Here is a 115343-nt window from a genome sequence, read left to right as displayed (position 1 = left end):
TCCATTTTTATCTGCTATATTAACATCTGCTCCTGCTTTTATTAGGGCGTCTACTATTTCTTTATGGCCACTTGCAGCAGCTTCAAATAAAGGAACCATTCCATCTTTATCTGCTATATTAACATCTGCTCCTGCTTTTATTAGGGCGTCTACTATTTCTTTATGGCCACTTGCAGTAGCTTCATGTAAAGGAGTTTTTCCATTGCTGTCTATTGAATTAACGTTTACTTTTTTACTTAATAGACTTTGAACCTCCTTATAATTATCACTTTTAACGGCTGAATACAAAGCTTCGATATCCTTTTGCGTTTCTTCTAGAATTTTTACTATATGTTTCCCGCCTTGTTGAGAGGCAAGATTTAAAGGAGTGCTGCTAGTATTATCTAGTGGAATAACATAAATTCCTTTTGCTTCTAATAGAACTGTTACTATTTGCTGATCGTCAGTTTTAGCGGCTTCATGTAAAGCAGTCCTTCCATTTTTATCTGCTATATTAACATTGATCCCTTTTGCTTCTAATAGAGCTTCTATTATACTTGTATCGAGTGGTTGCGTTTTGTTGGCTTTGTCAACAGCAACATGTAAAAGAGCGCGTCCATTTTCAGACTGTGCATTAACATCTGCTTTGTTATCAATGAAAAGCGAGACCATATCTTTGTCTCCTTTGACAATAGCATGCCGTAAAGGAGTAAATCTGTTTCCATCTAATGCATTAACATCTGCTCCTTCACTTATTAGACTTTTTACCTTATCAATTTCACCTTTTTTAACAGCCTCAAATAAAGCAGCATTTTGTGGAACTTGGCTTTCTTCTTCATCATCTTGCAATACTGGATTAACATCATCAGTTTTTTCTGCGTTTTGCAATAGAGTTTTTATTTCTTCTGCCTTAGCTAAATTTAAGGGAGTTTTTTCATTTTTATCTTTTATATTAACATCTGCCCCTTTATCCAATAGAGCTTGCACCACCTGCTGATAACCACTTTCAGCAGCAAAGTGTAAAGGAGTCTTTCCATCTTTATCTTGTGCATTAACATCGATCCCTTTTACTTTCAGTAGGGCATCTACTGCATCTTTACGGCCATGTGCAGCAGCCCAATGTAAAGGAGTCTTTTTATCTTGACCTACTGCATTAACATCTGCCCCATTATCCAATAGATCTTTTACTATAGTACTTCCCAAAGTAAATGATAAAGGTATAATAAGCTATTTGAGTTATAATGGCGTATAGTGTGGATTTAAGGGAAAGGGCAGTATCGATGATAGAAAAAGGGAAGTCAAAGGTTGAGGTGGCAGAGCTTTTGGAGATAGGAATAGCAACTCTGTACCGCTGGTTAAGAAAGAAAGCCGCTGGTGAAAGCCTAAGGCCATCGAAAAACGGCAGCTTTATTCGAAAAATAGACCCAAAAATACTCGAAGAATATGTTAAAAAGAATCCAGATCATACGCTGGCAGAGATGAAACAAAATCTTGGATTTGGAATAAATTCAATTTGGTATAGGCTGAAACAGCTAAGAATTACTTTAAAAAAAAGTTACACTATATCAAGAGCGCAATCAAGAAGATAGGCAGCGATTTACCGATAAAATCTCAAAAATAGACCATTCCAGCATCTTATATATAGATGAAGCAGGAGTTGATAATAGGTTATACCGAGAGTATGGACGTGCTCCAATAGGAAAGAAAATTTATGCAGATATTCCAGGAAGAAAACGAGAGAGAATCAGTATAATAGGCGGGTGGATTGGAAAGAGATTTATTGCACCAATGACTTTCAAAGGTGGGTGTGACAAAGAGGTATTCAATACATGGTTAGAGAAGATGTTATTACCTAAATTGCCACATGGTACTACAATAGTTATGGACAATGCCACATTCCATAAAACTCCCAAAACAAAGGAGTTAATAGATAATGCTAGATGCCGTTTGCTCTATCTACCAACATATTCACCAGATTTGAACCCTATAGAGCATTGTTGGAATACCATCAAAAGCCGCCTCAGACCTTTAATGCATAAATATACAGACTTACAACTTTTGGTTGGTAATACCATAATGGAAATTTATCATTCATTTTAGAAAATACTATACCTTTATCATTTACTTTGGGAAGTACTATACAAAGTAGAAGATTTTACCAACCAAAAAGTTATAATATTTGGTGTGGCAGAGCACAATATTCATTTTGAAAGGGATTTAAATTCAGAGCAAAAGGATTCAATACATGAACCGGAAAATTACGTTTTAGTGTTTTACCCAGGCGTACTAACGTGGCACGAACATCGTCATTTGAACAGAGGTTGGGAAGAGAAACAAGTAATATGTTTAATGCATTAAGCATATATATTTATATCTTCATATACTATATTAGTATTTAGTTAAAAAGGTGTACTACGCGAAAAAAGACTTGCCTTTTTATGCCAAAACGCACATAACTTGAATAGCAGCAGGTAAATATAAGAAATTTGTCTGGCGCTAGAAAAGATAATTTTGTGAGGTATGAAATGGGGTTCAGCGAAGAAAAGAAAGAATCTTTTAACAAGTTTTTTAAAGAAGTATCAAGGAATGGATTTAAAAATATTAATAAAAGGGATGAAAAAGGAGAAACAGTATTGCACCATGCAGTAGAAAATTCCGATCACAAAACAGTGAGGTTATTAATAGAAAAAGGAGCGGAGATCAATGCAAGAGATAAAAATGGTTATACGCCACTGCACTGTGCAGTATTCGCAAAAAGTTTAGAAAATGTAAAAGTACTGCTAAGGTCAGGAGCGGAAATAAATGCCACTCAATATGTCAGTGGATGTACGCCACTGCACTCTGCATGTAAAATAGGAGGAGCAGGAGTTGAAATAATAAAAGAGCTAGTAAAAGCAGGATCTGAAGTTAATCAACTGAATAAGTATGGTTCAACACCAATGTATTACATATGGGAAAGTGAAAAGTATTGTCTATGTGATAGGGAAGAGAGTGAAAAGGCAAGTAAATTTTTGAGAGCAAAAGGTGGAGTAACAAAAAGTAGAAAACTGACGTGCTATGGAATAGAGGGGCTAGTGGGAGAAATAGCAGACAAGTTGGATAGGAGCTATATGCCAGAGCTAAAAATAATGGAGATCGAAGAAATAAGGAAGAGAGACAAATCATTAATAAAGAAAGAATGTCAAAATTTAGCAACCAAGATAATGTGCCAAGTAAACGAAATGATAGATGAGGTGGTGAGAATTAAAAAAGGGACTTAAATTTAAAGAAAAGGTGAGGTAGGTTATGAGTAAAAAAGAAAAAGAGGATGCACTAAAAGAATTATTAGAGAACTCAGGTAAAAATATTAAGGAGACAAAAAAGGAACTGCATTATGCAGTAGACGGAAAAACAGTGAGCTTATTAGTTGAAAAAGGAGCGAATGTGAATGCAGCGGATGTAGAAGGATATACAGCACTGCACCTAGCGATAACGGAGAAACGTCTAGAAACAGTTAGAGAATTGATAAAATCAGGAGGGAATGTAAATGCTGAAGAGTATGGCAGTAAATGCACACCGCTGCACCTTGCATGTATGGTGGGGAAAGTGGAAATAGTGGAGGAGCTAGTAAAAGCAGGGGCTGAAATAGAACAAGCAGATAAATTTGGGATGACAGCGATGGATTATGCGAAAAATAGTAAAGAGGTAACTGAAGTATTGAAGAAAGAAACAGACAGAATAGAAAAGTTATTTGAGAAATTATGAGAGGCTGAAAATATGGAAAGAAAGGAAGAAATAGAAAAGAAAGTAATGAATTTAGAGAAAAAAGCGTTGGAAGAGGTGAGGAAAATATGGAAAAAGGTATATGGAGAAGGAGCGCCTAGATACTCAAAGAAATACCTGATACCAAGATTAGCTTATAGAATGCAGGAAAAAGCGTACGGAGAAATATCAAGAAAAGGGGCAAAAAGACTAGAATACCTGGCAGATCGACTAGAGAAGGGAAAAAGGATAAGTAGCGATAAACTGCCAGTAGAGGGAACAGAGCTAATATTAGAAAGAGGGGAAGAGACGCATGCGGTAATGGTAACAGATAAGGGTTTAATCTATAAAGAAGAGTTTTATACGTCATTATCAGCAGTAGCCGGCAAAATAATGGGAATGAGTTATAATGGACCGCTCCTATTTGGAATGAGAGATAAGGAGAAAGAATGCTGAAAGAGGTAAGATGCGCGATATATACGAGAAAATCAAATGAAGACGGGCTAGAACAAAAGTTTAATAGTTTAGATGCACAGCGAGTAGTATGTGAGAAGTATATAAAAAGCCGAGAAGGGTGGGTAGCATTGGCAAAAAAGTACGATGATGGAGGGTTCTCAGGGAGTAATTTGAATAGACCAGCGATAAAGGAATTGTTTGAAGATGTAAAGGTAGGAGAAGTCGACTGTGTAGTAGTATATACGCTAGATAGGTTATCAAGAGAAACAAAGGACTGCATAGAAGTAACATCATTTTTTAGAAGGCACCGGATAAGTTTTGTAGCAGTAACACAAATATTCGACAATAATACGCCAATGGGAAAATTTGTACAAACAGTGCTATCAGGGGCGGCACAACTAGAAAGAGAAATGATAGTAGAGAGAGTAAAAAATAAAATAGCAACATCGAAAGAACAAGGGTTATGGATGGGAGGAAATCCACCGCTTGGCTATGATGTAAAAGAAAAGGAATTAATAATAAATGAAAAAGAAGCAAAAATAATAAAGCATATATTTGAGAGGTATATGGAGCTGAAGTCAATGGCAGAATTGGCAAGAGAGTTAAACAGAGAAGGATATCGAACGAAAGCAAAATCAGATATCTTTAAAAAGGCAACAGTGAGGAGAATAATAACAAACCCAATATATATGGGAAAAATCAGGCATTATGAGAAACAGTATAAAGGAAAGCATGAAGCGATAATAGAAGAAGAAAAATGGCAAAAAGCGCAGGAATTGATAAAGGATCAGCCGTATAGAAAAGCAAAATATGAAGAGGCGCTACTAAAGGGAATAATAAAGTGCAAGAGCTGTGATGTAAATATGACACTGACATACTCAAAAAAGGAGAATAAAAGGTACCGATATTATGTATGCAACAATCACCTAAGGGGAAAAGATTGTGAATCAGAAAACCGAAATGTAATAGCCGGAGAAGTAGAAAAAGAAGTAATGATGAAGACAGAGCAGCTATATGAAAATTGGAAAGAAAAGACCGAAGAAAAATGGGAAAATTTAAGTTTTGGAAAGCAGAAAGAAGTGGTGAGAAAGTTAATAAAGAGAGTAATGGTAAAAGAAGATGGAATAGAGGTGAGTTCAGAGGATAAGGTGGAATTTATACCAATGTGGCTAAAAAAGAAAGGAAACAAATGCACAGTAGTAGAACCAGAAGGAAAAACAAATAATGCGCTACTGAAAGCAGTGGTAAGGGCTCATCTGTGGAAACGTCAACTGGAGGAAGGAAAATATAGGAGTATGAAAGAGCTGAGCATTAAAATTAATATAGGTACAAGACGCATACAACAAATTTTAAGATTAAATTATTTAGCACCAAAAATAAAGGAAGACATAGTAAATGGGAGACAGCCAAGGGGTTTGAAGTTAGCTGATTTAAGGGAAATACCGATGCTATGGGGTGAGCAGTTGGAAAAGTTCTACGGATTAGTGTCTTAATTACACCGTTTAACAAAAGGGGGAAACTATGAAAACGCCAAAGCTATTAAAAGGTATTGCTAAAAAATTTAAAAATAGGAAGGGAAGCACGATAGCCACCACTGCAAAAGGAGCTGCTATAGAGGAATCAAGGACTTCTAATAATATGCCAGCAGATGTTGAAGAAGTGAAAGTTGAGGTGAAAGAGCAAACCAATGTTGATAAAGCTACAGAGACCGACACTCAATTATGTAATGAAAATAGTGAGATAGAACAACCAATATTTGAAAGCAGCGAAAGAGCTCAAAACTCCTCAATAGAAACTACTGTAGAGCCAACTTCCGTTAATAGAGAAACTGATAAGCAAGAGCCAAATGCCCCTGAAGGAACATCTTCCGCTGAACCATGTTTTGATGCTACAGACGAAAAAGACAAACCGTTAACGCAACAAAGGCAAGCAATCCTAGCTAGTGTTGTTGGTGCAGTGTTATTAGTGGGTAGCGTTGTATTTTATACATTGAGAATCGATGTTACAGTAGCAGTGGTTGTGGGAATAGTTGGACTAGCATGTATAGGCCTTGCGCTGTATAATATCATAAATCTCAACACCAAGCTCGAGAAAGTAGAGGAACAATCCATTACTGCTCATCCTCCTTTGAATCCAACATAAAAGGCTACATCTAAAAAACCATAAACGTCAGGAAAGTTCTTAAATAAGACAACTTTTTTAGAATAATCTCTAAATTATTAACTCAATACTTATTTCCCTACTACTTCTCCTTACCTTGAGTGTATAGTTTATTGAATACCTCCAAGAATCTTACTTTGAAAATACATCAATTTTTTTTACCCCTCCAAGACCTTTTTTTTGTTTAATAATTTTAGTTGACTTTATGAACACACTACTATTTCTTTCGAAACTTCCATCTTTTGCAGCTGGTCTAAACTATCAATTGGCCTCATAAGAGTAGACGGAGCATCTGATTCTTTTACTACACAATCTAATTGCTTAATAGTTTTACTTGACTCTATAGATACATTTCTTTCAAAATTTCCATCTTTTACAGCTTGTAGAACACTTTTTCCTCCTAAAAGGCAACTTTCCCCTAAACTTGATCGACCTTTTAACTTGTCAAACTTCTCCTGGCTCTCTCCATCAAGCTTTACTTCTATTATATTACTATCTTTATCACTAGAACATAGATGAACACTAATCTTTCCTACTTGAGTAGTAAAAGACATTTCAACGCTACCTCCTAAGACATCTGTATAATTTCTTTTTCCTCCTACATTTTCAACTCTTACTATACTCTCTCCAATATGAAATATATGATGTCTAAAACTTAAATCTTTCACTTTTGGATTATTTATAACTTTTGCAACCTCAACAGTGCTATCTTGCGAATATTTTACATAAAAATATCCATTATCCATTTCTGCGTGTAAAGCTTTGCCTTTGGCACTACTGTTTATAATACCTTCATATGCTACGCTTTTTAGCTTGTTATCGATTTCTTCACGTTCTGCAAAAATCTCATAACTGAACCCATAAGTTGCATACAATAACCTATCATCATAAAAGGAACTGTATTTTACTCTTCCGCCTTTTAATAGTAAATTATTCATGATATTGCGTATAACACCTATATTTTCGTCATCTGACACACCCTCATAGGCAGGAATATCTCTTATTTCCTTAAAAATTAAACTTGTTATAGTATACTCATCATCGTTACATTTTGAATTGAGCCTTATCCCTTTTTGCAAATATTTATTTGTTATGCACTCTATACGTTCTAAAGCAGTGTTTGTAAAATTTTCATGCTTATCCCTATAACCTTGATCATTTTTTGCTACTACACCTTTTAACTCTTTACAAAATTCATCAATTAGGCTTTTCTCATTCTCAGTCAGTGGTAGATCTAGCTTAATTAAAGCAGAGTCTCTTGGATTAATAGGGTAATGACCATCGTTTTTCCAGTATAAATCACTATCATCAGTTTCATTTTGATACGACAATGTATGTTTTACACATGTGCCAGCAATCTTCCCAGTTTCATGTCTCTGATCAAGGTCATAACATTCCGGACGATTACTTATTCCTTGGAAAAACAAACTATAATCACCTGAATCGGCTACGTCATTTTCAGGAGTTGGTCCCTCATTGCTATTACGCTCAATTTTTGACCACCGCGGCCCAGCACTCAATTCCTCTCCCAGCTTTTGGTCACTGATAGGTTCTACAACATGTTCTATAGACTCTGTAACTTCACTCATACCCTCTCCCTAGCACAGACAGTTTATTATGTACGATATGTAACATGAGTCAAGCTAATTTAAACATAATTTTAATGTTTTTGAATAAAACTCCTGCGAGCGAGAGAGGCAACAGGATTACTTAAATCATCTTTTCTCTGCACCCGAATACTTAATTTCTCCGCTTCATCTGCTGTTTTTGAGTAAAGTGCTTTCAAGTTTTCTAAGAAATCTTCAATTGTTTGAAAAGTCACAAACCTTCCTTGTTTTTCTTGATTGTGATAAAGACATTCTAAATCTTTTGTCTCTCGTTCTATATTAGATAATGTTTCATTTATGAAGGTGATCAGCTCTTCATTTTTACTAGAATAAGCGGTCATTTTACCACAAAGAGTCTTGTTTTTTTGAACAAGTAAGTTAACTTCTTCGATTAATCCTTCTCTGTCATCTTCGATTTCTCGGATAATTTTTTCTTTTGAAGCTAAATCTTGCATTTGATTTTGCATTCTCCCTCTTAAATCTCTAACCTAAAGGAAAATGCGCCAAATATTCTTTCTTGTACTTTATTTGATTTAAATTATAATCTAGTGTTGCAAGGTAAGCATCTTTCTCTTCAATTTCCTGTTGCATAGTTTGGCATTTTTCTATAATAGAATCTCGTTGCTTTTTAAAATTTTCCATTTTCCCTTTCAACGTCTTAGTATTGTATTCACTAACCTTCCCTTCATCATCAAGAGCAGCTAACTGATTCTTTAATTCCCAGATTTCACTATCTTTATGACTTAACTCTTTGTTTTTTAACGTGCTTAATTTTTGTATTTCTTCTTCTTGGCTTTTTAATTCTATTTCTAATTTTTCTTTTCCTGTTGTTAATTCAGAAATGCTCTTGTATTTATCATCCAATTGTTGTTTTATATCAATTATCTCTTTATTTTTCTGCTGTAATTGATTCCTTAATTCTTCTGCTTGATTGTTTGCAGTTTCTTTAGCTTTTTCCTTCAGAATTAGTTCTTTTTCTAGCTCTTTTTTAGCAAATTTATTTTTCCTAGCCTCGATCTCCCCATTACTGCTAATTATTTTATATGAAAGTGCAACCGCTAAAAAAGATAGTATAGATAAAACCGTTACGATTGTAAGAGTTGAGTTCAAAAATTCAACTGAAGACAAAAGGCCAAAATAAGAGGCTGCAGAGAGTGCTGCGGATGCGAGCAATGTAAAAGTTGCAAAAGCACTAGCTATAAGATAAAGTGTGTTGGTTTGATTGCATAAATCCCTCATTATCTTTTCCCTACAGGTGAAATGATCGCCACATTATTATAAGCGTCTAAGGAAAGTAAGCTATAAAAAATTAACATAAATCTATACTCACTGTACATTTGCTATTTCAGTTTCAAGTGCTGCTATCTAAAGAGATAATTTTACTATCTTTTTTAGCTTGCAGAAGGTAACAGTTAATCGTTATACATGACCTGACCTGTTACCAAAACACAGTCATTCTAATTGGCTTAATAATTATGTCAAGCTAAGATTCGTGGTGGTCAATAAAAATTTGTATTGGAGTAGGTGGTGTGAATAGAAAAAATATGCGAAAGGCGAATCTTACACCATTATTTTTTGCGAACAGTGTACCTCGAAAATCTGGTGCTGTTGTTGAGTCTGATTCTAAACAGGTGAAGGATAAGGATGAGAACACGAATTTGGAACAGGAAAGTGGTGTACCTAATACCGGTAGTTTTGATGAATTATGTGATACGCCTAGTAGTACTCGTAGTTTTTGTATTTCGGCTGGCACACCCGATGAAGAGAAGATACTGGGGCTTGAGTGGGATAATTACTCTCTATACTTTACTGATGTAAATCAAGATCTAAAGTTGAGTCAGAAAAGTCAAGAAGAGATTGTAATAACTTTCTCCCAGATTAATGAGAGTACTGACTTGGGCATAGTGCAAGAGAAATCGACAACAGTAGAGAGTAAAAAAGATGCTACAATAAATCTACAGTTAGATGGACAAAACAAAAATAAAATTTTAGTAGCATCGGATGAGGAGGCAAAAGGTTACGATGAGAACAATAACAGTCCACTAGTTAGTAGTGAAACACTATTGTCAGAAGGTGAAAATGATACTTCTAGCAGTGTTCAAGAAGCAACGTTTGCTAGAGATAATCCTAAAGTAATGTTAAGTGAAGAAGATATAGAACTGAGTATCAGTAACAATTTTGATATTAATAACTTTAGTTTTCTCAACTATAACAAAGAAAGTGGTAATGATTCAGGCGCCGAATTCACTGATGGTGATGATTCAGGACGGGAAAAAGTTGATAATGAAGCTGAAATATTTCTAGGATCAAATGAAAATATATCAAGTCCTATTTTAAGTGAAGAAAGTTTTGTTACTGCTAAAAATGAAGGCGAAACATATAAAAGTCCTAATAATAGTATTTTTATACATTCAAATGGTACTCAGTTTGATGTAAGTGAAGATGGTATTTATACACACGATGATTCACAAGATGTTTCATTACGAAATGAACAGAATGTTAGCAAAGAAGGTTTAACAGGGACTTTAGTAAAGTTGGATGATGGAGAAAATAAAAATATTAAAATAACTGGCAAAAGTGCCCCAGGAGCATCGAAGCAAAGTGAAGGTGATAATGATCAATTACTAAATGGCAGTGAACCACTGATTTCAAGAAGTAGTACTCCAAACAATTCACCAAAAGATGTAAATAGAAAGAGCACATATAGTAAATTATCAAAAATCTGTAGAGATAAAAATGAAGGTGAAAAATCAGTCTATAAAACTTCAAGCTATAATCCATCGCAGAAGAATTCTAAAGGAAAGAAGGTCTTTTTGTGTCTTACAGTGTTGTCATGCACTGTTTTTTTTGTATCAATAACTTCTTCATTTTTAGGAAAGCCTCTTAGAGGTTGTCCGGAAATAAGTAAAAGGCTATAATATCTGAAATTTTAGTACGGGGTAAAGATGAGAAAAAAGTATCCAACAGATCTAAGCGAAAGGGAATGGGCAAGAATAGAAAAACACTTCAGAGTATCATACAAGAAAGGAGGAAGGCCGCCAAAGTATAGCAAAAGAGAAATATTAGAAGCAATTTTCTATGTATTGCGTACAGGGTGTCAATGGCGGTATTTACCAAATGATTTTCCGCTATGGAAGACTGTGTATGAGCAGTTCAGGCAATGGAAGAAGCAGGGAATTTTTGAGAAAATGAATTATGAAATTACAAAATATAGTAGAAGAAAAATAGGAAGGAATGAGCAGCCGAGTGCCTGTATAGTAGATAGTCAATCTGTAAAGACTACAGAAAAGGGAGGATCAAAGGCTATGATGGAAGTAAAAAAGTAAAGGGTAGAAAAAGGCATATAATTACAGACACTCAGGGTTTTATACTAGGTTGTTACGTAGGCGCTGCTAACGAAAATGATAGAGATGGTATTAAAATAGCATTAAACAATATGAGAACAAAATATACTAAAGTTAAAAAAATGTGGGCTGACATGGGATACCAAGGAAGAAATTTAAAGAATCACATAAAGGAAGAATATGACATAGATATTGAAATTGTTAAAAGGCCTCCATGTAGATTTTGGGTGCACAAAGATACGCCACCTGAGCTACTACCAACAAGAGAACAAGGGTTTAAAGTACAGCCAAGAAGATGGGTTGTAGAAAGGACTTTTGCTTGGGTTAATAGGAATAGAAGGCTATCGAAGGAGTATGATTTACTCACAACATCCACTGAGAATTTCATATACCTAGCTATGAGTAGGGTTATGTTAAAGAGGGAATATGCTTGAATTTACTAGTTTCCGGACAACCTCTCAGTTGGCTAATGTCAGCACTATAACTCTTACTTTCTGTCCTTTCATTTTATTTTTTAGCTTTTCATTTTCTAATATAAAATCAAAATCTAATTCGCCAGCGTTCCCATAGCTTACTATAATTTCTTTTTTGCAAGCAAAAAATAAAATCTACTTCCAAATCATAATGCTGCTGAATGAATTTTACTGAAGACGATCATAGATAAATAATAATTTCTCTTGATTTAATAAACGCATTTGAGTGATAACTTCGGGTAATTGCTCTGCCGCCAACGTTTGTTCACCTATATTCCAAGCTGCAAGACGAGCACTGCAAATCAGCGAAGTACACAAATCAACAAACAAATTGCCAATGGTGCCTGTTGTTCCATTTGGTTCAAACTCGGATACAATTTCCCCAGAGCTGGGTAATCTCATACCAGAACCATCTGCTGCAATAAGTCTATAGCCTCTCCAACTCAGGTTCATCCTGATAGGCTGTTTGGATGCTTAAATTCTTGAAAGCCTGTATGGCAAATCTTATATCTTGCTTTAGAAAAAGCTTGCTTTGAGGGTACATGTCAATGGCTCCATAAGTTCACATTCTATTCCCAAACTTTTTTTAACTAACTTTAAAATCATAGAAAATACTGTCGAAAAAGCTTGTTCGTGTAAAACTCAACACAATGGATTTTCTGAAAAGTTTTCGAGTATATTGCATTTTTAATTTGTAAGATAAGATCTTTTCCTTTTTGCATGCCTCACCTAAAAAAGACACATTTTAAACTTTTTTGTTGAAATAAAACAGAAACAAAAGTGCTGTCCCTTGCACTCTTTGGATAATTTAATGATAAAAAATTTGGAGAGAAATTTTATACACAATCTCTGACATTTTTCCTTAAGTTGACGCCATTGTGTGAACGGTTACGGTTTCCCGTCTTCACCATGCTATATAGAAAAAAGTCTGGATTCCAATTTGCATGACAATATGGAGTATCTGCTTCTTTCATCCCAGTGGGATCTTTTATTCCATTTTATCAACAGTTTGTTTTGCAGTATCAAACAATTTTAATCCTATAATCCCGAATGTAACTAAAATAAAGCATATTACTTCGAATAAATTAACTGGTTCATCAAATAGGTAAACTCCAAGTATCGAAGCTCCTATAGCGCCCACTCCAGTCCAAATTGCATAGCATACTCCGATAGGTATAGAACGTGTAGCGAGCGAAAGTAAATATGTACTAAGAGCCATGGAGAGTATGCTAATTATTGATGGTACGAGATGAGTAAATCCATAACTATGCTTAAGTGTTATGACCCAGAACACTTCAATTAGTGACGATAAGAGTAAATATATCCAATTCATGCATAAATTTTTAGGTTTAAATAGAGAGCTTTAGCCCTATGCTTCCTATTACAATTAAAACGATATATAACACTTGAGATAAATTAATATTCTCTGTGAAAGTGGTTGCACCAATTATAGTTATTCCAATTGTGCATATTCCAGAGGAAACTGCATAGCATACTCTAATAGGTAGAAAGCATGCTGCAAGAGATAAAAAATAAATGCTAATGATCATAATTACCAATGTTGCAATCGAAGGCACAACTTTAGTAAAACTGTTACTAAACTTTAGTGTTACAGCCCACAGTATCTCTAGGATACTAGACAGCAACAAATATAACCAGCACATTTTCGTAACACTTCAATCTTGTATTGTAACAGAAATTGTTAGTTAAAACTACACTAAAGTGCAATAGATCTCTCTTTCGGAATTGCTTTAATATCAAACTTAAAACAACATCCTAAAAAACTTTTCTACGAAATTCAATTCCTGCACGTCATTTGCTGCATAAAGTGGTGTAGTTTGTTGCTCAATACCTGGTATTTCTACAAAAACTTTGCCCACTTCTTGACCTTTTTTAATGGGTGCAGGTATCATATCTTTATATTCAATACGCACCTTAATTTGGTCATGCAATTTGCGGTTGTAAGTTATGGTAACATCGTTTGCAACTGTAATAGGCACTTTTCTATCTTTTCCATAGAGAACATTTACTTCCTCAACTACGCTGTCTTTAACGAATATTTTCTTAGTGTTAAAATGATTTAAGGAGTATTGTATCAATCTTTTTGCTTCTTTTATTCGCTCTTTCTCAGTGTTTAAACCATTTACGACAGCAAAAATTCTCCTATCATTTCGTTTTGCAGATGCTACAATGCCGTAACCACCAGCATTTGTATAGCCGGTTTTTAAGCCATCAACCCCAATGTCGTGAAAAAGTAGAAGATTTTTATTCTTTTGTACAATTTCATTATATGTCAAATATTGTTCGGAAAATAAATCATAATATTCAGGAAAATCGGTGAAAATCCTTTTTGCCAGCATTACCAAGTCTTTTGCGTTCATAAAATGATCTTCATCTGGCCACCCGCTTGAGTTGACAAAATGACTGTCATTCAGATTCAAATTTTGTGCAACTTCATTCATTTCAGCCACAAAATTCTCTTCTGATCCTGCAATACCCTCGGCTAGTGTTATGCAGGCATCATTACCTGAAACTATTGTAATTCCTTCAAGTAATTCTCTCACTGTAACAAATTGACCTTCTTTCAAAAACATAGAAGAGCCTCTCCTTTCCCATGCTTTTCTACTTACTCGAAATTTATCCTCCATGTGTATTATTCCAGCTTTTAGATAATCGAAGGCTACATATAAAGTCATTAACTTGCTCATTGAAGATGGGGCCATTTTTTCATCGGAATTATGGTCAAAAATGAACGAGTCTGAAGCTAAATCTAAGACTACTGCTTGCTTTGCTTTGGTTCTAAACTGGTATGAGTATGAAGAAAAAGGAAGTATGGAAACTAATAGCAAAATTACCAATCTGCTTAACATATCTATAATTTTAAATTTATAGTGCACTAATTAATAGTATAATTTTACAGGGGCATTTCAATAGATCTCTTGCATAAAAATTCCTTGACACATTTCGCCAGCCCCCTTATCATGAAACTGAAGCTATTTATTTATCTTCTCTGTACAGATTAAATGACAAAAAAACTCACGTATCTGGCGTCTCATGTTTAATTTTTTGCACTATGTGCACCTTATGTCTTTATAAAGTTCTAGGTTTTTACCTAATATAAGCTAAAATGCGCTTATAAAGCATTTAAAACATAAAAAAACGCCAACTTAAAAAATGGATAGTGAATAACTAGCTACCCTAGGGTTTCTTTTGCCTTTTTTTCTGTTTAGTAAATTTCTTAAACATTTATGACTAAAGGTTAGTTGCATTAAAAAGCAGCTAAATCGCGGTTATTAAGCGTTTAGAATAAAAAAACGCCATACTTGAAAGTATAATGTAAGTAATTAGCCAACCACGGGGCTTCTTTTGCCTTTTTTTTCGTTTGGTAAATTTCTTAAATATTTATAGCTAAACGACAACCGTCATCCCGCTACGTGTTAGCGGGATCTATGTTAAGGTATGGCGGTTAAATAAGGGATCTATGTTAAGAGATACCGCGAATGAATCGCGGTATGACGGTTCGCGGCGGGATTCCAGTGTCTGGGCACTGGGATGACAGGAAAAGGGGCTACTTGGATTACAGCAGATCACCTCTTCACAAAGATTTTATCAGTAATACGCATATCAATAATACTCCAATCGCTGAAAGTAAAATCAGTTGTATTTTGCAAGTGGTTTAAATATTCCCATGCACTATAAGGGTTATCTTCAGGCAGTTTTACTGTGGAATCGTTATCAAGTATGATATTCCATCTTCTATTCCCTATATAAGCAAAAGAAGAAATGTGGTCACTTAATTGAGTTTTACTCTCTAACACATCTCTAACAAATTCTAGGTTTGATAACGAGTTTTGTCCTGTAATTACAACAAGATCATCTACTAGATAGTCATCTACGATCACTTTGCCTTCGAAATCAATTACCGAGGTTTTGTTATTATCTTTCCAGAGAGCAAACGGTTTATGCTCATCTATATTAATGTGTAGAGTATTGGGCAAAATTCTGTGAACTCTTACGTGTTTTATCCACCTGCTTACGGATTGTATGTTACCGGCAAGTTTTGAAAGTGATATATACAGGATAGGTTGCGTTCTATCTGTCAAACTTAGAATATCCTTTTTGTTTGTAAATTTATTGCCGCTCACGACTACTTCGTCGATTGAAAATCCACTACTGAGTAATAAACTAGATAGGCAGTCATTATACCAAGTAAAGTAGTAATTAAATCGATTTATTATTTTATCAAGTGAGCTGTAAAGTATTAGCGTAAGAAAAAGTGCTGTGATAATAACCAAGGCACACTTACGCAAAAAACTCCTTTGGCTTCTAGTAATACTGCTCAACATGACTTAAATCCCTAATATTTTTGTGCTGCAAACTATCTTCAATAATAATTTTAACTAATTCATTAAAATTGATTCCTTTTGCCAATTTTGCAATTTCTGGCACTAACGATAACTCAGTAAAGCCAGGATGTGTATTAATCTCAAGCATTTTTAAAGTGTTATTTTTGGGATTATAACGGAAATCTGAGCGGGAAATAGTTTTGCATCCTAAAAATTGATGAACTTTCAGTGCGTGTTCCAAGGTCATTTTATATATATTGTTAGGAATTTCAGTAGGAAATATATGTTCTGCAAATCCATCTGTATACTTTGCTTCATAATCATAGAATTTATTTTTTGGTCGTACTTCTATAGTGCCAATTGCTTCATCCAGCAATACAGCAGTATGTAACTCTATGCCCGGTATGTATTCTTCTACGATCATCTTTTCCATTATAGTAGAACTATTATCTTTCAGTTCTAAGTAATCCTCGTGCGAGAAAATTATGTACACTCCAATACTTGAACCTTCATTAATTGGTTTTAAGACGTACGGATAATCAATTTTAATATTATTTTTTAGTAGATCTTCTCGGCTAATTACATAACCTTTTGGAGTATCAATACTAAGGGACCGGAATATATGCTTTGACATTGCCTTGTTCATAGCAACAGCCGAAGCCATAACTCCTGAGTGTGTATATTTTATACCTAAGATTTCCAATAAACCTTGAATGCAGCCATCTTCACCATAAGGTCCATGCAGAGCTATAAAAGCAAGACCCGGATTAATTTTTTTAAGCTTTTCAGCAATATTGCTGTCAACATCTATTTCTATTGCATTATATGAAAGGCTATCAAGCGCCTTCTTGACTGCTTTTCCGCTCATAAGCGATATTTCTCTCTCACAAGAAAATCCACCACTTAAAATTGCTATAGTTGGAATCATAAGCATTCTATGTTTTGCTATATAGCATACATAATGGTTACATTAAGCTTATTAAATACCTACTTTGGCTAACTATAAACTTTCTTCAAGCACTTTTTTTATCCACTTCAAATAGCGTGCTCGGCAACGGTAGTGGCGTGTTTGCTGCACCTTTATACTGTTCACAGATAAGCTTTTCTAAATCCTCAGCAGATTGTTCTTTTGCTTCTTCTTTTTTCACTACTCCACTAGTTACTAAATCAATTAAGGCTGTAGTGTGTATTATCATTCGATTATTTAGCTCAAATATCTTTTTTGTATCAAGTGAAGAGTTTCTAATTAAGGCAGATAGTGCATGCATATATTTGTCTATATCAGAAAGACTTTTGCTTATATCATAGTTGCTAACTAACATATATTCCTTCAAACGCTCAATTTCTTCTGGAGTAAACTTGTAAACTTCATCAAGTTTCCTTATTAAAGATATAGTAAGTATTCTACTTAGAACTCTCAATTCTCTAATAAATTGTACTCCTTCTCCTTCAGGATAAGACATTTCTTCTTTTTTATATTTCTTAAATAATTCTTGATCATAAGACTTTCTGAGATCTGACGTCATTGCCAATGCTAACTCTTTTGAACCTAGCTTAAAAACTTCGTTGAAGCTGCTTGCGTTGGCATCTTGTGCACTGCCTGCAGTAATTCCACAACTCCAAGAAATCTTTTCAAACAAGCTATGATACTCTTTTATCATCTCTTCCAGCAATATTTTAATATCATCTTCGGTTAACTCTACTGTTGATAATAGATCACATGCTTTTTCAAGATTACCGTTCGCTTGAAAAAGTAACCCTTCAATCTTTTTAATGGTTTCTCTTTTATTTATACTCATAACTTACCCCCAAGATTTAATGCTAACAGCTAGTTTTATAATCAAATATTTCAAAAGTCAATAAGCCTTTTTCCTTAATCCTTAAATTAATCGATACTAATTTATCAGCATAACAACTTAGATAACGCAACTATTTTCAGCAACCAAAAACAACAACCCTGAAATACAAAAAGTTTCTTTTCCTTCAGTAGCATTATTCTAAATTTTCATCAAAATAAGCTGTTTTATCCTTTTTTTCCTTATACTCTTCTGCGGTATAGAGGGGTTGCTTCTTAGCTGTGATATTTGGCCATTTTTGTGAATATTCTACGTTTATGTTGTAAAATGACTTGAAGATTTTTTGTTCACTGTTCAGTAACTCTTCATCTAGTTCTAAAATATCTTTTATGGAATCATCAGTTACAATTGCATCCACTGGACACTCAGGTATGCACACTCCGCAATCAATACATTCATCTGGGTTAATCACGAGCATGTTTTTACCTTCATAGAAGCAGTCAACGGGACATACTTCCACACAATCCGTATATTTACATTTTATGCATTTATCTGTAACAAAATGCGTCATAAAACACTGTATATTTGCATTATCTTGGGTACACTAAATTGATAAGAAATTCAAGCCTTTTATGAAGATAAATAAATTGAACAACAAAGAATTAGAAGTATGGTTAAGCTTGGCTAGAACTATAGGACCAACAAAGTTTTTTAGTATACTAAGAACACATGGATCGCTAGATGAGGTGCTAAAATATCTCAATAGGGTGGCTAATAATAAGGTGTATGGCATTCAAGATGCACGAGAAGAAATCAATAATGCAAAAAGAATTGGAGCTAAAATTATACCCGCATGTGACCCAGATTACCCTGATCTTTTAAGAAATATCTCTAGTTGTCCTCCTGTAATAACTGCGTTTGGTGATATATCATTATTAAGCCGTGAGATAATTGCAATAATCGGTGGGCGTAACTCTTCGATGAATGGAAGAAATTTTGCCAATAAGTTGGCACTTGATTTAAGTGAAGCTGGTTTTGTTATCGTTTCTGGACTTGCAAAAGGAATCGATACTGCAGCAAACAGTGTAATATACAAAAATCATCCCACTATTGCTGTTACAGCAAGCGGAATTGATGTGGTGTATCCAAAAGAGAATTTTGATCTATACAAAAAAATCACTGGGAACGGTGGGTTAGTAATTACTGAGCTTCCATTTGCTACTAAACCAAAGCCTCAATATTTTCCTCAGAGGAATCGAATTATATCTGGTCTATCGCTGGGTGTTGCAGTGATTGAAGCATCGAAACGTTCTGGCTCTCTAATAACAGCAGATTTTGCTTTAAATCAAGGGAGAGAGGTGTTTGCAGTTTCTGGTTTCCCTTTAGATTCACGCTGTACTGGTAGTAATTATTTAATTAAAAACGGTGCTAAGCTTATCGAATCCGCTGATGACATAATAGAGAGTATTAGGTTTAGTTTACCTCCGCAGCAAAAAAACCTATTTGATGTTGAGCACCATTTTGTTAACCAAAAACAAGAAAAATTACAACAGGCAAAATCTGTTATAGTTGATCATATTAACTCTGTACCTGTTGACATAGATGAACTTATACTAGCAAGCGGACTTTCTACCAACATAGCTCTAATGGCTCTTTTAGAACTAGAGTTGGAAAACAAAATAGAGCGTTCACCGGGGAATAAAATATCGTTAATTTTCTAGATTACTTTAGCTATACTAGATGTTCGTACAGATATAGCTAAAGTGGCTTAGGTTTACCTACAATTTGAAAAACAACAAATTCGTCATTCCGCTACTCGTTAGCGGAATCTATGCTGAGATACCGCGAATGAATCGCGGTATGACGTAGGGAAATCTTTCTTGGGTTAGCTATATATGCTTGACACTGAAATGATGCCATTTGTTATAGGATTCTTAGTTGCTGATTTTAGAATTGATAAGAGAAAACTTTTTTTCAACTTGTTGTATAATTTTATAAAAGTGATCGAAATCTAAGCTTGCACTGCCAATTAAAACTCCTGATAAATTTGAGATACTGAGCAAATTTTCTATATTTTCTGAACTGACTGAACCACCATATATAATGTGTTTTTTACTAGTACACAATTTTATTACCTCTATCACCTTAGCAATTGCATCATTATTTGGCACATGACCTGTGCCTATTGCCCATATTGGCTCATATGCTACGGTATATTCACCGTGTGTTGGCAAGCGGTTTTTGCATTGATATTCTATTACTTCTTTTGTTTTTCCACTTTTATAATCTTCTGAATTTTCGCCTACACAAATAATTGGGTGTAAGCCTGATTCTATTGCTATTTCCGACTTAAGTTTTATTTCACTATCTTTTTCATTAGCCCTTTCAGAATGCCCAAGTATTACGTAAGTACACCCTAGTTCTTTTAACATTTCTGCACTAATTTCACCTGTGTAAGAACCGAACTTTTTATGATGGCAATTCTGTGCTCCTATATTAATATTATTGTTCAACTCTATACTGCTTGGAAATGACGTAAAAGGAGGGCAAATCACTAGCTTAGAGGTAATTTCGTTGCTCTTGTTGTTAAGTTTGCCTATAAAGTCAACAAATGAAGAACGCATTCCATTCATTTTCCAATTTGCTACTATTAAAAAGGACATCAACTTTACTTATATGGGCGAGAGTGCCGGCTGTCGGACTTGAACTGACAACCTACTGATTACAAGTCAGTTGCTCTACCAATTGAGCTAAGCCGGCGTTAAACACATTAATAATATACAATTATCAATGAATTTTCGTCAACTAATTTTTATAAAATACTGTATAATGAAAATAATATGAGAAAATTTTTACTGAAGCCAAAAAAGAGTCTAGGGCAAAATTTTATTTTATCGAGTGAGATAACAAAAAAAATCGTCGCTTTAGCTGGTAGTCTGGAAAATTTTAATGTCATTGAAATTGGTCCTGGATATGGTGCATTAACAAGAGAAATATTGGTGCATAATCCAAAGTCTCTACTTTCTATAGAAAAAGATAGAGATTTAGTAAAACACCATGACCAACTGCTAAATGAGCATCAAGGAAAGTATAGAATTATAGAAGCGGATGCACTGCATGTTACAGAAGAAGAGCTGATAGAGCGCCCAGTTAAAGTTATTGCTAACTTGCCTTACAATATCTCGGTAGTGTTATTTTTAAAGTGGTTAAATAATATAAAATTTTTTACGAACTTGACATTAATGTTTCAAAAAGAGGTAGCAGATCGCATTACGGCAAGACCCAATTCTAAAGATTATGGTTCCTTATCAGTGCTAAGCCAGTTACTATGTGATATAAAAAAGGAATTTGATATTGAACCTAAAGAGTTTTTTCCAAGACCAAAAATACATTCTTCAGTAATTACAGTAAATCCTTTGCCTACCCCAAAGTTTGTAGTAAACTTGGAAACCTTAATAAAATTAACACGTGCTGTTTTTGCTCAAAGAAGAAAGATGCTGAGAAATAGCTTGCAAAATATAACGAACCACGCTGAAACTGTCCTTGAAAACGCTAAATTGAGCGGAAACCAGCGTCCAGAAAACTTAACTATTGAGCAGTTTTGTTTGCTGGCAAATAATGTAGAATGCTTATTTTGCAATAAAATGTATTAGCAACCATATAGCTTTTCTATCTCCTAAAAACAGTTAGAGCTATACAATTAAAGGCTCCTAGCTAATTTTGCCTATTGCAATTTAATTAATTGGCGTATAAGCTTTAAATAAAGCCTATGAAAAAAATGGAAGCTTGTTATTCGTTTGACGATATACTTCTTTTGCCAGCCTATTCTAATATATTGCCTTGCGATGCAGATACAAAAACTTATTTAACAAATAGTATAGAACTAAATATCCCTCTCATATCCTCTGCAATGGATACTGTTACTGAATCGGGCTTTGCAATAGCTATTGCCCAACATGGAGGGATAGGTTGCATACATAAGAATTTATCAATAGATGAACAAGTTTTAGAAGTAAGAAGGGTGAAAAAATATGAAAGTTGGATCGTGTATAACCCAATTACGATTTCACCGGATAAAACAGTTGCGGAAGCAATTTCATTAATGAGAGAGCACAATTATTCTGGCATTCCTGTAGTCGATCAACGCAAGTTAGTTGGAATTTTAACTAACCGAGATGTGAGATTTATTGAAGACCAGAACATGAATGTAAAAGTTTCCGAAGTGATGACAAAAGATAAGTTAGTGACAGTGCGGGAGCAGGGAGTGAATAGTGCATCAGCAATGAAATTGTTGCATGAAAATAGAATAGAAAAGCTTTTGGTCGTAGATGAAAATTCTTGTTGTATAGGTTTAATTACGGTTAAAGACATTGAAAAATACAATAGATACCCAAATTCATGTAAAGACAGTAAAGGGCGTCTCAGAGTTGCCGCTGCAATTGGCACTGGTAAAAAAGATGGTATAGACAGATGTGAAGCTTTGATCGGAGAAGAAGTTGATGTAGTTGTTGTGGATACTGCTCACGGTCATTCCGAAAACGTTATCAATACCATTAGGGAAATAAAAAAGATGTATCCTAATACGCAATTAATTGGCGGAAACATTGCAACAAAGGAGGCTGTTGAAGCGTTGATTGATGCGGGTGTTGATGCAGTGAAGGTTGGAATAGGACCAGGATCAATCTGTACAACCAGAATAGTTACAGGTGTTGGTGTGCCACAATTCTCTGCAATCAAGAATGTTGCAGAGGCGTGTAGAGCAAGAAACGTCAGACTAATTGCTGATGGTGGGGTAAAATACTCAGGAGATGTTGCAAAAGCTATTGCAGCTGGTGCTGACTCTGTGATGATTGGTTCGATTTTTGCTGGCACTGACGAAAGCCCAGGTGAGATTATTATGTATAAGGGCAGAGCATATAAAGGCTATCGAGGAATGGGATCTATTAGTGCAATGAAACGAGGTTCAGCTAGCCGTTATTTTCAAGATAAAGATTCAAAACTCAAATTAGTTCCACAAGGAGTGGAAGGAAGAGTTCCATTCAAAGGTCCAGCTTCAGGAGTAATCCATCAATTGATTGGCGGATTGCAAGCTGCAATGGGGTATACTGGTAATAGGAATATAGAAGAGATGAAAAAAAATTGTAAATTTGTTACTATTACTGCATCAGGATTAAGAGAGAGTCACGCTCATGATATAGTCATTACACAAGAAGCTCCAAATTATGCTTATCAAACGTCCAATTTGTCAACCGATTCGGAGTAGTCCAGAAAAAGTAGAGAGAAAGTTAAAACGTTTTTGGAGTAAAATAAAACGTTTTTTCAAAATATGACAAATAGAAGAGAATATACAGCAGAATTCAAATTAGAAGCTGTTAAGCTGGTTAAAGAAACAGGTCAAGCAAGTACAAAAATAGCAAAAGATCTAGGTATAGATGGCAGTATGTTAAGTAAGAAAATATGATGGAAAAATGTCTGGAGCATACGCATTTCCAGGCAAAGGCTCCTTATGACAAAGAAAGATTTGATCTAAAAAAAGAACTAACAAGAGAAAGAGACATCTTAAAAAAAGCCCTGGGCAAAGAAAAAGAGTAAAGTATTCTTTTATATAGAAATTGCTATAAAACACAGGAACTATGTAGGGTTTTGTACTGGTGGTATTGGTTGCTAAGGAAAAAAGCAGTAAAGAATTAGCAAAAGAAGGGCTTCTAGCAGATATTCAAAAAATACATCAAGCTTCTAAATGCAGATATGGAGCCCCTAAAATTCACGCTGAATTAAAAGCTTTAGGCAAAAATTAAAACAGTACAAAGTGTTATGCAAGAAAATGGCATTAAAGCCAAGCTTAGACGAAGGTTCAAAAATAAAAAACAGCAAATAAGCAACCGAGTTGTGGCTCCGAACACATTGGATCAAAATTTTACTACTGATCAGCCAAATAAAGTTTGGGATTACCTACATAAAAACTAAAGAAGGTTGTTGGCGGCAATAATTGACCTATATTCACGCATGGTGGTTAATGAGTAACATGATAATTAGTTATAGATTCTTTATTGATGGCCGTTGATAAACGCAAGCCCGATAAAAATCTGCTGTTACATAGCGATCAAGGGTCACAGTATACCTCTCAAAATTACCAATTTCTATTGAATACAAAAAACATCATTTCCAGCATGAGCCATAAGGGCTGTTGTTACGATAACTCTGTTGCAGAAAAGTTCACTTAAAAGGGAGCTGCTTATTGATACTTCTCGCTCAACAAACCAGAACTGCCATATTTGAATACATAGAAATCTTTTATAACAAATAACGTAGACATTCTACTATTAACTATTGCATTCCTGCACAATTTATTCTCATGATAAAAACGTCTTAACTTTCTCTCTACTTTTTCTGGGTAAGGTCACCTCTTTAGGTGCTCCTTTTTTCTTTCTTATACACACAAAAATCATATAGAATTGTAAATACAGCTTTTTTATTCTGATGCTTTTCAATTCTATAGCTCTGGTTGTCTCTCTATTACTATTTTTCTACATTATCGTAAAAAAACTGAGCGAAAAGAAAGCAAACCTTGAGGGTAATTTATGTAAATTAGAGCAAGAACTTCAAGAAACAAAGCAAACTTTGCTTACGAAGAATGAAGAAATAGTTGATTTAAGGGTCAAAAAAGCAGAACTTGAAGTAACTCTGCAAAAAGAACGTGAGGAAAAGAAAAAGGAAATAGAATTACTAACAAAAGCAGAGGAGAGATTAACAAACACTTTTAAAGCGCTCTCTCTTGATGCTTTGCAAACAAATAACAATAATTTTCTGAACTTAGCAAAGGAAGTAATCGATAGTAAATTAAAAGAAACGGAAAGCGATTTCAAAAAAAGACAAGCAACGATCAACGAAGTTGTAACTCCAATAAAAGAAAAATTAGAAAAATTCGATAATGAAATACGTGAGCTAGAAAAGGAGAGGGTAGGGGCCTATGAAGGTTTAAAGGAGCAAATTGGAGCGCTGATGAACCAAACTTCCAACCTTGCTAATGCCCTGAGAAAACCTCACATTAGGGGCAAATGGGGTGAAATGCAACTCAAAAGAGTGGTAGAAATGGCAGGAATGATTGAGTATTGCGATTTTTTTACTCAGCCGTCAGTGATTGATAAAAACGAGGATAATTTATTGCGTCCTGATTTAATAATCAAAATGCCATCTGGAAAGCAAATAATAATAGATGCTAAAGTGCCGCTTGATTCTTACATGGATGCTATATCACAAAATGATTTGCAAATACAAAAGGAGAAATTAAAGAACCATTCCCTGGCAATAAAAAAACACATAAATGATTTGGGTAAAAAAGAGTATTGGAATCAATTTGAAAATACGCCAGAACTTGTGGTGCTTTTCTTAACAGGGGAGGGGGTTTTTAGCGCAGCACTGGAATATGAGCCTGCTTTGATAGAGATTGGAGTGGAAAAAAAAGTGATCATTGCAACACCGATCACTCTAATTGCGTTGCTGAGAGCAATAGCGTATGGATGGAAGCAAGAGATGATAGCTGAAAACGCAAAGAAAATCAGTAAACTAGGTCATATTTTATATGAGCGCATTTGCACAATGGGTGAAAACTTTGATAATTTGCGCAGGAGCTTAAAAAGTGCTGTTGATCATTATAATAAAACTGCTGGCTCTCTTGAAGCAAGGGTGTTTCCTGCTGCTCGAGAATTCAATAAGCTTGGTATACATGCAAAAAATAAAAGTTTAAGTGCTGCAAAGGAATTAGAGTCTTTACCACGCAGTTTACATACTGAGGAGCTGAAAGTAGATTAGGCATCTTAACAGGGAGTGTTAAATAAACCATACGCGTCAAGTTAAGGAATGTAGAGAGCTTAAAGTAGATACCCTGGTCTTCCTATATCTGTCTTTCAAAGAAAACTTTGACCAGATTATAGTAAGCTTTTTTAGAAAAATTTTTAAATTATTGACAATATTGTTTAATATCAAAAAGAGCTCTCTAACCCGCCTTTTCAATTCAATAAATGCCTTTGTTAAACTGAGCTCCGTGTTCTTTTTTAGTTTTACACAGCCAACCATTTCGTGAAATACGAGAATAGCACATAATTTTGCGTATAGCTCGCACAATACTCTAAATGGATTTGTCTTTCCTTTTAGTTTATCAAGATTGATATGACTTTTATATAGTTTAAATAGTAATTCGATTTGCCATCTTACTCTATAAACCGTCAATATTTGTTCAGCATTAATTTTACTCTCTGGAACATTAGTTATAAATATTGACCAATCTAATAACTTTTGATTCTTTTGAGAAGATGTATATCCATGTGACTTTGCTAATTTATTAGCCTTTCTTCTTCTAGCCATAGACTGTTCTTCAGTTAGCTTTTGACATATAATTCTTACCTTAATTTTTACTTCCTTTCCTAATAATACTTCTTTTTCTGAAGATAATTGACCTTCTAAATACTCCAATAGCTCTATTTTTTGATTTGTTTCTATATCATATATATTGGTATCAGACTTATAACGACTAACAAAATATGCACCTGCTTCATCAATCTGTTTAAAAGAACTAGGCACAAAGTAGCCCAAGTCAAATATTAGCAAATCATTGGCTGATAAACCGTTCAGATAATCCCTATAACCTTGATCCGACCTTATTCCTTCCATAAAATTTAACTTATCTAGCGCTTGATTCAGGTAATCAAAGACTAACTGTAGCTTTATTCCTGATTTGGTATTATTCTCACAATCTCTATAGCTACTGCCATATCCTTTGTACATATCTTCCATGCTACTGGGCAGGCTAATGTAGCTGCTATCCAATAATTTAACGCTTCCAAATTGCTGTAAAATTTTGCAATCAATCTGTAGACTTTTTTTAAATAAACACAAAGCTTCGTTATACATTTTTTTCATGAACTCAACTGCTTCTTCACTAAACCTAAAATCTAAACCCTGTTTTGTAATTTCTATCGAGTCTTCATTTAGCAATTGGCACATTGTTTCTATGCTGCAATCATCAACTCCTATGTTACCAAAAACCATAGCTTTTATGAATGATGAGCCATTAAGTTTTCTCTTTCTTTTTATAAAACCTACTGCAATTGATATTTCGTCTGCTTTTTCATTAAAGAATTCATTGAGGTCTTTTGATAAGCAAGCTATTCTGTCCATTGTAAGTTCTCTCATTCATATATCCAAGAGAATTTATACCTTATTATTTTCCTTCACTCTATCAACTTTACTTACACTTTTCCTTAACTTGACGCGTATGGTTTATTTAACACTCCCTCACTTCATTATAGAGAATGGCCTACTGTTTCTTCAAGACTTGAAGCTTTTCTCATTTTTTCGCGCTTTGCCCAAGGGCCCACTTTTGTTGCATCAGATTGACTAATTGTTTCAGAACGAATCAACTCTCCAGATCTAGTAAAAAAACCTCGTTCAATAGCATCACGTACTGAACACCCACCAAGCAAACATTTTTCCCCTATTCGTTCCTCACAATTCTGTAATTTTTTCCACTTTTCTTGATCTTCTACTTCTACCTTTATTAGATTTTGCTTATCAGGGTATAATCTCACTTCCAACTCTCCCAAGCCAGTATCGAAAGTCAATACTATATTACTACCATCTGCTAGGCCTACATAATTCCTTATAGCGTTTTCCGTTATAATTTCTACCTCACTCTTACCTATCTTTATTATATTTCTTCCGTATTGTACACCTTCCTGAGTGATACCTAAACCCCTTGCTCCATTTGTAATCTTTGCAACATCTACTTTACTATCCTGTGAATATTCAAGACAGAGAGTAGAGTTGTCGATTTTTACGTCTCTTACCTTACCACTTGTTGCGCTTTGAACGATTGTTATGAAATCTAAAGCACGATTCTCATAATCTGCATAAGCGTTTTTCATATTAGCTTTGTGGCTTTCAAACTCTTCCAGTTCGTCAATTACATATATACTGCTTATGTTGTACAAAATTGCCCCTTTTGATATCAATTGACATACTATACCACTAGCAACCTCTATATTCCTTGAACCTTCGGAACTCTTTCTTAATTCACTAATCTTTCTTATCACAAAATCTGTAAAACTATATTCCTTTTCATATACCTTTCCGTATATACTACCCTGGTTAGGAAAGTTCAGCCTTACCCCAAGTTCTATAGCTTCGTTTACAACGCGTTTTAACTCATCTATATCTTTGGATTTATTTACCCTACCCAAAAATATTTTCAACTTTTCCGACTGATCTAATATTAAATCATCCCATAGAGTTCTAAGCTTAGGCAAACGTTTTTTGTCCTTCCACTCTTCGTAATCAATCGCTCCTGCTTCTAGCAGCAACTTTTTTGCTTCTTTGAAATGAGTTTCATTACCATAACAAGCCTCCCTAATCTTTTGAAAAACTCGAGACTTTCCTTCGCAATCACGGAGATTGAGAATCTCTTTAAGACCTTCATTTCCTTTGTGCTGATTGAAAAACTTTCTTAGTCGATTAGTGTTAAAGCTATGACCGCAAATACCTTCTAAATCATTTTTTGCTTCCAATTGCTCCTGAGTTAAAAAGATCTGTTCTAAAAGATTCACTTCAAAAGGTTTTTTGTTAATAATTACAATGTCTAGAGGAGTTTTTCCTTGTCTGTCAGTTTGACCACGTGCTCCTTTTTTCAGAAGCAAAGGTATATTTAAAGTATTATAATAAGCAGCATAGTGCAAAGGTGTTTGCCCTTCACTGTTAACTATGTTAGGATCAGCACCAGATTTTAAAAGTAAAGTCATAAATGTACTAACTGCACAACCTATGTCTTTTTCCACTGCTAAATACTCCATACCTTGTATTACATGTAGTATTGTCAATTTGGATTCTCCCCTTTGAAGATTGAGAACAGCTTTTAGATCATCACCTTTGTTATCGTGTAAAAAGTCCTCAAACCTTGTAATGTCACAAAATGGAAAGTCTGTAAGAAGATTTAACAGTGCCTTATTCAAATTTTTTTGGTTATCTTTTAAATCAGGTACGTTGAAAGACCAATCAGATATTAAATTTTTGAATTTTTTCCTTTTAATAATAGAGGTCAAAGAGCTGTTATCACTAAGCAGCAACGAGTATTTAATTGACTCATACTTATCATCTACCCGCCCCTCCTTCTGTTCCACCTTTACCTCCTTTAAATACTCTGTATCATCATCTTTGATGCGTTTAACTAGATCCTTTAAAAATTCAATATCTCTGTTTTCCAGTAAAGGGAATGCTCCCTTCTTCATGAGAATCGAGACCATTTGTGTACTTCGTCCAGCTAAGTATAATGGAGTGCGCCGTTTTTCATCTAACGCATTAACATCAGCTCCATTGTTTATAAGATACTCTACTATTTTTATTTTTTGGCTCAAGACAGCATGATGTAGAGGAGTGCTTCCGTCATTATACTTCTTATTAACACTTGCTCCATTTTTTATTAGGATCTCTACCATTCTTGTGTTCCCTTGCAAGATAGCATAATATAATGGATCACGACTGTACGCATCAATTGTGTTAACATCAGCTCCTCCTTTTATAAGGGCTTCTACCATTTGTTTATTGTTTTTTAAAACAGCAAGATGTAATTGGCAGAATGTACCTGGATCTACTTGTTTTGATCTCTCTTCTATTTTACTAACTACATTACTCTTACTGAAACCAACATCAGCGTTAGCAGAATTTAATACTTCCTGCAATTTATTCAATTCCATAACTTCACCTCGGTTAAAAATACTACACACCATTTTCACACGCATGACATAAAATGCAAGAACTAATATGACATGCAACATTCGTCCTTAGGCATTTGAGGTAAGCTTTGCCTATTCACTTCACATTCATTTAGCCTACTATTAGGCTTTAATACTGCATATGTAATGCCACCAGCAATGGCCCCAACAATCAATGCAGCAGTAGCTGATATTGATAAACTAAGATGAATAGCAGTACATCCAATAGCCACACTTGTCAACATGGTCATTATCCCTACACAGAAACTGGTCTTTATTGCTCTATTAGTTATAGTTAGGTGTTTATTTTCTGTCACTTTTTGATACTGTATCACATTTTTATCATCAGCCAGACTTCCCGAGGTTTTGGGACACTCCCTTACTCGAAGACTAAGATACTTAACTATATCTTTGTAACCATTAGAATCTGCCAAATCGGAAGGAGTCTCACCTCTAAAGTTTTTTACATCAATAGTAGCCTTTTCTTCCTCTACAAGATATTCAACTATATCGTAGCGATTCATTCTAGCAGATTCATGTAATGGAGTATCGCCATTTTTTTCGCTTACTACATTAACATCAGATCCCTTTTCTAACAGAGCTTTAACTATGCCTAAACAGCCCACCTCACAAGCAATATGCAAAGCAGTGCATCCTTCTTCGTTTCGTGCTTCAAAACTAGCTCTTTTTTCTAACAGAAATTGAACTACTTCCAAATGACCACATCCAGCAGCTTCATTTAAAGCAGTATCGCCTTCATAGTTTGTTGCATTAATATCAGTACCTTTGTCTAATAGAGCTTTAACGATTTTTAAGTAACCCTCTCGAGCAGCAATATGCAATACACATTTGAAACTATTCTTTCGTATGTCAGCATTATTCATTTGGCCCAATAGAGCTTTAACTATTTCTAAGTGGTCCTCGCTAGCAGCAATATGCAAAGCAGTACAGTCTTCGTTGTTTCGTGCCTCAACACTGGCTCCTTTTTCTAACAGAAATTGAACTACATCTAAGTGACACATTTCAGCGGCAATATGCAAAGGAGTGTCATTATCATCGGTTGCTTGGTTAATATTGATTTTTTCTTCACTTATAAAGTACTCAACCACTTTTAATTTACCCATTTCAGTAGCAGAATGAAGAGCAGTGCATCCTTCTTCGTTTCGTGTCTCAACACTAGCCCCTTTTCCTAATAGAACTTGAACTACTTCTAAGTAGCCTGCTTTAGCAGCAATATGTAAGGCAGTGTCATCATTATCTTTTTGCGCATCAACATCAGCACCATTATCTAGTAGAACTTGAATTACGTTTAAGTGACCCATCTGAGCAGCGATATGCAGCGGAGTAGCTTCTTCATTGTTTATTACCTCAACAGTAGCTCCTTTTTTTAACAGGGTTCCAACGATTACGAAGTGGCCCCTGCCAGCAGCAAGATGCAAAGGCGTGTTACCATTGTTGTCTTTTATCTCAACACTAGCTCCTTTGTTTAATAGATCTTGAACTTTCTCTAAGGAACCATGAAAAGCAAAATTAAGTAAGTCAGTATGTATATTACTTTCGTGTACACAATGCTCATCTGTTTTTAAGTGACTATCGAGCGTAGCTAAATATGAATACGTAATATTTTGATTAACTTGATAAATTGGTATGGTCTGTGTTGCATAAAAACCTTGTTCTTTTGACCGCTTTTCTATTCCATCAACCATACTGTTCTCTTCTAAATCTGCTTGAATATTTATTGGACTAGATACTTCTTCCAATTGATTACCCACGACACTACCTTAACTTAAAAACTTATGTTTTAATTATTACACAATTATTATAATTAGCAATAGTTTTATATTTTTTTCAGAATTACAAATTTATTGTATTCAGATATAGGAAAATACCTTTTGTCTCTAAAAAACATTGCAACCAAGTATTACAAAGATTTCAATTATTTACTTCTTCAAAGATCCCAAAAAGATCGTATCTTGTAATCAGAAGTTGTCCGGAAACTAGTAAATTCAAGCATATTCCCTCTTTAACATAACCCTACTCATAGCTAGGTATATGAAATTCTCAGTGGATGTTGTGAGTAAATCATACTCCTTCGATAGCCTTCTATTCCTATTAACCCAAGCAAAAGTCCTTTCTACAACCCATCTTCTTGGCTGTACTTTAAACCCTTGTTCTCTTGTTGGTAGTAGCTCAGGTGGCGTATCTTTGTGCACCCAAAATCTACATGGAGGCCTTTTAACAATTTCAATATCTATGTCATATTCTTCCTTTATGTGATTCTTTAAATTTCTTCCTTGGTATCCCATGTCAGCCCACATTTTTTTAACTTTAGTATATTTTGTTCTCATATTGTTTAATGCTATTTTAATACCATCTCTATCATTTTCGTTAGCAGCGCCTACGTAACAACCTAGTATAAAACCCTGAGTGTCTGTAATTATATGCCTTTTTCTACCCTTTACTTTTTTACTTCCATCATAGCCTTTGATCCTCCCTTTTCTGTAGTCTTTACAGATTGACTATCTACTATACAGGCACTCGGCTGCTCATTCCTTCCTATTTTTCTTCTACTATATTTTGTAATTTCATAATTCATTTTCTCAAAAATTCCCTGCTTCTTCCATTGCCTGAACTGCTCATACACAGTCTTCCATAGCGGAAAATCATTTGGTAAATACCGCCATTGACACCCTGTACGCAATACATAGAAAATTGCTTCTAATATTTCTCTTTTGCTATACTTTGGCGGCCTTCCTCCTTTCTTGTATGATACTCTGAAGTGTTTTTCTATTCTTGCCCATTCCCTTTCGCTTAGATCTGTTGGATACTTTTTTCTCATCTTTACCCCGTACTAAAATTTCAGATATTATAGCCTTTTACTTATTTCCGGACAACCTCTTACTAAGGTTAAATGACCCTGTGATGACTTTTTGATTGTCAACAATCATTATCTTATTATGAGCAATCTTTGGCTTATCATCGATCCAAATTGGTACTCCACCTGAAAATAATTCATTTATAACACTATATTTTGAGTAGAGTTGCGATTTATCTAAGATGACTTTAACATCAACACCGCGTTCTTTAGCATTAATCAAAGATTTTGCAACTGTTCCAAGAGTAAATGTATATTCTTGAACTAAGATAGATTTTTTAGACTGATCTATTACGTTGATTATCGGTACAGCACAATCTTCTCCAGGTGAAAAGCAAACCGTAGCTTTTGGGCAGGGCGAAAATATAAAACCCGCATAGTAATACAGAGAAAAACACATTAACAAGAATAAAAAGTGAAAAAGCCTCACAACAACCCACCCCCGGATATACGGCGATAGGCTACATTATAATTTAATCACCTGTCAATAGACTTCTTGCATAGTTTTTGGCAACAACCGTTAGAAACGAAAAAACTTACTTGACAAACTCCGCCAGCCCCCTTATCATGAAACTGAAGGTATTCAGTTATCTTCATCTGTGCAGATTAAACAGCAAGAAAACAACGTAGTTGGCGTCTTATTTTTAATTTTTTGCACTATGTGCACCTTATGTCTTCACAATATTTCTAGGTTTTTACCTACACAAGCTGAAACGCGCTTATAAGTCGTTTAAGACAGTATAGTACGCCAATTTGCAGGATTAGGGAGTGACAACTAGCTAACACGGGGTTTCTTTTGCCTTTTTTTCTGCTTAGTAAATTTCTTAAACATTTAAACTAAGGTGAGTTGCATTTAAAAGCAGCTAAATTGCAGTGTTTAAGACTTAAAAAACGCCAATGTTCTAAAATAGATATTAGCTGGGGCTTCTTTTGCCTTTTTTTTCGCTTGGTAAATTTCTTAATGTTTATAGCTAACATGAAGCTAAGTACGAACTTTGTTAAATACAACAAATGGTGTCATCCCAGTGCTCCTTTTTTTGTCATCCGAGTAGCTGACACTGGGATCTATTTTGCATGTAACTCCAATTGTGTTTTGGCATAAAACGCGACGCGTATTAGACTTATTTGCAAGCAAAGCTTGCTAGATCCAAGTAGTCAGGGCACTGGGATGACATCATAGGGACACTGGGATGACACCCTGACAATCGTCATCCCGCTACTTGTTAGCGGATGAGATACCGCGGCGGTATGACGGTTCGTGGCGGTATAATGAAGCTTGAAAGCGGATCACCTTTCACGACCCGTGTTTACTTCATTCACTTTAGGAGTATTAACAGGCGTTATTGCCGGGTTCTCAAGCTTTGTTGCCTGCTTCAAACCCTCGCTTACACTTTTGTCCTTTAAAATTTCATCAAGCTGCTTACTCTTTTGTTGCTCTTCGTTATTTGACGTATCTCTTTGAGCATCTTCTTTCATGCCACGAGCATTCTCTACATCCTTTTCACCTTCACCTAAAAATTTTTCTAATATTTTCTTAACAAAGCGCTTCAGAAGACTCAAAAACCCTTCTTCTTTTTGATTTTCTTGTGGTTGAGGCGTGGTATCTTTTTTGTCCGGCTCAGTGTTGAGCTTCTCTTTTACAGAACTCTTGCTCACTGAGGGATTAACGGTTTGTGAATCGTGCTCTGATGCTGTTTGCACAGAAGCTTCAGTAGTCTTTTTTTGTGTATTATGTTCAAGGTCTTTAACTGCTGTTGTAGTTTTTCTCGGAGTGTCTTGGAGTTTTTTGTCACTTTTTGGCTCTGCAACTTTTTCACTTGTGAAGATGCCCTTCCCTTTATATTGTTGGTCAAGCTCAGCAATTCTTTCAAAATCTTGACGTGCTTTTTCATCTGCACGTCCTTCTTGACTTTCAAGTTTCTGATTCAATTCTGCAACGTTTTTCATCTTGTTCTCAAGCTCCTTACTTTTCACAGCTTTTAGAGCCTTTGTTCCTTTTGCGATATAATTAACCTTCTCTTCTAATGAGGTACCTTCTGGAAAAGCACCTGGAGAACGTTCAAAGACGTCTTTAAACTTTTTTTCAACACTTTCTTGAGATGTCTGGGCCATACCTATTACCTATTAAAACATATCATATAACCAGTATATTAGCTAATTATATAAAAAACAGTTAACATAACTTGTGGTAGAGCGTCCTATTTATATCTTTTTCATTAAAATGCTATTTACTTATTAACTTAAAATATATAACAATATAGAAATGAAAAACAGCCCATTAGCAGTAGTATTCGATTGGGATAATACCTTAGTTGACACTCAAGATAACATTTTTAATGCTATTAAACATACCATAAACTCAATGGGGTATAGTAATAAAGCTGCTGATAGAAATTCCCATGAGTCGAGAAAGAGCTATATGGTCAATTTATTTGGCGATCAGTGGAAAAAAGCGAATCAGATATATCAACAATATTTAGATGATGCACTATTGCAAAACATTGCTCTGAATCAAGGAGTAGAGAAAATGTTGCAGACACTGAAAAGCCACAATGTTTATCTAGCAATAGTAAGTAATAAGAAAAATACTAATTTACGTAAAGAAGTTGCCTATTTTAAACTAGATTCTTACTTTGAAAGAGTGGTTGGGTCATGCGATACTGCAGAAGATAAACCATCTGCAACCCCACTGCTATTTGCACTAGAAGAGAGTACGTTGCCTATAAATAGAGAAAATGTGTTTTTCGTTGGTGATAGCATCACAGATGTTCTGTGTGCACAAAATGCCAATTGTTTACCTATTATATACGGTCAATCAATAAGCGGTTATGAAGATTTGTTATGTTTTCAACATTTTGATAAGCTTACAGATTTCATAATAAAATATTTGGAAGATAGGTAATGACAGAGATTGCCAGCATAAAAAGGCGCTTTTGCGCATATTTAATAGATGTAGCAATTTTATTAATTCCAACTTTATTAATTATACTGCTATTAGAGGATTCTCCGTTGATCTTACATCTATCATACATGTGTGTAAATTGTAGTTACTTCACATATTTTATATCTTCAAAGGCCCAAGCAACTCCTGGTCAGCAGTTAATGAATATATATACTATCAATTTAGATAATTCTAAAATAGACTTGAATTTAGCGTTTGACAGAAGCACTTCCCAGTTTTTTCTTCCTCTGTTAAACAGTGTAGTAGTTGTCCTTACTGAACTTTTGCAAGATCAGGAAGTATTAGTGAATGTCTTGAGTGCATTGAAAGTAATGATGGTGCTGCTCACCCTCTATTGGTATCTAGTTGCTTGTTTTTCTAAAAAGAAACAGACATACCACGACATGCTATTTAATACGGTTGTTATCAAAGGAAATATTAAATGAGTTGCTATAACTATCGTTATCATATAAATTATGCTGATGAATTGAACTAAGGGAAGATTATGAATGAAGAGATAGTAAAACATTTGAATAAATTATTGACCAATGAGCTGACTTCTGTACGCCAGTATCTTTTACATTTTGCGGTTCTCAAAAACAATGGAATTAATAGACTTGCAGAAAAGGTAAAAAATGAGCTTAACGAAGAACTTGAACATGCAAACAAGTTGGCAGAAAGAATTTTGTTATTCAAAGGAGTTCCAAATTTTCAGGATACAAACGAAATATCAAAGCATGATGGAAAGTTTACAAAAGACACAATACGGAAAATCTTAGAAGCTAATTTGAAATTAGAGGGAAAAGGTATTAAGGATATCAAAGAAACGATTTCTATCGCTGAGAAAGAAAAAGATTTTGTTAGTGTAATGTTATTAGAAGAGATGTTAAAAAATGAAGAAGAGCACTTCCATTGGATTGAGAAACAGATTGACCTTATTGAACTAATGGGTGTTGAAAACTATTTAAGAACACAAATATAGAGTGTTAAAAAAAATAGTATTTATTTTAATTGTACCTTGCTTGCTCCTTTTTTTATTAGGATTATGGCAAGTATTCAGATTGAACTGGAAGAATAATATTATTAAAAGTATGAGCCTTCCAGTTGTTCATCTGTTGCCCAATAACGACCTTGAAAAATTTAACTATAGGCATGTCAAGATTGATGGGATTCTAAGTGACATAGAGCTATATGTTTTTGCAGGACAACATGGCTATCATGTGTTATCTCCTATGCTACTTACTACTGGAAATTATATGCTAGTGAACAAAGGAATAGTTAAAGAAAAAAAAGAGGAAAGAGCAAAAATTGAAAAAGTAGCTGCAGGTGGAGTTTTATATTGCAATAGCAGTAAAAGCAAAAATTGGTTTATCAAGAACGATACTGCTTCGAATACATGGTTTACCCTGAGTACAGAAGAAATTTCCAATGAGTTAGGTATTAAGCTAGAGAAGTGTATATTGTGGCCGAACAATTTTGGCAGCAAAGTAGCTATACAGCCAATGAAGCATTTGGAATATGCAATCACTTGGTTTGCACTTTCCTTAATTTGGTTGATTATGTGCGTAATTTACTATAGGCAAAACCTCAATAAAGCTTGAAGCTTTCTGTACATAAAATTAGAGAAGTAGTTATTCATCTTTATCACTACCAAGGTCTTTTAACATACTGTAATTGCCTTTTCTGAATCTACTTTTTAAAGACGTAACTCCACTTTCGCTAATACCACTAAGGCTCAGTGCAGCTCCACCTAGCTGCAATCCTATCTCAGATGTTTCAGGAATAATTTTACTAGCTCCTAGATCTCTATAAACCTCCACATTACTCAGATCTGGTAAGCGTATTACAATATTTACATGCGGAAAATTTGCTGCAACTAAAGAAACAACTTTTTTTATAGTAACTTCATTCTTTATTGAAATAACGAGAGCTTGAGCTCTTTCTATTCCTACCGATTTTAAAATTTCACATCTTGTAACATCTCCAAGATATATAGGAAAACTATCACTTTTTCCTTCTTTGACTATTTTCGATTGAATATCTACAACAACGTAACTTAAATGCTCTGCCGTAAGCATTTTTGTTACCATATATCCCACTCTACCAAATCCAGCAACTATCACATGGTTATAAAGATCTTGTGTATCTGTTTCAACAGCTTCATCATCTAATATTGTTTTCTCAGTGCTAAATGAGTTTGCTATCCAATCTCCAAGCCCCGATAAAAGAGGAGTGAAAGCCATGGTTACTGTAGTTACCATCATAAGTACTTGAGCGATTTCACTTGGTAGCACATTTAGCTCATCTGCTAAGCGAAACAAAATAAACGCAAATTCACCGCCTTGTGAAAGCAGTAACCCAGCTTGTATAGCAGGTACACTCTTAAACCCAAAAAATCTACACAATATATATATAATAGATGTTTTTAAAACGATAAGGATAATCGATAATAAAGTAATTAGTGGTAACTTATTGAGTAAAAGTTCGGTATTGATGGACATACCAACAGTCATGAAAAATAAGCCAAGAAACAAATCTTTAAATGGCAATACTGCGTGTTCTACTGAGTGTCTATATTCTGTTTCTGCAACTAACAATCCAGCAACAAATGCACCTAATGCTAACGATAAATGGAATTGCTCAGTAATAAATGCTGCTCCTAATACTATTAAAAGCGTTGTTGATATAAAGATCTCATTACTTTCCATTTTAGCAATAACCGAAAATAAAGGTCTAAGCAATAATCTACCAGTTATAAATATCAGCACTAATGCAATAGCTGCTTGCACCAATGAACCTGCCAATGAGCTTATCAGGCTGTGCTCAGAATTGCCAGTAAGTAAAGGTACCAATACTATTAATGGTACCACTGCAAAATCTTGCATTAATAGCACTGCTATCGACAATCTACCAACCTGACTTGCTTGAGAACCTTTTTCTTGCAGAACCTGCAACACTATTGCTGTTGAGGATAGCGCAAGCCCACCACCAATAACTGTTGCTATATTCGTATTCACTCCGAAAGCAAGAGCGATGCACCATATTGCTACCATGGTAACTATAACTTGAAGAGAACCGAACCCAAATACATGAATACGCATAGCGATCAGGCGTTCAAATGTCAATTCAAGGCCTATAATGAATAATAGAAAAACTACACCAAATTCTGCAAGATTATCCATTGCTTCAGCTGAGTGTATCAGATTAAATCCGTGAGAACCAATAACTGCACCTGCAACGAAGTAACCAAGCACTGGACTAATATTCATTTTCCAAAATGCTATGACTATAAACACAGCAGCAGAAAGCAAAATTATAATATCAAACAAATGCTGAGAGCCACTGTGCATGATATTTAACCTGTAGAATTAGACCATTTAATTGAGCAGCCAATACTTGATTTTTGGTCAATTGGAGAATTACCAGTTTCTGCAATAAATTTCATAGCTTGAAATAAGTCACTACTTCCTACTTCATAGCTTTGAACCTTTTCTTTTTTTGTGTCGTTAAAACGTCCACGATAGCAAAGGTTTAAATTGGAATTAAAGCCGAAAAAGTCAGGAGTGCAAACAGCCCCGTATTCTTTAGCTATTTTCTGTGTACTATCAATTAAATATGGAAATGTAAACTTATTTTCCTTGGCAAAATTAATCATATTTTCAAAGGAATCTTCTGGATATTCATTTACATCATTTGGCATTATTGCAATGGTGTTTACCTGATAATCTTTTTTCAATTGATCAACATCGCTTACCAGATTGCTAATAATTGACTGAACGTAAGGACAGTGATTGCATATAAACATTATAATAAGACCATTTTTTCCACAACAGTCACTTAATGCATAATATTTATTGTCTACTCCCAAAAGATTAAAATCTTTTGCAGTAAAACTAAAATCGACTTTAGGAGTATTCAGAGCAACCATAGACTATTATTATACCACATGTAATTTACGGTCTTATTATTTAAATGTCAAACGGTTTCTATGTATACTGTTTGCATATTCTTTTTTAGTATTATAATTATAAAACTTATGTTCATAACTTTCGAAGGAATAGACGGCTCTGGTAAAACAACACAATCTAAGCTACTTGCAAATCATTTTAAGCAAATTCACGGCGAAAATAATGTGGTATTGACTCGAGAACCAGGTGGTACTGATTTTGCAGAAAAGATAAGAGGAGTGTTGTTAACGAATAACATTGATCCTATTTCTGAACTCTTGCTACTTATCTCGATGAGGCGCGAACATATGAAAAAATTAATATTACCAGCTCTTGCAGAAGGAAAAATAGTGATTTGTGATCGGTTTATTGATTCAACTATTGCATATCAAGGATATGGGTTTGGAGTTGACTTAGGGCTAATAAGGGACTTACATAAGCTAGTGGAAATTAAATATCCAGATATTACATTCATTCTAGATATTGATGTTAAAGTTGGGTTAAATAGAGCAAAAGACAAGAATAAATATGAAGAAATGGATGTTAATTTTTACAATAAGGTCAGAAAAGGATTTCAGGAAATAGCCATAAAAGAGCCCGTTAGGTGCAGTGTTATCACTGGAATTGAAACAAAAAATGATAATCACGTACACAATGAAATTATTGATAAAATCACCTAGCTTGTGATAGAAAATTATCAATTTCAGGTAACATTATTTCATATGAATAACTTTTTGTTTGAGTAGCTAAAAAATCCTGTATTTTGTCTGGATCTTCTTCACTTATCATCTTATATGCCCTTGCGAGGTTCATTAATTCACTTCTATTTTTTTTATTGCTTACTTCAGTAATAGTAAAAAATTGATCAAAATGGTCTAAGAGGTCTTTATTTTTTATTGAAGACACAATATCGTCAATTTCTTTCACATATAATGCAAGTTTGTGTGCTTTACTACGATCTTCAAAACAAAGATTAACAAGCACGTTACGAAACCTATCTTTCGTAGTACTTCTCACTTCTGCTAATAAGGACTTAATATTTTCTTGGCAATGCACTCTCTTTACCGATTCAGCCGGTTCAACCATACCAAGAACATTCTTTACCAAAGATTTTTCTTCACAACTAAATATGAACATGTAATAACCCATCGATAAAGTGAAGAGCAAGAACATAGCCGGAAGTAAAAACGGAGCTAATACATTTTGTGACGCAGGGAAAATAAACCAGGTAACAGTTGCTATTGACACAGTTACAAATAATCCTGATAAACATAATTGTGCTTTTCTTCTATAATTCTGATCAATAACTGTACTTACACCAATAGAAGCTATATCAATCATTACTCACACCTCATTAAACATTAATACTAACTGAATGATAGCATTATTGTGATGAAAATGCAATATTATGAATATTTTAATACAATTTATATTGACAGTTACAATTCTGAATGTTTTATTGCAGCGTTAGCTGATTAGCATTTTTAAGATGAGGTCAACTCTCATAGAGAGAGGATTTTTTTATTTTCTCATTCTTCTCATTTTCCTCTCTAACAATTTTTTTTCCATTTAATATGTCCTTTATTTCATCTCCTGTTAAAGTTTCAAACTCCAGTAGATTTTCGGCAATGAGATCTAAGCCTTTCTTATGCTTGGTCAAAATGTCTTTTGCTTTTTCATAGCAAGAAGATACAACTTTCTTCACTTCTTCATCTATAAGTTTTAACGTATCTTCAGAAATTATCTCAGAACCATGTATGGTTTGTTCGCGATTGTGATAGATCGGGCCTATTTTGTCACTCATTCCCCATTTTGTTACCATAGCGCGTGATAAATCAGATGCTTGTTTTATATCCGAAGATGCACCGCTTGTGACTTTATCGTAGCCAAAAATTAGCTCTTCTGCCACTCTTCCACCCATTGCAACAGTTATATCTGCTAGCATCTTTTCTCTTGTGAGGGACACTCTATCTGTTTCTGGTAGTCTCATAACTAAACCGAGTGCCCTACCGCGTGGAATAATTGTTGCCTTGTGTATAGGATCAGAAGCAGGCATATTAACAGCAATCATCGCATGACCAGCTTCATGGTATGCAGTCAGTCTCTTTTCCTCTTCTGTCATAATGAGAGATCGCCTTTCTACGCCCATCATCACTTTATCACGTGCATATTCGAAATCATCCATGGTAACAATCTTCTTGTTTCTTCTTGCAGCGATAAGTGCAGATTCATTCACCAAATTTGCTAGATCAGCCCCTGAAAAACCTGGTGTTCCTCTTGCAACTGTTTTCACGTTTACATCTGGTGCTATTGATATTTTCTTTATATGAGTATTTAATATCTTTTCACGCCCATTTATATCGGGTAAAGAAATAGTAATCTGTCGGTCAAAACGACCAGGTCTAAGCAGTGCTGGATCTAAGACATCCGGACGGTTAGTCGCAGCAATTATTATTACACCTTCATTAGACTCAAAGCCATCCATCTCAACTAATAACTGATTTAATGTTTGTTCTCTTTCATCATTGCCGCCACCAAGACCAATGCCACGATGTCTACCCACCGCATCTATTTCATCTATAAAAATTATACAAGGAGCATTTTTCTTGCCTTGATCAAACATATCACGAACACGACTTGCACCAACACCCACAAACATTTCAACAAAATCAGATCCAGAAATACTAAAGAATGGCACATTAGCTTCTCCTGCAATTGCACGAGCAAGTAAAGTTTTACCAGTTCCAGGAGAGCCAATCAAAAGGCACCCTTTTGGTATTTTTCCACCTAATATTTGAAATTTTTGCCTTTGTTTAAGAAAATCAACGATCTCTACTAGCTCTTCTTTTGCTTCATCAATTCCGGCAACATCATCAAATGTTACTTTTTTTCCACTAGTCATGAGTCTAGCCCTTGACTTGCCAAAGCTTATAGTTCTGTTGCCCCCCGCTTGTGTTTGTTTAAGAAAGAATAGCAAGAAGCCAATAAAGATAAATGTTGGGACCCATGAGATAAGTAATCCACCAATTACGTTCATGGCAGAATCTCCAGTTGAAAAGGAGAATCTCACTTTTCTATCATGTAAATTTTTTATTAGGTCGCTATATATGACACCGCTTGAATTGAAACTTGAACCGTCCCTGAACTTGCCTTCAATGCTCTGGTTTTTTATGACAATATTTTCTACATCATTGTCTTCTAGTCTAGTTAAAAATTCCGAAAAAGGTATAATTGTTTTACTTTTACCTACATTTCCGCTGAACTGAATATAAGCAACTGAAATAAGAACAATAATTACTAACCAGATCAATAAGCCTTCTAAAAATTTTTTCATTTCTATTTCTAACTAAATACTAATCAAGCTTACCAAATTTTGTTTTATCGTGCTATTAATAATGCATTGAACCTTATCGTCATTGGTATTTTTTCCGTTATAATTTACATCAGGATAAGCAAGCACCTTTCCATCTTTTAGCACTACAGGCAAAGAATAGAAAACTTCAGGGCAGCAGTTGTAATCCTTCAGAAATTCAGGAACTTTTTGTGTTTTTTTTAATGGAGCGATGATAACTGAACACTCTTGATTTCCGAGTATTGTGCAGCTAAATCTGTTATCCCATTGAGTAGGTTCATTTAAAGGTAGGTTTAAGGTAATTTCTTGTATCTTTGACGATTCTCTAATTATCAAGATATTTTCTCCATGTTTTCTTATTTTACACCCAGAAAGTGTACAGTTAACATTACTATCCTTTTGCAATATTTTATTAAATATTACGATAAGGCTGTTGTACCTTGGTTTATAATGTTTACTGGCAATTGCCATTATGGAGTAAAGAAGAAGCCTCAAGGCTATTTCCTCTGGCAATTGATAAAACTCACTTAGTTTAATTTCAATATAACCAAGATCATGCACATTAACGCAGTCATTAAACGCAAGGCGTGTGTAGTGCATCAACGCTTTTGCAGCTCTTTTCATATGAAGGGCTGTGAGGCATATTCGCTCTGTTAAAATCTCTTGATTATCACTTGCTTTAAGTAAGTTACGGTATAAAGTTCGCCTGTATTTTAAGTCATAGTTGCTTCTATCTTCGATCCATTTTAACCGATGAAGCTTAGCGTACTTTTCTATTTCACTACGACTAAAATTTAACAATGGCCTAAATATATAAATACCATTTAGGAAAGACTTGTAGTCCATTGATGATAATCCATCTACGCCACTACCTCGCTCTAATCTTAACAAGAACGTTTCTGCTTGATCATCTTTGTGATGAGCAACAAGTAAATATTTAACATTATTATTTTTACACCACTCTGCTAGTAACTTATACCGTGCTTTTCGTGCCTGTAACTGAATATTGCCTTTAATATTTTGCTTCTCCCAATTTAATATGAACGATTCCTTTGCTCCAAGTTCCTTTGCATAACTTACAACAAAATCAGCTTCTTTTTGAGACTCTGGACGTAACCCATGATTTACTGTTAATGCTGTAGGAAGTGAAAGCTTGTTTTTTTTTGCCCAGTTAGTCATTAAGTGCAGTAAGACTATACTATCTACACCACCTGATACTGCAACTGCAACTTGATTGTTATAGAAAGCAAAACTATTAACCACATTTTGAAATAATAACTCTAATTCCATTATGTCTCTTGATGGCCAGACAGGTCAGATCTCTTACGTCATACCGCGACTTATTTGTGGTATATATAGATCCCGCTAACAAACAACGAAATATGCAAGTTTGTCCTTTTTTGTCTACCCCAGTGCCCTTTCTTTATGTCATCCCAGTGTTTGACACTGGGATCCAGGTTTTAATGCAAGAAACTATTTCTTTATTCCAGAAAATGAAAATTCCACTCTACGATTTTTAGCATGCTCTTTTTCATATTTAGAATTTCTAGAATCATCTTTTACATTAACCAAAGGCTCAGTTTCACCTTTAGAAGCAGTTTTTATTCTGTTTTCTATGTAGGGTGTACAACTAACCATAAATTTTTTAGCTGCATCTGCCCTTCTAGCGCCTAGCGCAAGATTATATTCATGAGAACCACGGTTGTCAGTGTGACCAGTTAAAGTAACCTTCGCGTCAGGGTTATCTTGTAACACCTCCATTACGTCAAGTAATGCATCTGCACTTACTTCAGCAATACTAGATTCATCATAACCAAAGAAAACTCTTTTATCACCTATCTGCTTAACAACAGAATTTATTTTATTTGTTGTATTTGCTCCTTTTTTTGGGCAAGAACTTACACCAGTAAGTAATAAACAAAAACAGCACATTATAACCAGTCTACTCCACATTACTAAACCTCCATAAATTTTAAATAGTGCGTAACTTTAATTTCAGTAGCTAATATCTCTCCATATTGTAATATAGTCAAGAGAAATAAAATACTAAATACTTTTTCTACAACCTTACAATTAATTTTCCTATAATATGCTGGACTCTGAGTAGAAAAATCCAATAAAAGAATAAAAAGTACAATTTTTTATTGTACTTTAAGCAAATATACTTTTAACTTTATTATTAATCTATTACGGTATTAAACAGATGTTTTCTAAAATAATGAACAAATATGCAATCTTATAAGTTTTTAGAGGAAGTATTATATAGGGTAAAGAATATCGAAAATACGCTAAAAGTACTAAACCAAAGCCAATTGAATATAGAGGACAAAGTTGAACAAATGAGTCTTCTAGAAGAAATCAGACATGAAATTATCTCTCATGACGCAATAAAGGAATCATTAGCAGATGCTCTTGGTAACAAAAAAAGTGCAAATACTCAGCAGCTAAAGTTAATAGAGAGAATACATAAAAGCAACAGTGCTGTTCCTATTGATTTAGTAAAGTCTTTATCCAAAGCTAAGGTTGAATGCCAAGATTTATGGAAGCTATCTCATTCTGAAACCAGTAACTTAGAAAAACTAAAAGAACGTTTTACTGATTTAATCACACTCATTCGCGAAGTAGCTTCTATAAAATCGCAGCAATTAAAATGCTCAAAATACGACTCACTGCTTGCTGACTATGACTCTGATATCACAGAAAAGAATATAAGGGAAGTATTCCCCAAGGTAGGCAAATTTTTTAGCGAAAATGTAGATAAAATAATTGAAAAGCAGAAAAAGGATAAGGTTACTAATATACAAAAAGTTGCTACTCAGAAACAGATTGAACTTGGCTCATTATGTTTACAGCAAATGGGTATTGCACTAAATGAGATTCGTACTTCTTATTACTACCCTATAGATTATGATGAATCTGATTTTTGTTATGGTTTATTTTCACTTTTACGGCATAGTGGTTATGCAATTTATCAAAAATGTTTAGCGCAAAATTCTATAAGTAGTCCAATTACGAGACATGTTATGTATGAAACTCAAGGGTTATTCATGGAAAGGATGATTGGAACATCCAGAGAATTTATTGAGTTCATTCAACCACACATAAAAGAGAAATTTGCTATAAAAGGCAAAACTAACGAGAAAGTTAGCAGTGTTGAAAATTTGTACTTGATTTTCAATGAAATAAACCTTTCTTCTTTTTTAAAAAATGCAGATGAATTTAGTCTGTTAGCTCATATTATGTTGAGAACTAGGTTAGAACAAGATATAATAAATGGTACATTGGAAGTCAAAGACCTGCATGATGCGTGGCTGGAAGGTATGAAGCACTATAAAATTCCAGTAAAAGCTGAAAATGAGCTAAACACTTATTTTCAAGATGAATATTGGGCAAGCGGTGTTATGGGCTACTTTCCTATAAAAATTATTGCTTTAATTGCTGCTGTGCAGATTTTCTCTTGCGTTAAAAAGAATCATTACGAATCATTAAGTGCTATAATAAAAGGAGATTTTAGTTTACTTATCAGTTGGTTATCTCAAAATATATACAGTGCAAAGTGTGGCCTGGAACTGCTAAAAAAAGTAACAGGTAAGGGTTTAGACGTTGAGTGCTGCATTAGCTACTTATCTGAAAAGTATAATTTGTCTTAATAAATGATTTTCTTGAGTTGCGTATGAATTTTGTTCGAAAATTAACCGGAAAGTTTTATAGCCTTTTTACTTTCAAAGGTTTGTTTGCTAGCGATATTGCTATAGACCTTGGTACTGCAAACACTTTAGTTTATCAGAAAAATCAGGGAATAGTGCTTGATGAGCCTTCAGTTGTAGCAAGAATAAAAGAAAAAGGAAGTTACGTTCCTTATGCTTTTGGTAAAAAAGCTAAAATGATGCTTGGGAAAACGCCTGGAGAAATAGAGGCGATAAGGCCCTTAAAGGATGGAGTTATTGCTGATTTTAAAAGTGCGGAAGAAATGCTAAAATATTTCATACGCAGTGCAAACACAAAATTCACTGTTAATAAACCTAATATTATCATATGCGTTCCATCTGGATCCACGCCAGTTGAAAGGCGTGCTATACAAGATGCAGCAGAAAGTGCTGGTGCAAATGAAGTATTTTTAATTGAAGAACCAATGGCTGCAGCAATCGGAGCTGGGCTCCCGGTTACTGAACCTGAGGGTTCTATGATTGTTGATATAGGAGGCGGTACAACTGAAGTTGCAATTATTTCTTTAGGTGGAATTGTTTATTCACGTTCTGCCAGAGTAGGTGGCGATATTATGGATGAAGCAATAAAATCATATATTCGTGAAAATCATAAATTATTAATCGGTGAAACAACCGCTGAGAAAATTAAGAAAAGCATAGGTTCAGCCAGTCTGCCAGGTGAAAATAACAAAGAGGGAATGATAATTAAGGGCAGGGATTTAGTGAGTGGCATGCCAAAAGAAATGCTTTTATCAGAATACCAAGTTGCAGAGAGTTTAATAGAGCCTGTACATCAGATAATTTCTGCTATTAAGACTGCGCTGGAGAGCACTCCACCTGAACTTTCTTCTGATATAGTCGATAGAGGAATAGTTTTATCCGGTGGTGGTGGATTATTACGTAATCTAGGTAAAGTTATCAGTGAAACAACAAAATTACCGGTTCGTGTTGCAGATGACCCACTTTGTTGTGTTGCCTTAGGTAGTGGAAAAGTGCTTGAAAACATGGATTATTTTGGCCATGTTTTATTCAAGCAAGATTAAATTATTTTTGAAGGTAGTTTATCGAATTGTTTTGATGGAATTATGTAATATAAATGAGATCCCAGTGTCATGCACCAAGTAATTTGAAGGCAACTTCTAGCAGAAAAGGGTGTCATCCGAGTAGCTAACACTGGGATCCAGGAAACTTGATTACAAATAAATATGCTGTTTTAATGAATTTGTGTAATAGAAGCTAGATTCCAGTGTCAGCTACTTTCATGACATCATCTACTATGTAAATTGCCCCCAAATCAAAACGTTTGCACAGTTGTATGTTGGAATGACACAAGATTTGCGTTTATAAATTAAGGCGATTATGCTAAAAGAATTTGAAATTGAACCTCTGCTAAAAGATAAAGCTCCGCACCAGACCAAGGCTATTGTTGCAATGTCCGGGGGAGTTGATAGCTCGGTTGCTGCAGCACTGCTACATAACCTTGGGTACCAGGTGATAGGTGTAACTCTTCAGCTATATGGCACTGATGGCAATGCTAACGCAAGAAAGGGTGCATGCTGCGCTGGACAGGATATTTATGACGCTAAGCGTGTAGCTGAAAGTGTTGGCTTTCCTCACTATATTTTAAACTATGAGGAAATATTCAAAAAGGAAGTAATAGAGGATTTTGCGAGTACCTATATGCGTGGAGAAACTCCCATACCATGCGTGAGATGTAACCAAACGGTAAAATTTCGTGATCTATTGCAAGTTACAAAAAATCTTGGTGCGGATGTGCTCGTAACAGGACATTACGTGAGAAGGTTAGAAAAAAATGGTGAGGTAAAGTTGTGCAGAAGCATTGATAAAAGTAAAGATCAAAGTTATTTTTTGTTTGCTACAACTCAAGAGCAATTGAAGCTTTTGCGATTTCCACTAGGTGGGTTCTATAAAAGTGATATAAGAAAATTAGCAAAGTATTTCAGCTTACAAATTTCTGAAAAGCCGGACAGTCAAGATATATGCTTTGTTTCCGAAAGCTATAGTAAAACAATAGCTAAATTAGCTCCACAATCTCTACAGAAAGGTAAAATAGTGGATGTTAATGGAAAAGTGCTAGGCGAGCACAGTGGCATAGTAAATTTTACAGTGGGGCAAAGAAAGGGCTTGGGTATCGCACACAATGAACCTCTTTACGTGATAAAAATTAATACAGAGAATAATGAGGTTATAGTAGGCCCGATCAACGCGTTAATGCAAAAAAAGATATTGATCAAAGAGTTAAATTGGTTAGAACAACCAAAGGAAGGTATGGAAGTAACTGTGAAGCTGAGATCATCACATGCGGGAAGTTTAGCAACAATACATTCAACTGACGAAAAAAATAAAGCCTGTGTCATTTTAAACGACGATTACTTTGGCATCAGTCCAGGTCAAGCCTGTGTAGCGTATAAAGATGAGCAAGTTATCGGCGGTGGATGGATATGCTCTTAACCAAAAGCTTTAATGCAGAGTGTAAACATACAATAGACTTCTTGCATAACCATATAACATTGGGAATAGAAACGAAAAAACTTCCTTGACAAACTCCGCCAGCCTCCTTATCATGACGTCCAGTACAATGTTGCAAATTAAAAATCTCTCCATCCTGTGCTGGTTCTTCGATTCTAAACGCCACTTCTACCTGGTCATAACCAATCTGAATTCGTTCTACTAATGCTTTAATGATGCCACGCTTAGTTTGCCAATCTAGCTGTTCCAAATTAGATTTTACACTGGAATAAAGACTCTTTATACTGTTGATGATAAGGTTCATTCCCTTCTCTATTGCTTTTTGATCAACTACCTTTTTCTTCTCTTCTTCTATCCCTCTTAAGCGTTCCCTCATTCCTTTCATCGTCTGTTTAAATTCTTCCTCACTTATATATCCTTTATCTCCTACATTTTCTTGACTATAATAGTCTTCCATTAACTTTTCGATGCCTTGTTTTATTTGATTTTCCCTTCTTGCAAACTTCTTATCTGATGATTCATCATTTTTATTTTCTGCAATTCTACGGTGATACTCATTTTTTATTATCTCTGGGTTTTTTAGTAAATTTTTCACCTTTTCCCATATAGCTGTTTCTAACATATCTGTACGGACCAATTTATTAGTACACTTCTCCCTACCATCAGTAATACGTATAGTACTACTACAGCGATAATAGCTAAACTTTTTTCCTTCAACTCCACATTGTGCACCACTATACGCATATCCACAGTTTTGACACACAACTAGACCTTGTAATAGATATTTCTTTTTTCCTCCCTCTCTCTGCATCCTTGCTCTTTTTCTATTTTCATCCAGTTGCTTTTGTACTTTATTAAATAACCCTTCATCAACTATTTTTGGTACTGGTATATAAATCCAGCTGTCCTCATCTGTGCGACAGATAGAAACCTTTTGTTTATTTCTTTCTCTTCTTTCAACCCTCTTTAATTTACCAAACGCTGCTTGTCCTTTATATGCTGGATTTCTTAATACCTTCCAAATTATTATTGGACACCACACCTTCTTTCCAGTTCTTGTTCTAATTGACTTATCTCTTAGTCTACGTATCACTTCCCTTATACTTATTCTCTCTTGCCCTACCCACATGAATAGCTGCTTTACTATTTTTGCTTCCTCTTCATTTATTTCAAACTTTGTCTTTTCTCTATCTACATGCTTTATACGATTATAACCAAAAGGTGCAATGCCAATTACACTTACACAGCCTTTTTTTGCTCTATGGAGTTTTCCCCTACGACTACGTTCCATAATCTTTGTACACTCATATTCTGCCACTAATCCTTGCATTCCCAATAACAATTTAGACTCTGGATTATTTTCAGTCTTATGATTTAAGAATATTACTTCTACTCCTGCTTTTTCAAATTCATCAAGTAGTATCATTTGATGTGCAGATTTTCTTGATAGTCGGTCAGGTGAATGAATATAAATTTTATCAATTTGATCTTCTCCTACTTTATCACGTAATGCATCTAAACCTTCACGTTCTAAACTCCACCCACTAAGCCCATCATCCTTAAATTCATACTCATTCAATAACTCATGCTTATCTGCAGCAATTCTATGCTTGAGCTCGGCAATTTGACTCTCTATTGTATTGTTCTGCGCTTGACTCTTCGATGAAACTCTTGCATATAAGGCCACTGTTATCATTTTTCTTTATCTCCTTTTCATTGTTTCTTTTTACCGCATACCTTAGTAACAGCTCATAGGCGTCTGCTAGATGTTGTTCCGCTAATTCATCTGGCTCGTATCGGCAAGTTAATGTTCTTTTTCTCATAGTTTCTCCTGCAAATGTTTTTGTAGTGCAAGGAGCCTTACCACTCCTTTTTTCCATCAATCCATTTACTCTTATGAAAAAGACCAACTTTTATCAGCTACAGCCTTCAAATTTGGTCTAGCCCTTCCTTTACCAACTGCTGTTGCGCTTTCTGATACGACTCTTATTTTTTTAACAAACTTTCCATTTTCTCTGTTTCTTTCTTTAATACCTCGGCTATTTCTTTGCTATTTTTCGCATAATCCATCGCTGTTATTCCAAATTTATCTGCTTGCTCTATTTCAGCCCCTGCTTTTACTAGCTCCTCCACTATTTCTTTTTCTCCTACCATACATGCAAGATGCAGCGGAGTGCATTTATTGCCATACTCTTCAGCATTTACATTCCCTCCTGATTCTATCAATTCTCTAACTGTTTCTAGACGTTTCTCCGTTATCGCTAGATGCAGTGCTGTATGTCCTCTTACATCTGCTGCATTCACATCTACTCCTTTTTCGATTAATAACCTCACTGTTTTTACCTCTACTGCATAATGTAGAGCTGTTCTTCCTTTTTCGTCTCTTTCATAAATATTTTTAAACGAGTTCTCTAATAGTGACTTATCTTTTTTACCCAGCTTTACCATAACTTACCCCACCTTTTCTTTAAACCTAAGCCTTCCTTTTTACCACCTCATCTATCATTGCATTCACTTGGCTGATTATCTTGCTTGCTAAATTTTGACATTCTTTCTTTATTAGCGATTTGTCTCTCTTCCTTATTTCTCCTATCTCTATTATTTTTAGCTCCGGCATGTAGCTTCCATTCAACATGTCTGCTATTTCTCCCACTAGCCCCTCTATTCCATAGCACGTCAGTTCTCTACTTTTTGTTATTCCTCCTTTTTCTCTCAGAAATTTACTCGCCTTTTCACTCTCTTTGCTATCACATAGACGATACTTTTCACTTTCCCAGATGTAATACATTGGCGTTGCGCCGTACTTATTCAGTTGATTAACTTCAGCTCCAGCCTTTACCAGCTCTTTTATTATTTCAACTCCTGCTCCTCCCATCTTGCACGCAGAGTGCAGTGGCGTACATCCAGTGACATATTGAGTGGCATTTACTTCTGCTCCCGACCTTAGCAGCACTTTTACATTTTCTAAACTCTTTGCGAATACTGCACAGTGTAGAGGTGTATAACCATTTTTATCTCTTGCATTTACCTCTGCTCCTTTTTTTATTAATAATCTCACTGTTTTGTAATCAGAGATTTCTACTGCTTGATGCAAGATCGTCTCTCCTTCTTCATTTCTTTTATTAATGTTTTTAAACCCGTTACTTGATACTTCTTTAAAAAACTTACTCTTGCTAAAACTCATTTCATACCTCACAAAATTAGCTTTTCTAGAGGTTGTCCGGAAACTAGTAAATTCAAGCATATTCCCTCTTTAACATAACCCTACTCATAGCTAGGTATATGAAATTCTCAGTGGATGTTGTGAGTAAATCATACTCCTTCGATAGCCTTCTATTCCTATTAACCCAAGCAAAAGTCCTTTCTACAACCCATCTTCTTGGCTGTACTTTAAACCCTTGTTCTCTTGTTGGTAGTAGCTCAGGTGGCGTATCTTTGTGCACCCAAAATCTACATGGAGGCCTTTTAACAATTTCAATATCTATGTCATATTCTTCCTTTATGTGATTCTTTAAATTTCTTCCTTGGTATCCCATGTCAGCCCACATTTTTTTAACTTTAGTATATTTTGTTCTCATATTGTTTAATGCTATTTTAATACCATCTCTATCATTTTCGTTAGCAGCGCCTACGTAACAACCTAGTATAAAACCCTGAGTGTCTGTAATTATATGCCTTTTTCTACCCTTTACTTTTTTACTTCCATCATAGCCTTTGATCCCCCCTTTTCTGTAGTCTTTACAGATTGACTATCTACTATACAGGCACTCGGCTGCTCATTCCTTCCTATTTTTCTTCTACTATATTTTGTAATTTCATAATTCATTTTCTCAAAAATTCCCTGCTTCTTCCATTGCCTGAACTGCTCATACACAGTCTTCCATAGCGGAAAATCATTTGGTAAATACCGCCATTGACACCCTGTACGCAATACATAGAAAATTGCTTCTAATATTTCTCTTTTGCTATACTTTGGCGGCCTTCCTCCTTTCTTGTATGATACTCTGAAGTGTTTTTCTATTCTTGCCCATTCCCTTTCGCTTAGATCTGTTGGATACTTTTTTCTCATCTTTACCCCGTACTAAAATTTCAGATATTATAGCCTTTTACTTATTTCCGGACAACCTCCTATAGTATTTTCTAAAATGAATGATAAATTTCCATTATGGTATTACCAACCAAAAGTTGTAAGTCTGTATATTTATGCATTAAAGGTCTGAGGCGGCTTTTGATGGTATTCCAACAATGCTCTATAGGGTTCAAATCTGGTGAATATGTTGGTAGATAGAGCAAACGGCATCTAGCATTATCTATTAACTCCTTTGTTTTGGGAGTTTTATGGAATGTGGCATTGTCCATAACTATTGTAGTACCATGTGGCAATTTAGGTAATAACATCTTCTCTAACCATGTATTGAATACCTCTTTGTCACACCCACCTTTGAAAGTCATTGGTGCAATAAATCTCTTTCCAATCCACCCGCCTATTATACTGATTCTCTCTCGTTTTCTTCCTGGAATATCTGCATAAATTTTCTTTCCTATTGGAGCACGTCCATACTCTCGGTATAACCTATTATCAACTCCTGCTTCATCTATATATAAGATGCTGGAATGGTCTATTTTTGAGATTTTATCGGTAAATCGCTGCCTATCTTCTTGATTGCGCTCTTGATATAGTGTAACTTTTTTTTAAAGTAATTCTTAGCTGTTTCAGCCTATACCAAATTGAATTTATTCCAAATCCAAGATTTTGTTTCATCTCTGCCAGCGTATGATCTGGATTCTTTTTAACATATTCTTCGAGTATTTTTGGGTCTATTTTTCGAATAAAGCTGCCGTTTTTCGATGGCCTTAGGCTTTCACCAGCGGCTTTCTTTCTTAACCAGCGGTACAGAGTTGCTATTCCTATCTCCAAAAGCTCTGCCACCTCAACCTTTGACTTCCCTTTTTCTATCATCGATACTGCCCTTTCCCTTAAATCCACACTATACGCCATTATAACTCAAATAGCTTATTATACCTTTATCATTTACTTTGGGAAGTACTATAGATGTACAACTGTACGAACATTGTCTAGCAGGAGGGTGTCATCACAGTGCTTGACACTTGGATCCAGAAATTTTATTAAGTTGGTAAGCATAAAAGTAGCCGTTTTATGTTAAAATACAACGTTTTGATGATTATGAAAAGGCTGGATCCCAGTGTCTGGGCACTGGGATGACACCATCTGCCACGCAAATTGCCTGCAAATTGCAATGTTCGTACAGTTGTGTGGTAGATGCAAGTAGCTGACACTGGGATTTGTTGTGTTTAACAAAAACAAATGTTCGTACAAATATATTCTAGTTATATGATAAAATAAATGAAATTCACATCTTAAAAGGATCATATACATCGATTTCCTTAGAATTACTCTTTTTCAATTTTTCACTTAATAATCTTAAAATAGGCTGTAAATCACCATTAATTGATAAGCACAGCACTTCTTTATTGAGATAATTAGCTAGGTGATTCTTCTTTTCCAGAATTTCTGCTTCCCTCAATAAGTCGCATTTGTTTAATACTACAATCTCTTCTTTTTCAACAAGATCACTATTGTAAAGTTCCAATTCATTATGGATACAACTATAAGCCGAAACAACGTCATCGTGAGTTACATCGATTAAATGAAGTAAAATTTGACACCTTTCTATGTGCTTTAAAAATTTATGCCCGAGCCCAACTCCAAGGTGAGCATCAGTAATTATTCCAGGAATATCTGCTATTACAACTTCGCTATCATCCACTTTTACCATGCCTAAATGAGGTCTTACGGTGGTAAATGGATAATCGCCTACTTTTGTATCGGAATTTGAGCAGCGAGTCAAAAATTTTGATTTACCTGCGTTTGGCATGCCAATAATTCCAACATCTGATAAAACTTTTAGTTTTAATAATACATGTTTTTCTTCGCCAGGCTGACCGTAAGTAAAATGTCTTGGTGCCTTATTAGTAGAAGATTTAAAATTAGTATTTCCAAGTCCACCTTTTCCACCCTGTGCTACTTGAAATTCCATACCAGGCTTGTCAAGATCGACTATTATCTCTTCACTTTCTTCATCGATTATTTGTGCACCGACTGGAACTTTAAGTATAACGTCTTTCCCTGCTGTGCCAGATCTATCCCTGCCTGCACCATTTTTTCCACTATCTGCTTTAATGTGTCTTCTATAACGAAAATGAAGCAAAGTGTTGAGATTAGCGTCGCTGATGAAAACTATGTTTCCACCCTTTCCTCCATTACCACCATTTGGACCACCAAATTCAACGAACTTTTCTCGACGAAAACTTGCACAGCCATCACCACCGTCACCGGCTTTAAAACACAATTTTACTTCGTCTATAAAACCCATGCTAACCCACGATAATATTTAGCATCCTTTCCTAACGTGCTTTCTATTCTCATTAGCTCGTTATACTTCGCGAGTCTATCAGAACGCGATAGCGACCCGGTTTTTATTTGCCCACAATTTGATGCAACTGCTATGTGGGATATTGTTGTATCTTCTGTTTCACCTGAGCGGTGAGAAATAACAGCTTTATAGCCATTTGATTTTGCCATTTCAATTGCATTAAACGTTTCTGTTAACGTCCCTATTTGATTTGGCTTGATCAGTACAGCGTTTGCCATTTTTTCCTCTATTCCTTTGCATATCAGTTCACAATTTGTAACAAACAAATCATCCCCGACCAATTGAATTTTATTCCCTAGTTTTGCAGTAAGCAATTTCCAGCCTTCATAGTCGTCTTCACTCATTGCATCTTCTATAGAAATTATTGGATATTTTTCCACAAGGTCACAATAGTATTCAGTCAATTCTTTTGAAGTAAGCTCTTTATTTTCAAACTTGTAAATTTTGTTGTGACAAAAAGTAGATGAAGCAACATCAAGGCCCAGTGCAAAATCACTTTGCGCTGAATAACCTGCTGATTCTATAGCGTATATGATCAAATCAAGTGCTTCTTCAGTACTTTCAATATTTGGTGCAAAACCGCCTTCATCTCCTACGTTTGTGCTATAACCTTTTTTCTTAAGAATGCTACGTAAGTTGTGGAACACCTCCGCAGACATTCTGATTGCTTCACTGAAAGTCTCAGCCCCGACCGGAAGAATCATGAATTCTTGAAAATCGAGCTTATTGTCTGCATGTACTCCGCCATTAATTATGTTAATGAGTGGAACCGGCATAACACTCGTCTGCTCTCCCCCCAAATATCTGTAGAGCGGCACTTTAAAACTGTTTGCTGCTGCTTTTGCAACCGCAAGAGACACACCCAAAGTTGCATTTGCTCCAAGTTTAGATTTGTTTTTTGTTCCATCTAGTTCAATTAATGCTTCATCAATTGCATTTTGGTCCGCTGCATTCATTCCAATGATTTCATCTGCTATTATCCCATTTACAGCTTGAACAGCTTTCAGCACTCCTTTACCACAATACCTTTTCTCATCTTGGTCCCTGAGTTCCAAGGCTTCTAATTTACCAGTTGAAGCTCCAGAAGGTACAGATGCCCTGCCTATTGCTCCATCACAGAGCTCAATCTCTACCTCAACAGTGGGATAACCTCTGCTATCTAAAATTTCTCTTGCAAATACGTTGTTGATTATCTTATTCATCGCATTAAACCTTAACTTCTGCAATAAGTGCTGCAGTTTCTTTTGCCAATTTAGCTATATTACTACCAGCACCAATAAATAATACTATATCACCTGGACTTGTCGAATCACTAATAAAATGTGAAATGAGCAAAGCATCATTCATAATTTTTGTGTTATTAAATCCATTACTGATTAAAGCTTCTTGTATATCATTAATTCCACAACCAGGAATGGGCTTGTCTTCTGGGGGATGAACAGGGGTGAGGATGACATAATCAAACATCATGAAAATTCGTATGAATTCATCAAAAAAATTACGAATGCGAGCAAAACGAAGTGGTTCGATAATTCCTATTATCTTTCCTTTAGTAATCGAACGTGCTGCTGTTAAAGTTGCTTGTATTTCGTTTGGATGATGAGCATAATCCTCAATTAGCTTAACACCCTTAATATCGGCAATTAAAGAAAATCTTCTTGCTACTCCTTTGAATTCAAAAAGGCCTTTTTTAATGTCTGCATCGCTAATTCCGAGCTTTATCGCAACTGATATTGCAGCTAGTGCGTTACTGACTTTATGCATTCCTATTGTGTTTGATAGTACTACGTTTTTTATTCTGTGGTTATTGTCAATCAACACATCAAATTCCATGCTGTTATTATGTTGTTCGATGTTGCTGGCTCTTATGCTACCATTCTCAAACCCAAACGTTATAGAATTACTCGCATCATAATTAATGCCTACAGAATCAGGCAAAACTGCAAAATCTGCTTTGCTTATAAACTGAAAAAACGCATTTTTAATATTGTCGAATGTACCATAATGATCCATATGATCGTCGTTAATACTCGTTATAACAGCAATATTTGCAGGGATTTTTAGCATAGTTCCATCAGACTCATCAGCCTCGATCAGAAAAGTATCACTCTTTCCAAGTTTTGAATTACTCTGATACGAATTTAGTATTCCTCCTACAATTACAGTTGCATCAATATTAGAATGATCAAAAATGGAAGCAATCATAGCTGTTGTTGTTGTCTTTCCGCTTGAACCTGAAACCGCTATCACATATTTACCTTTCATAATTTCAGCAAGTATGTCTGATCTATGCAAAACGGTTTTATTGTTATTTTTTGCCGCAATTAACTCCACATTATCAGATTCTATTGCAGAAGAATGTACAACTATTTGAGCTTGGCTTATATTATTAGCATTGTGACCAATATAAACCTCTATACCTAGCTTTTGTAACTTATTTATATTGTCGTTTGATTGTGCATCACTGCCTTGAACTTTGCAATTGGAATTGTGAAGAATTTCAGCAATGGCACTCATTCCAATTCCACCTATACCAATAATATGTATTATTCCTTCTTGAGTTTTGTTAATATTTAGCAGTAGATGTTTACTCATTACTAAATTTATTATAGTATAATTTAAAATCCTCATAGTATCGAACCCTCTTACCGAATACAATGATAAAAAACCTAGCCTTCCTATGTCTAATATTCGTTTTGATGAGTAGTTGCAGTTTTAGCAACAGGTTTAATTGCACTGCAGGTCATTACAAAATTGGCAGCAGCTACACAATAAATGGTATAACTTATTATCCAAAAAACTGTAAACACTATGAAGAGATAGGGACAGCGTCGTGGTATGGAATAGAAGATCACGGCACGCTTACAGCAAATGGTGAAGTGTTTAACCGCCACTTGATCTCTGCAGCACATAAGACTTTGCCCCTACCCTGCTTTGTTCTTGTCACTAATTTAGAAAATGGAAGAAAGCTTGTTACAAGGGTTAACGATAGAGGGCCTTTTATTGAAGGCAGAATAATAGACTTATCAGAAAAAGCAGCTCAAGTCTTAGGATTTCATAAATCTGGGCTTGCAAAAGTAAAAGTTCAATACCTAAGAAAGATGTCAGAACAATTGATACAAAATACTCCTCATTACAGAAAGCAATATGAAAAAGAAATGCAGAAACGTCATCCGAAACAAGACAGTGCAGAAAGTAAGGGATATGTTGCATTTTTTAAAAGTGCTCAGGCTGCTAAATCAGCTGCATCAAAGCTTCGCAATCAAGGAATAAAAAATGTTAGATTGCTTTTTAAGAACGATCAATATTGCGTGAAAGTGAGTTATAGGTAGTGGTGAGTGCAGAATTTGAAAGATTTGGTTAATGTAAGGAACGCTGGCTAACTATTGTAAGTTAAAAATGTGATATAAAAAAGATATCAACAATTTATAGCTATACCACCGCGATATCTCTTAGCCGCTAACAAGTAGCGAAATGACAGCAATCCTACGTCATGCCGCCGCTAACCGTCATACCGCGATTCATTCGCGGTATCTCAGCCGCTAACAAGTAGCGGGATGACGAGCTTATCGTCATGCCACCGCGAACCGTCATGCCGCGATTCATTCGCGGTATCTCAGCCGCTAACAAGTAGCAGAATGACAGCAATCCTACGTCATACCGTCACGGTATCTCTAGATCCCGCTAACAAGTAGCGGGATACTTGACCTTTACAGGAATGACAGTTGTCGTTTAGCTATAAATGTTAAGAAATTTACCAAATAAAAAAAAAGGCAAAGAAACCCTAGGGTAGCTAGTATTCAAATTCTCCCTTGTCTATTTGACGTCTTTTACTGTCTTAAACACTTTATAAGCGCGTTTCGGCTTGTATAGGTAGAAACCTAAAAGTTTTATAAAGACATGAGGTGCACATAGTGCAAAAAATTAAGCATGATTTACGCCAAATACATTAAGTTTTTTGTCATTAATCCACTGCAGAGGTTGCGAAGATAAATAAATAGCTTCAGTTTCATGATAAGAGGGCTGGCGGAGTTTGTCAAGTAAGTTTTTCGTTTCATCCAATGTGCTGCCAAAAGTTTGTTATGCAAGAATGCACTAGCCATTTCTCACAGATTCATTTAAACTTAATCAAGTAGGAGTATTATTAACGCGAAAAGAGTTTAATTAGAGATTTAAGTGATATGGCGCGTGAGGAAGATATAAACCAATTAGTAGAAAATGGATTTGATATTAACTCAAAAGATGCAAGTGGAATCACTCTCTTGCATAAGTTCACAAAAGAAGGCGATTTAGTTGGAGTAAAGTCATTACTAGAGCACGAAGCTGATTTCAATGTCGTAGACAACGAAAATAGAAACCCTCTGCATTACGCCATTATGCATGGACACAAGAAAGTTGCTAAACTTTTTGTTAACCAACTGACAATTAATTCCAAGGATAAAAATGGATTCACTCCACTGCACCTTGCTGCACTACAAGATGACACGGAATTAATAGATTTTTTGATAACAAAAGGCGCAAAAATTAATGAAAAAGATGTCAAAGAGGGCTATACTCCTCTTCATATAGCTTCACTATACGGTTCTAAAAAAAGTGTTCAAATTTTAATTGATAGCGGAGCAAATCTCGAATGTGAAGATAACAATTTTCGTACTCCTTTGTTTTTAACCATTTATCAATGCACCGCACATTATGACAGCAGAGCAGAAATTATAGAATATCTGATAAAGAAAGGTGCAAATATAGAAGCCAAAGATGCAGAAAATAACACTACGCTTTTCCTAGCAGCGTATAACAACAAAATGCAAATAGTAAAACTTATTGCAAAAAAACAGCAAGCAAGTAACGATAAAATTAAACTTAAAGAGTTTTTTTGCACAAAAAACAACCATGGTTTTGATGCGTTAGATTGCGCTATTGAGCATAATAATAGAAAAATGGTAACATTTCTTGTTTCAAAGGGAATAGAAGCAAACGATCAAGATTTTAATGGTAACGCTAGGCTGCATAAAGCTAGCCATAATGGTAACACTAAAACAGTTAAGCTCTTATTGAAGCTTAAGGTAAACGTTAATGCTGTTACTAAATGTAACATAACTCCCTTGCTACTCGCAGTTAAAAAAGGCCATACACAAATTGTGAAAATGTTATTGGAAGTTAGAGCCAATATGAACATTTGTGAGCAACAAGGTTTTGCACCTCTACATCTTGCTGTTCAAAAGGATTATTTTGATATAGCTCAGTTGTTAACAGAAAAAGGTGCAGACCTTAACATTAAGTGCAATAACGGTCATACCGCAATAGATATTTTCATTAGCAAGGCTCATAGCAAAAAAAACATCGAAGAAAATTACAAAAAATTTTGTAGATTTTTGATGCTTTACCTGAAAGAGCTACATAGTAAACACAAAGCCTGTTGTATACTTTCAACCCTAGCTCTAAGCTTAACAATTATAGGCTTACCATTTATTTTCAAGCCTATTATTAAATACAGAGAAAGAAGTAAAATATATAAAAAAATTAGGGCTATGCTGGTCTACATTTAAGTACAAGAAGAGTATACAAAAAATACATAGCCAAAGCTAATACACGACAATTATCTGCTCGATGAAAATGAGATTAAATACATTTTTAATATTTTTATAGAAATCTATTAGTATAGATTTTGTATGCTGTTCTAATGGCTATTTTTAAATGCTTAATACTCCTCTTCATTATTTCTTGCACACATCTACCTACCAAGCAATATCCTATTAACATAGACAATTATAAGCACGATTATCCGTTGCAACAATATAACACCTCTTTGGAGATTAATGAACCGGCAATACCAGAAATTATGCCTTTACCAATAGAGTTTCCCGATCTCACAATCAGTAATCAGCTTATTTCTATTAATGTTAGTGAAGAAGTATCAGTAAAGGATTTGCTGATTGAGATAGGAAAACTTTCTGACGTTAACTTGGATATGGACCCAAAAATATCAGGTAATATTATTTTAAAGCTAAAAGATAAGGATATAAACGAAGTAATTCAGAGTATAGCAAATAGCGCCAAACTGCGTTACTCAACAAGTAATGGTGTAATTAGAATTGAGCAGGACTTGCCATACGCACAAAATTATTACGTAGACTTCATCAATATTCAACATTCTGCTCAAAGCAGTTTCGTCATTAATAACAATATTACTAACAGTGATGGAAGTAACGTTGATAGGGACTATAACAATGTTATGAAGTCTCAATACAGTAGTGACTTATGGAATTCATTAGAAAAAGGCTTGAATGCAATAATGGATGTTAACGGGGTGGATGATGGCGAATTCCTTTCATCCAACAGAGAAGCTGGTGTTATTATTTTGAATGCTAGAAAAGATATCCACAAAGCTGTTGAAGAATATATTAATAAGGTTAAGAAGTTAGCGTCTTCTCAAGTAATGATAGAGGCAAAAATAGTTGAAGTTGTGCTAGATGACAAATACCTTTCTGGTATGAACTTAAATGACTTACAAGATGGAACTAAGTCTATAATAAATCAAGATAACTCCATTATTAACCTAGCAATGAACTTTGGTGCAAATGATCTAGGAGATTTAGTAAAAAATTTAGACAAATTTGGCACTTCAACTGTAATTTCAAGCCCCAGAGTACATGCTATAAATAATCAGCAAGCGATGATTTCATTTACTAAAAACCATATTTATTTTACCTCCGATATACAAAAAGATACTAGAAACTCTAATCAGACCTTAATTACCAAGATGAATAGCGTCCCAATAGGTGTTGTGCTAATAATCCACCCAAGCATTAACATTGATACTAGTGAAATATTCATGGATATACATCCAACTTTATCAAGAATTAACGGCTACACTAAAGATCCAGATATAGAGTACGTCGCACAGCAGAGTAAAATGAAATTAAATAGCGACATTCCAATTGTTGAAATCAGAGAAATGAACTCTATGTTAAAAATTAAGAGCGGTGAAATTATGGTAATCGGCGGGCTTATAGAACATAGAGAAGATAAGCAAAGCTTATTGCATCAGAAATCAAAAAGGCTAGCGAATAATATTAGAACAGTAGAAACTGTCATTTTTTTAAAAGCAACAATCGTACCAACATTTGGTTTGTTAGATAGAAAAGATAAGAATTTATATATATATTAAATTATCACTAAAAATTAAATATCAAACCAACTTCAATATTGTGAGTAGATATGTCATCTGCAACAGGTATCGGAACGCTAAAGTAACGATAGCCGAGAAAGGTTTTGATTTCTGGGATTATTGAATAATCAACACCAAGTTTTATTTGATAAGCAAACCAAGGAACATTCAGTGGCATTGAATTTTGGGGTGACCCATTAATCCTTTTTAATCTAAAAACTGTTGGTCCTATACCAAGACCGATGTACGGAGCAAATTGTGTATCCTGAACGCTGGGATTATAATAGAAGTTTAACAAAAACGCAAATATACTTGCTGATTTATCAAATACCGGAGGAGAATTACTATCTTCAATATTGGCTATAGAATACGCGGCTTCAAAATCAATTTTACCATTTTCTCCAGCATAGTAACCTAAAGACATGCTGCTAAACCACTGGAAATCAATTTTACCATCAAATTGCTGTATACTTTTAATTTCATCTGCCACTATATTTTTTATTATAAAACCATAATGACTTTCAACTAAAGTTAGGACTCTTTTTCCTATTTCTTGTATACCCTTTACAAATATTTCTGAATTATCATGGTATACCTTACCACCGTTAGCGCTAACATAAAAATCAAGTTTTTTTGATTTTTCTTTTGTAGGCTCAGCTTGATCTGCAATACGTGACCACATATTTTTCTGATCAGCTACTTGGAAAACAGAAGGTGGACTACTTTCAAGTTCTTGATATTTTATTGGTATTTCTTTTGCAGTAACCTCCTCAGAACGTATCACACTTTTATTATTGTCTGTTTCTAATTTTAAGGGTTGTACTTGCTCAATGTGTGTATCATTACTAATATAAGTAATAAAAAAATAGACACATGAAATGAAAATCAAAAATAAAGTAATAGATATTCTAGTTATCATAAATGAATTCACAATTATCATTTACAGTATAATTACTATATCGTATATTTCTTCAATGTACAAAAATTAAGAAAAAATATTTCCAATTAGATAATTATTTTCCACTCCTTTAACATTAACTTTCACAATACTCTTGGCTTGAGCTTTTGATTCAAGCTTTATTAATGCAAAATTTTCTGCTCTACCGACATTATTTTGCTCAACCAGAACACTTTGCTTAGTGTTGATCAAGGATTGACAAAAACTGCTCATAATTTCTTTATTTACTTCTCTTAAATTTTTTACTCGTTCTTTACGCACATTCTCTGGTACTTGTGGCATTCGTGCAGCAGGTGTATTTTTCCGCTCTGAATATGGAAAAGCATGTAGGTAAACTATATTTGTTTTTTTCAGTAAATCAACTGTATCCTGAAACATTTCATCAGTTTCTGTTGGAAATCCAGCAATAATATCAGCGCCAAATGCTATATTAGGCCTCAAGCTCTTCATTTTATGACAAAATTCTATCACTTGTTCTCTGTTGTGACGACGCTTCATTCTCTTTAGTATTAAATTATTACCAGATTGTAGACTCAAATGTAAATGAGGCATAAGTCTTGACTCATTAGCTATTAAATCCATTAATTCGTCGTCAACTTCAGCAACATCGATAGAGGAAAGTCTTAGCCTCTTCAACTCTGGTATATCCTTTAAAACTCTCCTAATCATTGAACCAAGTGATGGCTTACCCAACAAATCTGTACCAAAGTCAGTAATATCAACCCCTGTAAACACTACTTCTTGATATCCATTTTCTACAAAGATCCTGATTTGCTCTATAATACTGTTTATTGGCACAGATCGATTATTCCCTCTTGCCTCAGTAATTGAACAAAATGTGCAGCTATGATTACAACCATTTTGAATTTCAATAAATGCCCTTGACTTATCTTCAAATCCATTAATTAGAACAGGTTCTACTTGGTTATCACTGACCAAGATTTTATCGTCATTTAGTAAGTAATTTTCAGCTTTTAGCTTATCTTGATTACCGAGCACTTTACTTACACCAGGAATGCTACTGTAAACTTCTGGATCCAACTGAACAGCACAACCAACTACGATAATTTCTTTATTTGGATCATTTTTGTAAATCTTACGTATCTTTTGCTTTACCTGACGTTCTGCTTCGTTTGTCACTGCACAGCTATGCACCACAACAACATTTTCTCTCTTTGCTTTTTTTAATGCTTCTTTGATTAACTCGCTCTCGTAAAAATTTAGACGACAACCAAATGTTATCACTTCATTCATGTTAGTATTTTTTGCTTTAATAGACCTAAATTATATCAAATATCCAAGCAAAGTCTCTTGCATGACTATTTTTTTGTAAATAAATGCTATGCAAGCAGCAGACACTGGGATCTCAACGATTTTCACTCAGACACAGTATCACTCCTTTGCTTATTATAGTCTTTTGACCTTTTTAAGATACAATCCGGATTGGATACTGAGTTGGTGAGTATAAAAGTATAGCTTCTACGTCATACCGCTGCGGTATCTCTTAGCCGCTAACAAGTAGCGGGATGACGATTGTCGGTGAATCTAAGTTACCTTAGCTACATTTCTAGCTGTAACTATAAATGTATGGATTTTTTATCGTGCCATGTTATAATTAACCTCTTGCTAAAAATTAAATATTGATGAATGAACTAAGAAAGTTAAGTATTACACAAATGCATGACGGGCTCAAAAAAAAGAGTTTTTCTGCCGTTGAACTCGTAGAGGCGCACATCAGTGCGGTTGAAAATGAGAAATTAAATGCATTTATAACAAAAACCCCAGAGATAGCAATGAAAGCTGCTAAAGCTGCAGATGAACATTTCTCTAGGCAAAAGGATGATTTAATCTCGCCGCTCATGGGTGTACCAGTTGGCATCAAAGATCTATTCTGTACAAAAGGAATAAAAACAACAGCATGCTCAAAAATGCTGGAAAATTTCGTTCCGACTTACGAATCTACGGTGTCTGACTTGCTTTTAAAAAGTGGAGCAGCCATGCTCGGTAAGCTTAATATGGATGAATTTGCTATGGGTTCTGCGAACACAAATAGCTATTTTGGCCCTGTTGAAAATGTGTGGATTAGAAAAAGCGATGGGGAAAAAGTTGTTCCTGGTGGATCATCTGGTGGATCTGCAGCATCGGTGGCTGGATTTTTATGCGCTGGAGCACTAGGGAGTGACACCGGTGGATCTGTGCGCCAACCAGCAGCTTATTGTGGAGTGGTTGGAATAAAGCCAACTTATGGAAGATGCTCGCGTTTTGGTATGATTGCATTTGCGAGTTCTCTAGATCAAGCAGGAGTCATTACTCGTTCTGTCTCTGATTCAGCATTAATGCTGGAAGCAATCTGTGGCTATGATACAAAAGATTCAATATCAAGCGAAAAGCCAGTGCCTAAATTTTCTAGCTTTATAAATGGTGATGTCAAGGGTAAGCGTATTGGTATACCAAAAGAATATAGGATGGATGGAATTTCAGAGGAAATAGTCCATAATTGGGAGAAAGTTGCTTCCTATTTAAAAGAAAATGGCGCTGAAGTTGTTGACGTTACTCTGCCACATACTAAATATGCAATACCAGTCTATTATTTAATTTGTTCTGCTGAAACTTCATCCAATCTTGCTCGTTATGACGGTGTGCGTTATGGGTTCAGGGTTGATGCTGATACCCTTGAAGAAATGTATTCACTAACAAGAGCAGAAGGTTTCGGTAAAGAGGTGAAAAGAAGAATTTTAATTGGCGCTTATGCGCTTTCCTCAGGTCATTACAATGAATATTACGAAAAAGCACAGTGTATCAGGGCATTAATCAGAAATGATTTTATAAAAGCGTTTGAAAAAATAGATTACATACTTGTGCCATCTGCTCCAACAGAAGCTTTTGGCTTAAATGAAAAGCCAGATCCGCTAATTATGTGCATCAATGATGTGTTTACTGTGCCGGCAAGTCTGGCAGGATTGCCTGCTATTTCTGTTCCTGTTGGGCTCTCCAATGAGGGTTTACCACTTGCCTTGCAAGTGATTGGAAATTATTATGATGAAGCTGGAATATTAAATGTGGCAAGTGTGATAGAGCAAAATTGCGGCAGAATAATTAGACCTCTTGCATAATCTATTTTTTGATAGTAATTTTTGCATTAAAATTTGCTTACGCTCCTCAACGTACTCTATGGTTCCATTTTTAGATGAATAGCAAAAACAGGGTATATTAATCTGTTTACAAAATTTTCGTGTAACAGTTCACACTTAATTAAACAGACTGAATTCTGTAATTTTGGGATGTTGAAAAATTTACCTCACGTTGTCATTCCAGCGCATAACGCTGAAATCCAGATTTATAGAAACGAAAAAACTTGCTTGACACATTTTGCCAACCCCCTTATTACGATGTGTAGTACAATGATACAAATTAAGAATTCCCCCATCCTGTGCTGGTTCTTCGATCTGAAATCCTACTTCTACCTGATCACAACCAATGTTAATTTGTCCTATTAATGCTTTAATAATGCCGCGCTTAGTTTGCCAATCTAGCTGTTCCAGGTTCGATTTTACACTAGAATAAAAATTCTTTATGCTATTTATAATAAGACTTATTCCTTTTTCTACTGCCTTCTGATCAACTACCTTTTTTTTCTCTTCTTCTATCCCTTGTAAGCGTTCTTTCATTTTTCTCATTGTCTGTTTAAATTCTTCCTCGCTTATATATCCTTTCTCTCCTGCATTTTCTTGACTATAATAATCTTCCATTAATTTTTCGATACCTTCTTTTATTTGATTTTCTCTTCTTGCAAACTTTTTCTCTGATGATTCATCATTTTTATTTTCTAATACTCTACGTTGGTATTCCTTTTTTATCATCTCTGGGTTTTTTAGTACATCTTTCATCTTTTCCCATACTGACCTTACCCAGAAAAAGTGGAGAGAAAGAAAGGAGTTTTTTTGGGTAAAATAAAATTTTGGAGGATTAGAAATGGCAAGAGAATATACGGCAGAATTCAAATTGGAAGCTGTTAAGCTGGCAAATGAACAAAGAAAGGTAGGTCAACCAGTTGCAAAAGTAGCAAGAGATCTAGGAATAAGGGATAGTGTATTAGGAAAATGGATGAAGAAATATAACGAAAAAAAGTCAGCGGCAAATGCATTTCCAGATGTAGCACCTTATGACAAAGAGAGGTTTGATTTACAAAGCAAGAGTAACAAGGGAAAGAGACATTTAAAAAAAAGCCCTGGCCAGTCAAAAAGAGTAAAATATTTTTTTATATAGTAACTGCTATAAAGTACAGGAATTATGTAGGATTTTCTGCTAGTGGCTACTATAAGTGGACCACAAGAAAAATAAGCAGTAGAGAATCAGCAAATAAAGAGCTACTCGAAGCTATTCAAAAAATATATCAAGTTTCTAAATGTAGATATGGAGCTCCTAAAATTCATGCTGAATTGAAGGCTTTGGGTAAAAGTTGCAACTTAAAAACAGTGCAAAGTATTATGCAGAAAAATGGTATTCAGGCTATATTGAGAAGAAAATTTAAAATTAAGAAACAACAAACGGACAGTAGCTCCCAATATATTAGACCAAAACTTTATTGTCGATCAACCAAATAAAGTATGGGATTACTTATATAAAAACCAAAGAAGGATGGCTATATTTGGCAACAATAATCGATCTATATTCACGCATGGTAGTTAATGAGCAGTTCAATAAATAAACAATTGGTTATGGACTCTTTATTAATGGCCGTTAACAAGCGTAAACCTGCCAAAAATCTACTATTACATAGTGATCAAGGTTCACAATATACTTCGCAAGGTTATCAATATCTCTTATCCATAAAAAACATAGATGAGTCATAAAGGTTGTTGTTACGACAATTCTGTTGTGGAAAGCTTCTTTAGCTCATTGAAAAGAGAAATACTTATTGATACTTCACAACACTCTGCTCAACAAACTAGAACTGCAATATTTGAATACATAGAAATTTTTTATAACAAACAACGTCACTATTAACTATTGCATTCCTGAGCATTTTGATTCATCATTCTCTTTGTGAAAAACATTCCAAACTTTCTCTCCACTTTTTCTGGGTAAGGTCAGTTTCCATTTGGTTCAAACTCGGATACAATTTCTCCAGAGCTGGGTAATCTCATACCAGAACCATCTGCTGCAATAAGTCTATAGCCTCTCCAACTCAGGTTCATCCTGATAGGCTGTTTGGATGCTTAAATTCTTGAAAGCCTGTATGGCAAATCTTATACCTTGCTTTAGAAAAAGCTTGCTTTGAGGGTACATGTCAATGGCTCCATAAGTTCACATTCTATTCCCAAACTTTTTTTAACTATAGTACTTCCCAAAGTAAATGATAAAGGTATAATAAGCTATTTGAGTTATAATGGCGTATAGTGTGGATTTAAGGGAAAGGGCAGTATCGATGATAGAAAAAGGGAAGTCAAAGGTTGAGGTGGCAGAGCTTTTGGAGATAGGAATAGCAACTCTGTACCGCTGGTTAAGAAAGAAAGCCGCTGGTGAAAGCCTAAGGCCATCGAAAAACGGCAGCTTTATTCGAAAAATAGACCCAAAAATACTCGAAGAATATGTTAAAAAGAATCCAGATCATACGCTGGCAGAGATGAAACAAAATCTTGGATTTGGAATAAATTCAATTTGGTATAGGCTGAAACAGCTAAGAATTACTTTAAAAAAAAGTTACACTATATCAAGAGCGCAATCAAGAAGATAGGCAGCGATTTACCGATAAAATCTCAAAAATAGACCATTCCAGCATCTTATATATAGATGAAGCAGGAGTTGATAATAGGTTATACCGAGAGTATGGACGTGCTCCAATAGGAAAGAAAATTTATGCAGATATTCCAGGAAGAAAACGAGAGAGAATCAGTATAATAGGCGGGTGGATTGGAAAGAGATTTATTGCACCAATGACTTTCAAAGGTGGGTGTGACAAAGAGGTATTCAATACATGGTTAGAGAAGATGTTATTACCTAAATTGCCACATGGTACTACAATAGTTATGGACAATGCCACATTCCATAAAACTCCCAAAACAAAGGAGTTAATAGATAATGCTAGATGCCGTTTGCTCTATCTACCAACATATTCACCAGATTTGAACCCTATAGAGCATTGTTGGAATACCATCAAAAGCCGCCTCAGACCTTTAATGCATAAATATACAGACTTACAACTTTTGGTTGGTAATACCATAATGGAAATTTATCATTCATTTTAGAAAATACTATAGTAAACAGAACTACCGGTTTGGTAGATTACAAAGAACTGGAAGCAAATATACTGTCATCAATAAGGGAAGGCAGACCATTAACAGGAAGGGATGGAGCATTTACACCATTTATAAAAAAGCTGCTGGAGGCAAGTTTGGAAGGTGAAATAGAAAATCACTTATTAGCTGAAAGTGAAGAGAGGGTTTGGTTGGAAGAAGTGGAGTAGCGAATGGATATACAAAACGCTGGGTCTATATTCAGACTACAGAATAAGGTATTACAAACCGAAAGCATCACCAGCACAATATGTTATAAACTTTGGTAAAGAATCTGCTAGGAAAGCGTAGTGCGGATGCTGCGTTTGACGAGGCGGGAGCTGGAAACGTTAACATGGGAATTTGGATTGAGGCCTATTGTGAAAACAATGGATCAGCCACCAAACCCTAAAGTAGGCGCGCCAGTTCTTGACCCTACATATTTTTTTGAAGGTTAAATCCAGCTTAGGGTCGAGAAACTTAGATAAAGCCATAGCCAAAGTGTTTAAAAATATTAATAATTATACACACAATTATTCAACCATATTTTTGAAGATAGCTATGCCGCCGCGGTATCTCTTAGCCGCTAACAAGTAGCGGGATGACGATTGTTGGTAAATCTAAGTCAGTTTAGCTATAGGCAGCAATTTTCTGTATTTATTTTAAATTGAAGGAAGCTCAAATGAAAGATCATGTTTTGCTAAAAATCACAGAATGCAGTCTAACAGTGAACGGTCAATGGCGTCAACTTAAGAGCCTCCATTAGCAAACTCTCCTAAAGACATGATGGCGTTTGGGCTTATCTACCTTATCGCGGCTATACAATCGTCCTGGTCGGATTTTAACTTTAGCGCGTATACTTAAAAAGGGCTTGAAAGTTTTTTGGCGCAATAAGTACCTGATAGAGTTTCTGCCTCATTACACCAAATAAAACTGAAAAATTTAAACGATACTCAGCAATTTGATCTGGATTCCAAGGCCCTTGTGCATCACACATATGAAGCGACAATATATTACACATGACTAAGTTTGCCCAAAATTCTTGTAATACAGCCTCTAAATTTACGCCAGAAAAATTCTCTAATTCTGCACCTATTTTGAGTCGTTTCCTCTATATGCCACCTTAACACATAAGCTTTGCTGATATCTTCCAAAGTAAATTTTACTCGGTCAAAAAGTGAAGTAATCAATACCTCTGTTTCTCCGTTGGCTAATGTCAGCACTATAACTCTTACTTTCTGTCCTTTCATTTTATTTTTTAGCTTTTCATTTTCTAATATAAAATCGAAATCTAATTCTCCAGATGCAATTCGTTCCCATAGCTTGCTATAATTTCTTTTTTGCAAGCGAAAAATAAAATCTACTTCCAAATCATAATGCTGCTGAATGAATTTTACTGAAGGATAACCACGATCATAGATAAATAATAATTTCTTTTGATTTAATGAACGCATTTGAGTGATAACTTCGGGTAATTGCTCTTCCGCCAACGTTTGTTCACCTATATTCCAAGCCGCAAGACGAGCACTACAAATCAGCGAAGTACACAAATCAACAAACAAATTGCCAATGGTGGCATTGTGCCTGTTGTTCCATTTGGTTTAAAGCGGCCAAACTCGGATACAATTTCCTCAGAGCTGGGTAATCTCATACCAGAACCATCTGCTGCAATAAGTCTATAGCCTCTCCAAGTTCCATACTCAGGTTCATCCTGATAGGCTGTTTGGATGCTTAGCTCTAATAATTCTTGAAAGCCTGTATGGCAAATCTTATACCTTGCTTTAGAAAAAGCTTGCTTTGAGGGTACATGTCAATGGCTCCATAAGTTCACATTCTATTCCCAAACTTTTTTTAACTAACTTTAAAATCATAGAAAATACTGTCGAAAAAGGAAGTTTTCTTGTTCGTGTAAAACTGTTTTTTCCAACACAATGGATTCTCTGAAAAGCTTTCGAGTATATTATATTTTTAATTTGTAGAATAAAATTTTTTCCTTTTTGCATGTTTCACCTAAAAAGGACACATTTTAAACTTCTTTGTTGAAATAAAATAGAAACAAAAGTGCTGTTTCCTGCGGCTTCTGGATAATTTAATGGTAAAAGTTTTAGAGAGAAATTTTATACACTATCGCTGATATTTTTCCTTAAGTTGACGCCATTGCCTGAACGGGTACCAATGATTACCTATCAATCTCACCAAAAACTATATCGAGTGAGCCAATAATTGCTGCAACGTCAGCAAGCATGTGTCCTTTTGCCATAAAGTCTAAGGCTTGTAAATGCGCAAAGCCAGGTGCTCTTATTCGGCACCTATAAGGTCTATTGGTACCATCTGAAACTATATACACTCCAAACTCACCTTTTGGTGCCTCAACAACTGCGTAAGCCTCACCTTCTGGTACGTGATATCCTTCTGAATAGAGCTTAAAATGGTGAATCAGAGCTTCCATAGATTTTTTCATCTCTGCTCTTGACGGTGGAGAAATTTTTCTATCTTCAGTTTTTATTTGCCCTTCAGGCATTTTCTCTATGCACTGCTTCACCAAACTGATAGATTGCCTAATCTCTGCCATTCTAACTAGATAACGGTCATAACAGTCGCCATTTTGGCCGATCGGTATATCAAAATCTAGTTGATCATATATCTCATATGGCTGGCTTTTTCGCAAATCCCAAGCAAGCCCAGCAGCGCGCAACATTGGGCCACTAAAGCCCCAATCAAGTGCCTGTTTAATTGATATTTCACTAATTCCTACAGTGCGTTGCTTCCATATCCTATTTTCTGTTAAAAGTTCATCAACATCGTCTATATATTTTGGAAATTGCTCTATAAACTTTGCAATATCCTCAATCAAATCTTCTGGAACATCTGCTGCAATTCCACCTGGCCTGATGTAAGCTGCGTGAAACCTTGCACCTGAAGCTCTTTCGTAAAATTCCAGTATTTTTTCTCTTTCTTCAAAGAGCCATAAAAGAGGGGTCATTGCTCCAACATCAAGTGCTTGAGAAGAAACGTTCAGTAAATGATTTAGTATTCTCGTCAGTTCACAAAACAAGACACGTAAATACTTTGCCCTAATTGGCACTTCACATTGCAACAATTTCTCCACACAAAGTGAATATGCATGCTCTTGTGACATTGGTGATACGTAATCAAGGCGATCAAAATAAGGCAAAGCTTGAAGATACGTTTTATGTTCTATTAATTTTTCAGTACCGCGGTGCAAAAGCCCAATATGGGGATCTGCCCTCTCGATCACTTCACCATCCATCTCTAAAACAAGACGCAACACTCCATGTGCAGCTGGGTGCTGAGGTCCAAAATTTAACATCATTGTCTTTAGATCGGGCATGTCCAGTAGTTTAAGATATTAAAATTGTATAGGCTAAAGTGCGCTCAAAGTCAATAAACTTCTTGCATAGGCTACAACTATCATTCAATAGAAACAAAAACTTTTACAATGGCTAATAAGTGTTGGTAAAACCAAGTCACTTTAGCTATAGAATGACAAAAAAGGTTTGCATTAGCCAAATTTTTAGTTGAAGTAGCATAAGAGGTTAAAGGAAAAGCTTTGTGTTAATGGATTCATTTCAGGTATAGTATAGATAATACCACAATACTTATAAAATGGATCATGTTGTTAATGCGTATAATAGACTTGACACTCCTATAGTCAGGGGAGAAGGGGCATATCTTTTTGATAAAGATGGTAAAAAATATTTAGATTTTGCTGCAGGTATTTCTACAACTTCTTTAGGGCATTGTCATCCATACATTACAGATAAGCTGAAAGAGCAATCGAGCTCATTATGGCACTGCTCTAACATTTTCACTATTCCCGAGCAAGAAAGGCTTGCCGAGCGTTTAACAACCCTGACTTTTGCAGATAAAGTTTTTTTCTGCTCAAGTGGGCTTGAAGCAACAGAAGCTGCAATTAAGTTTATTCGTCGTTACTTTTATTCAAAAGGGCAAGCAAAACGTAATCGTATTATTACAATTGAAGGAGGCTTTCATGGCCGCAGTATTGCTGCAATTTCTGCTGGAGGCAATGAAAAATCACGCGAAGGTTTTGCTCCGCTCCTTTCTGGTTTTGATAAAGTGCCAAGAAATGACATTAAAGCATTAGAAGAAAAAATCAACAATGAAATAGCTGCTGTATTTTTAGAGCCCATACAAAGCGAAGGTGGAGTATATCCACTAGACGTAGAATATCTTCAAAAAGTAAGGGAAATAACAAAAGCTCAAGGAATAATTTTGTGCTTTGATGAAGTGCAGTGCGGATATGGACGCATCGGTTCTTTATTTCATTATCAAAATGTCGGCATTGAACCTGATATGCTAACCTGTGCGAAGGCTATGGGTAACGGTTTTCCTGTAGCTGCATGTTTAGTGAAAGATTATATAGCAGAAGCAATTACTCCAGGAACTCATGGATCAACCTATGGTGGCAATCCACTTGCCATGACTGTTGGTAATGCAGTGCTCGATATAATGCTAAAAGAAGACTTTTTTGATCATGTTAAAAGAATTAGTAAATATTTAAAAGAAAAGCTGTTGCTTTTAGCTAAAGAATTTCCTGAGATGATTTTAGAAGTTCGTGGAGAAGGGTTACTAATGGGAATAGAACTAGCAACTCTTGTAGCTGATAAAATTATTAGTCGATCTCTTGATAAAGGTTTAATAATAACTAGGGTTTTAAACAACAAAGTAGTAAGGGTAACCCCACCACTTATCATTGAGGATGAGCATGTGAACGCAGCGTGTAATATGCTTTATGATTTGTTTTTTAAGATTAAAGGTATATAAAATTCGGCAATATAAATTCAGGCTTGCAAATGCCTCTCATAACATGTAAAATTAATTTTATTTTTTATCACAATAACATCGTACTTTAATGGATTGGTTATTGGTCTTAGTATCATCAGCAATTTTTGTTTTGTTAGTTTTATCGTTTTTGTTCTCAGGAGCAGAAATAGGCTTAACCTCAATTAGCCGTTCTCGAGTTAATAAGCTAAAGCTAGACGGTAACAAAAAAGCCAGGGTAATAGATCGCTTATTAAATAGGAAAGAATTGACAATAGGAACGGTATTGCTCGGCAATACAATTATTAATATTACTTGCTCTGCTTTATTTACAGCAATATTTATCAATCTTTTTGGAAATGAGGGCATTCTCCTATCAACAATTATAATGACATTTTGTATTTTATTGTTCTGCGAAGTTCTACCAAAAACTTATGCTATTCAAAATCCTGAAAAATTTGCATCATTTTCTGCTTATTTTGTATTGTTTTTTGTAAAGATTTTTTCTCCATTGACACTAGGTATTCAATTTATTGTTAACCTCATCCTAAAATTATGTGGGCTGCATAAAGATAAGGAAGTGATATCTGCAGCGGATGCAATGCGTAATATGATTACTCTTCACCGCAGTGAAGGAACTATGTTGCAACAGGATTTAGATATGCTAAGCAGCATACTTGATTTGGCTGAGACAGAGATATCACAAATTATGACCCATAGAAGAAACCTATTTTCTCTTGATATAGATCGGAATAAAGAAGAGTTAATAAGAGAGATTTTAACCAGCAGTCACAGTAGAGTACCTTTATGGCAGAAGGAACCAGATAACATTGTAGGTGTAATTCACGTGAAAGCTCTAATAAATGCTTTGCGTGAAAAGAATAATAAAGCGGAAGAAGTTGACATTACCCAAGTTATGTCAAGGCCTTGGTTCATACCAGAAAGTACACCGCTCAGCGTGCAACTTCACAACTTCCGTAAGAACAGGAAACACCTTGCATTTGTTATTGATGAGTATGGAGCACTGCAGGGAATTGTAACTCTTGAGGATATACTGGAAGAAATAGTTGGAGAAATTTCGGATGAACATGATTTGATTACGGAGAATTTTATAAAGAAAATATCTGATAATATGTATCACATAGAAGGAAAATCTACTATTAGGGACATTAACAGGCAGTTATACTGGAATCTCCCTGATGAAGAAGCTACAACTCTAGCAGGTATGATTGTGAATGAAATAGAGCGCATTCCTGACGAAGGCGAGGAGTTTTCCATGTATGGTTTTCGCTTTAAGATTTTAAAAAAAGATAAAAATATTATTACTGTTGTTGAAGTGCAAGTAAAAACTGGTAATATTAGTGGCAGCAATTAATTAGTGGAGTTTCATGGAAGATACAGTAAAAATAACGGCTGAAGAGTTGAAGGGTTACATAGAGAGAATCGAAAAACTTGAACAAGAAAAGAGGGATGTGCAAGATCACATTCGTGATGTATATGCAAAAGCCGCAGATGAAGGTTGGGATATAAAAGTGATGAAACAAATTATTAGGCTGAGGAAGATGGATGATGATGACAGAGAGGAACAAGAAATATTGCTTGATACCTATAAACGTGCATTGGGAATGAGCTACGAAGAAGAGTTAAGTGAATAGCAGAATTGTAATTGGAATAAGTGGAGCATCTGGTTCTATTTACGGTGTGCGTATTTTAGAAGCGTTGAAAGACGTCGATTATGAAACTCATTTAGTGATAAGTCGTGCTGGGAAAATAACTTTAGCTCACGAGATTAAAGAAAAACTTGAAGATATTACATCGCTTGCAGATTTTTACTATTCTGAAGAAAAGATTGGAGAAAAAATAGCAAGCGGCTCATTTAAAACCTCAGGGATGATTGTAGCACCATGCTCTATGAAGACAATGTCTGAAATCGCATCAGGTGTTACTTCCAATCTATTGACAAGGACTGCAGATGTAACGCTAAAAGAAAGAAGAAAGTTAGTTCTTATGGTGCGAGAGTCACCACTGCATCTTGGGCATTTACAAAATATGTTAAAATTAACGGAGATGGGAGCAATTATTGCTCCACCAGTGCCTGCTTTTTATATTAAACCGAAATCGTTGGATGATATTATTAATCATTCTGTTGGCAAAGTATTGGATTTATTTGATATCAAATTACCCGACTTTAAGGAGTGGCAAGGAAGTGACAATTATTATTGATGGTAAAAAAATAGCAAACGACCTATGTGAGAGGCTATCACAAAAAATTGATATTTTAAAGAGAGAGTATAACATTTTTCCTTGCCTGAAAGTAATTCTCGTGGGCAGCAATCCAGCAAGTCAGGTTTATGTTCGCAACAAACAGAAAAAAGCAGAATCAATAGGCATAAGTTCTGAGACCATTGTTTTGCCTGATAATATTTCAGAAGATGAATTAATTGAAAAAATCAATGAATTAAATGAAGATCCATCTGTGCATGGCATTTTAGTGCAATTGCCTTTACCAAATCATATTAGTGCAAGCAGAGTAATTAACACAGTAAGTGTTGAAAAAGATGTAGATGGCTTTCATGATGAAAACGTTGGCAAATTAGTTAAAGGTGAAAAAAACTGCCTTATACCTTGCACTCCTAAAGGTTCTTTGCATTTAATTAAGTCAATTGAAGAGAACCTTTCCGGTAAAAACGCAGTGGTAATTGGTAGGTCAAATATCGTGGGCAAGCCAATGTTTTACCTGCTATTGCAAGAAAACTGCACTGTCACCATCTTGCATTCACAAAGCAAGGATTTAGCTGAATATTGCTCTAAAGCGGATATAGTAGTTGCAGCAGTCGGAAAGCCAAATTTTGTTCAAGCAGACTGGATAAAGAAAGGTGCAATAGTGATCGATGTTGGCATAAATAGCGTTAACGTAGGAAAGCTTGTAGGTGATGTTGACTTTGAGGGAATAAAAGGGAAAGCCAAAGCTATGACCCCAGTACCCGGGGGCGTTGGCCCAATGACCATTGCATTTCTAATGATGAACACTGTTATTGCTGCTTGCTTGCAAAAGGGAGTTGATGCTTCTGATTTCATTAGTTGAGGTATGAAGAGGAAAGCTATATGAAGATAGAATGTACCATATCACAATTAATAAAAAATTGAGATTTTTGAAATTCCTCAGTAGTCAAATTTATTAAATATTTAGGATCATCATCTATTCTTTTTTCTCTACAAGTATAGTATTTTCTAAAATGAATGATAAATTTCCATTATGGTATTACCAACCAAAAGTTGTAAGTCTGTATATTTATGCATTAAAGGTCTGAGGCGGCTTTTGATGGTATTCCAACAATGCTCTATAGGGTTCAAATCTGGTGAATATGTTGGTAGATAGAGCAAACGGCATCTAGCATTATCTATTAACTCCTTTGTTTTGGGAGTTTTATGGAATGTGGCATTGTCCATAACTATTGTAGTACCATGTGGCAATTTAGGTAATAACATCTTCTCTAACCATGTATTGAATACCTCTTTGTCACACCCACCTTTGAAAGTCATTGGTGCAATAAATCTCTTTCCAATCCACCCGCCTATTATACTGATTCTCTCTCGTTTTCTTCCTGGAATATCTGCATAAATTTTCTTTCCTATTGGAGCACGTCCATACTCTCGGTATAACCTATTATCAACTCCTGCTTCATCTATATATAAGATGCTGGAATGGTCTATTTTTGAGATTTTATCGGTAAATCGCTGCCTATCTTCTTGATTGCGCTCTTGATATAGTGTAACTTTTTTTTAAAGTAATTCTTAGCTGTTTCAGCCTATACCAAATTGAATTTATTCCAAATCCAAGATTTTGTTTCATCTCTGCCAGCGTATGATCTGGATTCTTTTTAACATATTCTTCGAGTATTTTTGGGTCTATTTTTCGAATAAAGCTGCCGTTTTTCGATGGCCTTAGGCTTTCACCAGCGGCTTTCTTTCTTAACCAGCGGTACAGAGTTGCTATTCCTATCTCCAAAAGCTCTGCCACCTCAACCTTTGACTTCCCTTTTTCTATCATCGATACTGCCCTTTCCCTTAAATCCACACTATACGCCATTATAACTCAAATAGCTTATTATACCTTTATCATTTACTTTGGGAAGTACTATATAGCTAAAGTGGCTTAGGTTTACCTACAATTTGAAAAACAACAAATTCGTCATTCCGCTACTCGTTAGCGGAATCTATGCTGAGATACCGCGGCGGTATGACGTAGGGAAACCTTTCTTGGGTTAGCTATAGTTAGTGGAATTGCAAAGTTTCTAGGCATAAAAAGCTTTGAACCTAATATATGAGCCAAACTTGATTTTCCAACCGTAGATACACCTGTAATAAAAATAATAGTCTTCATTTTGTGAATTTACTTGCTATATGAACTATCGGAGAAATTTTTTTATAGTTTATAGTATCTGACCTTACCCAGAAAAAGTGGAGAGAAAGTTTGGAATGTTTTTCACAAAGAGAATGATGAATCAAAATGCTCAGGAATGCAATAGTTAATAGTGACGTTGTTTGTTATAAAAAATTTCTATATATTCAAATATAGCAGTTTTGATATGCTGTTTAGAGTGCCGAGAGGTGTCTATTGGTAACTCCCTTTTTAGAGAACTGAAGAAGCTTTCCACAACAGAATTGTCGTAACAACAGCCTTTATTACTCATCTATATTCTTTACAGCTAAGAGATATTGATACCCTTGCGCAGTATATTGTGAACCTTGGTCACTGTGCAGCAGTAGATTTTTAACAGGTTTACGCCTATTAATGGCCATTAATAAAGAGTTCATAACCAATTGTTTATTTATTGCACTACTCATTAACTACCATACGTGAGAATTATTGCTGCCAAATATAGCCATCCCTCCTTGGTTTTGATGTAAGTAATCCCATACTTTATTTGGTTGATCAACAATAAAGTTTTGATCTAGTATATTGGGAGCTACAGCTCTATTATCTGTTTGTTGTTTTTTAATTTTAAACTTTCTTTTCAGTATAGCCCTGATGTCATTTTTCTGCATAATACTTTGCACCGTTTTCAAATTGCAACTTTTACCCAAAGCCTTCAATTCAGCATGAATTTTAGGAGCTCCATATCTACATTTAGAAACTTGATATATTTTTTGAATAGCTGCGAGTAGCTCTTTATTTGCTGATTCTCTACTGCTTATTTTTCTTGTGGTCCACTTATAGTAGCCACTAGCAGAAAATCCTACATAATTCCTGTACTTTATAGCAGTTACTATATAAAAAAATATTTTACTCTTTTTGACTGGCCAGGGCTTTTTTTTAAATGTCTCTTTCCCTTGTTACTCTTGCTTTGTAAATCAAACCTCTCTTTGTCATAAGGTGCTACATCTGGAAATGCATTTGCCGCTGACTTTTTTTCGTTATATTTCTTCATCCATTTTCCTAATACACTATCCCTTATTCCTAGATCTCTTGCTACTTTTGCAACTGGTTGACCTACCTTTCTTTGTTCATTTGCCAGCTTAACAGCTTCCAATTTGAATTCTGCCGTATATTCTCTTACCATTTCTAATCCTCCAAAATTTTATTTTACCCGAAAAAACTCCTTTCTTTCTCTCCACTTTTTCTGGGTAAGGTCAATATACCAGTGCCGAAAATAGTTGACAAAGATTGTGTATACTTATTACAATTATTTGGGTACCAGAAGTTTTTACGGCAACAAAGTATGCACTAACTATAAGTAAGGAAGACTTTAAGCAGGCAATAAAAAAAATGAAGTAACGTTTAAAAGAGATTAAAGGAGAGAAGAAAAAGGTAAAAGGGAATACGGCAGAAAATGAATCTTATTACAAATAGCATAAAGGGCTTTTATTCTAGTGTTAAATCGGACCTAGATTGGCAAGCCAAACGTAGTCTTATTAGGACATTAGTAAAAGAAGTCAACATTGATCTTGATAAAGTAGATGTAGTATTTAAGATCAAAGAACTTGAAAACCCCGCCCAGAATGGACAAAATCAAAAGATGGTACATTGTCTAAGGGGTCTGGGCACTGGGATGACATCTTTTTTCTTGGTACAAATTACTCTTATGTCTCAATATTTGTACAGTTGTGTTATCGGCCATTTGATGTTTACAACGCAGGAAGTTCATACGGTTGTAAGTCAAGCGGTAGGATGACAAGATTTTGCAAGGGTATTTTTTTTATAGGAGATTAATATGGAAATTTTTCTTGATAGCGTTGATTTAAATGAAATTAAAGAACTAAAGGAGTTCATTGACGGCATAACAACTAATCCTTCTTTAATAGCAAAGTCCGGGCGTAAAGATAAATACGAGGATTTAGTGCGTGAAATATGCTCTATTATAAAAGGGCCTGTTAGTGTTGAAGTTGTTGCAGATAGCCATGAAGAGATGATCACAGAAGGTCTGAATTTAGCAAAAATTGCTGATAATGTTGTGATCAAATTACCTCTTATACATGAAGGATTAATTTCTTGTAAAAAGTTATGGACAGAGCATAAAATACCTGTTAACATCACATTATGTTTTTCTCCTGGACAAGCACTTCTTGCCGCTAAGGTCGGTGCTTGTTTTATTTCCCCCTTTGTTGGTCGCCTTGATGATATAAGCTATGATGGCTTATCGCTAATAGAAGATATATGTACTATATATTCTAATTACGGTTTTGATACTAAAGTTCTTGTTGCATCAGTGAGAAGCCCAGCGCATGTAATAGAAGCTGCAAGGCTTGGTGCTGATTCAATTACTGTGCCAGCAAAAGTACTTAGACAATTAATTAATCACCCACTTACTGACCAAGGGCTAGCAATATTTGAAAAAGACTGGGGTGTAAAATAATAAACGGTTACAAATGAACATAAAAATTGGCGTATCCGTTCAGGCAATGGCGTCAACTTAAGAGCCTTCATTAGCAAACTCTCCTAAAGACATGATGGCGTTTGCTACCTTATTGCGGCTGCCCTGGTCGAATTTTAACTTTATAGCTAACCCAAGAAAGGTTTCCCTACATCATACCGCCGAGGCGCTAACGAGTAGCGGAATGACGAATTTGTTGTTTTTCAAATTGTAGGTAAACCTAAAGCTATAGAAAAAAAGAAGAACCAGTTTCTTAGGTTTTCATTGACATAATCCACTTCATATGCCATAATAAAATTTTATATCTTGGAGAAAAAAATGCAGGGGTTAGGTCAAATACTAATAGCAGTCAATTGTAGCCAAAACCTGAACAAGGATAATATAGCCGATAAAATAAAAGCTGAAATAGAGGCTAAGTCCAATGAAAGAAATTTAGGAACTATAGAAAAATTTCTTAAACGGTGGGAAAAAAATAATTTTGATCTAAAGAAATTTCCATGTGGTGATTTACTACAATTCGCAGCTAAATTTAATTGTGCAAAATTAGCAGAGCATTTGGTGGCAAATGGTTTTGATATTAATGACGGCTTTCCTTTGCATTGTGCTGCTCAGCACGGACATACACAAGTAGCGGAAATCTTACTTGCAGAAAAAGCAGACGTTAGCATGCAGGACCGAAAGGGATTCACTCCCTTAGATTATGCTGTTCACCTTGGGAATAAGATAGAAATGGTAAGGCTTCTGTTAAGGGCAGGAGCTACTAATGTACAAAATGGATGTGGATTTACTCCTTTGCATCATACTGCTGAGTGTGGATATGTACAAATGGTGGAAATCCTACTAAAAGAAGGAAGGACAGATGTTAATGCGCAAGATAAAAAAGGAAGAACTCCTTTGCATTATGCTGCCAGACATGGGCACACACAAGTAGTAGAAGTTTTGCTAGAAAAAGGAGCAGATGTTAATCTACAAGGCAAAGATGGAAAAACTCCTTTGCATTATACTGCTGAGAACGGGTATACACAAATAGCAGAGGCTCTATTAAAAGGAGGGGCAGGTGTTGATGTACAAGATAAAGACGGAAGGACTCCTTTATATTATGCTGTTTATTACACTCATGGTGAATATCCAAGACTAAATTATCAACATCCAAAAGTAGCAAAACTTCTACTAAATTATGGTGCAGATCCATCATTTATTCATAGACCTAAAGCTATAACAGCAGGAATTACTGTTGGTGTTATATCTGCTGTTGTAGTTCCACTAGTACTTGCCTATGCCACTGCATTACCTGCACTAGCAATAATTGGAATTACTGTAGCATCTGCACTGATAGTTGGTAGTATTACCTATGGAGTTACATATAAGTCATCAGAGTATTCATTAAACAGTAAGCTAAGTGAGGTTAGCTGCAGTAATGTTGATGGAAATAAACAAACTGTACAACCATAATTATTAATTCACCACAGTAACCGCGCCGTGGCAGTGTTTGTACTTCTTTCCAGAATTACAAGGGCACTTGTCGTTTCTTGAGACTTTGGGAAGTCTGCTATTTCTAGCAGAATGTAACCTATTGCCTATCTCTTGGTTATCTGCCAACTTAAAGTGCGCTAGGCGGTGAATGGTGAGTTCCTTCCATTTTTCAAGCATTGACTCAAACATCAAGAAAGCTTCGCGTTTAAATTCATTCAGTGGATCTTTCTGCCCCATGGCACGTAGGCTTATGCTTTGTCTTAGGCTCTCTAGAACTGAAAGGTGTTCCCTCCATAAATGATCAAGTGTCATTATCATCATTTGCTTCACGATCGTATTCCACAAATCTGTAGTGTGCTGACTGTTGAAATATTTTTCTTTCTCAGTAAAAAATTCTTGTATCTTATCATTTATATAATCCAAAGCTTCTTGTTTGTTTAAAAACTTTGCTAAATCTTCTTTATCAAGCGTTATTCCATACCTTGTATGGAATTCTTTGACTATATCTTCAATATAATCCTCATAATAGCCACTTTGGACTATACCTTCTATTACGCTCTCATTTACTTCGCTATATACTTCAAGTAAATCATTAATTTCGTTGCCTAAGATATTGTTTCTCTGCTTAAAAATAACTTTACGTTGGTTATTGATTACGTCATCAAACTTAAGTAGAGATTTCCGCACGTCATAGTTTCTAGCTTCAACTTTCTTTTGCGCTTTCTCAAGTGCCTTATTGATCCATGGATGATGAATAGCTTCGTTATTCTTTAACCCTACTTTTTGTAAAAAGCTTCTCATTCTATCAGAACCAAATATTCTCATTAGGTCATCTTCGAGCGATAAAAAGAACTTAGAAAGTCCAGGATCACCCTGACGGCCAGAACGGCCACGTAATTGATCATCTATTCTCCTGCTTTCATGTCTTTCGGTTCCAACCACACATAAACCACCAGCTTTTATAGCAATTTCCTTATCTTTTTTTACTCTTTCAACTATTTCTTGATATTTTTTTTCTCTTTCATCAGCATTTTTTATCTTCTTTAGCTCCACCTTTGCGATCATTTCAGCATTTCCACCAAGCTGAATATCAGTTCCACGTCCTGCCATGTTAGTTGCTATAGTGACACTACCTGGCACCCCAGCTTGCGCTATTATGTACGCCTCTTGTTCATGATAACGAGCATTCAATACTGAATGCTTAAGAGAATGGCTTTGCAAAAGCGCAGAAAGCTTCTCAGAGTTTTCGATGCTCACCGTGCCAACAAGGACCGGTTGAAGGCGTTTGTGGCATTCTTCTATAAACTTCAATACAGCATTAAATTTTTCCTTTTCTGTACCGTAAATTTCATCATCAATATCAACTCTTTTTACAGATACATTGGTTGGAATTTTTACTACATTTAATCTGTATATATCACGAAACTCTTCTGCCTCTGTTGCTGCTGTTCCAGTCATTCCGGAAAGTTTATTGTACATACGAAAGTAATTCTGAAATGTGACCGATGCTAAAGTTTGGTTTTCATGCTGAATTTCAAGATTCTCCTTCGCTTCAAGTGCCTGATGAAGACCATCGGAATATCTCCTGCCCTCCATCATACGCCCAGTAAATTCATCAATAATCACTACCTTTCCATCTTTCACTATATAATCTTTATCAGCAGTGAACAGCTTATGTGCACGTAATGCTTGGTCCATATAATGAGTCATTATCATGCTGTCAGTATCATAGAGCGAGGAATTTTCAGGAATGAGATTGTATGATCTTAGTAGTTCCTCCACTCGTGAAATACCATCTTCAGTCAAGAATACCGTTCTACCTTTTTCATCTACTTCATAATCAGAGTCAACTAATTTGGTTACTATTTTATTGATATGCTTATATATCTGATTGTTTTCCTCAACCGGGCCAGAAATAATAAGCGGAGTGCGAGCTTCATCAATGAGTATTGAGTCCACTTCATCAACTATTCCGTAGTGAAAGCCTCTCTGAACCATGTCTTCTTGAGAAAATTTCATATTGTCTCGCAGGTAATCAAAGGCAAGCTCGTTATTTGTGGAATACACGATATCTGCACTGTAAGCCTCTTTCCTCTCTTCGTCTGTCAAGTTATTCGTAATAAACGCAACAGAAACCCCAAGAGAATTATATAATTTGCTCATCCACTCTGTGTCTCGTTTTGCAAGGTAGTCATTAACAGTTACGACGTGTACGCCTTTCCCTTCTAAGGAATTTAGATATGCTGCTAAAGTTGCAACGAGTGTCTTTCCCTCTCCTGTTTTCATTTCTGATATCATACCATTGTGGAGCACCATTCCACCAATCAGTTGAACATCAAAGTGCCTCATGTTAAGAAACCTTCGAGAGGCTTCACGCACAACTGCAAATGCAGGTACGAGAAGATCATTTAACGTTTTCCCATTTTTCAATTCTTGTTTGAATTCTTCAGTTTTACCAGCAAGCTCCTCATCAGATAAACTCTGCATTTCTGTTTCTAATGCATTTATTTGCTGAACAATTTTCCTAAAGGATTTTATTATCTTCTTGTTTGTGGAACCAAATATCTTTCTTATAAAAAAGAATGACAACGTAAAAATGAAAAATATAAGAATGGCTGTCAAAATTAGCGGAGAATCTAGCATAAACTTAAGTAACGTCTTATTTAATATGAGATTATATTACTAAATGCAGCCTACAGCAATTACATATTAGATTCGGGGAATCCTTATTCATATACTAAGGTAATAAACAAAGGAACACTTCCAACCCTGTTCTTGCAGGCACTGTTATTGAAATATTAAAGAATCTGTTGCATTATCTTAGGCACTTGGTGACTTTAATTTTTTATAGAAAGAAGTTATTCGTAGGTTTAGTAGGGTATGAATGTAGAAAATAAACAGTCTGAAATATAGTATTTTCTAAAATGAATGATAAATTTCCATTATGGTATTACCAACCAAAAGTTGTAAGTCTGTATATTTATGCATTAAAGGTCTGAGGCGGCTTTTGATGGTATTCCAACAATGCTCTATAGGGTTCAAATCTGGTGAATATGTTGGTAGATAGAGCAAACGGCATCTAGCATTATCTATTAACTCCTTTGTTTTGGGAGTTTTATGGAATGTGGCATTGTCCATAACTATTGTAGTACCATGTGGCAATTTAGGTAATAACATCTTCTCTAACCATGTATTGAATACCTCTTTGTCACACCCACCTTTGAAAGTCATTGGTGCAATAAATCTCTTTCCAATCCACCCGCCTATTATACTGATTCTCTCTCGTTTTCTTCCTGGAATATCTGCATAAATTTTCTTTCCTATTGGAGCACGTCCATACTCTCGGTATAACCTATTATCAACTCCTGCTTCATCTATATATAAGATGCTGGAATGGTCTATTTTTGAGATTTTATCGGTAAATCGCTGCCTATCTTCTTGATTGCGCTCTTGATATAGTGTAACTTTTTTTTAAAGTAATTCTTAGCTGTTTCAGCCTATACCAAATTGAATTTATTCCAAATCCAAGATTTTGTTTCATCTCTGCCAGCGTATGATCTGGATTCTTTTTAACATATTCTTCGAGTATTTTTGGGTCTATTTTTCGAATAAAGCTGCCGTTTTTCGATGGCCTTAGGCTTTCACCAGCGGCTTTCTTTCTTAACCAGCGGTACAGAGTTGCTATTCCTATCTCCAAAAGCTCTGCCACCTCAACCTTTGACTTCCCTTTTTCTATCATCGATACTGCCCTTTCCCTTAAATCCACACTATACGCCATTATAACTCAAATAGCTTATTATACCTTTATCATTTACTTTGGGAAGTACTATATGAGGTTGTCCGGAAATAAGTAAAAGGCTATAATATCTGAAATTTTAGTACGGGGTAAAGATGAGAAAAAAGTATCCAACAGATCTAAGCGAAAGGGAATGGGCAAGAATAGAAAAACACTTCAGAGTATCATACAAGAAAGGAGGAAGGCCGCCAAAGTATAGCAAAAGAGAAATATTAGAAGCAATTTTCTATGTATTGCGTACAGGGTGTCAATGGCGGTATTTACCAAATGATTTTCCGCTATGGAAGACTGTGTATGAGCAGTTCAGGCAATGGAAGAAGCAGGGAATTTTTGAGAAAATGAATTATGAAATTACAAAATATAGTAGAAGAAAAATAGGAAGGAATGAGCAGCCGAGTGCCTGTATAGTAGATAGTCAATCTGTAAAGACTACAGAAAAGGGAGGATCAAAGGCTATGATGGAAGTAAAAAAGTAAAGGGTAGAAAAAGGCATATAATTACAGACACTCAGGGTTTTATACTAGGTTGTTACGTAGGCGCTGCTAACGAAAATGATAGAGATGGTATTAAAATAGCATTAAACAATATGAGAACAAAATATACTAAAGTTAAAAAAATGTGGGCTGACATGGGATACCAAGGAAGAAATTTAAAGAATCACATAAAGGAAGAATATGACATAGATATTGAAATTGTTAAAAGGCCTCCATGTAGATTTTGGGTGCACAAAGATACGCCACCTGAGCTACTACCAACAAGAGAACAAGGGTTTAAAGTACAGCCAAGAAGATGGGTTGTAGAAAGGACTTTTGCTTGGGTTAATAGGAATAGAAGGCTATCGAAGGAGTATGATTTACTCACAACATCCACTGAGAATTTCATATACCTAGCTATGAGTAGGGTTATGTTAAAGAGGGAATATGCTTGAATTTACTAGTTTCCGGACAACCTCTAAAGGAAAGCATGAAGCGATAATAGAAGAAGAAAAATGGCAAAAAGCGCAGGAATTGATAAAGGATCAGCCGTATAGAAAAGCAAAATATGAAGAGGCGCTACTAAAGGGAATAATAAAGTGCAAGAGCTGTGATGTAAATATGACACTGACATACTCAAAAAAGGAGAATAAAAGGTACCGATATTATGTATGCAACAATCACCTAAGGGGAAAAGATTGTGAATCAGAAAACCGAAATGTAATAGCCGGAGAAGTAGAAAAAGAAGTAATGATGAAGACAGAGCAGCTATATGAAAATTGGAAAGAAAAGACCGAAGAAAAATGGGAAAATTTAAGTTTTGGAAAGCAGAAAGAAGTGGTGAGAAAGTTAATAAAGAGAGTAATGGTAAAAGAAGATGGAATAGAGGTGAGTTCAGAGGATAAGGTGGAATTTATACCAATGTGGCTAAAAAAGAAAGGAAACAAATGCACAGTAGTAGAACCAGAAGGAAAAACAAATAATGCGCTACTGAAAGCAGTGGTAAGGGCTCATCTGTGGAAACGTCAACTGGAGGAAGGAAAATATAGGAGTATGAAAGAGCTGAGCATTAAAATTAATATAGGTACAAGACGCATACAACAAATTTTAAGATTAAATTATTTAGCACCAAAAATAAAGGAAGACATAGTAAATGGGAGACAGCCAAGGGGTTTGAAGTTAGCTGATTTAAGGGAAATACCGATGCTATGGGGTGAGCAGTTGGAAAAGTTCTACGGATTAGTGTCTTAATTACACCGTTTAACAAAAGGGGGAAACTATGAAAACGCCAAAGCTATTAAAAGGTATTGCTAAAAAATTTAAAAATAGGAAGGGAAGCACGATAGCCACCACTGCAAAAGGAGCTGCTATAGAGGAATCAAGGACTTCTAATAATATGCCAGCAGATGTTGAAGAAGTGAAAGTTGAGGTGAAAGAGCAAACCAATGTTGATAAAGCTACAGAGACCGACACTCAATTATGTAATGAAAATAGTGAGATAGAACAACCAATATTTGAAAGCAGCGAAAGAGCTCAAAACTCCTCAATAGAAACTACTGTAGAGCCAACTTCCGTTAATAGAGAAACTGATAAGCAAGAGCCAAATGCCCCTGAAGGAACATCTTCCGCTGAACCATGTTTTGATGCTACAGACGAAAAAGACAAACCGTTAACGCAACAAAGGCAAGCAATCCTAGCTAGTGTTGTTGGTGCAGTGTTATTAGTGGGTAGCGTTGTATTTTATACATTGAGAATCGATGTTACAGTAGCAGTGGTTGTGGGAATAGTTGGACTAGCATGTATAGGCCTTGCGCTGTATAATATCATAAATCTCAACACCAAGCTCGAGAAAGTAGAGGAACAATCCATTACTGCTCATCCTCCTTTGAATCCAACATAAAAGGCTACATCTAAAAAACCATAAACGTCAGGAAAGTTCTTAAATAAGACAACTTTTTTAGAATAATCTCTAAATTATTAACTCAATACTTATTTCCCTACTACTTCTCCTTACCTTGAGTGTATAGTTTATTGAATACCTCCAAGAATCTTACTTTGAAAATACATCAATTTTTTTTACCCCTCCAAGACCTTTTTTTTGTTTAATAATTTTAGTTGACTTTATGAACACACTACTATTTCTTTCGAAACTTCCATCTTTTGCAGCTGGTCTAAACTATCAATTGGCCTCATAAGAGTAGACGGAGCATCTGATTCTTTTACTACACAATCTAATTGCTTAATAGTTTTACTTGACTCTATAGATACATTTCTTTCAAAATTTCCATCTTTTACAGCTTGTAGAACACTTTTTCCTCCTAAAAGGCAACTTTCCCCTAAACTTGATCGACCTTTTAACTTGTCAAACTTCTCCTGGCTCTCTCCATCAAGCTTTACTTCTATTATATTACTATCTTTATCACTAGAACATAGATGAACACTAATCTTTCCTACTTGAGTAGTAAAAGACATTTCAACGCTACCTCCTAAGACATCTGTATAATTTCTTTTTCCTCCTACATTTTCAACTCTTACTATACTCTCTCCAATATGAAATATATGATGTCTAAAACTTAAATCTTTCACTTTTGGATTATTTATAACTTTTGCAACCTCAACAGTGCTATCTTGCGAATATTTTACATAAAAATATCCATTATCCATTTCTGCGTGTAAAGCTTTGCCTTTGGCACTACTGTTTATAATACCTTCATATGCTACGCTTTTTAGCTTGTTATCGATTTCTTCACGTTCTGCAAAAATCTCATAACTGAACCCATAAGTTGCATACAATAACCTATCATCATAAAAGGAACTGTATTTTACTCTTCCGCCTTTTAATAGTAAATTATTCATGATATTGCGTATAACACCTATATTTTCGTCATCTGACACACCCTCATAGGCAGGAATATCTCTTATTTCCTTAAAAATTAAACTTGTTATAGTATACTCATCATCGTTACATTTTGAATTGAGCCTTATCCCTTTTTGCAAATATTTATTTGTTATGCACTCTATACGTTCTAAAGCAGTGTTTGTAAAATTTTCATGCTTATCCCTATAACCTTGATCATTTTTTGCTACTACACCTTTTAACTCTTTACAAAATTCATCAATTAGGCTTTTCTCATTCTCAGTCAGTGGTAGATCTAGCTTAATTAAAGCAGAGTCTCTTGGATTAATAGGGTAATGACCATCGTTTTTCCAGTATAAATCACTATCATCAGTTTCATTTTGATACGACAATGTATGTTTTACACATGTGCCAGCAATCTTCCCAGTTTCATGTCTCTGATCAAGGTCATAACATTCCGGACGATTACTTATTCCTTGGAAAAACAAACTATAATCACCTGAATCGGCTACGTCATTTTCAGGAGTTGGTCCCTCATTGCTATTACGCTCAATTTTTGACCACCGCGGCCCAGCACTCAATTCCTCTCCCAGCTTTTGGTCACTGATAGGTTCTACAACATGTTCTATAGACTCTGTAACTTCACTCATACCCTCTCCCTAGCACAGACAGTTTATTATGTACGATATGTAACATGAGTCAAGCTAATTTAAACATAATTTTAATGTTTTTGAATAAAACTCCTGCGAGCGAGAGAGGCAACAGGATTACTTAAATCATCTTTTCTCTGCACCCGAATACTTAATTTCTCCGCTTCATCTGCTGTTTTTGAGTAAAGTGCTTTCAAGTTTTCTAAGAAATCTTCAATTGTTTGAAAAGTCACAAACCTTCCTTGTTTTTCTTGATTGTGATAAAGACATTCTAAATCTTTTGTCTCTCGTTCTATATTAGATAATGTTTCATTTATGAAGGTGATCAGCTCTTCATTTTTACTAGAATAAGCGGTCATTTTACCACAAAGAGTCTTGTTTTTTTGAACAAGTAAGTTAACTTCTTCGATTAATCCTTCTCTGTCATCTTCGATTTCTCGGATAATTTTTTCTTTTGAAGCTAAATCTTGCATTTGATTTTGCATTCTCCCTCTTAAATCTCTAACCTAAAGGAAAATGCGCCAAATATTCTTTCTTGTACTTTATTTGATTTAAATTATAATCTAGTGTTGCAAGGTAAGCATCTTTCTCTTCAATTTCCTGTTGCATAGTTTGGCATTTTTCTATAATAGAATCTCGTTGCTTTTTAAAATTTTCCATTTTCCCTTTCAACGTCTTAGTATTGTATTCACTAACCTTCCCTTCATCATCAAGAGCAGCTAACTGATTCTTTAATTCCCAGATTTCACTATCTTTATGACTTAACTCTTTGTTTTTTAACGTGCTTAATTTTTGTATTTCTTCTTCTTGGCTTTTTAATTCTATTTCTAATTTTTCTTTTCCTGTTGTTAATTCAGAAATGCTCTTGTATTTATCATCCAATTGTTGTTTTATATCAATTATCTCTTTATTTTTCTGCTGTAATTGATTCCTTAATTCTTCTGCTTGATTGTTTGCAGTTTCTTTAGCTTTTTCCTTCAGAATTAGTTCTTTTTCTAGCTCTTTTTTAGCAAATTTATTTTTCCTAGCCTCGATCTCCCCATTACTGCTAATTATTTTATATGAAAGTGCAACCGCTAAAAAAGATAGTATAGATAAAACCGTTACGATTGTAAGAGTTGAGTTCAAAAATTCAACTGAAGACAAAAGGCCAAAATAAGAGGCTGCAGAGAGTGCTGCGGATGCGAGCAATGTAAAAGTTGCAAAAGCACTAGCTATAAGATAAAGTGTGTTGGTTTGATTGCATAAATCCCTCATTATCTTTTCCCTACAGGTGAAATGATCGCCACATTATTATAAGCGTCTAAGGAAAGTAAGCTATAAAAAATTAACATAAATCTATACTCACTGTACATTTGCTATTTCAGTTTCAAGTGCTGCTATCTAAAGAGATAATTTTACTATCTTTTTTAGCTTGCAGAAGGTAACAGTTAATCGTTATACATGACCTGACCTGTTACCAAAACACAGTCATTCTAATTGGCTTAATAATTATGTCAAGCTAAGATTCGTGGTGGTCAATAAAAATTTGTATTGGAGTAGGTGGTGTGAATAGAAAAAATATGCGAAAGGCGAATCTTACACCATTATTTTTTGCGAACAGTGTACCTCGAAAATCTGGTGCTGTTGTTGAGTCTGATTCTAAACAGGTGAAGGATAAGGATGAGAACACGAATTTGGAACAGGAAAGTGGTGTACCTAATACCGGTAGTTTTGATGAATTATGTGATACGCCTAGTAGTACTCGTAGTTTTTGTATTTCGGCTGGCACACCCGATGAAGAGAAGATACTGGGGCTTGAGTGGGATAATTACTCTCTATACTTTACTGATGTAAATCAAGATCTAAAGTTGAGTCAGAAAAGTCAAGAAGAGATTGTAATAACTTTCTCCCAGATTAATGAGAGTACTGACTTGGGCATAGTGCAAGAGAAATCGACAACAGTAGAGAGTAAAAAAGATGCTACAATAAATCTACAGTTAGATGGACAAAACAAAAATAAAATTTTAGTAGCATCGGATGAGGAGGCAAAAGGTTACGATGAGAACAATAACAGTCCACTAGTTAGTAGTGAAACACTATTGTCAGAAGGTGAAAATGATACTTCTAGCAGTGTTCAAGAAGCAACGTTTGCTAGAGATAATCCTAAAGTAATGTTAAGTGAAGAAGATATAGAACTGAGTATCAGTAACAATTTTGATATTAATAACTTTAGTTTTCTCAACTATAACAAAGAAAGTGGTAATGATTCAGGCGCCGAATTCACTGATGGTGATGATTCAGGACGGGAAAAAGTTGATAATGAAGCTGAAATATTTCTAGGATCAAATGAAAATATATCAAGTCCTATTTTAAGTGAAGAAAGTTTTGTTACTGCTAAAAATGAAGGCGAAACATATAAAAGTCCTAATAATAGTATTTTTATACATTCAAATGGTACTCAGTTTGATGTAAGTGAAGATGGTATTTATACACACGATGATTCACAAGATGTTTCATTACGAAATGAACAGAATGTTAGCAAAGAAGGTTTAACAGGGACTTTAGTAAAGTTGGATGATGGAGAAAATAAAAATATTAAAATAACTGGCAAAAGTGCCCCAGGAGCATCGAAGCAAAGTGAAGGTGATAATGATCAATTACTAAATGGCAGTGAACCACTGATTTCAAGAAGTAGTACTCCAAACAATTCACCAAAAGATGTAAATAGAAAGAGCACATATAGTAAATTATCAAAAATCTGTAGAGATAAAAATGAAGGTGAAAAATCAGTCTATAAAACTTCAAGCTATAATCCATCGCAGAAGAATTCTAAAGGAAAGAAGGTCTTTTTGTGTCTTACAGTGTTGTCATGCACTGTTTTTTTTGTATCAATAACTTCTTCATTTTTAGGAAAGCCTCTTAGAGGTTGTCCGGAAATAAGTAAAAGGCTATAATATCTGAAATTTTAGTACGGGGTAAAGATGAGAAAAAAGTATCCAACAGATCTAAGCGAAAGGGAATGGGCAAGAATAGAAAAACACTTCAGAGTATCATACAAGAAAGGAGGAAGGCCGCCAAAGTATAGCAAAAGAGAAATATTAGAAGCAATTTTCTATGTATTGCGTACAGGGTGTCAATGGCGGTATTTACCAAATGATTTTCCGCTATGGAAGACTGTGTATGAGCAGTTCAGGCAATGGAAGAAGCAGGGAATTTTTGAGAAAATGAATTATGAAATTACAAAATATAGTAGAAGAAAAATAGGAAGGAATGAGCAGCCGAGTGCCTGTATAGTAGATAGTCAATCTGTAAAGACTACAGAAAAGGGAGGATCAAAGGCTATGATGGAAGTAAAAAAGTAAAGGGTAGAAAAAGGCATATAATTACAGACACTCAGGGTTTTATACTAGGTTGTTACGTAGGCGCTGCTAACGAAAATGATAGAGATGGTATTAAAATAGCATTAAACAATATGAGAACAAAATATACTAAAGTTAAAAAAATGTGGGCTGACATGGGATACCAAGGAAGAAATTTAAAGAATCACATAAAGGAAGAATATGACATAGATATTGAAATTGTTAAAAGGCCTCCATGTAGATTTTGGGTGCACAAAGATACGCCACCTGAGCTACTACCAACAAGAGAACAAGGGTTTAAAGTACAGCCAAGAAGATGGGTTGTAGAAAGGACTTTTGCTTGGGTTAATAGGAATAGAAGGCTATCGAAGGAGTATGATTTACTCACAACATCCACTGAGAATTTCATATACCTAGCTATGAGTAGGGTTATGTTAAAGAGGGAATATGCTTGAATTTACTAGTTTCCGGACAACCTCTCATACCAATTCTCATTATTAGGAGGACAAATAGGAGACATTGCAGAGTTGTTTAATTATGGAGTGGGTAAGAGAGGTAACAAATTTACACAAAGTGCGCTCAAGCAGGGTAATTGTATCGTATATTTTATTGCACAAAATGTTCTGTTTTATATATAACCAAAACCTCTCAACAGGATTGAGCTCAGGTGAGTATGGAGGTAGGTATATAATATCGATATTTTTAGGTACCTTTAAATTTTTTGACCTATGCCAACTAGCACAGTCCATAACGAGAAAAGTCTCTCGTATTCCTAGATATTGCGACATCTGCTCAAGAAATATATTCATGCAATCAGTGTTGACATTTGAGCTAGAACTCTCTCCATTTCTAGGATTAACCGCACTATAGAGATAGAAATTTTGCCTACCTAATTTTATTTTAACCTGTGTCCTAATGCCTTTTTTAAACCACCCATGTCCAATTTTTGAATGTGTGCCAAACCGAGACTCATCAAAGAAAAATAGCTCTTTTTCTGGATATTTGCCAATAGTTTCGTTGAGATTTTTTTTTAAACTCCTCTTGTTTGCTTTTATCTTGACCATTATGAACTGGTCTTGGAGTAATATATGAGAATTTCATTCTTTGCATATTACGGTGTACTGTGGACTTACTGATATCCAAACCAAATCTTTCCTGGATTTTTATTCTCATTTCTTTAATGGTGATATTAGGATTTTCTTGTATCCATGCTTCAACTTGTTCACGTTGACTTTGATTCAATCTAGTTTTTCTACGACGTTGAGGGGGAGCAAACAATTTTTCCTCTCTGTTAAATTTTAGGTGCTTTATCCACGCAGTCAGTGCAGTTCTTGAAATGCAACATATCTTTGCTACCGCTGTTATGCTGTGCTTTTTTGCTGCAATTACAGCATTTAGTTTTTTTGTAACGTATGCGTTGTTTCTTACTTTCTTCAGCATTGCTTTTGCCGATTCCACTACTTTTTCATCCAATAATTTTGATCTTAATGCCATTTATACCTCGCTATTACACTTAGTTTAGTATGGCTTTTTTTCCATTATTGTCTATCTGTTTGTTGTGCAGTGAGAATTGGTATTATGATTTAAGAAAAAAAGCAATGGAAGCGCTAGACGAAGGAGAAAGCAGAGAAACAGTGGCAGCAAGATTTAAGATTGGACGAACTACTTTATGGGAGTGGCAGCAAAGAAGAAAAGAAACAGGAGACTTTCAATCAAAAAAACTTGGAAATGGGGGTTACAATCACAAAATTACCGACTGGGATACCTTTGCCAAATTTGCCAGAGAACACGGAGGAAAGACTCTATCGGAAATGGCTAAACTTTGGAACAACGTTAGTATCCAAACGATCTATCGAGCCCTTAAAAAAATTGGATTTACGCGCAAAAAAAGACATATGGATACAAGGAAAGAAACGAAGAAAAACGTGCTGAATTTTTGAAAATTATAGCGACAAAAGAACCTAAAAACTTAGTGTATATAGATGAGTCTGGCATTGATAACACCGAAGACTACCCCTACGGATATTGCCAGAAAGGACAGCGGTTTTATGCCTTAAAATCTGGAAAGAAAACTCAACGAATCAGTATGGTTGCAGCCTTAAGTGGAAGAAAGATAGTTGTTCCGTTAACCTTTGAAGGCCACTGTAATATGGATGTTTTTAATGGATGGGTTGAGCAATTTTTGACACCGATCTTGGAACCTGGACAGACTGTCATTCTTGACAATGCTACTTTTCATAAGTCTGATAAGATTATCGAGCTTGCTAAAGGGGTTGGTGCAGAAATTTTGTATCTGCCGCCTTATTCTCCAGATTTCAACAAAATTGAGCATCATTGGTTTGCTATAAAAAACAGAGCCAGGAAAAACATTCCTCTATTCGAATCCTTTCGTCGTGCTGTTGATTCTGCCTTCCTATGACCTGTTCGGACTATTATGAGAAATGCTATACTACATAAGGCCTAATTTCCGGAAGATCAACTTTTTGGTGAACATAAGGTTTTTCGCATATTACAAGCTCTCCTCCGCATTCGCAAATATTAGGCAACTCTATTTTTACTACTTTATCCGCTTCCATTGTAGCATGAAAATTTCCTTTATGCCCAACCTGATCGCCAACATTCCTTTCGCTTTTTGGCTTATCCTTTTTTGTTTTGTACAATTCTTTAGAGCTCGGTAGAGATGAATTTTTCGAGTTTAAACCAAGCCTTTCCTTTAATTCAGCGTTCTCTATCTTTAAAGCTTTATTTTCTGCTTTTAAGTTTTCTATCTCTGCTTTCAGTTTTTCTATTTTTTGCTGTAAATTTTTGCAAAGTTCTAAAAGGTTTACCACATTACCTCACTTTTGCTCTATGATTATCTTTTTAGATCACTTTGTCTACCTTATTCTACCACTCCGCTGAACGGATACCTTGGGTTAGCTATAGCTAACACCACAATTGTACTAACATTGTGATTTGAGAACAACCTTCACCAGAAAGGGTGTCATTCCAGTGTTAAGCACTGGAATGACGAGAGGTAACGCAAGAAGTTTACTCTTAATAAAAACCTGATGATGAATCATTATTACCAAATTTCGGCCTATTTCTGTTGCTGAAACCAGAACGAGGACGAGGAGGCCTCTTATGGTGACTTCCTCCAGGTTTTCTACTAAATGAATTATTGTAATAATTATCCCTGTCATTTGGACCATCTTTCCTTTCCTCGTTGTAAAGCTCACCTTCAAAAAACTCTCCCGTCTCTTGGTCAACCCGACGTCTTGACAACTTTGGACACCCACCTTTTTCGAAGTCAATTACTAGTGCTTTGAAAGTATCATCTTGTTTAAGTACGCTCTCTATAGAATCTATATGTTCATTAGCTACTTCACTTATGTGCATTTTTCCTTTTCTGCCATTAAGAAATTCAAGCTCTACAATAGACTTCTCTATTCTTACAACCTTGACATCAACTATAGAACCTTGTTCTAGTTCTGTTATTGAATCAATCATCATACTCTTTGCAATTTCAGCTTCAGTGCCACTCGTAGCAAAAACAGAAACTTTACCATCATCTCCTATTTCAATTTTTGCATTACTTCTTTCACACACACTGCGTATATTTTTCCCCTTAGAACCTATAGCAGCAGAAATTTTGTCTTTATCTATGTAAAATGATAACATCCTTGGTGCATGGTCTTTGACATCATCACTGTGTTCTGAAATCACTGCATTCATTTTTTCTAAAATATGTAATCTTCCAGCTTTTGCCTGTTCTAAAGATTTTTCAACAATTTCAAAGCTTATACCAGAAATTTTCATGTCCATTTGTAGCGCCGTAACCCCTTCACTAGTTCCTGCTACTTTAAAGTCCATATCACCAAGATAATCTTCATCACCAAGTATATCGGAAAGTATTACATACTCGTCTTTATCTTTGATGAGACCCATAGCAATTCCAGCAACAGGGGCCTTTATTGGCACACCCGTATCCATTAAAGCAAGAGAAGTCCCACAAACTGTTGCCATAGAAGAAGAACCATCAGACTCCAAAATTTCGGACACTACTCTTATTGTATAAGGAAATTCAGACTTATCGGGTAAAACAGGATGAATTGCTTTCCAAGCAAGTTTGCCATGACCGATTTCTCTTCTTCCTGGTGCACGCGCAGCAGAAGTTTCTCCAACAGCAAATGAGGGAAAGTTATAATGCAACATGAAATGCTCACGTCTATCCCCTTCAATATCATCCACAATTTGCTCATCTTGAGTGGTGCCAAGAGCAGTAACAACCAGTGCCTGAGTATTGCCTCTTGTAAATAGTGCAGAACCGTGAGTTTTGGACAGAATATCAACTTCAACTTCTATCTGACGTATCTCATCATGCTTACGACTGTCTATCCTTACACTTTTCTTCCTAATTATTTCACGTACTAAAGATCTTTCAAAGTTTTTTACTGCATACGTAATTAACTTTTCGTCTTTTCCAGTTTCTTTAAGAGTATTCAATATATTCTCTCTGATCGCTTCTAGAGCTTGAACTCGCTCTTGTTTTACTGTTTGCGAATATGCTTTTTCAAAATCTTTACCGTATTTTTCGAGCTCTTGTGTTATATCTGATGCATCAATAGGGGCAAAGCTCTCAGGTTTATTGCCAATTGTATCAGCAAACTCTTTTATGAGCTTAATGACAGGCTTAAGGTGTTCATGGCCAAATTTTATTGCATTAAAAACATTTTCTTCAGAGAGCTCTTTCACTTCTGATTCAACCATTAAAATTGAATTTTCATCACCAGACAAAAACAGATCCAAGCTGCTTGCTTTCATCTCTTGAACAGAAGGGTTGAGTATATAGTTATTATTTTCATCACAACCAACCATCACTCCAGCTATAGTAAAGTGAAAGGGAACACCAGAAATTGCAAGAGCTGCAACAGCACCAATCAATGCTGGCACTTCAGGAGGATTGACTGTATCATAAGTTAATAGATTGCACACCACACTAATTTCATCATGAAATCCTTCTGGGAATAGTGGTCTTATACTTCTATCTATTACTCTTGAGATTAAAGTTTCTCTATCAGATGGCTTGCCTTCTCTTTTAAAAAACCCGCCAGGGATCTTACCCATGGCATAGCTTTTTGCGATAAACTGCACATTTAAAGGTAGGAAATCAACGCTTTCTTCCTTCTTTTTACGTACAACAGTTACTAAAACAGAAGTATCACCGTAATTTACAACTACTGAACCATGAGCTTGGCGTGCTATTTTTCCTGTTTCTAAAGATAAGGCACGACCACCCCACTCTATAGATTTTTTTATAATTTTAAACATATTAAATTCCTCGATTATTTTCTAATGCCTAACTTCTCTATTAATTCCTGATAGGCTTCATTACCAAATTTACGCTTTATATAATTTAAGTGCTTGCGTCTTCTACCTATCAATATAAGTAAACCACGCTTAGAGTGATGGTCATGCTTGTGCACTTTAAAATGCTCAGTTAAGTTACTGATCCTCTCGGTCAAAATTGCACATTGTACAAAAGATGAGCCTGTATCATCTTCTTTAATTGCGTATATATTTATCAAACTCTTTTTCTTTTCGGATGTTATCGACATCTAAACCTCATTTTAAATATTAAAAACACGAATAGGTTTCACACAACCATAAATAAAACTGCAGATTGCAATAGGTACACTACCCACCACCGTACAACAAATATCATGATTCTTTAAATTACGCAAGTTATTTAATACAACTTCCTGACCTTTTCTGATTTTCCCCGCATCTTCTAGGGAAATTTCAACTTTGAACATCGATTTTAAAGCCGATTCAATGGGGATGACGAAACTTTTTGTATTACTCCCTGTCACTCCATCATCTTCTGTCATCCCACCCCCCTCTGTCATCCAAGTAGCTGACACTGGGATGGCTTTGTTGCATCGCTCTTCGGATAGTAGGTAACGCACAATAAATTTATGAAGCTATCTCAAATTTAGCCATACCAATATCAGTGAACTTATTGAGCAAATAGCATTTAACAAGTAGTTCCTTCTCTCTATTTGTCTCAGATTTATTCCTAAAACTAAACCCGAATGTTTGTTTCAGTCGCGAGAAAAAACCTTCTATATAAGATCTTTTTCCATAACTCATCTCTTTTTTCCACTTCTTTATACCATCTTCATCATATGACTTTATGAGCTTGACTGCAGAATTTCTCTCAGCCATATAGTCTAACTTTGGATGCTCTGCTGCGTTGTTTTTCGGAGGAATTTTCGTTTTTATACCATATTGATTACACAGCTTATAGAGCTTTTCTCTGTCATATGCCCTATCTGCATATAGTACTTTTATGACATACTGAAAATCGACTTCTTTTAGCAAATCACAAGCTCCATAGTGATCAGCCGTTACTGTATTTTACAGCTATGGCTTTTTTGCTGTTTGTATTCAACATTACATGCAATTTTCTTGTCTGTTCATAGCTGCGATACTTTCTATCTTCGCTATTTTCTTTGCTATGACCAGGAGTGTTGTTGTATATACTAATTCCTGTACTGTCTATAGCAATTTCGATATCTTCCATATTATTTTCTGCAATCATTGATCTTAATATTGAGTTTCTTAAACCTTCTTGATGATTGTGAATAGCTGATAACTTGCAAATTTTTCCCAATTTGCTCAAGGTATCCTGCTATAAACCCAACTGTTTGCCTCAGGCCTATTCTAAATAAACAAGTTATTATGTGCACCAAAATTACAACTTTATCGCTATAAATATTGTTGCCACCTGGTATTTTTGGACCATTCTCGTACCACTTTTCTATGGCTTCGTTGATATAATGAAAAATATTTCCTCTTTTTTCTAGAAATTTGTTATATTCGCTATGGTTACTGACCCTCATTTTTTGTGGCATATTTTTTCTTTCAAGGTTAAATGGCTATTTTATAATGAATTTTGTCAGTAGCCACCAGATTTTTTCAGTTGCTATGCAACAAAGCCATCCCAGTGTCAAGCACTGGGATGACATCACTTTTGCTTCAATATTCCCACATTAGCGGAGGTAAGCCCATTGCGAAAATCAGTATGTTAAGGCATGATTTTTAATAACCTCAACATCGCTAAATTCAAAAGTTTGGTTGCCTATAATTTGAAATTTCTCATTTCCCTTTCCTGCAACTAGCAGAATCATACCCTCGTTATAGGCAATATCTACGCCTTTCTCTATAGCTTCTCTCCTACCTCCTATCTCCAGTGCATCAGGGCAATGTAGCAAAATATCGTGGCGAATTTTTGCCGGATCTTCATCACGCGAATTATCATCTGTAATTATTACTTTATCTGCATACATTTGTGCTATTTTGCCCATTTCTGAACGTTTCGTCTGATCGCGATTTCCACCGCATCCAAAAACTAGAATTATTTTTTTGTTGATATGCCATTTTAAAGACAATAGGGCTTGTTTAAGCGCACTTGGAGTATGAGCGTAATCCACGAATGCAAAAGGTTTCACTTTTTCCATTCTTCCTGGTGGAGAAACGAGTTTTTCTACGCATATTTCTCTGTAATTTAATCCAGATATACCAATTGCACATAGCAGATTATATGCTTGAAATTTTCCTAAAACTGGGAAAAATGTATTGTAAATTTGGTTATCAATTTTTACTGTAAGATGTTGACCATTAGGGGTTGATGTTTGCTCTAATAAAGTAATATCAGAGCCTTTTTTTCCATAAGTCACAACTTTATTACTGCGTTTTTCAGCTATTTTAAGCAATGCGCCGTATTCATCTATATCCGCATTTAAAATCGCTGTTTTTCCTTCTGGTAATACTTCGTAAAATAACCTTTTTTTAGTTTCTAAATATCCACCAAGACTTTTATGGTAATCTAAATGATCTTGCGAGAAATTAGTAAAAGCTGCAGCACTCAACTTTAATCCATGGATTCTGTATTGATCAATCCCATGACTTGATGATTCCAACACTAAGTGTTCTACACTTATACCACGCAATGTTGCGTAAAGGTCTTCTGCACCTGGAGTGGTAAGACTGCTGCTATTACCTTTTCTACCATTATTGATGCATGTTCCAAGTGTTCCAATAGACGCAGCATTGTAGCCAGAGTTTTGCCAGATCTGGCGGCAAAATTCTACTACTGAAGTCTTGCCATTTGTGCCTGTTACAGCAGCAACATATTTTGGCTGTTTGAATTGATAAAACCTGCTGACTATTTCGCTGTATATTTCTTGAGGGTTTGGGTGGAAGATACAGATTCCAGCATCACGCGTTGGAATGATACCAAGGCTTGAAGCTTCTGTTATGCAATCACTTGCAATTATCGCTTTAGCTCCACAAGATAATATCTGATCTATGTAAATCCTATCCCTTTCTGACACACAAACAAAAAGATAACTTTCCTTGATTTTCTTGGGATTACATGTGACGCCTTTGATTTCAATATCAAAGTTAACATCAATGATACTATGCAGTAATTCTCTCAGTTTCACGTTCTACTTCGTCAGTTTTAATGTCCGAACATGGCAACCTTGCTAGTGCAGCATTTAAATCAGAGATTAAATCTTCAGGATCTTCCAGTCCACAAAATATTCGCACGAAACTTCCACCATAATCTGAATTCATTACAGATCTTGACATAGCTCTACGATCTATTGGTAATATCAAACTGTCGCACCCTCCCCAAGAAGCACCGATACCAAAAATTTTCATGTGATCAACCATGCAGCTTAGTTCTTCACATGAATATTCTCTACCCAATACTATACTGAATACGCCGCTTGCTCCTTTAAAGTAACTTTTCCATAATTCGTGTTGAGGATGGGAGGGAAGTGCTGGATACAAAACTTTTTTGATTTTTGAATGTTTTTCTAGCCATTTTGCCACTTCCATTGCTGTATTCTGGTGCCTTTTCATACGTGTGTGCAGTGTTCTTAGCCCCCTATGTGCAAGATAACAGTCGTGCGATTGAACGGTCACTCCATAGTTTTTATAGCTCTCATAAAGCAATTTAAAAATTTCACCTTCTGCAATAACAGCCCCCATCAATAAATCCGAGTGACCGGCTAGATACTTTGTTACCGCATATAGTGCAACATCAACTCCATAATCAAGCGGCTTAAATAACAAAGGAGTGGCCCATGAATTGTCACAAACGGTCACAATTTTATGTTCCTTAGCAACTTTTACTATATGCTCTATATTCGAAATCTCAAACGTTACAGAACCAGGAGTCTCGATCATTATCAATAAAGTATTACTCTGAATTAAATCAGTTATATCCTGTGTTGGATCATAAAAAGTTACTTCTGTTCCTCTTTTTGGTAGCTCATTTTCTGCAAACCTCCTAAGTCGGTAATAACTATTATCTTGAATTAAAACGTGCGAGCCTGCTTTAGTGAAAGTCAAAATAGCAAAAGTAAGTGCAAATAGTCCGGAAGGAAAAATAAGCGCTTGTCCACTCCCTTCAATTTCAGCCAGTGCATTTGAAAAATAATGAACAGTGGGAGTACCAACATTACTATAGCTGTAATCTCTTGCAACATCATCGTTGATTACATCGTATATACTTTCTCCATTTGCTGCATTTAAGTAGTCCTTGTAAGTAGGGAATAATATGGTAGAAGAATGATAAACTGGCGGGTTCATAGAACCTTTATAGTCCTTAAATTTTCTTCCTGCTTTAACTAATAAAGACTCTTCCTTCACATTTTTATTATTTATTTTTTAAATTGTACTCGTTTTGCGTATACAAGTGAAGAGAAATTGCATGTATTAGCTCTATCTCACTCTTTAATAATTCATAGATCAATTTATGCCTTTTGAGAGTGTTCATTCCGATAAAGCTGTCAGATATCAATATTAGCTTGATATGTGAAGGTAGTGTTGAAGATGAAGCAAAATAATGATCAGCATGCTTTGCTGATTCATCGATAATGTTGATATCAATTACATCTATCGAATCGCGTATCTTTTCTTCTATTGTTTTAATAATATCCATAATGGTTTCTTTAAGCAACAATATGCTCCTCTTGTCATCCCAGTATCAGCTACTTGGATGACAATCGCAATTACTTATTCTCTTCTTTATTATCTATGTCTTGATAATCAGAATCTACTACTTTTTCCTTTTTATCATTTGGATTTCCTTCTGATGAAAAGCCATTTTCAGCACTATTTTGTTGAGATGCTTGATACATAGCTTCTCCAAGTTTCATAGATAATTGAGAAAGATTAGTAACTTTCTGCTGTATTGAATCAGCGTCATCAATGTTATCAGATTTACTAACTTCTTTTAATTCGTTAACTGCATTTTCAATAGCAGATCTATCTTCTGGTGAAACTTTATCACCATACTCTGTCAGAGACTTTTCTGTAGAATGGACTAAGCTATCCGCTTGATTCTTCACTTCAATAAACTTTTTGCGCTTTTCATCTTCTTGCGCTTTTTCTTCAGCTTCTTTTACCATGCGATTTATTTCATCATCAGATAAACCACCTGAAGATTGAATGCGTATTTTTTGCTCTTTTCCAGTAGCTTTATCTTTTGCAGAAACGTGTGCTATTCCATTTGCATCTATATCAAATGTCACTTCAATTTGTGGCCTTCCGCGCGGAGCAGGAGGTATCCCTTCCAAACTAAACTGACCGAGTAGCTTATTATCAACTGCCAGTTTTCTTTCACCCTGATGCACCTTAATTGTAACAGCTGTTTGGTTATCTTCTGCAGTTGAAAACACCTGAGATTTTTTAGTAGGAATTGTAGTATTACGCTCAATAAGTGGAGTGAATACTCCTCCTAGAGTTTCAATACCAAGAGAAAGTGGGGTCACATCAAGTAGTAACACATCTCTTACATCACCTTGAATGATCCCCGCCTGTATTGCAGCTCCAATTGCTACAACTTCATCAGGGTTAACTCCTCTATGTGGATCTTTGCCAAAGAATTCTTTAACTTTCTCTATGACTTTTGGCATACGAGTCATGCCACCAACAAGAACCACTTCGCCAATTTGACTAGCAGACAAACCAGCATCCTCAAGAGCTTTTTTACAAGGAGCTATAGTTCTTTCGATTAAATCATTCACTAAGCTTTCAAGTTTTGCTCTCGTTAATTTCATATTTAAGTGTTTTGGACCACTTGCATCAGCTGTAATAAACGGTAGATTTATTTCCGTTTCCATTGCACTTGATAATTCAATTTTCGCTTTTTCAGCAGCTTCTTTGATTCTTTGCATAGCCATTGGATCATTTTTCAAATCAATGCCATTACTTTTCTTGAATTCATCTAGTAAATAACTCACTACTCCATTATCAAAGTCTTCACCTCCAAGATGGGTATCACCGTTTGTTGCTTTCACTTCGAAAACTCCATCACCTATTTCAAGTATTGAAACGTCAAATGTACCACCACCAAGGTCATATACTACTATTGTGTGCCCATGTTTCTTATCAAGACCATAAGCAAGTGCTGCAGCAGTCGGTTCATTTACTATTCTGAGTACATTTAATCCGGCAATTTTTCCTGCATCTTTTGTTGCTTGACGTTGAGAGTCGTTGAAGTATGCTGGCACTGTTATCACAGCATCTTTTACTTCCTCTCCAAGATAAGCTTCTGCTGCCTCTTTCATGTTTTGTAGTATAAATGCACCAATTTGACTAGGAGAATATTCTTTATTATCAGTTGTTTTAACCCATGCATCACCACTTTTTGCTGCAAATACTTTGTATGGTACACTTAGATTTTTCATCTCAGGATCACTATATTGACGGCCTATTAATCTCTTAGTAGCAAAAAAGGTATTACTTGCATTGGTGGTTGCTTGCCTTTTTGCTGGAGCACCAATCAACCTTTCTCCTGAAGAAGTCAATGCAACTATAGATGGAGTAGTTCTTGCCCCTTCTTTATTTTCTATTACCTTTGTATCCTTGCCCTGCATTATTGCAACACAAGAATTTGTTGTTCCGAGATCTATGCCTATTGCTCTTCCCATAATGAGTACCCCATTGTAAATATTATCTGATATAAGAATATATAAGTATAGGGCTCATTAATTACAAGCCCAATTTAGGTTTCTAATTAGTTATTAGAACTTAAAAGGCGCGAAAGCCACTTAGTCAGCCAAAAATTGCCTCGTAGTTTATTTGAATTATCAGCTTCTTCATTGCTGCTATCCCCAATTTGGTATCCAGAGTTCTGTAATGGCTTATAACCGTTTAAATTAACATCATCTCCTTGTTTTAAAACAAATGTATTTACATCTAAACTGTTATCAATACTAACGTTCAATGTAATATTAAACTCTTTTTCGATTGTAGAAACTGTATTGCGTTTGTTATTAAAAATGTGCGCTATAACTGCACTGTGTGCTACTAAATCAAAAGACTTATTTCGATTCTTGTTAGCAATATGTTGTAAATCCCTTAGTATTGATGAAACAATTACTTCGTTTGATTTTACTCTTCCAGTACCTTTGCAGTGTAAACACTCTGTAGTATTAATTTCTTGTATGTTTGGTTTAATTCTTTGTCTTGAAAATACCATTAAACCAAAGTCATTTATGTAGCTAAATTGAACTTTAGCTTTATCATCTTTAAACGCTTGCTTTATAGCAGACTCAACAGCTCTGCAATACTGATATTTCAACATATCAATAAAATCGACTACTATTAATCCTGATAGGCCCCTAAGATTCACCTGTCTTGATATTTCAGGTACTGCTTCCATGTTGGTTCTATAAGCTGTTTCTTCTATGCTATCTTCTCCTGTCATCTTTCCTGAATTTACGTCTATTGAAACAAACGCCTCAGTTAAAGTTATTATCAAAGACCCACCAGATGGCAATTCTACTCTATTGCTATATAACCCAGAAATTTGATCTTCGATTCCGTAGTAAGTAAAGATCGGAGCATAACCTCTATACAATCTATAGCGCAACTTACTACCTTTTAGTGCATTGTTAGCATATTGCCTAACTGCCTCAAAAGCTTCCTTTCCAGACACTATAACTTCTATACCATCGCTACAAAAATCACGAACAGATCTCATAATTACATCTGCTTCATTGTAAATTAATGATGGAACGTTTACAGAGAAGGCATTTTTTTGAATGCTCTGCCATAATGAGGATAAGTAATTGTAATCCTGCTCAATTTCTTTCTTATTTTTTCCTGAACCAACAGTTCTTACTATTAAACCTGATCTTTTTGGCAAGTTTATTGAACTCAGTATCTCCTTTAACTGCTTTCTGACATTAGCATCTTCAATTCTGCGAGACACTCCACCTTTACTCATGGAATTTGGCATGAAAACACAGTATCTACCCACTAAAGTTATGTATGTTGTAAATGAAGCTCCTTTATTGCCTCGTTCCTCTTTAGTTAGCTGGACCAATACTTTTTGATTTACTGAAATAACATCTTGTAATTTGTATTTTTTATATAAAGGTACCTCTCTTACAAAACCACTACCTGATCCGTTGACATTCTTACTAGCTGCAGAATCTGAAGAAACATTTGCTGAGGCTTCTTCTATACAATCGTCATTTGAGTAGCCCTCAAAGATAGTTTCCTTTTCTTTTTCTGGAATGTTGAAGTAATCTAGAGATATCTCGGAAAAAGACAAAAAACCTTGCTTATTTTTCCCATATTCAATAAATACGGCTTGCAAAGAAGGCTCTATACGCTTTATATAAGCAACGTATATATTACCTCTTAATTGTTTTTTTTCCTTGAATTCTTGTTCAAATTCTACAACCTTGTTATTAATTGACAAGGCAACCCTTACCTCATTAGAACAGATAGAATTTTCTATCAATAATACCCTTTTACCACTATTTGTCACTTATTTACCGTTTGCTTTTTATTCTGAAGTTAACTTTATGCTACTTAATGCACTGTTGATTGTCAAGGATTTTGCAATCTGCATTATTCGATTGACTTTTAGTATTTTGCGTAATAAACTCGCATAGAATTTATTATATCATTATAAGTATGGCGAAAAAAAATGCTTCTTTGCTCGTTAAGTTAGTCAGCACTGCAATCAAGATAACAAAAACTGGTGAAGAAAAATCAACTGGCTATTTTTATGTAAAAAAGCGTAATCCAAAAAAGCTCACCAAAAAACTGGAGTTTAGGAAGTATGACCCAGTAGTCAGAAGGCATGTGTTATTTAAAGAAGAAAAACTAAAGTAATTTTTTTATAAGGAATTTTATTATTATGCAAAATTTACAATTAAGTTATCCTATAATAGTAGAGTTGGGGGATGTGAAAGATACAAAACTGAAATTAATAAAGGTCATTGCACAATTAATAAGTAAGAAGTACACAACACAGAAAAAAGCAGCAAACGCTCTAAAGATTGATCAACCTAAAGTATCTCAAATCAATAGGTCAAAAATCGAAGGGTTCTCCTTAGAATACTTGCTTAACTTATTGATTGTATTGGGCCAAGACATAAACGTAAGAATAAAGCATAATTCTAAACCTGCATAATATGGTATCCGTTCAGCGGAGTGGCAAAATAAGGTAGACAAGATAAATCAACCCCGGTGTCAAGCACTGGGATGACAAGGTATAAACCTTATCGTCATGCCGCCGCGAACCGTCATACCGCGATTCATTCGCGGTATCTCTAGATCCCGCTAACAAGTAGCGGGATGACGGTTATCAGGCCAGCACCCCTACGATGTCATCCCAGTCTGGGATCCAGGAATTTTATTAAGTTAGTAAGCATAAAAGTAGCCGTTTTATGTTAAAATACAACGTTTTGATGATTATGAAAAAGCTGGATTCCAGACTGGAATGACACCATTTGTTGTAAACTCACTTCTTCTTGATTTGTAGAACAATAAAACAGTAAGCTAAAAGGGAACTTATTACTCAACAAAACAAGACTTAAAATTTTGTGCAATGCTATTGATTATAGCTAGATATGCATCTTTTCCAGGCTCTATGTCTGATCCAATAGGATCAAGAACTACCATTTTTGCGTCATTAGAAAGGGCGTTAGGCTTTATGCTATCTTCCTGTGAATGAGCAAATATACATTTAACGTTTTCTTCCTTCATTATCTTTTTTAGCTTCATTAAACTCTTCATACCTATGTAAGAATCCTCTTCTATGGAAAGAATAGCGCTTGGATGATTTAGACCGAAATATTTTTCAAAATATTGATAAGCATCATGAGTAACGATGTATTTTTGATTTTTAAAATCATTCAGTTCTTTCATGATTTCTTTTACTTCTTGGTCTATTTTTTTTATAGCTTTTGTTGCATTAGAACTGTATCGATGGGAATTTCCTTTATCTATGTCAGACAATGTTGCACTTATAGAAAGTATCATGCTCTTTGCATTTTCGGGACTCAGCCACATGTGTAAATCTTTTTCATCTTGAATGTGAGTGATTTTTCTAGAAAATGAATGTGGCCGAGTAGGAAGTAGGTTGATTGCCTTTGACAATTGCACTAGTTCTTTATTATTTTTGGCGAAAGTTTGAACAAACGTCTCTAAGTTATCGTCAACATAAAATATAACGTCACTTGATTCTAAATTACTCGCATCAGATGGCTTTAATATATAATTATGTGCAGATGTTGCATAGCCAAGCAATTCCGGTTCTAAAATCCCTTCTGTAACAGAAGCTACAAGTGAGTGGATAGGTTTGATTGTAGCTACAACTTTTAAATTGGATGAAAAGGCGATATTATAGTATAGTGTAAATGAAAGTAATAGAAAAAAAGTCAGTAAATGTCTCATATAAACGTTGAGAAGAAGTTAAATTTTGTCAATAAATTGAATAATGTCAATAATCGTGTTCTAAAAATAGAAAATCTTGCTCTCGCATATGATGGTAAAAGAATCCTTGACAATATCAATATGTTCATGGAAAGAGGAGACATAATTACAATACTTGGTCCAAATGGTGGAGGTAAAACCTCTTTAGTGAAAGCAATCGCTGGTATAAATAAAAATTATACTGGAAATATTGTGTTAGCTGAGAACACAAAAATTAGCTACATGCCGCAAAATTTTAGTATTAGTAATTTGATGCCAATAACAGTTGAATATTTTCTTTTAAATAGCTCCTTGAAAAGACTAAAGAAAAATCAATCCATTATTACAGAAACGATAGAGTTGGTTGGTATCGGTAACATTTTGAAGAATCAAGTGTTAGAAATTTCTGCAGGGCAAACACAATTATTGCTACTTGCACGTTGTTTAATTGCAGAGCCTGACTTGATCATTCTAGATGAACCAGTTAGTGCAATGGATATTAACGCGCGGGCTAAATTTTATGATATTATAAATAAAATAGCAAAAAAACGATTGGTATCGATTCTTATGACTTCTCATGATCTTAACTCTGCTCTACCATCCTCAGATTACATAATTTGTATAAATAATACTATCTATTGCCAAGGCAAGCCTGATGAGATTATGAAAAATAGAACCCTAAATGAAATATTTAGCAGTTACGCAGCGAAATGATTCAAAATATTTTGCGTCTTCTGCACATAACTACGGTGCTGACGCGTTACAATATATTACCTTATTTACTTCCACCATCAAAAAAATCAATAAATAAAATACAAGGCCACAAGCTAAAGTGTGCTCTTGAAAAATTAGGTCCGGTGTTCATTAAGTTTGGGCAGTCTATCTCATCACGTACTGATGTTTTAAATGAAGATATAACAAATAACTTGTTATTGATATGTGATAGATTGCCATCGTTTTCACATAAAATAGCAGTTAAAACTATAGAAAGTGAGTTTAATTGTAAATTGAGCGACATTTTTTCAAGCTTTTCTGAAAAGCCAATTGCAGCAGCATCGATTTCTCAGGTGCATAGAGCGGTTACAACTGAGGGTAAGGAAGTTGCTGTGAAGGTTTTAAGGCCAAATATTGAGAAAACATTCTCAAGGGATATAAAAATGCTTTCTTGGCTCGCAGAAATTGCAGAAAAATTTAGCGAACAATCAAAAAGGCTGAGGCCAATTGAATTAGTTAAAACTTTTGCTGAAATTTGCCGATTAGAGTTAGATCTACGTTTTGAAGCTGCTCACTCTTCGGAACTAAAGGAAAACACAAAAAATGACAGAGGTTTTTACGTACCTGAAGTAGATTGGAATAGAACTTCGAAAAAGGTTTTAACATTAGAATGGATAGAAGCAACGCCAATATACGAAGTTGAAAAACTGAATAATCATAAGCAAATAGCTATCAATCTTATAGAATCGTTTTGTAATCAGGTATACAGGGATTGTTTTTTTCATGCTGATATGCATCCTGGAAATCTAATGGTTGATAGTAATAACAATATTATTGCTCTGGATTGTGGAATCATGGGTAGAATAGATCGTGAGACATGCTATTACGTTATAGAGATACTCAAAGGCTTTTTAAATCGGGATTATGATCACGTTGCAAAAATGCACTTTAAAGCTGGTTACGTTTCATCACAGCATAGAAATTTTGTCACAGCTTGCAGGGCAATAGGTGAACCCATTATTGGGCAGCCTATACAGAAGATTTCATTTGCTAGTTTACTTGCTCAGCTATTAAAAATAACTGGTGATTTTGATATGAAAGTTCAAACACAATTGTTATTGCTGCAGAAAACTATGATTTTACTGGAAGGGACATGTAGAAAGATCTACCCAGAAATCAATATGTGGAAAGTAGTTGAAGCGTGGATAAGCAGTCAACATGAAAGTAAAATAGGGTATAGGGAAAAAATTAGAAGTTCTTATCCTGTAAAAACAATCCAAGGGATATTTAGCCTTATAGAAAAATTAAACCTAATAGCTGATAAAAAATTAGAAAACATCCAAATTAAAAATAAATCAAATGGAAAAGTCTATTTTTTATTGTGGTTTGTAATTATAATTCTAATCGTTAAACTTTTAATTTCTTAAACTATGGGAAAAAACTGCGTCAAATCCAATTTTTATTCAACTTAATTTTTAATCTGCAGGAGCCGAGTTGAGAATGTCCAATTTTCCACTTTCTTTATGTATCTGTTCAGCAGAGTGGCAAAATAAGGTAGACGAGAAAAGACAACTATAGGAACAAATGGGTGTCATGCCAGTGCGTGACACTGGCCTCTTGTTTCAATGTTAAACAAAATACCATAGAATTCAAAAAGACAATTCCTAGAAAATTTCTACATCCAAAAAAGGCATAAGTTATGTTAATGCTGTTTGAATGAGATGATATAAAGATAAGCCAAATTTTTACAAAGAAAACATTTCAAGCAGCAAGACACCTTTGATTGAAAGAGAGCACCAAATTTATGGGGTGAGTAACTGCGCTATTTCAACTATAGTATTTTCTAAAACGAATGATAAACGTCTAAAATGGTATTACCAACTAAAAGGTGTAAGTCTGTACATTGATGCATTAGAGGTCTGAGGCAACTTTTGATGGTGTGCCAACAATGCTCTATCGGATTTAGATCAGGTGAATATGTTGGAAGATAAAGCAAATGACAGCCAAAAGACTCTATTAATGACTTTGTTTTGGGAGTTTTATGGAATGTAGCATTATCCATAACTATGGTTGTATCACGCTGTAATTGTGGAAGTAATCTTCGCTCTAACCATACATTAAATATATCTTTATTACACCCTCCTGTGAAGGTCATTGGTGCAATAAACTTCTCATCCACCTATTATACTCACTCTTTCCCGCTTTTTTCCTGGAACATCAGCATATATTTTTTCTCCTCTTGGAGCTCGTGCATATTCTCGGTATAGTCTATTATCAACTCCTGCTTCATCTATATATAAAATGCTACAGTGGTCTATTTTTGAGACTTTATCGATAAATTGCTGCCTATCTTCTTGATTGCGCTCTTGATAGAATGTGACTTTTTTTAAAGGTTATTTTTAGCTGTCTTAATCTATACCAAATTGCACTTATCCCAAAGCCAAGGTTTTGTTTCATTTCTGCTAGTGTGTGATCTGGGTGTTTTTTGACATATTCTTTGAGTATTTCTGGATCTATTTTTCGAATAAAACCAGTACTTTTTACCGCTTTGAGACCTTGGCCAGTAGCTTTCTTTTTTAGCCATCTATATAGTGTCTATCTCAAAAACCTCTGCAACTTCAACCTTTGACTTTCCTTTTTCTACCAAAGACACTGCTTTTTCCCTTAAATCTACACTATATACCATCGCTTTCCCTACTTTAAAAAAACATATTATACCTTTATCATTCGCTTTTGAAAATACTATAGTTAGCGGAATGACGGTTTTTCAAATTGTCGGTAAATCTAAGTCAGTTTAGCTATAATTTCCTAAATTTGCTCACAATCTCTTGACTTGACACATATGTTTTTTTCCCAAATGTTACTATCTTCCTCCTTTTCCTTTCTCAATTTGTGCAACCATTTCCTTTACATTTGCATGCGTGAGAAGGGAATTTTTGCTGATATGAGATTTTGGATCAGATTTTGCTGTTACGTGTTTCGTTGCAGATCTTTTATTCTCTGTTAGAAATGAATGAGATTGTTTTTTCTTCACACCGATATCCGCTTGTGCTGCTGGAGTGGTTTTGCTTTCAGCAAGCTGTACATTAGCATTTCCTTTTGCTTGATTTTGCTCAAATTTTTCTTTTAATGCCTTTACTTTACTGCCCATCTCGCGATTAGCTCCTCCTTTCATAGTAGCTGCTGCTACTTTTGGTATCGCCTTACCAGCAGCTTTTTGTGCTGATTTCCTATTGTCTTGATTTTCAGATTTTAGTGGTACTCTTTCAGCTGATTTTTTAAGAATTACTCCTACTACTTTTGGCTCTGTGCTTACTTTTTGATTAGCACGGCTTAGATTTTTAGGCTTTGGCGGTACTGCAGGTTTATCTTTGATTACCACTTTCGATTCTTGTCTAACTTCTTGACCAGTAGTAAACATTTTTTTTGGCACTTGCGGTGGTTTTGGTGGTACGAGGGATTGAGGTTGTTGTTTCTGCTTACGTTCTCTTTTTGCTTCTATATGTTCTTTAGGAACTGTTGCATAAATTGGCTCTTCTTTGGGCGATTTTGAACTCTGCGAATTTTCTATTAAAATTTTACTCTTCTTCTCTTGATAATTTGATATCTCTTTGTATACAGACTCTTCATTTAATGAACTTCCATAGCCTGAATCTTCTCTCTGCTCATATAAAGGATTTTCCTTTTGCTTTTTCTCTTGATAATTTGATATGTCTTCATATTCAGACCCCTGATCTAATGAACTTTCATAGCCTGAATCCTCAGAAGGATTTTCCTTAGCATCAGGCATACTAAAACTATTAGCTCCTTTTAGTAAAGAAGATGTAGACTTTGCCTTGCTTTCTCCATCTGAGGATATTTCTGATTTAAAGCGTACCTTCCTCGAATCTGGAGCAGCCGGAGGTGCTGTTGTTGGTCGCTTTATTTGCCTCATGCGATTACCACCTAATTTTTCTTTCGGCTGTTCTTCTTTTCGCAGCTCAAAAGTACCTTCCTTTTGCTTTCTACCTTCCAAACTCACTTCGTGTGATCTATCTTTTCCTTGACTCTTTTCACTTTGTTCTAAATTTAAAGAATCTTTTAAAATATTATTTTTTCTGAAATCTTTTTCTAATTGTTCCAAGAGATCAATTTTTTTTAAAATTCTTGTATACTTAGCTGCTGTTTCTAAAGTGAAACTTGACAACTCATCATTTACAAAATTACTTATACTACTGTTCTTGGTTGGAAAATTTTTTCCCAAAATTCTATTCATTAATGTTTTAAAAAGACCTAATGGCTGTTCTACATAATTGTTCAAGTCAGTATATATAACAAACTCAGCTATACCTTTTGCCTCACCTGTAAAACCTTCTAATGCATGAGATAAATCCCTTAACGTTTTGTTATATTGTTTCTCTGCATTTCCTAGCTTTACAGCTTTGATCAGAGAATCGAGATTTTTTTTATAGTTCTCACTTTTAAATGGATTATTCATACTAATTACAGCTCATTATTTATTAAAATATAGATCTAAAATATTAAGATCTAGTAAATATTACTTTTGTAATTCATGTAGAACTATAGCTATAATAAGTAAGATTCCCTACGTCATACCGCCGCGGTATCTCCAGATCCCGCTAACAACTTACTATTACCCACAAATATGAGGTTCGTGAGCAAGTCGCCATCCTTCTGCTAAATCAAAGAGACGTTTATATCCTTTCCAAAGAACATAAGGTCCTGGTTCTGGGTCATTTTTTCTTGCTAAATGGC

Annotated in this window: 114 protein-coding genes, 1 tRNA gene and 11 pseudogenes (2 of these 126 running past the window's edge); 54 read left to right on the top strand and 72 right to left on the bottom strand. The window is 35.1% G+C overall.

What is annotated here, in order from left to right; genetic code table 11:
• Window positions 1–1182, bottom strand: partial view of an ankyrin repeat domain-containing protein gene (locus AAGD62_RS06540; protein WP_265031872.1) — the 5' portion only. 1002 nt of this gene lie to the left of the window's left edge; the window shows 1182 of its 2184 coding nt (coding positions 1–1182); its start codon is at window positions 1180–1182; its stop codon lies off the left edge, out of view.
• A 38-nt stretch (window positions 1183–1220) separates the two neighbouring features.
• On the opposite strand from AAGD62_RS06540, the gene AAGD62_RS06535 reads away from it, so the two are divergent.
• The 8 genes and pseudogenes from AAGD62_RS06535 to AAGD62_RS06500 all read left to right on the top strand — a co-directional run bounded on the left by AAGD62_RS06535 (window position 1221) and on the right by AAGD62_RS06500 (window position 6318).
• Window positions 1221–1568 (top strand): IS630 transposase-related protein, encoded by a 348-nt coding sequence (locus tag AAGD62_RS06535; protein WP_155968342.1) that lies wholly within the window; start codon window positions 1221–1223, stop codon window positions 1566–1568.
• 19 nt (window positions 1569–1587) lie between these two features.
• Complete coding sequence (locus tag AAGD62_RS06530; protein ID WP_155968340.1) at window positions 1588–2079, top strand: IS630 family transposase; 492 nt, start codon at window positions 1588–1590, stop codon at window positions 2077–2079.
• A 39-nt stretch (window positions 2080–2118) separates the two neighbouring features.
• A pseudogene (locus tag AAGD62_RS06525) lies at window positions 2119–2337 on the top strand (phage tail protein); the annotation flags it as partial.
• Window positions 2338–2504: 167 nt separating this feature from the next.
• On the top strand, window positions 2505–3239 hold the full coding sequence (locus AAGD62_RS06520) for an ankyrin repeat domain-containing protein (RefSeq protein ID WP_006280237.1): 735 nt from the start codon (window positions 2505–2507) through the stop codon (window positions 3237–3239).
• Between the two features lie 25 nt (window positions 3240–3264).
• A complete protein-coding gene (locus AAGD62_RS06515; protein WP_341812721.1) occupies window positions 3265–3723 on the top strand; it encodes an ankyrin repeat domain-containing protein in 459 nt (152 codons plus the stop codon).
• A 12-nt stretch (window positions 3724–3735) separates the two neighbouring features.
• Complete coding sequence (locus tag AAGD62_RS06510; RefSeq protein ID WP_044471239.1) at window positions 3736–4176, top strand: DUF2924 domain-containing protein; 441 nt, start codon at window positions 3736–3738, stop codon at window positions 4174–4176.
• Entirely contained in the window at window positions 4170–5669 is a 1500-nt protein-coding gene (locus AAGD62_RS06505; protein ID WP_341812720.1) for a recombinase family protein, read from the top strand. The genes AAGD62_RS06510 and AAGD62_RS06505 overlap by 7 nt, the downstream gene beginning before the upstream one ends.
• A gap of 28 nt (window positions 5670–5697) precedes the next feature.
• On the top strand, window positions 5698–6318 hold the full coding sequence (locus AAGD62_RS06500) for a hypothetical protein (protein ID WP_341812715.1): 621 nt from the start codon (window positions 5698–5700) through the stop codon (window positions 6316–6318).
• Between the two features lie 221 nt (window positions 6319–6539).
• On the opposite strand, the gene AAGD62_RS06495 is transcribed toward AAGD62_RS06500, so the two are convergent.
• The 3 genes from AAGD62_RS06495 to AAGD62_RS06485 form a co-directional block, all read right to left on the bottom strand.
• Entirely contained in the window at window positions 6540–7925 is a 1386-nt protein-coding gene (locus AAGD62_RS06495; RefSeq protein WP_341812714.1) for a hypothetical protein, read from the bottom strand.
• 71 nt (window positions 7926–7996) lie between these two features.
• Complete coding sequence (locus AAGD62_RS06490) at window positions 7997–8410, bottom strand: hypothetical protein (RefSeq protein WP_341812713.1); 414 nt, start codon at window positions 8408–8410, stop codon at window positions 7997–7999.
• 16 nt (window positions 8411–8426) lie between these two features.
• Window positions 8427–9182 (bottom strand): hypothetical protein, encoded by a 756-nt coding sequence (locus AAGD62_RS06485; RefSeq protein WP_341812712.1) that lies wholly within the window; start codon window positions 9180–9182, stop codon window positions 8427–8429.
• Between the two features lie 290 nt (window positions 9183–9472).
• Between AAGD62_RS06485 and AAGD62_RS06480 the strand changes: the two genes are divergently transcribed.
• Entirely contained in the window at window positions 9473–10861 is a 1389-nt protein-coding gene (locus AAGD62_RS06480) for a hypothetical protein (protein WP_341812711.1), read from the top strand.
• A gap of 27 nt (window positions 10862–10888) precedes the next feature.
• Window positions 10889–11721, top strand: a protein-coding gene (locus AAGD62_RS06475; protein WP_094189578.1) for an IS5-like element ISWpi1 family transposase whose coding sequence is annotated in 2 segments (ribosomal slippage) — window positions 10889–11258 and window positions 11258–11721 — 834 coding nt in all. Because the reading frame shifts where the segments join, the coding sequence is not laid out codon by codon here.
• 27 nt (window positions 11722–11748) lie between these two features.
• On the opposite strand, the pseudogene AAGD62_RS06470 reads toward AAGD62_RS06475, so the two are convergent.
• The 8 genes and pseudogenes from AAGD62_RS06470 to AAGD62_RS06435 form a co-directional block, all read right to left on the bottom strand.
• A pseudogene (locus tag AAGD62_RS06470) lies at window positions 11749–12482 on the bottom strand (IS4 family transposase); the annotation flags it as partial.
• Window positions 12483–12748: 266 nt separating this feature from the next.
• Window positions 12749–13093, bottom strand: a complete 345-nt coding sequence (locus AAGD62_RS06465) for a DMT family transporter (RefSeq protein ID WP_006279756.1) — start codon at window positions 13091–13093, stop codon at window positions 12749–12751.
• A 16-nt stretch (window positions 13094–13109) separates the two neighbouring features.
• Window positions 13110–13409, bottom strand: coding sequence for a DMT family transporter (locus AAGD62_RS06460; protein ID WP_341812719.1), 300 nt, complete (start codon window positions 13407–13409; stop codon window positions 13110–13112).
• Between the two features lie 114 nt (window positions 13410–13523).
• On the bottom strand, window positions 13524–14630 hold the full coding sequence (locus tag AAGD62_RS06455) for a D-alanyl-D-alanine carboxypeptidase family protein (protein ID WP_155969593.1): 1107 nt from the start codon (window positions 14628–14630) through the stop codon (window positions 13524–13526).
• Between the two features lie 717 nt (window positions 14631–15347).
• Complete coding sequence (locus AAGD62_RS06450; protein ID WP_155968992.1) at window positions 15348–16106, bottom strand: cell division protein FtsQ/DivIB; 759 nt, start codon at window positions 16104–16106, stop codon at window positions 15348–15350.
• Window positions 16087–17040, bottom strand: coding sequence for a D-alanine--D-alanine ligase (locus AAGD62_RS06445; RefSeq protein ID WP_155968990.1), 954 nt, complete (start codon window positions 17038–17040; stop codon window positions 16087–16089). The genes AAGD62_RS06450 and AAGD62_RS06445 overlap by 20 nt, the downstream gene beginning before the upstream one ends.
• 79 nt (window positions 17041–17119) lie before the next feature.
• Window positions 17120–17905 carry a hypothetical protein gene (locus AAGD62_RS06440; protein ID WP_155968988.1) on the bottom strand — a complete coding sequence of 262 codons (786 nt, stop codon included), beginning with the start codon at window positions 17903–17905 and terminating at the stop codon, window positions 17120–17122.
• Window positions 17906–18098: 193 nt separating this feature from the next.
• A complete protein-coding gene (locus tag AAGD62_RS06435) occupies window positions 18099–18473 on the bottom strand; it encodes a ferredoxin family protein (RefSeq protein WP_077188509.1) in 375 nt (124 codons plus the stop codon).
• A gap of 61 nt (window positions 18474–18534) precedes the next feature.
• On the opposite strand from AAGD62_RS06435, the gene dprA reads away from it, so the two are divergent.
• On the top strand, window positions 18535–19623 hold the full coding sequence (gene dprA / locus AAGD62_RS06430) for a DNA-processing protein DprA (RefSeq protein WP_341812718.1): 1089 nt from the start codon (window positions 18535–18537) through the stop codon (window positions 19621–19623).
• A 213-nt stretch (window positions 19624–19836) separates the two neighbouring features.
• On the opposite strand, the gene AAGD62_RS06425 is transcribed toward dprA, so the two are convergent.
• Together AAGD62_RS06425 and AAGD62_RS06420 are read right to left on the bottom strand one after the other, a co-directional pair.
• Window positions 19837–20565, bottom strand: coding sequence for a triosephosphate isomerase (locus tag AAGD62_RS06425; protein ID WP_155968984.1), 729 nt, complete (start codon window positions 20563–20565; stop codon window positions 19837–19839).
• A 24-nt stretch (window positions 20566–20589) separates the two neighbouring features.
• Window positions 20590–20662: transfer RNA gene (locus AAGD62_RS06420), tRNA-Thr, on the bottom strand.
• Window positions 20663–20742: 80 nt separating this feature from the next.
• On the opposite strand from AAGD62_RS06420, the gene rsmA reads away from it, so the two are divergent.
• The 7 genes from rsmA (at window position 20743) to rmuC (ending at window position 25714) form a co-directional block, all read left to right on the top strand.
• Complete coding sequence (gene rsmA, locus AAGD62_RS06415; RefSeq protein WP_155968982.1) at window positions 20743–21555, top strand: 16S rRNA (adenine(1518)-N(6)/adenine(1519)-N(6))-dimethyltransferase RsmA; 813 nt, start codon at window positions 20743–20745, stop codon at window positions 21553–21555.
• A 116-nt stretch (window positions 21556–21671) separates the two neighbouring features.
• On the top strand, window positions 21672–23165 hold the full coding sequence (guaB, locus tag AAGD62_RS06410) for an IMP dehydrogenase (protein WP_155968980.1): 1494 nt from the start codon (window positions 21672–21674) through the stop codon (window positions 23163–23165).
• Between the two features lie 63 nt (window positions 23166–23228).
• Window positions 23229–23363, top strand: coding sequence for an IS3 family transposase (locus AAGD62_RS06405; protein ID WP_007548354.1), 135 nt, complete (start codon window positions 23229–23231; stop codon window positions 23361–23363).
• Entirely contained in the window at window positions 23360–23494 is a 135-nt protein-coding gene (locus AAGD62_RS06400) for a hypothetical protein (protein WP_259349141.1), read from the top strand. The genes AAGD62_RS06405 and AAGD62_RS06400 overlap by 4 nt, the downstream gene beginning before the upstream one ends.
• Window positions 23495–23559: 65 nt before the next feature.
• Window positions 23560–23700: an IS3 family transposase gene (locus tag AAGD62_RS06395; protein WP_160142645.1), complete on the top strand. Its 141-nt coding sequence runs from the start codon at window positions 23560–23562 to the stop codon at window positions 23698–23700.
• Window positions 23701–23955: 255 nt separating this feature from the next.
• A complete protein-coding gene (locus tag AAGD62_RS06945; protein ID WP_080717647.1) occupies window positions 23956–24126 on the top strand; it encodes a DDE-type integrase/transposase/recombinase in 171 nt (56 codons plus the stop codon).
• A gap of 256 nt (window positions 24127–24382) precedes the next feature.
• Entirely contained in the window at window positions 24383–25714 is a 1332-nt protein-coding gene (rmuC, locus tag AAGD62_RS06390) for a DNA recombination protein RmuC (RefSeq protein WP_155969289.1), read from the top strand.
• A gap of 36 nt (window positions 25715–25750) precedes the next feature.
• Here the strand turns inward: rmuC and AAGD62_RS06385 are convergent, their stop codons facing one another.
• The 6 genes and pseudogenes from AAGD62_RS06385 to AAGD62_RS06360 all read right to left on the bottom strand — a co-directional run bounded on the left by AAGD62_RS06385 (window position 25751) and on the right by AAGD62_RS06360 (window position 34651).
• Complete coding sequence (locus AAGD62_RS06385; RefSeq protein WP_155969615.1) at window positions 25751–27079, bottom strand: IS4-like element ISWosp9 family transposase; 1329 nt, start codon at window positions 27077–27079, stop codon at window positions 25751–25753.
• A 125-nt stretch (window positions 27080–27204) separates the two neighbouring features.
• Window positions 27205–29727: an ankyrin repeat domain-containing protein gene (locus AAGD62_RS06380; RefSeq protein WP_213863485.1), complete on the bottom strand. Its 2523-nt coding sequence runs from the start codon at window positions 29725–29727 to the stop codon at window positions 27205–27207.
• A complete protein-coding gene (locus AAGD62_RS06375) occupies window positions 29709–31436 on the bottom strand; it encodes an ankyrin repeat domain-containing protein (RefSeq protein WP_155969295.1) in 1728 nt (575 codons plus the stop codon). Before AAGD62_RS06375 ends, AAGD62_RS06380 begins: the two co-directional genes overlap by 19 nt.
• A 234-nt stretch (window positions 31437–31670) precedes the next feature.
• A pseudogene (locus AAGD62_RS06370) lies at window positions 31671–32503 on the bottom strand (IS5 family transposase).
• Window positions 32504–32561: 58 nt separating this feature from the next.
• Window positions 32562–32969: pseudogene (locus AAGD62_RS06365) on the bottom strand (phospholipase D family protein); the annotation flags it as partial.
• Window positions 32970–33826: 857 nt separating this feature from the next.
• On the bottom strand, window positions 33827–34651 hold the full coding sequence (locus AAGD62_RS06360) for a hypothetical protein (RefSeq protein WP_155969297.1): 825 nt from the start codon (window positions 34649–34651) through the stop codon (window positions 33827–33829).
• A gap of 151 nt (window positions 34652–34802) precedes the next feature.
• On the opposite strand from AAGD62_RS06360, the gene AAGD62_RS06355 reads away from it, so the two are divergent.
• From AAGD62_RS06355 to AAGD62_RS06340, 4 genes are read left to right on the top strand one after another with little or no spacing between them, the layout of a single operon-like run.
• Window positions 34803–35441, top strand: a complete 639-nt coding sequence (locus tag AAGD62_RS06355; RefSeq protein WP_155969299.1) for an HAD family hydrolase — start codon at window positions 34803–34805, stop codon at window positions 35439–35441.
• Window positions 35441–35926: an RDD family protein gene (locus AAGD62_RS06350; protein WP_155969301.1), complete on the top strand. Its 486-nt coding sequence runs from the start codon at window positions 35441–35443 to the stop codon at window positions 35924–35926. The genes AAGD62_RS06355 and AAGD62_RS06350 overlap by 1 nt, the downstream gene beginning before the upstream one ends.
• Before the next feature lie 59 nt (window positions 35927–35985).
• Window positions 35986–36462: a bacterioferritin gene (gene bfr, locus AAGD62_RS06345; protein WP_155969303.1), complete on the top strand. Its 477-nt coding sequence runs from the start codon at window positions 35986–35988 to the stop codon at window positions 36460–36462.
• Between the two features lies 1 nt (window position 36463).
• Entirely contained in the window at window positions 36464–37081 is a 618-nt protein-coding gene (locus tag AAGD62_RS06340; RefSeq protein ID WP_155969305.1) for an SURF1 family protein, read from the top strand.
• 30 nt (window positions 37082–37111) lie between these two features.
• On the opposite strand, the gene AAGD62_RS06335 is transcribed toward AAGD62_RS06340, so the two are convergent.
• The gene (locus AAGD62_RS06335; RefSeq protein ID WP_155969307.1) at window positions 37112–38830 is read right to left on the bottom strand and encodes a monovalent cation:proton antiporter-2 (CPA2) family protein; all 1719 of its coding nucleotides are present in this window, start codon (window positions 38828–38830) and stop codon (window positions 37112–37114) included.
• Window positions 38831–38835: 5 nt separating this feature from the next.
• Window positions 38836–39408: a thioredoxin family protein gene (locus AAGD62_RS06330; RefSeq protein WP_006279694.1), complete on the bottom strand. Its 573-nt coding sequence runs from the start codon at window positions 39406–39408 to the stop codon at window positions 38836–38838.
• 108 nt (window positions 39409–39516) lie between these two features.
• Between AAGD62_RS06330 and tmk the strand changes: the two genes are divergently transcribed.
• Window positions 39517–40107 (top strand): dTMP kinase, encoded by a 591-nt coding sequence (gene tmk / locus AAGD62_RS06325; RefSeq protein ID WP_155969309.1) that lies wholly within the window; start codon window positions 39517–39519, stop codon window positions 40105–40107.
• On the opposite strand, the gene AAGD62_RS06320 is transcribed toward tmk, so the two are convergent.
• The 4 genes from AAGD62_RS06320 to AAGD62_RS06305 form a co-directional block, all read right to left on the bottom strand.
• Entirely contained in the window at window positions 40100–40768 is a 669-nt protein-coding gene (locus AAGD62_RS06320) for a hypothetical protein (protein WP_010081999.1), read from the bottom strand. The two genes, tmk and AAGD62_RS06320, sit on opposite strands and share 8 nt — an antisense overlap.
• 154 nt (window positions 40769–40922) lie before the next feature.
• A complete protein-coding gene (gene ftsH, locus AAGD62_RS06315) occupies window positions 40923–42761 on the bottom strand; it encodes an ATP-dependent zinc metalloprotease FtsH (protein ID WP_012673393.1) in 1839 nt (612 codons plus the stop codon).
• Between the two features lie 12 nt (window positions 42762–42773).
• Window positions 42774–44069 (bottom strand): tRNA lysidine(34) synthetase TilS, encoded by a 1296-nt coding sequence (tilS, locus tag AAGD62_RS06310; RefSeq protein ID WP_007548788.1) that lies wholly within the window; start codon window positions 44067–44069, stop codon window positions 42774–42776.
• Between the two features lie 183 nt (window positions 44070–44252).
• Window positions 44253–44732 carry an OmpA family protein gene (locus tag AAGD62_RS06305; RefSeq protein ID WP_010081889.1) on the bottom strand — a complete coding sequence of 160 codons (480 nt, stop codon included), beginning with the start codon at window positions 44730–44732 and terminating at the stop codon, window positions 44253–44255.
• A 275-nt stretch (window positions 44733–45007) separates the two neighbouring features.
• Here AAGD62_RS06305 and AAGD62_RS06300 point away from each other — a divergent pair, with 275 nt between their 5' ends.
• The 3 genes from AAGD62_RS06300 (at window position 45008) to mnmA (ending at window position 48958) form a co-directional block, all read left to right on the top strand.
• A complete protein-coding gene (locus AAGD62_RS06300) occupies window positions 45008–46429 on the top strand; it encodes a carboxypeptidase (RefSeq protein WP_155969311.1) in 1422 nt (473 codons plus the stop codon).
• A 23-nt stretch (window positions 46430–46452) separates the two neighbouring features.
• Window positions 46453–47529: a rod shape-determining protein gene (locus tag AAGD62_RS06295; RefSeq protein ID WP_007548791.1), complete on the top strand. Its 1077-nt coding sequence runs from the start codon at window positions 46453–46455 to the stop codon at window positions 47527–47529.
• Window positions 47530–47845: 316 nt separating this feature from the next.
• On the top strand, window positions 47846–48958 hold the full coding sequence (gene mnmA / locus AAGD62_RS06290) for a tRNA 2-thiouridine(34) synthase MnmA (protein ID WP_155969313.1): 1113 nt from the start codon (window positions 47846–47848) through the stop codon (window positions 48956–48958).
• Here mnmA and AAGD62_RS06285 read toward each other — a convergent pair.
• From AAGD62_RS06285 to murC, 9 genes and pseudogenes are all read right to left on the bottom strand, one after another.
• Complete coding sequence (locus AAGD62_RS06285) at window positions 48930–50672, bottom strand: recombinase family protein (protein ID WP_341812717.1); 1743 nt, start codon at window positions 50670–50672, stop codon at window positions 48930–48932. The genes mnmA and AAGD62_RS06285 overlap by 29 nt on opposite strands.
• 290 nt (window positions 50673–50962) lie before the next feature.
• Window positions 50963–51424 carry an ankyrin repeat domain-containing protein gene (locus tag AAGD62_RS06280; RefSeq protein ID WP_155969317.1) on the bottom strand — a complete coding sequence of 154 codons (462 nt, stop codon included), beginning with the start codon at window positions 51422–51424 and terminating at the stop codon, window positions 50963–50965.
• A 25-nt stretch (window positions 51425–51449) separates the two neighbouring features.
• Entirely contained in the window at window positions 51450–52160 is a 711-nt protein-coding gene (locus AAGD62_RS06275) for an ankyrin repeat domain-containing protein (RefSeq protein ID WP_213863524.1), read from the bottom strand.
• A gap of 52 nt (window positions 52161–52212) precedes the next feature.
• Window positions 52213–53045: pseudogene (locus AAGD62_RS06270) on the bottom strand (IS5 family transposase).
• 71 nt (window positions 53046–53116) lie between these two features.
• Window positions 53117–53599, bottom strand: a complete 483-nt coding sequence (locus AAGD62_RS06265; protein ID WP_231115908.1) for an IS630 family transposase — start codon at window positions 53597–53599, stop codon at window positions 53117–53119.
• 28 nt (window positions 53600–53627) lie between these two features.
• The gene (locus AAGD62_RS06260) at window positions 53628–53975 is read right to left on the bottom strand and encodes an IS630 transposase-related protein (RefSeq protein WP_155968342.1); all 348 of its coding nucleotides are present in this window, start codon (window positions 53973–53975) and stop codon (window positions 53628–53630) included.
• 373 nt (window positions 53976–54348) lie between these two features.
• On the bottom strand, window positions 54349–55371 hold the full coding sequence (gene cgtA, locus AAGD62_RS06255; RefSeq protein WP_155968472.1) for an Obg family GTPase CgtA: 1023 nt from the start codon (window positions 55369–55371) through the stop codon (window positions 54349–54351).
• Window positions 55359–56633 (bottom strand): phosphopyruvate hydratase, encoded by a 1275-nt coding sequence (gene eno, locus AAGD62_RS06250; RefSeq protein ID WP_155968474.1) that lies wholly within the window; start codon window positions 56631–56633, stop codon window positions 55359–55361. Before eno ends, cgtA begins: the two co-directional genes overlap by 13 nt.
• A gap of 4 nt (window positions 56634–56637) precedes the next feature.
• The gene (gene murC / locus AAGD62_RS06245; RefSeq protein ID WP_155968476.1) at window positions 56638–58062 is read right to left on the bottom strand and encodes a UDP-N-acetylmuramate--L-alanine ligase; all 1425 of its coding nucleotides are present in this window, start codon (window positions 58060–58062) and stop codon (window positions 56638–56640) included.
• Between the two features lie 26 nt (window positions 58063–58088).
• Here murC and AAGD62_RS06240 point away from each other — a divergent pair, with 26 nt between their 5' ends.
• From AAGD62_RS06240 to AAGD62_RS06230, 3 genes are all read left to right on the top strand, one after another.
• A complete protein-coding gene (locus AAGD62_RS06240; RefSeq protein WP_155968478.1) occupies window positions 58089–58763 on the top strand; it encodes a septal ring lytic transglycosylase RlpA family protein in 675 nt (224 codons plus the stop codon).
• 849 nt (window positions 58764–59612) lie between these two features.
• Window positions 59613–60977: an ankyrin repeat domain-containing protein gene (locus AAGD62_RS06235; protein WP_341812716.1), complete on the top strand. Its 1365-nt coding sequence runs from the start codon at window positions 59613–59615 to the stop codon at window positions 60975–60977.
• 134 nt (window positions 60978–61111) lie between these two features.
• Window positions 61112–62599, top strand: a complete 1488-nt coding sequence (locus AAGD62_RS06230; protein ID WP_015588942.1) for a type II secretion system protein GspD — start codon at window positions 61112–61114, stop codon at window positions 62597–62599.
• A 7-nt stretch (window positions 62600–62606) separates the two neighbouring features.
• On the opposite strand, the gene AAGD62_RS06225 is transcribed toward AAGD62_RS06230, so the two are convergent.
• Window positions 62607–63518: an outer membrane protein gene (locus AAGD62_RS06225; protein ID WP_070357048.1), complete on the bottom strand. Its 912-nt coding sequence runs from the start codon at window positions 63516–63518 to the stop codon at window positions 62607–62609.
• Window positions 63519–63584: 66 nt separating this feature from the next.
• Window positions 63585–64811 carry a tRNA (N(6)-L-threonylcarbamoyladenosine(37)-C(2))-methylthiotransferase MtaB gene (gene mtaB, locus AAGD62_RS06220; RefSeq protein WP_010082135.1) on the bottom strand — a complete coding sequence of 409 codons (1227 nt, stop codon included), beginning with the start codon at window positions 64809–64811 and terminating at the stop codon, window positions 63585–63587.
• A 389-nt stretch (window positions 64812–65200) separates the two neighbouring features.
• Between mtaB and gatA the strand changes: the two genes are divergently transcribed.
• Window positions 65201–66670, top strand: coding sequence for an Asp-tRNA(Asn)/Glu-tRNA(Gln) amidotransferase subunit GatA (gene gatA / locus AAGD62_RS06215; protein ID WP_010962643.1), 1470 nt, complete (start codon window positions 65201–65203; stop codon window positions 66668–66670).
• Window positions 66671–66850: 180 nt separating this feature from the next.
• Here gatA and AAGD62_RS06210 read toward each other — a convergent pair whose 3' ends face one another.
• Window positions 66851–67444: a hypothetical protein gene (locus AAGD62_RS06210; protein ID WP_231115873.1), complete on the bottom strand. Its 594-nt coding sequence runs from the start codon at window positions 67442–67444 to the stop codon at window positions 66851–66853.
• A gap of 85 nt (window positions 67445–67529) precedes the next feature.
• Between AAGD62_RS06210 and AAGD62_RS06205 the strand changes: the two genes are divergently transcribed.
• The 4 genes from AAGD62_RS06205 (at window position 67530) to AAGD62_RS06930 (ending at window position 68564) form a co-directional block, all read left to right on the top strand.
• The gene (locus AAGD62_RS06205) at window positions 67530–67823 is read left to right on the top strand and encodes a transposase (protein ID WP_084741701.1); all 294 of its coding nucleotides are present in this window, start codon (window positions 67530–67532) and stop codon (window positions 67821–67823) included.
• Window positions 67808–68161 (top strand): IS3 family transposase, encoded by a 354-nt coding sequence (locus AAGD62_RS06940; protein WP_197907291.1) that lies wholly within the window; start codon window positions 67808–67810, stop codon window positions 68159–68161. The genes AAGD62_RS06205 and AAGD62_RS06940 overlap by 16 nt, the downstream gene beginning before the upstream one ends.
• An 84-nt stretch (window positions 68162–68245) precedes the next feature.
• Complete coding sequence (locus AAGD62_RS06935) at window positions 68246–68410, top strand: DDE-type integrase/transposase/recombinase (protein WP_156768661.1); 165 nt, start codon at window positions 68246–68248, stop codon at window positions 68408–68410.
• Window positions 68400–68564, top strand: coding sequence for an IS3 family transposase (locus AAGD62_RS06930; RefSeq protein ID WP_080717614.1), 165 nt, complete (start codon window positions 68400–68402; stop codon window positions 68562–68564). Before AAGD62_RS06935 ends, AAGD62_RS06930 begins: the two co-directional genes overlap by 11 nt.
• Before the next feature lie 89 nt (window positions 68565–68653).
• Here the strand turns inward: AAGD62_RS06930 and AAGD62_RS06200 are convergent.
• Window positions 68654–68914: pseudogene (locus AAGD62_RS06200) on the bottom strand (IS4 family transposase); the annotation flags it as partial.
• Window positions 68915–68946: 32 nt separating this feature from the next.
• Between AAGD62_RS06200 and AAGD62_RS06195 the strand changes: the two are divergent.
• The 3 genes and pseudogenes from AAGD62_RS06195 to AAGD62_RS06185 form a co-directional block, all read left to right on the top strand.
• On the top strand, window positions 68947–69294 hold the full coding sequence (locus tag AAGD62_RS06195; RefSeq protein WP_155968342.1) for an IS630 transposase-related protein: 348 nt from the start codon (window positions 68947–68949) through the stop codon (window positions 69292–69294).
• 19 nt (window positions 69295–69313) lie between these two features.
• Window positions 69314–69805: an IS630 family transposase gene (locus AAGD62_RS06190; protein WP_155968340.1), complete on the top strand. Its 492-nt coding sequence runs from the start codon at window positions 69314–69316 to the stop codon at window positions 69803–69805.
• Window positions 69806–69813: 8 nt separating this feature from the next.
• A pseudogene (locus tag AAGD62_RS06185) lies at window positions 69814–69996 on the top strand (IS256 family transposase); the annotation flags it as partial.
• A gap of 849 nt (window positions 69997–70845) precedes the next feature.
• Here AAGD62_RS06185 and AAGD62_RS06180 read toward each other — a convergent pair.
• Entirely contained in the window at window positions 70846–71394 is a 549-nt protein-coding gene (locus tag AAGD62_RS06180) for a transposase (RefSeq protein WP_196770134.1), read from the bottom strand.
• Window positions 71395–72011: 617 nt separating this feature from the next.
• Window positions 72012–73184, bottom strand: coding sequence for an NADH-quinone oxidoreductase subunit D (locus AAGD62_RS06175; RefSeq protein WP_010962676.1), 1173 nt, complete (start codon window positions 73182–73184; stop codon window positions 72012–72014).
• Window positions 73185–73459: 275 nt separating this feature from the next.
• Here AAGD62_RS06175 and AAGD62_RS06170 point away from each other — a divergent pair, with 275 nt between their 5' ends.
• The 5 genes from AAGD62_RS06170 (at window position 73460) to folD (ending at window position 77720) form a co-directional block, all read left to right on the top strand.
• Entirely contained in the window at window positions 73460–74638 is a 1179-nt protein-coding gene (locus tag AAGD62_RS06170) for an aspartate aminotransferase family protein (protein ID WP_155968466.1), read from the top strand.
• Between the two features lie 88 nt (window positions 74639–74726).
• Window positions 74727–76010, top strand: coding sequence for an HlyC/CorC family transporter (locus AAGD62_RS06165; protein WP_007549013.1), 1284 nt, complete (start codon window positions 74727–74729; stop codon window positions 76008–76010).
• A gap of 13 nt (window positions 76011–76023) precedes the next feature.
• Entirely contained in the window at window positions 76024–76290 is a 267-nt protein-coding gene (locus tag AAGD62_RS06160; RefSeq protein ID WP_010082293.1) for a DUF2312 domain-containing protein, read from the top strand.
• Window positions 76283–76858, top strand: a complete 576-nt coding sequence (locus AAGD62_RS06155) for a UbiX family flavin prenyltransferase (protein WP_038249916.1) — start codon at window positions 76283–76285, stop codon at window positions 76856–76858. Before AAGD62_RS06160 ends, AAGD62_RS06155 begins: the two co-directional genes overlap by 8 nt.
• A complete protein-coding gene (gene folD / locus AAGD62_RS06150; protein WP_155968464.1) occupies window positions 76842–77720 on the top strand; it encodes a bifunctional methylenetetrahydrofolate dehydrogenase/methenyltetrahydrofolate cyclohydrolase FolD in 879 nt (292 codons plus the stop codon). The genes AAGD62_RS06155 and folD overlap by 17 nt, the downstream gene beginning before the upstream one ends.
• Before the next feature lie 146 nt (window positions 77721–77866).
• Here folD and AAGD62_RS06145 read toward each other — a convergent pair whose 3' ends face one another.
• The 6 genes from AAGD62_RS06145 to AAGD62_RS06125 form a co-directional block, all read right to left on the bottom strand.
• Window positions 77867–78349, bottom strand: a complete 483-nt coding sequence (locus tag AAGD62_RS06145; protein ID WP_231115908.1) for an IS630 family transposase — start codon at window positions 78347–78349, stop codon at window positions 77867–77869.
• A 28-nt stretch (window positions 78350–78377) separates the two neighbouring features.
• Window positions 78378–78725, bottom strand: coding sequence for an IS630 transposase-related protein (locus AAGD62_RS06140; RefSeq protein WP_155968342.1), 348 nt, complete (start codon window positions 78723–78725; stop codon window positions 78378–78380).
• A 439-nt stretch (window positions 78726–79164) separates the two neighbouring features.
• Complete coding sequence (locus AAGD62_RS06925) at window positions 79165–79329, bottom strand: IS3 family transposase (protein ID WP_141456809.1); 165 nt, start codon at window positions 79327–79329, stop codon at window positions 79165–79167.
• Window positions 79322–79483 carry a DDE-type integrase/transposase/recombinase gene (locus tag AAGD62_RS06135; RefSeq protein WP_010082071.1) on the bottom strand — a complete coding sequence of 54 codons (162 nt, stop codon included), beginning with the start codon at window positions 79481–79483 and terminating at the stop codon, window positions 79322–79324. Before AAGD62_RS06135 ends, AAGD62_RS06925 begins: the two co-directional genes overlap by 8 nt.
• A gap of 3 nt (window positions 79484–79486) precedes the next feature.
• Window positions 79487–79783 carry an IS3 family transposase gene (locus AAGD62_RS06130; RefSeq protein ID WP_231115910.1) on the bottom strand — a complete coding sequence of 99 codons (297 nt, stop codon included), beginning with the start codon at window positions 79781–79783 and terminating at the stop codon, window positions 79487–79489.
• Between the two features lie 122 nt (window positions 79784–79905).
• Entirely contained in the window at window positions 79906–80199 is a 294-nt protein-coding gene (locus AAGD62_RS06125; protein WP_007548709.1) for a transposase, read from the bottom strand.
• Between the two features lie 651 nt (window positions 80200–80850).
• On the opposite strand from AAGD62_RS06125, the gene fsa reads away from it, so the two are divergent.
• Window positions 80851–81492: a fructose-6-phosphate aldolase gene (fsa, locus tag AAGD62_RS06120; RefSeq protein ID WP_155968460.1), complete on the top strand. Its 642-nt coding sequence runs from the start codon at window positions 80851–80853 to the stop codon at window positions 81490–81492.
• A gap of 336 nt (window positions 81493–81828) precedes the next feature.
• Window positions 81829–82962: an ankyrin repeat domain-containing protein gene (locus AAGD62_RS06115; RefSeq protein WP_155968458.1), complete on the top strand. Its 1134-nt coding sequence runs from the start codon at window positions 81829–81831 to the stop codon at window positions 82960–82962.
• Between the two features lie 3 nt (window positions 82963–82965).
• On the opposite strand, the gene secA is transcribed toward AAGD62_RS06115, so the two are convergent.
• The 3 genes from secA to AAGD62_RS06100 all read right to left on the bottom strand — a co-directional run bounded on the left by secA (window position 82966) and on the right by AAGD62_RS06100 (window position 86761).
• Window positions 82966–85626: a preprotein translocase subunit SecA gene (secA, locus tag AAGD62_RS06110; RefSeq protein ID WP_155968456.1), complete on the bottom strand. Its 2661-nt coding sequence runs from the start codon at window positions 85624–85626 to the stop codon at window positions 82966–82968.
• Window positions 85627–85902: 276 nt separating this feature from the next.
• Window positions 85903–86385 (bottom strand): IS630 family transposase, encoded by a 483-nt coding sequence (locus AAGD62_RS06105; protein WP_231115908.1) that lies wholly within the window; start codon window positions 86383–86385, stop codon window positions 85903–85905.
• A 28-nt stretch (window positions 86386–86413) separates the two neighbouring features.
• Window positions 86414–86761: an IS630 transposase-related protein gene (locus AAGD62_RS06100; protein WP_155968342.1), complete on the bottom strand. Its 348-nt coding sequence runs from the start codon at window positions 86759–86761 to the stop codon at window positions 86414–86416.
• A 113-nt stretch (window positions 86762–86874) separates the two neighbouring features.
• Between AAGD62_RS06100 and AAGD62_RS06095 the strand changes: the two genes are divergently transcribed.
• The 3 genes and pseudogenes from AAGD62_RS06095 (at window position 86875) to AAGD62_RS06085 (ending at window position 89152) form a co-directional block, all read left to right on the top strand.
• Window positions 86875–87707, top strand: a protein-coding gene (locus tag AAGD62_RS06095) for an IS5-like element ISWpi1 family transposase (protein ID WP_094189578.1) whose coding sequence is annotated in 2 segments (ribosomal slippage) — window positions 86875–87244 and window positions 87244–87707 — 834 coding nt in all. Because the reading frame shifts where the segments join, the coding sequence is not laid out codon by codon here.
• Window positions 87708–87732: 25 nt separating this feature from the next.
• Window positions 87733–88503 (top strand): annotated as a pseudogene (locus AAGD62_RS06090) (zinc ribbon domain-containing protein); the annotation flags it as partial.
• Between the two features lie 28 nt (window positions 88504–88531).
• Window positions 88532–89152, top strand: coding sequence for a hypothetical protein (locus AAGD62_RS06085; RefSeq protein WP_341812715.1), 621 nt, complete (start codon window positions 88532–88534; stop codon window positions 89150–89152).
• A 221-nt stretch (window positions 89153–89373) separates the two neighbouring features.
• On the opposite strand, the gene AAGD62_RS06080 is transcribed toward AAGD62_RS06085, so the two are convergent.
• The 3 genes from AAGD62_RS06080 to AAGD62_RS06070 form a co-directional block, all read right to left on the bottom strand.
• The gene (locus AAGD62_RS06080) at window positions 89374–90759 is read right to left on the bottom strand and encodes a hypothetical protein (RefSeq protein WP_341812714.1); all 1386 of its coding nucleotides are present in this window, start codon (window positions 90757–90759) and stop codon (window positions 89374–89376) included.
• A 71-nt stretch (window positions 90760–90830) separates the two neighbouring features.
• Window positions 90831–91244, bottom strand: coding sequence for a hypothetical protein (locus tag AAGD62_RS06075; RefSeq protein ID WP_341812713.1), 414 nt, complete (start codon window positions 91242–91244; stop codon window positions 90831–90833).
• A gap of 16 nt (window positions 91245–91260) precedes the next feature.
• Window positions 91261–92016, bottom strand: a complete 756-nt coding sequence (locus tag AAGD62_RS06070; RefSeq protein WP_341812712.1) for a hypothetical protein — start codon at window positions 92014–92016, stop codon at window positions 91261–91263.
• A 290-nt stretch (window positions 92017–92306) separates the two neighbouring features.
• Here AAGD62_RS06070 and AAGD62_RS06065 point away from each other — a divergent pair, with 290 nt between their 5' ends.
• Together AAGD62_RS06065 and AAGD62_RS06060 are read left to right on the top strand one after the other, a co-directional pair.
• The gene (locus tag AAGD62_RS06065; RefSeq protein ID WP_341812711.1) at window positions 92307–93695 is read left to right on the top strand and encodes a hypothetical protein; all 1389 of its coding nucleotides are present in this window, start codon (window positions 92307–92309) and stop codon (window positions 93693–93695) included.
• A gap of 27 nt (window positions 93696–93722) precedes the next feature.
• A protein-coding gene (locus AAGD62_RS06060) for an IS5-like element ISWpi1 family transposase (protein WP_094189578.1) occupies window positions 93723–94555 on the top strand; the annotation gives its coding sequence in 2 pieces (ribosomal slippage) (window positions 93723–94092 and window positions 94092–94555; 834 coding nt in all).
• 42 nt (window positions 94556–94597) lie between these two features.
• Here the strand turns inward: AAGD62_RS06060 and AAGD62_RS06055 are convergent.
• Window positions 94598–95594, bottom strand: a protein-coding gene (locus AAGD62_RS06055; protein WP_155968376.1) for an IS630 family transposase whose coding sequence is annotated in 2 segments (ribosomal slippage) — window positions 94598–95131 and window positions 95133–95594 — 996 coding nt in all. Because the reading frame shifts where the segments join, the coding sequence is not laid out codon by codon here.
• Window positions 95595–95623: 29 nt separating this feature from the next.
• Between AAGD62_RS06055 and AAGD62_RS06050 the strand changes: the two genes are divergently transcribed.
• Window positions 95624–96519, top strand: a protein-coding gene (locus AAGD62_RS06050; protein ID WP_341812710.1) for an IS630 family transposase whose coding sequence is annotated in 2 segments (ribosomal slippage) — window positions 95624–95984 and window positions 95984–96519 — 897 coding nt in all. Because the reading frame shifts where the segments join, the coding sequence is not laid out codon by codon here.
• Between the two features lie 28 nt (window positions 96520–96547).
• On the opposite strand, the pseudogene AAGD62_RS06045 reads toward AAGD62_RS06050, so the two are convergent.
• From AAGD62_RS06045 to AAGD62_RS05990, 12 genes and pseudogenes are all read right to left on the bottom strand, one after another.
• Window positions 96548–96931, bottom strand: a pseudogene (locus AAGD62_RS06045) (IS66 family transposase); the annotation flags it as partial.
• 205 nt (window positions 96932–97136) lie between these two features.
• Window positions 97137–99410 (bottom strand): polyribonucleotide nucleotidyltransferase, encoded by a 2274-nt coding sequence (pnp, locus tag AAGD62_RS06040; RefSeq protein WP_155969351.1) that lies wholly within the window; start codon window positions 99408–99410, stop codon window positions 97137–97139.
• Between the two features lie 14 nt (window positions 99411–99424).
• The gene (gene rpsO, locus AAGD62_RS06035; protein ID WP_006279944.1) at window positions 99425–99697 is read right to left on the bottom strand and encodes a 30S ribosomal protein S15; all 273 of its coding nucleotides are present in this window, start codon (window positions 99695–99697) and stop codon (window positions 99425–99427) included.
• Between the two features lie 12 nt (window positions 99698–99709).
• The gene (locus tag AAGD62_RS06030) at window positions 99710–100048 is read right to left on the bottom strand and encodes a hypothetical protein (RefSeq protein ID WP_231115842.1); all 339 of its coding nucleotides are present in this window, start codon (window positions 100046–100048) and stop codon (window positions 99710–99712) included.
• A 7-nt stretch (window positions 100049–100055) separates the two neighbouring features.
• Window positions 100056–100463 (bottom strand): transposase, encoded by a 408-nt coding sequence (locus AAGD62_RS06025; RefSeq protein ID WP_155968831.1) that lies wholly within the window; start codon window positions 100461–100463, stop codon window positions 100056–100058.
• Between the two features lie 19 nt (window positions 100464–100482).
• A complete protein-coding gene (locus tag AAGD62_RS06020; RefSeq protein ID WP_167347183.1) occupies window positions 100483–100665 on the bottom strand; it encodes a transposase in 183 nt (60 codons plus the stop codon).
• A 1-nt stretch (window position 100666) separates the two neighbouring features.
• Window positions 100667–100996, bottom strand: coding sequence for a transposase (locus tag AAGD62_RS06015; RefSeq protein WP_007548762.1), 330 nt, complete (start codon window positions 100994–100996; stop codon window positions 100667–100669).
• 165 nt (window positions 100997–101161) lie between these two features.
• Entirely contained in the window at window positions 101162–102589 is a 1428-nt protein-coding gene (locus tag AAGD62_RS06010) for a UDP-N-acetylmuramoyl-L-alanyl-D-glutamate--2,6-diaminopimelate ligase (RefSeq protein WP_341812709.1), read from the bottom strand.
• Window positions 102564–103805 (bottom strand): cystathionine beta-lyase, encoded by a 1242-nt coding sequence (metC, locus tag AAGD62_RS06005; RefSeq protein WP_155969347.1) that lies wholly within the window; start codon window positions 103803–103805, stop codon window positions 102564–102566. Before metC ends, AAGD62_RS06010 begins: the two co-directional genes overlap by 26 nt.
• Before the next feature lie 7 nt (window positions 103806–103812).
• Window positions 103813–104097, bottom strand: coding sequence for a BolA family protein (locus AAGD62_RS06000; RefSeq protein ID WP_155969345.1), 285 nt, complete (start codon window positions 104095–104097; stop codon window positions 103813–103815).
• A 70-nt stretch (window positions 104098–104167) separates the two neighbouring features.
• On the bottom strand, window positions 104168–106090 hold the full coding sequence (dnaK, locus tag AAGD62_RS05995) for a molecular chaperone DnaK (RefSeq protein WP_155969343.1): 1923 nt from the start codon (window positions 106088–106090) through the stop codon (window positions 104168–104170).
• Window positions 106091–106176: 86 nt separating this feature from the next.
• The gene (locus AAGD62_RS05990) at window positions 106177–107940 is read right to left on the bottom strand and encodes a ribonuclease E/G (RefSeq protein ID WP_155969341.1); all 1764 of its coding nucleotides are present in this window, start codon (window positions 107938–107940) and stop codon (window positions 106177–106179) included.
• A gap of 149 nt (window positions 107941–108089) precedes the next feature.
• Here AAGD62_RS05990 and rpmG point away from each other — a divergent pair, with 149 nt between their 5' ends.
• Both rpmG and AAGD62_RS05980 read left to right on the top strand, forming a co-directional pair.
• The gene (gene rpmG / locus AAGD62_RS05985; RefSeq protein WP_010082633.1) at window positions 108090–108290 is read left to right on the top strand and encodes a 50S ribosomal protein L33; all 201 of its coding nucleotides are present in this window, start codon (window positions 108090–108092) and stop codon (window positions 108288–108290) included.
• Window positions 108291–108363: 73 nt separating this feature from the next.
• A complete protein-coding gene (locus tag AAGD62_RS05980) occupies window positions 108364–108591 on the top strand; it encodes a helix-turn-helix domain-containing protein (RefSeq protein ID WP_264339655.1) in 228 nt (75 codons plus the stop codon).
• A gap of 383 nt (window positions 108592–108974) precedes the next feature.
• Here the strand turns inward: AAGD62_RS05980 and AAGD62_RS05975 are convergent, their stop codons facing one another.
• Window positions 108975–109856: a zinc ABC transporter substrate-binding protein gene (locus AAGD62_RS05975; RefSeq protein ID WP_155969339.1), complete on the bottom strand. Its 882-nt coding sequence runs from the start codon at window positions 109854–109856 to the stop codon at window positions 108975–108977.
• On the opposite strand from AAGD62_RS05975, the gene AAGD62_RS05970 reads away from it, so the two are divergent.
• Together AAGD62_RS05970 and ubiB are read left to right on the top strand one after the other, a co-directional pair.
• A complete protein-coding gene (locus tag AAGD62_RS05970; RefSeq protein ID WP_155969337.1) occupies window positions 109848–110588 on the top strand; it encodes a metal ABC transporter ATP-binding protein in 741 nt (246 codons plus the stop codon). The genes AAGD62_RS05975 and AAGD62_RS05970 overlap by 9 nt on opposite strands.
• Window positions 110585–112015 carry a 2-polyprenylphenol 6-hydroxylase gene (gene ubiB / locus AAGD62_RS05965; RefSeq protein ID WP_155969335.1) on the top strand — a complete coding sequence of 477 codons (1431 nt, stop codon included), beginning with the start codon at window positions 110585–110587 and terminating at the stop codon, window positions 112013–112015. Before AAGD62_RS05970 ends, ubiB begins: the two co-directional genes overlap by 4 nt.
• A gap of 416 nt (window positions 112016–112431) precedes the next feature.
• On the opposite strand, the gene AAGD62_RS05960 is transcribed toward ubiB, so the two are convergent.
• The 5 genes and pseudogenes from AAGD62_RS05960 to AAGD62_RS05945 all read right to left on the bottom strand — a co-directional run.
• Complete coding sequence (locus AAGD62_RS05960; protein ID WP_022626381.1) at window positions 112432–112743, bottom strand: transposase; 312 nt, start codon at window positions 112741–112743, stop codon at window positions 112432–112434.
• 191 nt (window positions 112744–112934) lie between these two features.
• Window positions 112935–113123, bottom strand: a pseudogene (locus tag AAGD62_RS06920) (IS630 transposase-related protein); the annotation flags it as partial.
• A 49-nt stretch (window positions 113124–113172) separates the two neighbouring features.
• A complete protein-coding gene (locus AAGD62_RS05955; RefSeq protein ID WP_213863610.1) occupies window positions 113173–113274 on the bottom strand; it encodes an IS630 transposase-related protein in 102 nt (33 codons plus the stop codon).
• 177 nt (window positions 113275–113451) lie between these two features.
• Entirely contained in the window at window positions 113452–115065 is a 1614-nt protein-coding gene (locus AAGD62_RS05950) for a hypothetical protein (RefSeq protein ID WP_155969333.1), read from the bottom strand.
• Window positions 115066–115221: 156 nt separating this feature from the next.
• Window positions 115222–115343: pseudogene (locus AAGD62_RS05945) on the bottom strand (IS4 family transposase) (its annotated part continues 286 nt past the right edge of the window); the annotation flags it as partial.

The sequence above is a fragment of the Wolbachia endosymbiont (group A) of Eristalinus aeneus genome, from assembly GCF_964026915.1.
GTDB lineage: Bacteria > Pseudomonadota > Alphaproteobacteria > Rickettsiales > Anaplasmataceae > Wolbachia > Wolbachia pipientis.
This window is presented reverse-complemented; position numbering and strand designations above follow the sequence as displayed.

Excerpts from the sequence above, each read along its gene's own strand:
- AAGD62_RS06535 (WP_155968342.1), top strand. The coding sequence starts at position 1,221 with ATGGCGTATAGTGTGGATTTAAGGGAAAGGGCAGTATCGATGATAGAA.
- AAGD62_RS06520 (WP_006280237.1), top strand. The coding sequence starts at position 2,505 with ATGGGGTTCAGCGAAGAAAAGAAAGAATCTTTTAACAAGTTTTTTAAA.
- AAGD62_RS06515 (WP_341812721.1), top strand. The coding sequence starts at position 3,265 with ATGAGTAAAAAAGAAAAAGAGGATGCACTAAAAGAATTATTAGAGAAC.
- AAGD62_RS06510 (WP_044471239.1), top strand. The coding sequence starts at position 3,736 with ATGGAAAGAAAGGAAGAAATAGAAAAGAAAGTAATGAATTTAGAGAAA.
- AAGD62_RS06505 (WP_341812720.1), top strand. The coding sequence starts at position 4,170 with ATGCTGAAAGAGGTAAGATGCGCGATATATACGAGAAAATCAAATGAA.
- AAGD62_RS06500 (WP_341812715.1), top strand. The coding sequence starts at position 5,698 with ATGAAAACGCCAAAGCTATTAAAAGGTATTGCTAAAAAATTTAAAAAT.
- AAGD62_RS06495 (WP_341812714.1), bottom strand. The coding sequence starts at position 7,925 with ATGAGTGAAGTTACAGAGTCTATAGAACATGTTGTAGAACCTATCAGT.
- AAGD62_RS06490 (WP_341812713.1), bottom strand. The coding sequence starts at position 8,410 with ATGCAAAATCAAATGCAAGATTTAGCTTCAAAAGAAAAAATTATCCGA.
- AAGD62_RS06485 (WP_341812712.1), bottom strand. The coding sequence starts at position 9,182 with ATGAGGGATTTATGCAATCAAACCAACACACTTTATCTTATAGCTAGT.
- AAGD62_RS06465 (WP_006279756.1), bottom strand. The coding sequence starts at position 13,093 with ATGAATTGGATATATTTACTCTTATCGTCACTAATTGAAGTGTTCTGG.
- AAGD62_RS06455 (WP_155969593.1), bottom strand. The coding sequence starts at position 14,630 with ATGTTAAGCAGATTGGTAATTTTGCTATTAGTTTCCATACTTCCTTTT.
- AAGD62_RS06450 (WP_155968992.1), bottom strand. The coding sequence starts at position 16,106 with ATGTTGAGCAGTATTACTAGAAGCCAAAGGAGTTTTTTGCGTAAGTGT.
- AAGD62_RS06445 (WP_155968990.1), bottom strand. The coding sequence starts at position 17,040 with ATGCTTATGATTCCAACTATAGCAATTTTAAGTGGTGGATTTTCTTGT.
- AAGD62_RS06440 (WP_155968988.1), bottom strand. The coding sequence starts at position 17,905 with ATGAGTATAAATAAAAGAGAAACCATTAAAAAGATTGAAGGGTTACTT.
- AAGD62_RS06435 (WP_077188509.1), bottom strand. The coding sequence starts at position 18,473 with ATGACGCATTTTGTTACAGATAAATGCATAAAATGTAAATATACGGAT.
- dprA (WP_341812718.1), top strand. The coding sequence starts at position 18,535 with ATGAAGATAAATAAATTGAACAACAAAGAATTAGAAGTATGGTTAAGC.
- AAGD62_RS06425 (WP_155968984.1), bottom strand. The coding sequence starts at position 20,565 with ATGTCCTTTTTAATAGTAGCAAATTGGAAAATGAATGGAATGCGTTCT.
- rsmA (WP_155968982.1), top strand. The coding sequence starts at position 20,743 with ATGAGAAAATTTTTACTGAAGCCAAAAAAGAGTCTAGGGCAAAATTTT.
- guaB (WP_155968980.1), top strand. The coding sequence starts at position 21,672 with ATGAAAAAAATGGAAGCTTGTTATTCGTTTGACGATATACTTCTTTTG.
- AAGD62_RS06405 (WP_007548354.1), top strand. The coding sequence starts at position 23,229 with ATGACAAATAGAAGAGAATATACAGCAGAATTCAAATTAGAAGCTGTT.
- AAGD62_RS06400 (WP_259349141.1), top strand. The coding sequence starts at position 23,360 with ATGATGGAAAAATGTCTGGAGCATACGCATTTCCAGGCAAAGGCTCCT.
- AAGD62_RS06945 (WP_080717647.1), top strand. The coding sequence starts at position 23,956 with ATGGCCGTTGATAAACGCAAGCCCGATAAAAATCTGCTGTTACATAGC.
- rmuC (WP_155969289.1), top strand. The coding sequence starts at position 24,383 with ATGCTTTTCAATTCTATAGCTCTGGTTGTCTCTCTATTACTATTTTTC.
- AAGD62_RS06385 (WP_155969615.1), bottom strand. The coding sequence starts at position 27,079 with ATGGACAGAATAGCTTGCTTATCAAAAGACCTCAATGAATTCTTTAAT.
- AAGD62_RS06380 (WP_213863485.1), bottom strand. The coding sequence starts at position 29,727 with ATGTTGCATGTCATATTAGTTCTTGCATTTTATGTCATGCGTGTGAAA.
- AAGD62_RS06360 (WP_155969297.1), bottom strand. The coding sequence starts at position 34,651 with ATGGCCCAGACATCTCAAGAAAGTGTTGAAAAAAAGTTTAAAGACGTC.
- AAGD62_RS06355 (WP_155969299.1), top strand. The coding sequence starts at position 34,803 with ATGAAAAACAGCCCATTAGCAGTAGTATTCGATTGGGATAATACCTTA.
- AAGD62_RS06350 (WP_155969301.1), top strand. The coding sequence starts at position 35,441 with ATGACAGAGATTGCCAGCATAAAAAGGCGCTTTTGCGCATATTTAATA.
- bfr (WP_155969303.1), top strand. The coding sequence starts at position 35,986 with ATGAATGAAGAGATAGTAAAACATTTGAATAAATTATTGACCAATGAG.
- AAGD62_RS06335 (WP_155969307.1), bottom strand. The coding sequence starts at position 38,830 with ATGCACAGTGGCTCTCAGCATTTGTTTGATATTATAATTTTGCTTTCT.
- AAGD62_RS06330 (WP_006279694.1), bottom strand. The coding sequence starts at position 39,408 with ATGGTTGCTCTGAATACTCCTAAAGTCGATTTTAGTTTTACTGCAAAA.
- tmk (WP_155969309.1), top strand. The coding sequence starts at position 39,517 with ATGTTCATAACTTTCGAAGGAATAGACGGCTCTGGTAAAACAACACAA.
- AAGD62_RS06320 (WP_010081999.1), bottom strand. The coding sequence starts at position 40,768 with ATGATTGATATAGCTTCTATTGGTGTAAGTACAGTTATTGATCAGAAT.
- ftsH (WP_012673393.1), bottom strand. The coding sequence starts at position 42,761 with ATGAAAAAATTTTTAGAAGGCTTATTGATCTGGTTAGTAATTATTGTT.
- tilS (WP_007548788.1), bottom strand. The coding sequence starts at position 44,069 with ATGGAATTAGAGTTATTATTTCAAAATGTGGTTAATAGTTTTGCTTTC.
- AAGD62_RS06305 (WP_010081889.1), bottom strand. The coding sequence starts at position 44,732 with ATGTGGAGTAGACTGGTTATAATGTGCTGTTTTTGTTTATTACTTACT.
- AAGD62_RS06300 (WP_155969311.1), top strand. The coding sequence starts at position 45,008 with ATGCAATCTTATAAGTTTTTAGAGGAAGTATTATATAGGGTAAAGAAT.
- AAGD62_RS06295 (WP_007548791.1), top strand. The coding sequence starts at position 46,453 with ATGAATTTTGTTCGAAAATTAACCGGAAAGTTTTATAGCCTTTTTACT.
- mnmA (WP_155969313.1), top strand. The coding sequence starts at position 47,846 with ATGCTAAAAGAATTTGAAATTGAACCTCTGCTAAAAGATAAAGCTCCG.
- AAGD62_RS06285 (WP_341812717.1), bottom strand. The coding sequence starts at position 50,672 with ATGATAACAGTGGCCTTATATGCAAGAGTTTCATCGAAGAGTCAAGCG.
- AAGD62_RS06280 (WP_155969317.1), bottom strand. The coding sequence starts at position 51,424 with ATGGTAAAGCTGGGTAAAAAAGATAAGTCACTATTAGAGAACTCGTTT.
- AAGD62_RS06275 (WP_213863524.1), bottom strand. The coding sequence starts at position 52,160 with ATGAGTTTTAGCAAGAGTAAGTTTTTTAAAGAAGTATCAAGTAACGGG.
- AAGD62_RS06260 (WP_155968342.1), bottom strand. The coding sequence starts at position 53,975 with ATGGCGTATAGTGTGGATTTAAGGGAAAGGGCAGTATCGATGATAGAA.
- cgtA (WP_155968472.1), bottom strand. The coding sequence starts at position 55,371 with ATGGGTTTTATAGACGAAGTAAAATTGTGTTTTAAAGCCGGTGACGGT.
- eno (WP_155968474.1), bottom strand. The coding sequence starts at position 56,633 with ATGAATAAGATAATCAACAACGTATTTGCAAGAGAAATTTTAGATAGC.
- murC (WP_155968476.1), bottom strand. The coding sequence starts at position 58,062 with ATGAGGATTTTAAATTATACTATAATAAATTTAGTAATGAGTAAACAT.
- AAGD62_RS06240 (WP_155968478.1), top strand. The coding sequence starts at position 58,089 with ATGATAAAAAACCTAGCCTTCCTATGTCTAATATTCGTTTTGATGAGT.
- AAGD62_RS06235 (WP_341812716.1), top strand. The coding sequence starts at position 59,613 with ATGGCGCGTGAGGAAGATATAAACCAATTAGTAGAAAATGGATTTGAT.
- AAGD62_RS06230 (WP_015588942.1), top strand. The coding sequence starts at position 61,112 with ATGGCTATTTTTAAATGCTTAATACTCCTCTTCATTATTTCTTGCACA.
- AAGD62_RS06225 (WP_070357048.1), bottom strand. The coding sequence starts at position 63,518 with ATGATAACTAGAATATCTATTACTTTATTTTTGATTTTCATTTCATGT.
- mtaB (WP_010082135.1), bottom strand. The coding sequence starts at position 64,811 with ATGAATGAAGTGATAACATTTGGTTGTCGTCTAAATTTTTACGAGAGC.
- gatA (WP_010962643.1), top strand. The coding sequence starts at position 65,201 with ATGAATGAACTAAGAAAGTTAAGTATTACACAAATGCATGACGGGCTC.
- AAGD62_RS06210 (WP_231115873.1), bottom strand. The coding sequence starts at position 67,444 with ATGAAAGATGTACTAAAAAACCCAGAGATGATAAAAAAGGAATACCAA.
- AAGD62_RS06205 (WP_084741701.1), top strand. The coding sequence starts at position 67,530 with ATGGCAAGAGAATATACGGCAGAATTCAAATTGGAAGCTGTTAAGCTG.
- AAGD62_RS06935 (WP_156768661.1), top strand. The coding sequence starts at position 68,246 with ATGAGCAGTTCAATAAATAAACAATTGGTTATGGACTCTTTATTAATG.
- AAGD62_RS06930 (WP_080717614.1), top strand. The coding sequence starts at position 68,400 with ATGAGTCATAAAGGTTGTTGTTACGACAATTCTGTTGTGGAAAGCTTC.
- AAGD62_RS06195 (WP_155968342.1), top strand. The coding sequence starts at position 68,947 with ATGGCGTATAGTGTGGATTTAAGGGAAAGGGCAGTATCGATGATAGAA.
- AAGD62_RS06175 (WP_010962676.1), bottom strand. The coding sequence starts at position 73,184 with ATGCCCGATCTAAAGACAATGATGTTAAATTTTGGACCTCAGCACCCA.
- AAGD62_RS06170 (WP_155968466.1), top strand. The coding sequence starts at position 73,460 with ATGGATCATGTTGTTAATGCGTATAATAGACTTGACACTCCTATAGTC.
- AAGD62_RS06165 (WP_007549013.1), top strand. The coding sequence starts at position 74,727 with ATGGATTGGTTATTGGTCTTAGTATCATCAGCAATTTTTGTTTTGTTA.
- AAGD62_RS06160 (WP_010082293.1), top strand. The coding sequence starts at position 76,024 with ATGGAAGATACAGTAAAAATAACGGCTGAAGAGTTGAAGGGTTACATA.
- AAGD62_RS06140 (WP_155968342.1), bottom strand. The coding sequence starts at position 78,725 with ATGGCGTATAGTGTGGATTTAAGGGAAAGGGCAGTATCGATGATAGAA.
- AAGD62_RS06925 (WP_141456809.1), bottom strand. The coding sequence starts at position 79,329 with ATGAGTAATAAAGGCTGTTGTTACGACAATTCTGTTGTGGAAAGCTTC.
- AAGD62_RS06135 (WP_010082071.1), bottom strand. The coding sequence starts at position 79,483 with ATGAGTAGTGCAATAAATAAACAATTGGTTATGAACTCTTTATTAATG.
- AAGD62_RS06125 (WP_007548709.1), bottom strand. The coding sequence starts at position 80,199 with ATGGTAAGAGAATATACGGCAGAATTCAAATTGGAAGCTGTTAAGCTG.
- fsa (WP_155968460.1), top strand. The coding sequence starts at position 80,851 with ATGGAAATTTTTCTTGATAGCGTTGATTTAAATGAAATTAAAGAACTA.
- AAGD62_RS06115 (WP_155968458.1), top strand. The coding sequence starts at position 81,829 with ATGCAGGGGTTAGGTCAAATACTAATAGCAGTCAATTGTAGCCAAAAC.
- secA (WP_155968456.1), bottom strand. The coding sequence starts at position 85,626 with ATGCTAGATTCTCCGCTAATTTTGACAGCCATTCTTATATTTTTCATT.
- AAGD62_RS06100 (WP_155968342.1), bottom strand. The coding sequence starts at position 86,761 with ATGGCGTATAGTGTGGATTTAAGGGAAAGGGCAGTATCGATGATAGAA.
- AAGD62_RS06085 (WP_341812715.1), top strand. The coding sequence starts at position 88,532 with ATGAAAACGCCAAAGCTATTAAAAGGTATTGCTAAAAAATTTAAAAAT.
- AAGD62_RS06080 (WP_341812714.1), bottom strand. The coding sequence starts at position 90,759 with ATGAGTGAAGTTACAGAGTCTATAGAACATGTTGTAGAACCTATCAGT.
- AAGD62_RS06075 (WP_341812713.1), bottom strand. The coding sequence starts at position 91,244 with ATGCAAAATCAAATGCAAGATTTAGCTTCAAAAGAAAAAATTATCCGA.
- AAGD62_RS06070 (WP_341812712.1), bottom strand. The coding sequence starts at position 92,016 with ATGAGGGATTTATGCAATCAAACCAACACACTTTATCTTATAGCTAGT.
- pnp (WP_155969351.1), bottom strand. The coding sequence starts at position 99,410 with ATGTTTAAAATTATAAAAAAATCTATAGAGTGGGGTGGTCGTGCCTTA.
- rpsO (WP_006279944.1), bottom strand. The coding sequence starts at position 99,697 with ATGTCGATAACATCCGAAAAGAAAAAGAGTTTGATAAATATATACGCA.
- AAGD62_RS06020 (WP_167347183.1), bottom strand. The coding sequence starts at position 100,665 with ATGGAAGATATCGAAATTGCTATAGACAGTACAGGAATTAGTATATAC.
- AAGD62_RS06015 (WP_007548762.1), bottom strand. The coding sequence starts at position 100,996 with ATGCCACAAAAAATGAGGGTCAGTAACCATAGCGAATATAACAAATTT.
- AAGD62_RS06000 (WP_155969345.1), bottom strand. The coding sequence starts at position 104,097 with ATGGATATTATTAAAACAATAGAAGAAAAGATACGCGATTCGATAGAT.
- dnaK (WP_155969343.1), bottom strand. The coding sequence starts at position 106,090 with ATGGGAAGAGCAATAGGCATAGATCTCGGAACAACAAATTCTTGTGTT.
- rpmG (WP_010082633.1), top strand. The coding sequence starts at position 108,090 with ATGGCGAAAAAAAATGCTTCTTTGCTCGTTAAGTTAGTCAGCACTGCA.
- AAGD62_RS05970 (WP_155969337.1), top strand. The coding sequence starts at position 109,848 with ATGTCTCATATAAACGTTGAGAAGAAGTTAAATTTTGTCAATAAATTG.
- AAGD62_RS05975 (WP_155969339.1), bottom strand. The coding sequence starts at position 109,856 with ATGAGACATTTACTGACTTTTTTTCTATTACTTTCATTTACACTATAC.
- ubiB (WP_155969335.1), top strand. The coding sequence starts at position 110,585 with ATGATTCAAAATATTTTGCGTCTTCTGCACATAACTACGGTGCTGACG.
- AAGD62_RS05960 (WP_022626381.1), bottom strand. The coding sequence starts at position 112,743 with ATGACCTTCACAGGAGGGTGTAATAAAGATATATTTAATGTATGGTTA.
- AAGD62_RS05955 (WP_213863610.1), bottom strand. The coding sequence starts at position 113,274 with ATGGTATATAGTGTAGATTTAAGGGAAAAAGCAGTGTCTTTGGTAGAA.
- AAGD62_RS05950 (WP_155969333.1), bottom strand. The coding sequence starts at position 115,065 with ATGAATAATCCATTTAAAAGTGAGAACTATAAAAAAAATCTCGATTCT.